Origin of the sequence: Cellvibrio sp. OA-2007 (assembly GCF_000953825.1) — a bacterium.
GTDB lineage: Bacteria > Pseudomonadota > Gammaproteobacteria > Pseudomonadales > Cellvibrionaceae > Cellvibrio.
The window spans coordinates 1-115343 of record NZ_BBUL01000087.1 but is presented as its reverse complement, the minus strand read 5'-3'; the positions used below and the strand labels follow the sequence as shown (position 1 = coordinate 115343).

Annotated in this window: 96 protein-coding genes, 3 tRNA genes and 1 pseudogene (1 of these 100 running past the window's edge); 78 read left to right on the top strand and 22 right to left on the bottom strand. The window is 46.2% G+C overall.

Annotated features, from left to right (window positions below):
• The 10 genes in view from AWU77_RS09195 to AWU77_RS09150 are tightly spaced (at most 45 nt apart) and all read left to right on the top strand, a layout consistent with a single transcriptional unit that may run on beyond the window.
• A protein-coding gene (locus AWU77_RS09195) for a DUF523 and DUF1722 domain-containing protein (RefSeq protein ID WP_062062104.1) crosses the window boundary here: on the top strand, positions 1-265 show its end. It extends 695 nt beyond the left edge of the window; 265 of the gene's 960 nt are visible here — the last part of the coding sequence; the start codon falls outside the window, past its left edge; it ends in the stop codon at positions 263-265.
• Positions 265-1179, top strand: a complete 915-nt coding sequence (locus AWU77_RS09190) for a MerR family transcriptional regulator (RefSeq protein ID WP_062062101.1) — start codon at positions 265-267, stop codon at positions 1177-1179. The genes AWU77_RS09195 and AWU77_RS09190 overlap by 1 nt, the downstream gene beginning before the upstream one ends.
• Before the next feature lie 9 nt (positions 1180-1188).
• Positions 1189-1623 carry a nuclear transport factor 2 family protein gene (locus AWU77_RS09185; protein WP_062062098.1) on the top strand — a complete coding sequence of 145 codons (435 nt, stop codon included), beginning with the start codon at positions 1189-1191 and terminating at the stop codon, positions 1621-1623.
• Complete coding sequence (phrB, locus tag AWU77_RS09180) at positions 1620-3041, top strand: deoxyribodipyrimidine photo-lyase (RefSeq protein ID WP_062062096.1); 1422 nt, start codon at positions 1620-1622, stop codon at positions 3039-3041. Before AWU77_RS09185 ends, phrB begins: the two co-directional genes overlap by 4 nt.
• A gap of 12 nt (positions 3042-3053) precedes the next feature.
• Positions 3054-3851, top strand: a complete 798-nt coding sequence (locus AWU77_RS09175; protein ID WP_062062093.1) for an SDR family oxidoreductase — start codon at positions 3054-3056, stop codon at positions 3849-3851.
• Positions 3852-3896: 45 nt separating this feature from the next.
• Positions 3897-5180, top strand: coding sequence for an NAD(P)/FAD-dependent oxidoreductase (locus AWU77_RS09170; RefSeq protein ID WP_062062089.1), 1284 nt, complete (start codon positions 3897-3899; stop codon positions 5178-5180).
• Positions 5181-5213: 33 nt separating this feature from the next.
• On the top strand, positions 5214-6062 hold the full coding sequence (locus AWU77_RS09165; protein WP_062062087.1) for a DUF1365 domain-containing protein: 849 nt from the start codon (positions 5214-5216) through the stop codon (positions 6060-6062).
• Entirely contained in the window at positions 6059-7324 is a 1266-nt protein-coding gene (locus AWU77_RS09160; RefSeq protein WP_062062085.1) for a cyclopropane-fatty-acyl-phospholipid synthase family protein, read from the top strand. Before AWU77_RS09165 ends, AWU77_RS09160 begins: the two co-directional genes overlap by 4 nt.
• Positions 7321-7875, top strand: a complete 555-nt coding sequence (locus tag AWU77_RS09155; protein WP_062062082.1) for a DUF2878 domain-containing protein — start codon at positions 7321-7323, stop codon at positions 7873-7875. Before AWU77_RS09160 ends, AWU77_RS09155 begins: the two co-directional genes overlap by 4 nt.
• Positions 7826-8584: a hypothetical protein gene (locus tag AWU77_RS09150; RefSeq protein WP_238582361.1), complete on the top strand. Its 759-nt coding sequence runs from the start codon at positions 7826-7828 to the stop codon at positions 8582-8584. Before AWU77_RS09155 ends, AWU77_RS09150 begins: the two co-directional genes overlap by 50 nt.
• A 59-nt stretch (positions 8585-8643) precedes the next feature.
• Here AWU77_RS09150 and AWU77_RS09145 read toward each other — a convergent pair whose 3' ends face one another.
• From AWU77_RS09145 to AWU77_RS09135, 3 genes are all read right to left on the bottom strand, one after another.
• Positions 8644-9459 (bottom strand): sulfurtransferase, encoded by an 816-nt coding sequence (locus AWU77_RS09145; protein WP_152625319.1) that lies wholly within the window; start codon positions 9457-9459, stop codon positions 8644-8646.
• Positions 9460-9588: 129 nt separating this feature from the next.
• The gene (locus AWU77_RS09140) at positions 9589-9882 is read right to left on the bottom strand and encodes an EscU/YscU/HrcU family type III secretion system export apparatus switch protein (protein WP_062062078.1); all 294 of its coding nucleotides are present in this window, start codon (positions 9880-9882) and stop codon (positions 9589-9591) included.
• A gap of 9 nt (positions 9883-9891) precedes the next feature.
• Positions 9892-11727, bottom strand: a complete 1836-nt coding sequence (locus AWU77_RS09135) for a flagellar hook-length control protein FliK (protein WP_062062076.1) — start codon at positions 11725-11727, stop codon at positions 9892-9894.
• A 164-nt stretch (positions 11728-11891) separates the two neighbouring features.
• On the opposite strand from AWU77_RS09135, the gene ccmA reads away from it, so the two are divergent.
• Genes ccmA through AWU77_RS09100 form a run of 7 tightly spaced genes read left to right on the top strand, consistent with a single transcriptional unit; the run spans position 11892 to position 17329 of the window.
• Entirely contained in the window at positions 11892-12602 is a 711-nt protein-coding gene (ccmA, locus tag AWU77_RS09130) for a cytochrome c biogenesis heme-transporting ATPase CcmA (RefSeq protein WP_062062072.1), read from the top strand.
• Positions 12595-13293: a heme exporter protein CcmB gene (ccmB, locus tag AWU77_RS09125; RefSeq protein ID WP_062062069.1), complete on the top strand. Its 699-nt coding sequence runs from the start codon at positions 12595-12597 to the stop codon at positions 13291-13293. Before ccmA ends, ccmB begins: the two co-directional genes overlap by 8 nt.
• A gap of 42 nt (positions 13294-13335) precedes the next feature.
• Positions 13336-14088 carry a heme ABC transporter permease gene (locus AWU77_RS09120; RefSeq protein WP_062062065.1) on the top strand — a complete coding sequence of 251 codons (753 nt, stop codon included), beginning with the start codon at positions 13336-13338 and terminating at the stop codon, positions 14086-14088.
• Positions 14089-14090: 2 nt separating this feature from the next.
• Positions 14091-14297, top strand: a complete 207-nt coding sequence (ccmD, locus tag AWU77_RS09115; RefSeq protein ID WP_084618230.1) for a heme exporter protein CcmD — start codon at positions 14091-14093, stop codon at positions 14295-14297.
• A 33-nt stretch (positions 14298-14330) separates the two neighbouring features.
• Positions 14331-14795 carry a cytochrome c maturation protein CcmE gene (gene ccmE, locus AWU77_RS09110; protein ID WP_062062058.1) on the top strand — a complete coding sequence of 155 codons (465 nt, stop codon included), beginning with the start codon at positions 14331-14333 and terminating at the stop codon, positions 14793-14795.
• Complete coding sequence (locus tag AWU77_RS09105) at positions 14785-16791, top strand: heme lyase CcmF/NrfE family subunit (RefSeq protein WP_062062055.1); 2007 nt, start codon at positions 14785-14787, stop codon at positions 16789-16791. The genes ccmE and AWU77_RS09105 overlap by 11 nt, the downstream gene beginning before the upstream one ends.
• Positions 16784-17329 carry a DsbE family thiol:disulfide interchange protein gene (locus tag AWU77_RS09100; RefSeq protein ID WP_062062052.1) on the top strand — a complete coding sequence of 182 codons (546 nt, stop codon included), beginning with the start codon at positions 16784-16786 and terminating at the stop codon, positions 17327-17329. The genes AWU77_RS09105 and AWU77_RS09100 overlap by 8 nt, the downstream gene beginning before the upstream one ends.
• A 384-nt stretch (positions 17330-17713) precedes the next feature.
• Here AWU77_RS09100 and AWU77_RS09090 read toward each other — a convergent pair.
• A tRNA-Asp gene (locus AWU77_RS09090) sits at positions 17714-17790 on the bottom strand.
• Between the two features lie 39 nt (positions 17791-17829).
• A tRNA-Val gene (locus AWU77_RS09085) sits at positions 17830-17905 on the bottom strand.
• 233 nt (positions 17906-18138) lie between these two features.
• On the opposite strand from AWU77_RS09085, the gene AWU77_RS09080 reads away from it, so the two are divergent.
• From AWU77_RS09080 to AWU77_RS09025, 12 genes are all read left to right on the top strand, one after another.
• A complete protein-coding gene (locus AWU77_RS09080; protein ID WP_084618228.1) occupies positions 18139-18666 on the top strand; it encodes a cytochrome c-type biogenesis protein in 528 nt (175 codons plus the stop codon).
• Positions 18666-19946, top strand: coding sequence for a c-type cytochrome biogenesis protein CcmI (gene ccmI / locus AWU77_RS09075; RefSeq protein WP_062062046.1), 1281 nt, complete (start codon positions 18666-18668; stop codon positions 19944-19946). Before AWU77_RS09080 ends, ccmI begins: the two co-directional genes overlap by 1 nt.
• 285 nt (positions 19947-20231) lie before the next feature.
• Positions 20232-23741 carry a chromosome segregation protein SMC gene (gene smc, locus AWU77_RS09070; protein WP_062062043.1) on the top strand — a complete coding sequence of 1170 codons (3510 nt, stop codon included), beginning with the start codon at positions 20232-20234 and terminating at the stop codon, positions 23739-23741.
• Positions 23742-23770: 29 nt separating this feature from the next.
• The gene (gene zipA / locus AWU77_RS09065) at positions 23771-24991 is read left to right on the top strand and encodes a cell division protein ZipA (RefSeq protein WP_062062041.1); all 1221 of its coding nucleotides are present in this window, start codon (positions 23771-23773) and stop codon (positions 24989-24991) included.
• A gap of 105 nt (positions 24992-25096) precedes the next feature.
• Positions 25097-27139: an NAD-dependent DNA ligase LigA gene (gene ligA / locus AWU77_RS09060; protein ID WP_062062038.1), complete on the top strand. Its 2043-nt coding sequence runs from the start codon at positions 25097-25099 to the stop codon at positions 27137-27139.
• Positions 27140-27751 (top strand): hypothetical protein, encoded by a 612-nt coding sequence (locus AWU77_RS09055; protein WP_062062036.1) that lies wholly within the window; start codon positions 27140-27142, stop codon positions 27749-27751.
• Between the two features lie 53 nt (positions 27752-27804).
• Positions 27805-28230: a hypothetical protein gene (locus AWU77_RS09050; RefSeq protein ID WP_062062033.1), complete on the top strand. Its 426-nt coding sequence runs from the start codon at positions 27805-27807 to the stop codon at positions 28228-28230.
• Between the two features lie 23 nt (positions 28231-28253).
• Positions 28254-29234, top strand: a complete 981-nt coding sequence (gene hemB, locus AWU77_RS09045) for a porphobilinogen synthase (protein WP_062062029.1) — start codon at positions 28254-28256, stop codon at positions 29232-29234.
• A 22-nt stretch (positions 29235-29256) separates the two neighbouring features.
• Positions 29257-29649 (top strand): DUF3012 domain-containing protein, encoded by a 393-nt coding sequence (locus AWU77_RS20580; RefSeq protein ID WP_062062026.1) that lies wholly within the window; start codon positions 29257-29259, stop codon positions 29647-29649.
• A 36-nt stretch (positions 29650-29685) separates the two neighbouring features.
• The gene (locus tag AWU77_RS09035) at positions 29686-31194 is read left to right on the top strand and encodes a Wadjet anti-phage system protein JetA family protein (protein ID WP_062062023.1); all 1509 of its coding nucleotides are present in this window, start codon (positions 29686-29688) and stop codon (positions 31192-31194) included.
• Entirely contained in the window at positions 31187-31945 is a 759-nt protein-coding gene (locus AWU77_RS09030; RefSeq protein WP_062062020.1) for a DUF4194 domain-containing protein, read from the top strand. Before AWU77_RS09035 ends, AWU77_RS09030 begins: the two co-directional genes overlap by 8 nt.
• 2 nt (positions 31946-31947) lie before the next feature.
• Entirely contained in the window at positions 31948-35604 is a 3657-nt protein-coding gene (locus AWU77_RS09025) for an ATP-binding protein (protein ID WP_062062017.1), read from the top strand.
• Between the two features lie 42 nt (positions 35605-35646).
• Here AWU77_RS09025 and AWU77_RS09020 read toward each other — a convergent pair whose 3' ends face one another.
• Positions 35647-36309: a response regulator gene (locus AWU77_RS09020; RefSeq protein WP_062062015.1), complete on the bottom strand. Its 663-nt coding sequence runs from the start codon at positions 36307-36309 to the stop codon at positions 35647-35649.
• Between the two features lie 127 nt (positions 36310-36436).
• Between AWU77_RS09020 and AWU77_RS09015 the strand changes: the two genes are divergently transcribed.
• From AWU77_RS09015 to AWU77_RS08955, 13 genes are all read left to right on the top strand, one after another.
• Positions 36437-37288 (top strand): ATP-binding protein, encoded by an 852-nt coding sequence (locus tag AWU77_RS09015; protein ID WP_062062011.1) that lies wholly within the window; start codon positions 36437-36439, stop codon positions 37286-37288.
• Positions 37289-37497: 209 nt separating this feature from the next.
• Positions 37498-39693 (top strand): 5-histidylcysteine sulfoxide synthase, encoded by a 2196-nt coding sequence (gene ovoA / locus AWU77_RS09010; protein WP_084618224.1) that lies wholly within the window; start codon positions 37498-37500, stop codon positions 39691-39693.
• A gap of 79 nt (positions 39694-39772) precedes the next feature.
• Positions 39773-40327 carry a dihydrofolate reductase family protein gene (locus AWU77_RS09005; protein WP_062062008.1) on the top strand — a complete coding sequence of 185 codons (555 nt, stop codon included), beginning with the start codon at positions 39773-39775 and terminating at the stop codon, positions 40325-40327.
• Between the two features lie 102 nt (positions 40328-40429).
• Positions 40430-42052, top strand: coding sequence for a PQQ-binding-like beta-propeller repeat protein (locus AWU77_RS09000; protein WP_062062006.1), 1623 nt, complete (start codon positions 40430-40432; stop codon positions 42050-42052).
• A gap of 350 nt (positions 42053-42402) precedes the next feature.
• A complete protein-coding gene (locus AWU77_RS08995; protein WP_238582360.1) occupies positions 42403-42738 on the top strand; it encodes a GNAT family N-acetyltransferase in 336 nt (111 codons plus the stop codon).
• A gap of 88 nt (positions 42739-42826) precedes the next feature.
• On the top strand, positions 42827-43432 hold the full coding sequence (locus tag AWU77_RS08990; protein WP_062062004.1) for a DNA-3-methyladenine glycosylase I: 606 nt from the start codon (positions 42827-42829) through the stop codon (positions 43430-43432).
• A 49-nt stretch (positions 43433-43481) separates the two neighbouring features.
• Positions 43482-43946, top strand: coding sequence for a hypothetical protein (locus AWU77_RS08985; RefSeq protein ID WP_062062000.1), 465 nt, complete (start codon positions 43482-43484; stop codon positions 43944-43946).
• Positions 43943-45118 carry a MalY/PatB family protein gene (locus AWU77_RS08980; protein WP_062061997.1) on the top strand — a complete coding sequence of 392 codons (1176 nt, stop codon included), beginning with the start codon at positions 43943-43945 and terminating at the stop codon, positions 45116-45118. Before AWU77_RS08985 ends, AWU77_RS08980 begins: the two co-directional genes overlap by 4 nt.
• A 149-nt stretch (positions 45119-45267) precedes the next feature.
• The gene (gene rimO, locus AWU77_RS08975) at positions 45268-46671 is read left to right on the top strand and encodes a 30S ribosomal protein S12 methylthiotransferase RimO (RefSeq protein ID WP_062061994.1); all 1404 of its coding nucleotides are present in this window, start codon (positions 45268-45270) and stop codon (positions 46669-46671) included.
• A gap of 16 nt (positions 46672-46687) precedes the next feature.
• Positions 46688-46960, top strand: a complete 273-nt coding sequence (locus tag AWU77_RS08970; RefSeq protein ID WP_339367053.1) for a GNAT family N-acetyltransferase — start codon at positions 46688-46690, stop codon at positions 46958-46960.
• A 97-nt stretch (positions 46961-47057) separates the two neighbouring features.
• A complete protein-coding gene (locus AWU77_RS08965; protein ID WP_062061991.1) occupies positions 47058-47537 on the top strand; it encodes a prepilin-type N-terminal cleavage/methylation domain-containing protein in 480 nt (159 codons plus the stop codon).
• Positions 47538-47593: 56 nt separating this feature from the next.
• Positions 47594-48445, top strand: coding sequence for a pirin family protein (locus AWU77_RS08960; RefSeq protein WP_062061987.1), 852 nt, complete (start codon positions 47594-47596; stop codon positions 48443-48445).
• Positions 48446-48982: 537 nt separating this feature from the next.
• On the top strand, positions 48983-50605 hold the full coding sequence (locus tag AWU77_RS08955) for a succinylglutamate desuccinylase/aspartoacylase family protein (RefSeq protein ID WP_062061984.1): 1623 nt from the start codon (positions 48983-48985) through the stop codon (positions 50603-50605).
• Between the two features lie 14 nt (positions 50606-50619).
• Here AWU77_RS08955 and AWU77_RS08950 read toward each other — a convergent pair whose 3' ends face one another.
• On the bottom strand, positions 50620-51084 hold the full coding sequence (locus tag AWU77_RS08950; RefSeq protein WP_062061981.1) for an EVE domain-containing protein: 465 nt from the start codon (positions 51082-51084) through the stop codon (positions 50620-50622).
• Between the two features lie 34 nt (positions 51085-51118).
• Positions 51119-53116, bottom strand: coding sequence for a VacB/RNase II family 3'-5' exoribonuclease (locus tag AWU77_RS08945; protein ID WP_062061977.1), 1998 nt, complete (start codon positions 53114-53116; stop codon positions 51119-51121).
• Positions 53117-53324: 208 nt separating this feature from the next.
• Here AWU77_RS08945 and AWU77_RS08940 point away from each other — a divergent pair, with 208 nt between their 5' ends.
• The 3 genes from AWU77_RS08940 to AWU77_RS08930 all read left to right on the top strand — a co-directional run bounded on the left by AWU77_RS08940 (position 53325) and on the right by AWU77_RS08930 (position 58327).
• Positions 53325-55067: a potassium/proton antiporter gene (locus tag AWU77_RS08940; protein WP_062061974.1), complete on the top strand. Its 1743-nt coding sequence runs from the start codon at positions 53325-53327 to the stop codon at positions 55065-55067.
• A gap of 5 nt (positions 55068-55072) precedes the next feature.
• A complete protein-coding gene (locus AWU77_RS08935; RefSeq protein ID WP_062061971.1) occupies positions 55073-56530 on the top strand; it encodes an NAD-dependent succinate-semialdehyde dehydrogenase in 1458 nt (485 codons plus the stop codon).
• A 198-nt stretch (positions 56531-56728) separates the two neighbouring features.
• A complete protein-coding gene (locus AWU77_RS08930; protein ID WP_238582358.1) occupies positions 56729-58327 on the top strand; it encodes a methyl-accepting chemotaxis protein in 1599 nt (532 codons plus the stop codon).
• Positions 58328-58401: 74 nt separating this feature from the next.
• Here AWU77_RS08930 and AWU77_RS08925 read toward each other — a convergent pair whose 3' ends face one another.
• Positions 58402-58872: an Lrp/AsnC family transcriptional regulator gene (locus AWU77_RS08925; protein ID WP_062061957.1), complete on the bottom strand. Its 471-nt coding sequence runs from the start codon at positions 58870-58872 to the stop codon at positions 58402-58404.
• Positions 58873-59163: 291 nt separating this feature from the next.
• Here AWU77_RS08925 and adk point away from each other — a divergent pair, with 291 nt between their 5' ends.
• From adk to AWU77_RS08900, 5 genes are all read left to right on the top strand, one after another.
• Positions 59164-59817 carry an adenylate kinase gene (gene adk / locus AWU77_RS08920; RefSeq protein ID WP_062061954.1) on the top strand — a complete coding sequence of 218 codons (654 nt, stop codon included), beginning with the start codon at positions 59164-59166 and terminating at the stop codon, positions 59815-59817.
• A 99-nt stretch (positions 59818-59916) separates the two neighbouring features.
• Positions 59917-60624: a tRNA (adenosine(37)-N6)-threonylcarbamoyltransferase complex dimerization subunit type 1 TsaB gene (gene tsaB / locus AWU77_RS08915; protein ID WP_062062177.1), complete on the top strand. Its 708-nt coding sequence runs from the start codon at positions 59917-59919 to the stop codon at positions 60622-60624.
• A 16-nt stretch (positions 60625-60640) separates the two neighbouring features.
• The gene (locus tag AWU77_RS08910) at positions 60641-61978 is read left to right on the top strand and encodes a M18 family aminopeptidase (protein ID WP_238582357.1); all 1338 of its coding nucleotides are present in this window, start codon (positions 60641-60643) and stop codon (positions 61976-61978) included.
• Positions 61979-62230: 252 nt separating this feature from the next.
• Positions 62231-63259, top strand: coding sequence for a cyclic nucleotide-binding domain-containing protein (locus AWU77_RS08905; protein WP_062061948.1), 1029 nt, complete (start codon positions 62231-62233; stop codon positions 63257-63259).
• A gap of 120 nt (positions 63260-63379) precedes the next feature.
• A complete protein-coding gene (locus AWU77_RS08900; RefSeq protein WP_062061944.1) occupies positions 63380-64390 on the top strand; it encodes a tryptophan--tRNA ligase in 1011 nt (336 codons plus the stop codon).
• Positions 64391-64473: 83 nt separating this feature from the next.
• Here AWU77_RS08900 and AWU77_RS08895 read toward each other — a convergent pair whose 3' ends face one another.
• The 3 genes from AWU77_RS08895 to AWU77_RS08885 all read right to left on the bottom strand — a co-directional run bounded on the left by AWU77_RS08895 (position 64474) and on the right by AWU77_RS08885 (position 67812).
• A complete protein-coding gene (locus AWU77_RS08895) occupies positions 64474-65400 on the bottom strand; it encodes a GGDEF domain-containing protein (protein WP_238582356.1) in 927 nt (308 codons plus the stop codon).
• 307 nt (positions 65401-65707) lie between these two features.
• Positions 65708-67105, bottom strand: a complete 1398-nt coding sequence (locus tag AWU77_RS08890; RefSeq protein WP_062061941.1) for an ATP-binding protein — start codon at positions 67103-67105, stop codon at positions 65708-65710.
• Entirely contained in the window at positions 67105-67812 is a 708-nt protein-coding gene (locus tag AWU77_RS08885; protein ID WP_062061938.1) for a response regulator transcription factor, read from the bottom strand. The genes AWU77_RS08890 and AWU77_RS08885 overlap by 1 nt, the downstream gene beginning before the upstream one ends.
• 182 nt (positions 67813-67994) lie before the next feature.
• Here AWU77_RS08885 and AWU77_RS08880 point away from each other — a divergent pair, with 182 nt between their 5' ends.
• Positions 67995-68498 carry a Spy/CpxP family protein refolding chaperone gene (locus tag AWU77_RS08880; RefSeq protein WP_062061935.1) on the top strand — a complete coding sequence of 168 codons (504 nt, stop codon included), beginning with the start codon at positions 67995-67997 and terminating at the stop codon, positions 68496-68498.
• A 144-nt stretch (positions 68499-68642) separates the two neighbouring features.
• Positions 68643-69185, top strand: a complete 543-nt coding sequence (locus tag AWU77_RS08875) for a flavodoxin (protein WP_062062171.1) — start codon at positions 68643-68645, stop codon at positions 69183-69185.
• Between the two features lie 70 nt (positions 69186-69255).
• Here the strand turns inward: AWU77_RS08875 and cmoB are convergent, their stop codons facing one another.
• Together cmoB and cmoA are read right to left on the bottom strand one after the other, a co-directional pair.
• Positions 69256-70224 (bottom strand): tRNA 5-methoxyuridine(34)/uridine 5-oxyacetic acid(34) synthase CmoB, encoded by a 969-nt coding sequence (gene cmoB / locus AWU77_RS08870; RefSeq protein WP_193747520.1) that lies wholly within the window; start codon positions 70222-70224, stop codon positions 69256-69258.
• A 23-nt stretch (positions 70225-70247) separates the two neighbouring features.
• Positions 70248-70982, bottom strand: a complete 735-nt coding sequence (gene cmoA / locus AWU77_RS08865; RefSeq protein ID WP_062061929.1) for a carboxy-S-adenosyl-L-methionine synthase CmoA — start codon at positions 70980-70982, stop codon at positions 70248-70250.
• A gap of 158 nt (positions 70983-71140) precedes the next feature.
• Here cmoA and AWU77_RS08860 point away from each other — a divergent pair, with 158 nt between their 5' ends.
• The 6 genes from AWU77_RS08860 to AWU77_RS08835 all read left to right on the top strand — a co-directional run bounded on the left by AWU77_RS08860 (position 71141) and on the right by AWU77_RS08835 (position 78047).
• Positions 71141-72922, top strand: coding sequence for a bifunctional diguanylate cyclase/phosphodiesterase (locus tag AWU77_RS08860; RefSeq protein ID WP_062061926.1), 1782 nt, complete (start codon positions 71141-71143; stop codon positions 72920-72922).
• Positions 72923-73010: 88 nt separating this feature from the next.
• On the top strand, positions 73011-74657 hold the full coding sequence (locus AWU77_RS08855) for a response regulator (RefSeq protein WP_238582355.1): 1647 nt from the start codon (positions 73011-73013) through the stop codon (positions 74655-74657).
• A gap of 11 nt (positions 74658-74668) precedes the next feature.
• The gene (locus AWU77_RS08850) at positions 74669-75382 is read left to right on the top strand and encodes a sensor histidine kinase KdpD (RefSeq protein ID WP_062062166.1); all 714 of its coding nucleotides are present in this window, start codon (positions 74669-74671) and stop codon (positions 75380-75382) included.
• A gap of 87 nt (positions 75383-75469) precedes the next feature.
• A complete protein-coding gene (locus AWU77_RS08845) occupies positions 75470-76360 on the top strand; it encodes an FHA domain-containing protein (RefSeq protein ID WP_062061923.1) in 891 nt (296 codons plus the stop codon).
• A 74-nt stretch (positions 76361-76434) separates the two neighbouring features.
• The gene (locus tag AWU77_RS08840) at positions 76435-77736 is read left to right on the top strand and encodes a DUF5610 domain-containing protein (RefSeq protein WP_062061920.1); all 1302 of its coding nucleotides are present in this window, start codon (positions 76435-76437) and stop codon (positions 77734-77736) included.
• Between the two features lie 62 nt (positions 77737-77798).
• Positions 77799-78047, top strand: coding sequence for a glutaredoxin family protein (locus AWU77_RS08835; protein WP_062061917.1), 249 nt, complete (start codon positions 77799-77801; stop codon positions 78045-78047).
• Between the two features lie 11 nt (positions 78048-78058).
• On the opposite strand, the gene AWU77_RS08830 is transcribed toward AWU77_RS08835, so the two are convergent.
• Complete coding sequence (locus AWU77_RS08830) at positions 78059-79246, bottom strand: EAL and HDOD domain-containing protein (RefSeq protein ID WP_255353642.1); 1188 nt, start codon at positions 79244-79246, stop codon at positions 78059-78061.
• Between the two features lie 274 nt (positions 79247-79520).
• Here AWU77_RS08830 and AWU77_RS08825 point away from each other — a divergent pair, with 274 nt between their 5' ends.
• Positions 79521-80459 (top strand): chemotaxis protein CheV, encoded by a 939-nt coding sequence (locus tag AWU77_RS08825; protein WP_062061911.1) that lies wholly within the window; start codon positions 79521-79523, stop codon positions 80457-80459.
• A gap of 76 nt (positions 80460-80535) precedes the next feature.
• Here AWU77_RS08825 and AWU77_RS08820 read toward each other — a convergent pair whose 3' ends face one another.
• The gene (locus tag AWU77_RS08820; RefSeq protein ID WP_062061908.1) at positions 80536-82527 is read right to left on the bottom strand and encodes a lytic murein transglycosylase; all 1992 of its coding nucleotides are present in this window, start codon (positions 82525-82527) and stop codon (positions 80536-80538) included.
• Between the two features lie 256 nt (positions 82528-82783).
• On the opposite strand from AWU77_RS08820, the gene AWU77_RS08815 reads away from it, so the two are divergent.
• Positions 82784-84709: an ATP-binding cassette domain-containing protein gene (locus AWU77_RS08815; protein WP_062061905.1), complete on the top strand. Its 1926-nt coding sequence runs from the start codon at positions 82784-82786 to the stop codon at positions 84707-84709.
• 42 nt (positions 84710-84751) lie between these two features.
• Here the strand turns inward: AWU77_RS08815 and AWU77_RS08810 are convergent, their stop codons facing one another.
• The gene (locus AWU77_RS08810) at positions 84752-85210 is read right to left on the bottom strand and encodes a universal stress protein (protein WP_062061903.1); all 459 of its coding nucleotides are present in this window, start codon (positions 85208-85210) and stop codon (positions 84752-84754) included.
• A 73-nt stretch (positions 85211-85283) separates the two neighbouring features.
• On the opposite strand from AWU77_RS08810, the gene AWU77_RS08805 reads away from it, so the two are divergent.
• On the top strand, positions 85284-85796 hold the full coding sequence (locus tag AWU77_RS08805; RefSeq protein ID WP_062061900.1) for a hypothetical protein: 513 nt from the start codon (positions 85284-85286) through the stop codon (positions 85794-85796).
• On the opposite strand, the gene AWU77_RS08800 is transcribed toward AWU77_RS08805, so the two are convergent.
• Positions 85793-86485 carry a hypothetical protein gene (locus AWU77_RS08800; RefSeq protein WP_062061897.1) on the bottom strand — a complete coding sequence of 231 codons (693 nt, stop codon included), beginning with the start codon at positions 86483-86485 and terminating at the stop codon, positions 85793-85795. The genes AWU77_RS08805 and AWU77_RS08800 overlap by 4 nt on opposite strands.
• A 336-nt stretch (positions 86486-86821) precedes the next feature.
• On the opposite strand from AWU77_RS08800, the gene topA reads away from it, so the two are divergent.
• The 9 genes and pseudogenes from topA (at position 86822) to AWU77_RS08755 (ending at position 99047) form a co-directional block, all read left to right on the top strand.
• Positions 86822-89443 (top strand): type I DNA topoisomerase, encoded by a 2622-nt coding sequence (gene topA, locus AWU77_RS08795; protein WP_062061894.1) that lies wholly within the window; start codon positions 86822-86824, stop codon positions 89441-89443.
• A 66-nt stretch (positions 89444-89509) separates the two neighbouring features.
• On the top strand, positions 89510-90043 hold the full coding sequence (locus AWU77_RS08790) for a DUF6586 family protein (protein WP_062061890.1): 534 nt from the start codon (positions 89510-89512) through the stop codon (positions 90041-90043).
• 154 nt (positions 90044-90197) lie between these two features.
• Positions 90198-90282, top strand: a tRNA-Leu gene (locus AWU77_RS08785).
• A gap of 74 nt (positions 90283-90356) precedes the next feature.
• Positions 90357-91670 (top strand): annotated as a pseudogene (gene tig / locus AWU77_RS08780) (trigger factor).
• Between the two features lie 176 nt (positions 91671-91846).
• Positions 91847-92485, top strand: a complete 639-nt coding sequence (gene clpP / locus AWU77_RS08775; protein ID WP_062061887.1) for an ATP-dependent Clp endopeptidase proteolytic subunit ClpP — start codon at positions 91847-91849, stop codon at positions 92483-92485.
• Positions 92486-92620: 135 nt separating this feature from the next.
• Positions 92621-93919, top strand: coding sequence for an ATP-dependent Clp protease ATP-binding subunit ClpX (clpX, locus tag AWU77_RS08770; protein ID WP_062061884.1), 1299 nt, complete (start codon positions 92621-92623; stop codon positions 93917-93919).
• Between the two features lie 155 nt (positions 93920-94074).
• Positions 94075-96495, top strand: a complete 2421-nt coding sequence (lon, locus tag AWU77_RS08765; RefSeq protein ID WP_062061880.1) for an endopeptidase La — start codon at positions 94075-94077, stop codon at positions 96493-96495.
• 215 nt (positions 96496-96710) lie between these two features.
• Positions 96711-96983, top strand: coding sequence for an HU family DNA-binding protein (locus AWU77_RS08760; RefSeq protein ID WP_039914522.1), 273 nt, complete (start codon positions 96711-96713; stop codon positions 96981-96983).
• 192 nt (positions 96984-97175) lie between these two features.
• On the top strand, positions 97176-99047 hold the full coding sequence (locus AWU77_RS08755; protein ID WP_084618219.1) for a SurA N-terminal domain-containing protein: 1872 nt from the start codon (positions 97176-97178) through the stop codon (positions 99045-99047).
• 55 nt (positions 99048-99102) lie between these two features.
• Here the strand turns inward: AWU77_RS08755 and AWU77_RS08750 are convergent, their stop codons facing one another.
• Positions 99103-100068: a GGDEF domain-containing protein gene (locus AWU77_RS08750; RefSeq protein ID WP_062061877.1), complete on the bottom strand. Its 966-nt coding sequence runs from the start codon at positions 100066-100068 to the stop codon at positions 99103-99105.
• A 14-nt stretch (positions 100069-100082) separates the two neighbouring features.
• A complete protein-coding gene (locus AWU77_RS08745; protein ID WP_062061873.1) occupies positions 100083-100700 on the bottom strand; it encodes a hypothetical protein in 618 nt (205 codons plus the stop codon).
• Positions 100701-101003: 303 nt separating this feature from the next.
• Here AWU77_RS08745 and AWU77_RS08740 point away from each other — a divergent pair, with 303 nt between their 5' ends.
• The 4 genes from AWU77_RS08740 to AWU77_RS08725 are packed head-to-tail and all read left to right on the top strand — an operon-like array spanning position 101004 to position 106076.
• Positions 101004-102623 (top strand): peptide ABC transporter substrate-binding protein, encoded by a 1620-nt coding sequence (locus AWU77_RS08740; protein ID WP_062061870.1) that lies wholly within the window; start codon positions 101004-101006, stop codon positions 102621-102623.
• Positions 102624-102630: 7 nt separating this feature from the next.
• Entirely contained in the window at positions 102631-103566 is a 936-nt protein-coding gene (locus AWU77_RS08735) for an ABC transporter permease (protein ID WP_062061868.1), read from the top strand.
• 2 nt (positions 103567-103568) lie between these two features.
• The gene (locus tag AWU77_RS08730) at positions 103569-104459 is read left to right on the top strand and encodes an ABC transporter permease (protein WP_062061865.1); all 891 of its coding nucleotides are present in this window, start codon (positions 103569-103571) and stop codon (positions 104457-104459) included.
• 3 nt (positions 104460-104462) lie between these two features.
• Positions 104463-106076 (top strand): ABC transporter ATP-binding protein, encoded by a 1614-nt coding sequence (locus AWU77_RS08725; protein ID WP_062061861.1) that lies wholly within the window; start codon positions 104463-104465, stop codon positions 106074-106076.
• Between the two features lie 51 nt (positions 106077-106127).
• On the opposite strand, the gene glgA is transcribed toward AWU77_RS08725, so the two are convergent.
• Positions 106128-107576, bottom strand: a complete 1449-nt coding sequence (gene glgA / locus AWU77_RS08720) for a glycogen synthase GlgA (RefSeq protein ID WP_062061858.1) — start codon at positions 107574-107576, stop codon at positions 106128-106130.
• 23 nt (positions 107577-107599) lie between these two features.
• The gene (gene glgB / locus AWU77_RS08715) at positions 107600-109807 is read right to left on the bottom strand and encodes a 1,4-alpha-glucan branching protein GlgB (RefSeq protein ID WP_062061854.1); all 2208 of its coding nucleotides are present in this window, start codon (positions 109805-109807) and stop codon (positions 107600-107602) included.
• Positions 109808-110186: 379 nt separating this feature from the next.
• Here glgB and glgC point away from each other — a divergent pair, with 379 nt between their 5' ends.
• The 4 genes from glgC to AWU77_RS08695 all read left to right on the top strand — a co-directional run bounded on the left by glgC (position 110187) and on the right by AWU77_RS08695 (position 115173).
• Positions 110187-111452, top strand: a complete 1266-nt coding sequence (gene glgC, locus AWU77_RS08710) for a glucose-1-phosphate adenylyltransferase (protein WP_062061850.1) — start codon at positions 110187-110189, stop codon at positions 111450-111452.
• Positions 111445-113175, top strand: coding sequence for a glycoside hydrolase family 57 protein (locus AWU77_RS08705; RefSeq protein WP_062061847.1), 1731 nt, complete (start codon positions 111445-111447; stop codon positions 113173-113175). The genes glgC and AWU77_RS08705 overlap by 8 nt, the downstream gene beginning before the upstream one ends.
• 62 nt (positions 113176-113237) lie before the next feature.
• Complete coding sequence (gene malQ, locus AWU77_RS08700; protein WP_062061844.1) at positions 113238-114752, top strand: 4-alpha-glucanotransferase; 1515 nt, start codon at positions 113238-113240, stop codon at positions 114750-114752.
• 58 nt (positions 114753-114810) lie between these two features.
• Positions 114811-115173 (top strand): hypothetical protein, encoded by a 363-nt coding sequence (locus AWU77_RS08695; protein WP_062061841.1) that lies wholly within the window; start codon positions 114811-114813, stop codon positions 115171-115173.
• Positions 115174-115343 lie beyond the last annotated feature (170 nt).

Sequence of the window (115343 nt, the reverse complement as noted above, 5' to 3'; positions counted from 1 at the left end):
GCACCACGCAACGCGTAAAGGCAATACCAATGCGATTATGCATTTGCGGGGATATTTAAAAGAATATTTGAACACACAAGATAAACAAGAGTTATCGCAGCTAATAGATTCTTACAAAGCGGGTATGGTGCCGTTGGTAGTGCCACTGACACTGCTGAAACATCATTTGTTGAAGCTCGATAATCCCTATTTAAAGGCGCAAACATTTTGGGCGCCGCATCCAGAGCGGCTCGGTATACGTAATCACATTGTTGAGAGTGCGTGATGAATCGTGTTGTCGATCTCGAAGTTGATGAGGCGCTGGTTGAAGACCGGTTGCCGATTCGCGAAATCTCTCGTGAGACTGGCGTTAATACCGTTACCTTGCGTGCGTGGGAGCGTCGTTACGGCTTACTAATTCCGCAGAGAACCACCAAAGGCCATAGATTGTATAGCCGCGCCGATATCGAGCGCGTAAAAGAAATCCAGTTATGGCTCGGGCGCGGTTTGGCAATCAGCAAAGTAAAGGCATTGCTTGCTGATGAACAGCGCGGAGAGTCAATGCCGCAGATAGATTCAATCTGGCTGGAATTGGCGCAGCAAATTCAAACAGCAATCACCGCATTTAATCGCAACCAACTTGAACGATTAATTGAAGACACTTTTGCGCTTTACCCAAGCCCGATGATTGCTGATTATTTGTTGTTACCGTTGCTGGTGGATTTGCAGGGTGATGAACCGGGCAGACCAATGCGGCGCGCATTTTTTACCGCAGTATTACAGGAATATGTTCAAGCTTCGCAGAATCGCCAGCGGCAAGCGGCCAATGGGGAAAAAATTCTGGTTTTGTCTGCAACGCCAGATGAGGAGCTATTGGTGCCGCTGCTATTAACCTATGGTTTGTTGGTGAATCAGCATAACGCGGACTATCTAGGCTATTTGGGAGCAAAAGAATCGCTGCTCTGTGCGGAAGCATTTAAAGCAAAAATATTGGTAATTATGGGTGGCGAAGCCGTCAATACCAGCGAGCTACAACTACACTTGAGTTTATGGCGGAGTTTTTCTGCCATGCCTGTTGTGTTAGTTGGGAATGCGGTACGTCTCGTTCCTGCTCTATCACCTGAACTTGCTACAGGCGTTCGTCCTTGCGATAACCAACAACAAGTATTGGTCACAATAAATCAATTACTAAAGGGATAAGTCATTTTTATGGCGCTGACAGTTCCGCAAAAAGTACGTAATTTGTACTTGCGTTTTGATAAAAAAATTCTTAACACTCTGGGTGAAATCTACAGCGATGACATTCAATTTCGCGATCCCTTACATGCGGTCAATGGGCTCGGTAATCTCACCTCATATTATGCAGCCATGATGAGTAATTTAATGGAGTGCCGTTTTGAGTTTCATCACTCCATGGAAATGACTGCGCGCGGTGAAGCAGTATTGTTCTGGACTATGCATTATCGCCATAGCAAATTAGCGGGCGGCCAACTGCTGGAATTGACCGGTAATACTCACCTGTTATTCAACGATAAAGTCTATTACCACAGGGATTATTTTGACGCAGGCTCTATGCTGTATGAACATATTCCGGTGATGGGTTTTGCCATTCGCCAAATAAAGAAAAAAGTAGGCGCCAAATGACTGCATTAGTTTGGCTGCGCCATGATTTACGCGTGCGTGATAATCCCGCGTTATTTAAAGCTGCCGAATTGGGGCAGGGAGTTGTAGCGGTTTATGTACACTGTGATGCCTACGTTCACCAGCATACAATTGCACCCGCTCAGTTGGATTTTGTGCGTCGCCATTTGCACATAATCATCAAAGATTTGGCCGCGCTGAATATTCCACTGTTAATTATTCGCGTACAAAAGCCCGCTGAAGTAGCACCGGAATTATTGCGTCTTGCGCAGGCTGTCAAAGCCGAGTATTGCTATTTCAATGCGGAGTATCCGCTCAATGAATTAAATCGCGATCTCGCCGTTAATCAATTGCTGCGCGATCACGGCATTTTGGTCAAACGCTGTCATGATCGCTGTATTGTGCCACCGGGCATGATTCGCAATGGCCAAGGCGATCCTTATAAAGTTTTTACTGCGTTCAAAAAGAAATGGTTGCAAACAGTAATGCCGGTGGCGATGCAACCATTGGCCGCGCCTGCTAAACAAGTGGCTCCTGCCAATCTGGCTTCTGCCTCGATTGATGAAATTGATCAATTATTTTCGGGTCACGAATTACGCGATTTATCCGTGTTTTGGCCAGCCGGAGAAGATGAAGCCTATCGCCGTTTGGATAGGTTTATCGAAACATCGATTGCGCGCTACCAAGATCAGCGCGATTTTCCCGCTATTGATGGCACCTCCAGTTTATCCCCGTATTTTGCGATAGGTTCACTATCGCCTCGCCAAGCCGTTGCTGCTGTGCTCGCTTACACCCATGGTGAGTGGGATGGTGGTGATGCGGGGGCAAACTGCTGGCTTAGTGAATTAATCTGGCGCGAGTTTTATCAGCATGTGGTGGTGGATTACCCCCAAGTGTGCAAGCGGAAAGCGATGCAAGCGCACACCGAAGCTTTTCCCTGGCGTTATGACAAAACCTTATTTGCTGCCTGGTGCGAAGGCAAAACGGGTATTCCGATTATTGATGCCGCGATGCGCCAATTGAATGCGACAGGTTGGATGCATAACCGATTGCGTATGGTTGTCGCGATGTTTTTAACCAAGAATTGCCAAATCGATTGGCGCTGGGGTGAAGATTATTTTATGTCGCAGCTGATCGATGGCGATTTTGCAGCCAACAATGGCGGTTGGCAGTGGAGTGCTTCCACGGGTACAGATGCCGCTCCTTACTTTCGTATTTTTAATCCTGTAAGTCAGTCTGAGCGTTTTGATCCAAATGGCGAATTCATTCGTAAATGGATTCCAGAGCTGGCGCATTTGTCGAATAAACAGATTCACAACCCGCCTGCATTGACTAATTACCCGCGCCCAATTGTCGATTTGAGTGCGAGCCGAAAAGAAACCATCGCGCTTTTTGCACAATTGCCGCCAATAAAACATTAACCGAGCTAATTTATGACTGCCAATTCCGCGCCTTACACAGTATTGATTACCGGCGCCTCCAGCGGGATTGGTTATGAGTTGGCGCTGTGCTATTTGAAGCAGGGGGCAAAAGTGTTTGTGCTGGCACGTTCCGAAGAACCTTTAGCGCAATTGACGCAACAATTTCCAGGGCGCTGTGTGGCGGTGAGGGTTGATCTTTCCGATGCGGATGACAGCCAACGCGCAGGCGAGTGGATCAGCCAGCAGGTGCCATTTTTAGATCTTGCGATTTTAAATGCAGGCACTTGTGAATATGTAGATGTAAACCATCTGACGCGCGAACCGTTTGAGAAAGTAATGGCCATTAATTGGCAGGGCACAGTTAACAGCCTGTTGTTTTGTTTGCCTTTGCTGCGTAAAAAAATCCTGCACGAAAAAAAATCATCCGCGCAGACTGCGCAATTAGTCGGCATATCCAGCATGGCCAGTATTTTACCTATGCCGCGCTCACAAGCTTATGGTGCTTCCAAGGTGGCTGTGGAATATTTATTTAATTCTCTGCGAGTCGATTTGGTTAACGAGCAGATTGATATCACCCTGGTGCGCCCGGGTTTTGTTAAAACCCCGCTCACCGAGCGCAACGATTTCCCAATGCCGTTTGCACAGACAACAGCGGAAGCTGCAATTCGTATTATGCGCGGCATTAGTAAGCGTCATTGGTTAGTGCAATTTCCTTGGCCTCTCGTGTGGCTGATGAATGCTATCGCGTGCTTGCCATTGCGTGCACAGGTGTGGTTGTTGCAAAAAATATCGCGCAATGCCAAGGTTTAATTTACTGCACCTTATTTTTCAATTTATTTAATCAAGAGCTGACGCATGACAGTAGTTGCCCGAAAAAAAATTGCCATTATAGGTTCAGGAATCAGCGGGTTGCTGAGCGGGTACTTGTTGTCGCGCAGTCATGACGTGACAGTGTTTGAGGCGGCCAATGAGATTGGTGGCCATACAGCAACTAAAATCGTTGCCGCACCTGAAGGTAATTTGGCGGTCGATACCGGTTTTATTGTGTTTAATGACCGCACATATCCCAACTTTTTAAAACTGCTTGCCCAGTTAGGGGTAGCTTATCAGTCAACAGAAATGGGTTTTAGTGTTGCCTGCCAGCAAACCGGCTTTGAGTACAGCGGCACATCCCTGAATGGAATTTTTGCGCAGCGGAAAAACATCTTCGATAGAAAACATTGGCGCATGTTAAAAGAAATTGTGCGATTTAATACAGATTGCACGCAACTCTATAAAGATGATGCACTTCCTGAAGTGCAAACACTTGGAGAGTATTTAGAGCTACAGGGCTATAGCGAAAAATTTATTCGATTTTATATCTTGCCGATGGTGTCCGCGATTTGGTCATCACCTATGGATACAGCGGCAAATATGCCGTTGGTATTTTTTATTCGCTTCTTTCATAATCACGGCTTGCTGACTGTTACACAGCAACCCCAGTGGTACACCATTAAAGGCGGTTCACATCAGTATTTGCGACCGCTGACCGAAAACTATAAAAATACAATTTATACCAATTGCCCGGTACTTAATGTCAAACGCAATCTAGACGCTGTAGCCGTCACTACCGCTCGCTTCGGGCAACAATTTTTCGATGACGTTATTTTTGCGTGCCATAGCGATCAGGCGTTAAAGCTGCTGGTTGATCCCTCACCCGCTGAATATGACATTCTTTCCGCTATTCCCTATCAATCCAATCAAGTGGTATTGCATAGCGATATTCGCCTACTGCCTAGATTGCGCCGCAGTTGGGCAAGCTGGAACTATATGTTTTTAGCTGCGACTGACGTAGGGCATGTCAATGAAAATGCTGCCTTAACTTACAACATGAATATTTTGCAAAAGTTAAATTCGGCAACAATATTCTGTGTTTCGGTCAATGCAGGCGATGCAATAGATCCGGAAAAAATTTACGGCGAATATCACTATAGTCATCCCATGTTTACTCGTGAATCTGTCGCAGCGCAGGCGCGCTGGGCAGAAATCAGCGGAAAAAATCATACACATTTTTGCGGCGCCTATTGGCGCAATGGTTTCCACGAAGATGGCGTGGTCTCAGCGATTCGTGTGGCAGAAGTGCTCGGAGAAATCTGGTAGTGAATGAGAAAATGTTGAATATCAGGTGCTCATATGCATAGTGCAATTTATCAGGGCAATTTGCGGCACCGGCGCTTTTTTCCAAAGCGTCACGAGTTTACCTACGCATCGACTTTATTTTATATCGATCTGGATGAGTTGCCGGAGTTGTTCAAGGGGGTGACAGGCTGGTCATTGAATCGTGCGAATCTGGGTAGTTTTCGCCGCACCGATTTTCTGGGTGATCCGCTTGTACCTTTAAAGGATGCCGTTATTGCTGAGGTCAATAAACTATTGGCACAGGGCAGTTTTGGCAATATTAGCTGCCCCGATGGTGCCGTACGTATGCTGACTAATTTACGCATCTTCGGTTTTTGTTTTAATCCGGTAACCCTGTATTACTTGTTTAATGAAAATATCGAACAGCCTGCAATGATTCTTGCTCAAGTTAATAATACACCCTGGAATGAACGGCATACTTATCTTATTCATTGCAATGAGAAAACCGGTAAGGCAAATTCGCAATTTGATAAACAATTTCATGTGTCGCCATTTAATCCAATCGATATGGTCTACCAATGGATTAGTTCGGTACCGGCAGAGCATGTTCTTGTGCACATGGAAAACCATGTGAGTGTATCTGATCAATCTGCTTGCACTGAACAGCAATCAATTTGCCATATGGATGCAACTCTCACGCTCAAGCGTCGACCCTGGTCAAAGTCTGCATTGCAAAAAATACTTTTATTGCAACCTTGGATGGCAATAAAAGTACCTGTTGCTATTTATTGGCAAGCGCTGCGCCTGTTTATTAAAGGCGTACCTGTTTACACCCACCAAACCATAAACCCTTTGCCCGCTGCTACCAGCACTGAACTTAAAACGACAGGGGAATCATCGTGAAAACTACCAGTATCAGGCTGCTGCCAAAACATCGAGTGTCGTCATTAAGCCGTAACCAAAGCATTGCACGCTCAATGCTATTTAAATTGTTGCGCGGCCTGAAACAAGGTTGCTTGCGCATTCATGAACAAGGCGAACTGTATCAGTTTGGTCAGCTTGCTGATCACACCGATTTGGTGGCAGATATTTATGTGCACGATGCACAACTCTATTCGGATGTTATATTCGGTGGTTCAGTGGGTGCAGGTGAGGCTTACATGAGCGGTTATTGGAGTACACCCAATCTCACGCAGGTGACGCGGCTATTTGTACGCAATTTAGATGCGCTTGATGCAATGGATTCAAAACAATCTTTGGTTGGCCAATACTTGTTAAAAGTGTTTCATTGGTTTAATCGCAATACCAAAGAGGGGTCGCGGAAAAATATTTCTGCCCACTACGATTTGGGCAACGATTTTTTTCGGTTGTTCCTCGACAGCACTATGATGTACTCAGCGGCCATTTATCCAACGCCGCAAGCGACCTTGGCAGATGCGTCGGTTTATAAATTGCAACGTGTATGCGAAAAATTGCAATTGAATTCTAATGATCACTTGCTTGAAATAGGTACAGGTTGGGGCGGTATGGCTATTTATGCCGCTAAGCACTATGGTTGCCGTGTCACTACAACCACTATTTCTCGCGAGCAGCATGATTACGCGGTTGAAAAAGTGGCTGAAGCCGGGTTGAGTGACCGTGTTACGGTGCTGTTTGATGATTACCGTGATTTGCGTGGTCAATTCAGTAAATTGGTATCGATTGAAATGATTGAGGCCGTAGGGCACGAACATTACGCCCAATACTTTGCTACTTGTTCCCGTTTGTTAGCACCCAATGGTTTAATGTTGTTGCAGGCTATCACCATTGCTGATCAGCGCTATGACATGGCACGCAAGACAGTCGATTTTATTCAGCGGTACATTTTCCCCGGTGGTTCGCTTCCTTCTATTGCGGTGATTAGTGATGTTGCCAAACGCAAAACAGATATGAATATTTTGCACATAGAAGATATAGGCGAACACTATGCGCAGACTTTAAAACATTGGCGAGAAGCGTTTCATAAAAAATTGGAGGCGGTAAGGGCGCAGGGGTTTGATGAACGTTTTATTCGTATGTGGGAGTTTTATCTCTGCTATTGCGAAGGCGGCTTTATTGAACGCAGTATTGGTACAGCACAAGTTTTATTGGCGAAGCCACAGTATCGCAATGGCTATTTCCAATGAAGCGTAGAGCTTTGCTCTTAACTATCGCCAATGTTCTAGTGTTTCAAGCCGGTTGGCTTGTTTGTATTTTGTTCGGCAGTTTATGGGCTGGTGCGTTTACATTGTGCGCGCTGGTTTTGCATTTTGTTTTCTATACCCAGCGCCTGAAGGACACGGTTGCCGTGCTACTTGCAGTGGTTATAGGTCTTGTTCATGATCTGCTACTCCTGCATACAGGCTCTATTTTGTTTTTAGAATCTGTTTATTTGCCGCCGCTGTGGTTGATGTGTCTATGGGTGCTGCTGGGGCTCACTCTTAATCATTCCCTGTCGTGGATTTATTCGCGGCCTCTGTGGTCTGGCTTATTGGGAGCAATAGCAGCGCCAATGAGTTATATGGCAGGTGTAAAACTATCTTCAGCAGAATGGTCTAGCCCGATACTTGAAGTTGTTCCTATAATAGCGGCTCTGTGGTTAGTCATATTGCCACTGCATCGTTTGATTAGCTTGAGGGTTTTAACCTATGTCCAGCACAAAACCGCAAAATTGCCTGCGCCATATTCTGATTGCTAGTCTCGGGCTGTGCAGTGTTTTTACCGGCATGTACAGTAGCGCAGTGATTGCTGAAGATAACTATGTTGTAGCGGGCAGCGCATACAATCTTGAAAACAACCAACTGATCTATCGCGAACTGTACACGGCGCTGGATGAAAATAAATCGGTTCGGGTTGATTACATGACTCCTACCGGAAGCACTTTTGCATCCAAAACCTTGATTTACCAAGGAGAACCTTTTCAGCCCAGTTTTGATTTTGAAGATACACGGGATAACGAATTCACATCGGCCCACTTTCAAGGTGCCCGTTTAGTGCTTACCCATGGCATGGGTAGCAGTCAAAATGAAAAAGTGATTTACGATAATGCACGTATGGTTATTGATGCGGGCTTTGACGCGTACATTCAGCTGAATTGGGATAAGTTGGTTGCAGGCAAACGGTTGAAATTTGATTTTGCTATGCCGACTCGGTTAAGCAGCCTGCAATTAGAAGTGCGCAAAATTAAGGGTACTGAATCGCCAGTATATGATGCAAATTTTGGCCGCGATTGGATTTATTTTCGCATCGCACCCGCAAAAGCATTTATTTCGCTTTTTGCCGACCCGATTAACCTTGCTTATGATCCAAATGGTAAATATCTGATGCGTTTTCATGGCCGCTCGAACATCGATGGTGATCGCGGTGGTCCACAGGATGTACGTATCGAGTATGAATATGTAAATTAAGACTATGTGTGCGAGCAATATCCCTATTGCTCGCACAATTATTTTCTAAATGTAGATTGTTATGCGCTGGGGGATGTGCTGGATAAATAAGAGCACCAATCGCTCCAGCTTCCGGGATAGAGCTTGGCTTTTATTCCAATCATTTCTAATGACAAAATATTCATGCAGGCTGTGACACCTGAACCGCAATACACCACCAGATTATCTCGCTCAGTTAAATCATTCCACCTTTGTAGCTGCGCTTCAGGGGATTTAATAAACCCCTGTTCACTAGTCGCCTCTTGCCAAAAATAATTCAGCGCACCAGGAATGTGGCCGGCAATCGGGTCTATAGGTTCTTCTTCGCCGCGATAGCGTTTGGCTTCGCGGGAATCGATCAGGGTAAAGTTTGAAGCCGCTTGTAAAATATCTTCGCGATTTACAATCCAATCCTTTTGTGGTGTGGCTTTAAAATTCCCGCTTTTTATTGCAGGCTCACGTCTATCTAAGCCGCCGCCACTTGCAATCCAGCCAGCGAAACCACCATCGAGAATGAGTACCTGTTGATGACCCAGATAACGCAGCAACCACCATCCGCGAGCGGCGTAACCCATGCGTGAATCATCGTAAAGCACTATTGTTGATTGCTGATTAACACCTGCAGTGCGCAATTTTTTACTGAGGGTTTCAGTATCGGGTAATGGGTGACGGCCGCCGTGAGTGGCAACCGCACTGGAAAGATCTTTTTCCAAATCCAGAAAATAGGCTCCTGGAATATGCCCGGTTCGGTACTGCTCCTGACCTTGAGTTTTGTTCATCAAGTTAAAACGGCAATCAAAAATCACAACCTTGCCCAGTTGCCTTTTAAGTTGTTCGCTGGTGATAAAGTGATTCATGGGAGTGATGTGCGCTTATGAAATGTGAATGTCAAAAGAGTGGCGTCATAATCGCATCATCTGGGGAGCTTGGGAAGGGTGATATCTGAGCGCTTTGTGCAACTTTTGTAGAGTCTGTGTGTAGATTGATTAAGGGGTATGCCAGGGATCGGGTATTTTGCCCTCAAGCTGATAGGCAAAAGCAATAATGTAAGCTACTGCAATGTAGAGCGCTTCAGGGATTTCATCGCCTAACTCCAGTGTCACCAACAGATCGACCAGTGCTGCGTTATCACACAGCGGAACGTCGTGCTCTTGTGCAATCGCAATAATTTGTTCAGCAACTGCGCCGGTACCTTTGGCACTTACGTGCGGGGCATTTTTGCCATCGTAATAAAGTGCAACGGCTTTTTGTAATTGTTGTGTGGAGTAGTGTGATGTCATTGCACGAGCTCAGGTTTTAATGTCGACCAGTGAATAACTGAATGACATTTTAGGTTTGGGTGGGAGGCCGGGCATACATTGGATTTGCGTAATTTTAATGCCTTCGCGCTCTAATTGTGTTTTCAGCATGTCTGTTTTATTCTTTGCTTCGATTAAGGTGTTTTCATTTTCTGCCCAAAATTTTGCCGATAGGCTTTCACCCACTAACGAAAGCTGCGAATAAAATTGCCCCACTAATGGCAAATCAAAACTAAGCATTACATTCCATTGGCGCACCCGTGTGCTGCCTTTTTCCGTGCCCTCATCTTGCTCTTCAATCCATTGCTGCTCCAATTGAATGTGGAGTGGGTGAACCTCTTGTCCTTGGCGCACGGGAATTTCAAATTGCCATGATTGCGTAGGCTGTGCCTGATCTGCCTGCGCTAGTTGGTGATTCAGTGCGTGCACTTGCTGCAATTGAATTTTAGCGATGCTGCCCAGCGTGTGTTGATGCATTAGCATTACCAATTGCGTGCGCAATTGTTTTTGGCTGAGTTCACCTTGTTGTTTGTTGCTGAGCATACCTAAAAATTGGGGCAGGGCGATTGCTAATAGATTTTTATTGAACTCGGTTGTTAGCGGTGAGCCTGGTTGTGTCGGTTTGGTTGCCCCCAGTTCGGTATCGAGTTGGTGCAGGAGCCCTAAGAGCGCGCCTTTTAGATCTTGCGCTGCTATTTTTTCTACAGAGTGTTGGTGAGTTAGGCTGGGTTTTTGTGTCGCGGCAGCTGGGTTGTTTGGGTTTAATAGTGCTGCTTTGAGATTGGATGAGGTGCTCAATGGATTTATAGCGGCGGATTTTTTTTCGGGCGATGGCGTGCCGCTAATTGAAGTTGAGGATGCATCGGCAGATTGCTGACCCGTGACTAGTTGCGCTAATTTTTGTTCGAAACTTTGCCCGTTATTTTTGAGTGTCATTTCTACTAATTTGGGATTAGTGAGTTGATCAGATAAGCGAATATGATTAGCCAGAGTTTTCAGTGACTGTTGCACTTGGCTCGAAAGCCATTCTTTTCGCTCGGCAATAGGTAGCTGCTGTATAAATTGAGTGATTTTCGGCAGGCTTGCCAGCAAATCCTGCCCCTTATCTTTTTGTGGCAATAAGCGGCGCAAGGTTTCACCAATCGCCTCGGTGGTTTTGATAGTCGCTAATTTTTGTGGTTCAAGATTGGGCTGCAAGGTTTTACTGGTGAACTCACTGTTTAGTAGTGCGCTAGTGGTTAACTGTGTAGTTGCTGTGCTGTTAGTGTAAAGAGCTTGTAGGGTGAGAGGGATGTTCGTTGTCGCTGAGGCTTGTGAGTTATTCGTTTGTATTATTGCATTGAATGCCGCAACCTCGGTTTTGCTTAGTACTTGTAATAATTGCAATCGTTGCGCTTCACTCAATTGCATCAATAATGTTTGGCCAGCTTGTATGGGTTGATTGGTGTAAGTAAGTAGATTTGTTGTTGCCGCACTGGGCGATGTCGTTGCGTTTGGTGTGGTGGTAGCAGCAGCGGGAGTGTTGACGGAAAGAGCGACTAGCTTAATGCCGGGTGTTTGTGCGAGTTTTTTTTGCGCTTCCAATTCACTGATTAAGGCTTTTATCGCTGGCGCCGCTGAATTTTTATTGAGCTGCGCTAAATTAGTTTCAATCGATTTAATCAATTGCGCGCGCTCTTCCGGCGTTGCTTGGGTTACTTTTTGCACATCTGCTAAAAAATGACTGCCAACTTTTAGGCCGAGCGCTTTTGTGATCGCCATTATTTTTTCGATCTGCGCGCGCTGGTGATTTTGTACCAGCTTGTCGGTGATGGAACCTAGCTCCATGACATATCCCAAATGGACTTTAATCTGATCAAAAATGTAAATTGGAGTGCTTTGGCGATGTGCAGGTCGTTATAATCGCCTACATTGAACAGCCGCTGTGCAGAGTATAGCGGCTGAAAAGATGTTTCCTGTAGATACCATACACGCCAAGGCAAATAATAAGCATGACCGATTCGGTAACCAAGGTGAAAATTCCACTACTTGAGCTGCGTAAACTTGGCTGTGAGCGGGACGAGCGCCTGCTATTTGCAGAGTTGGATTTACAGCTCTACCCAGGTGATGTGGTGCAAATCGGTGGCCCTAACGGCGCAGGTAAAACGACTTTATTGCGCGCTCTTGCGGGCATCAGCACGGATTATCTTGGTCAAATCCTTTACGCTGACCAACGTTTGCCTGAGGCAGCTTGGGAGTTCGCGGGCGACAGCCTTTACCTAGGACATTTACCTGGTATCAAAAAAGCCTTAACACCTGCCGAAAATCTGGCGTGGTACCAAGCCCAGAGCGGTGCGGCAATTGCGGTTAATGACGCATTAGCGGCTGTTGGCCTCTATGGCTACGAAGACACCCCGTGCTACCAACTATCCGCAGGGCAGTTGCGCCGGGTTGCATTGGCAAGGTTGCATTTGAGCCGCGCGCGCATCTGGATTCTGGACGAGCCCTTCACCGCGATCGACAAGTTGGGCGTAAGCCAGTTGGAGACGCTAATCGCCCAGCAGTCAGCCAAGGGCGGAGTGGTGATTCTGACCTCGCATCAGGATCTAACCCTGCCGCAGTTGCGTATGGTGAATTTGCAAGATTATCAGCCCGCTCGTGCAGGGGATAAAACCAACGATGATCTTGGTGGTCTGACGAGCGACGGTGCGTATCATGGCTGATCAGTATCCGGCAGTAAGTTTGTGGGGGGGATTTATCGCCAGTTTCCGCCGCGATATGTTAATCGCGGCGCGTCATAAGGCCGAGTTAACCAATCCTCTCGTATTTTTCCTGATTGCGGTAACGCTGATTCCCTTGGGGGTCAGCCCGGAAAAATCGGTACTGGCATTACTGGCGCCGGGAATTGTCTGGGTGATGGCACTGCTGGCGACCCTATTGTCGTTAGACGGTTTATTTCGCAGCGATTACGATGATGGCTCCCTAGAGCAAATGTTGATTAGTCCGCAGTCACTGTACTTTACGGTGATGGCAAAAGTGCTGGTGCACTGGTTGGTCTCGGGTTTACCAGTGACCTTGCTCGCACCGCTGCTGGGTTTGATGTTGAGTTTGCCAGGAGAAGGTTATCTTCCATTGCTGGCATCATTGGCATTAGGTACGGCATCCATGAGTTTGATCGGCGCAGTGGGTGCAGCCTTAACAGTTTCGCTGCGTAAGGGCGGTTTGTTGTTGTCCTTGATTGTCATGCCGCTGTATATTCCAGTACTGATTTTTGGTGCAAGTGCGGTGCAATCTGCAGTACAGGGCGGGGCAGTGGGTATGCAGCTCGCCGTATTAGGGGCATTTCTGGCATTGGCAATAGTGCTGGCACCCATAGCAGCGCTGGGTGCGCTGCGTATAAGTACAAATGGTTAACTAATAATAACGATCAGCTAAACTGCAATAAGGTCTCTTACTATGGCATGGCAATGGTTTCATCGATTAGGCTCTCCCCGTTGGTTTTACGAAAAAACAACTGCTTGGATGCCTTGGTTGGCGGCACTGAGCATTGCGCTTCTGCTGACGGGAGCGGTGTGGGGGTTGGCATTTGCCCCCGCTGATTTCAAGCAGGGCAATAGTTACCGCATTATTTATATTCACGTTCCCGCTGCATTCTTAGCCTTGGCGGGTTATTACATTATGGCGATCTCCGGAGCTGTTGGTCTTATCTGGAAAATGAAGTTGCCCTTTATGGTGATGAAATCCGCTGCGCCGATTGGTGCTCTATTAACATTTGTATCGCTGGTGACGGGTTCCATTTGGGGCAAGCCTACCTGGGGTACCTGGTGGGAATGGGATGCACGTATCACCTCCATGTTAATTTTATTTTTCCTCTATTTGGGCATGATTGCTTTACAGCAAGCATTTACCCATCGCGATACCTCCGATAAAGCCAGCGCAGTCTTGGCCTTGGTGGGCATGGTGAATATTCCGATCATTTACAAGTCAGTCGATTGGTGGAACACACTGCATCAGCCTGCAACGATTAAATTCACCAGTAAATCTACCATTGACCCATCAATGCTATATCCGCTATTGATTATGGTGATCGGTTTTTACGCATTTTATGCATTAGTACTTTTACTCAATACCCGGGTGGAAATATTGCGCCGTGAAAGTCGCACGCAATGGGTTAGTGATCTTATCAGTGCAACCAATAAGAGGGCGTGATAATGAAATTCCAATTTGAAACAATTGCTGATTTTATCGCTATGAATGGCCACGGCCCTTATGTTTGGGCTTCCTATGCAATTACGTTTGCCGCACTGATTTTTTTATTGGTCAGCCCGTTGCTGCAGAAAAAAAACTTTATCAAGCAACAACAGAAATTACAAAAGTTAGCGCAAGCTAATCCAGCAGCAGATCAATCTGTTGAATAATTTAATCCGTATTAGTCGTTAGAGAATGTAAACATGCATCCGGTTCGCAAGCAACGTTTAATGATTGTGATATTTATTGTGGTGTTTTCCAGTATTGCTGTTGGTCTTATGGCTTACGCGTTGCGTGAAAACATCAATTTATTTTATCCGCCTAGCAAAATAGCAGCGGGTGATGTGCCACACAATACCCGTATCCGCGCCGGTGGTTGCGTCAAGCCCGGCAGTGTTGAACGTGCCAGCGATTCGCTTGAAATTCGCTTTTTGATCACCGATGGCACGGCGGATGTAAAAGTTAATTTCAACGGAATTTTGCCAGATTTGTTCGCCGAAGGAGAGGCCGCAGTGATCAATGGCATAGTAACTGAAACCGGCGAGATTAATGCTAGTGAGGTGCTTGCCAAACACGATGAAAATTACACTCCACCTGAAGTTGCCGAAGCGATGAAAGATAAAGGCGAGCATCAAAAGACCTGTGAGGGCTTAAAATATGGCGCTTGATTTAGTTCAGCTCGCACCGGAAATGGGGCAGTTCTCGCTAATACTATCCTTGTGCTTGAGCGCTGCATTGTTTGTACTGCCATTGGTAGGTGCGCACTACGGCAGCAATGTATTGATGCAATCGGCGCGTTCACTTGCGACCGGTTTTTTTATCTTTGTTGTCTTTGCTTTTTGTTGCCTCGTGTATTCGTTTTTACACGATGACTTCTCGGTTAAATATGTTGCCTCCAATTCCAATTCGCTACTGCCTTACTATTACAAAATCAGTGCAGTATGGGGTGGGCATGAAGGCTCGCTACTCTTATGGATTTTGATGCTCTCTGGTTGGACGCTGGCGGTTGCTATCTTTAGCCGTTCATTGCCACTGGATATGCAGGCGCGCGTTTTAGCGATAATGGGGTTTGTGGCGGTGGGTTTTCTATCGTTTATTCTATTTACCTCAAATCCTTTTGATCGCATTCTTCCCGTTCCGCCCCAAGATGGCAGCGACTTAAATCCACTCTTACAAGATATAGGGCTGATTATTCATCCGCCAGTGTTGTACATGGGCTATGTCGGCTTCAGCGTGGTATTTGCTTTCGCGATTGCGGCACTTATGACGGGTCGCTTGGATAGCGCTTGGGCTCGTTGGTCGCGCCCTTGGGCAACTATGGCCTGGGGCTTTTTATCCGTTGGTATCGCCCTCGGCAGTTGGTGGGCTTATTACGAGTTGGGCTGGGGTGGTTGGTGGTTTTGGGATCCGGTAGAGAACGCATCCTTTTTACCTTGGCTAATAGGCACGGCATTAATTCACTCGCTCGCAGTAACTGAAAAGCGCAGCTTGTTTAAAAGCTGGACGTTATTGCTCGCCATTTTTACCTTTTCGTTGAGTTTGCTGGGCACCTTTTTGGTTCGCTCCGGTGTGCTGACTTCGGTGCATGCATTTGCTAATGATCCCGAGCGCGGTATTTTTATTCTTGGTTTCTTTTTGGTGGTGGTCGGCGGCTCTCTAACGCTGTTTGCATTGCGTGCCCCCGTGGTAAGGGGTTCAGCCGGGTTTACTTTGTTATCGCGCGAAACGTTTTTGCTCGGCAATAATATTTTGTTAACCATCCTGATGATTATGGTGTTAATCGGCACTCTTTATCCGTTGGTTGCGGATGCGCTTAGCCTCGGCAAAATTTCTGTAGGGCCACCATATTTCAATTTATTCTTTTTGCCGTTAATGGGCTTGTTGTGCTTACTGATGGCATTCGGGCCACTCTCTAACTGGAAGCGCACGTCGGGTATGCAGTTTGTGAAACTCTTGTGGAAGCCTTGGTCGATTAGTCTGGCAATCGCGTTGGTTTTTCCGCTGGTTTATCGCGATCAATATGAAATTCTTGCCGCGCTAACGGTGTTTATTGCCAGCTGGATAGTGACAGCACTTGTCGCAGATTTGCTTTATCGCTTGCGCAACAGCGAGTCGATGATGGTAGGCCTTAAAAAGTTGAGCGTGAGTTACTTTGCAATGATTATTGCTCATGCCGGTATTGCGGTTACCACTGTAGGTGTTGGTTTAACCAGTATTTATACCGAGCAGCGTGATGTTCGTATGGAGGTAGGGCAGAAAGTAACAGTCGTAGAATACGATTTTATTCTCAATAAACTAACTCACATTGATGGCCCCAATTACTCTGCTGAAGAGGCGCTCATCACCGTAATGAAAGACGGTAAATTCCTACGCGAAATGAAACCACAAAAGCGCCGCTACACCGCAACAGGTAGTACCATGACAGAAGTGGCGTTAGATGTAGGTTTGTTTCGCGATCTTTATGTCGCCATGGGAGAACCCCTAAATGAAACTGCTTGGGCGATGCGTGTGCACCTCAAGCCATTTGTGCGCTGGATTTGGTTGGGCGCATTAATGATGGGCTTTGGTGCTGTGCTCGCAGTAGCCGATAAGCGTTACCGCAAACCTGTGAAACAAGAATTACTGGCGGTCACTAATCCGGTAGGAAAGTTAGTCAATGAATAAACAGCGGTTATTTCTATTTATCCCTTTGATTGTTTTTGCATTATTGGCTGTCTTGTTTTGGCGCGGTCTTTCGTTAAATCCCAATGAGATGCCATCGGCATTATTGAACAAGCCAGTGCCTGCGTTTGAATTGCCGGTCTTACCGGCTCCGGAAAATCCGCAAGGGTTAGTAAGTGCAAATCATGAAATGCTTAAAGGCAAAGTCAGCCTTTTAAATGTATGGGCCACCTGGTGCACCACTTGTAAACAAGAACATGAATTTCTCAATACGCTTAAGGCGCAGGGCGTTCTTATCTACGGCATTAACTACAAAGACAATACTGAAGATGCTCAGCGGTGGTTAGCAGAATTACACAACCCGTATGTTTACAGTGTGCTTGATGAGGATGGTCGCCTAGGCTTGAACTTGGGTGTTTTCGGCGCACCAGAAACCTATGTGATCGATAAGCAAGGCGTGATTCGCTATAAACATATTGGTGATGTGAATGCTCAAGTATGGGAGCAGACTATCAAGCCTGTAATTGATAGCTTGAACTGAGTGTACGCCTAACCATTCCCTCTTCAATGTATCTGGGTTTGATCGAGATCAAACCCAGTTTTTTCCTCCCGCGTAAACTGAGTTTGTTAATAAAAAACGCGGAGGTATTTATGTATATTGATTCAATCGTTCTTTATGGTTTAGTAATAGTTGCATTGGCATGCATAATGATTACTTACGTGGGTGTTTACGCGTACAAACATATTAAAGAGGATTCAGCGAAGGCTGATCAAGTGATTAACAACAAAGCTGTATAGTCTGCACCTTTGTTCTGAGGTTTTTCTAAAGCTCCTGCGTGGGGCTTTTTTATTATTAATATTTGGTGGCTATTAATTTACGGCCATAAAAAAAGCCCCAAATGTGGGGCTTTTTCATTTCAAATGTTGGCGGACCGGACGGGACTCGAACCCGCGACCTCCGGCGTGACAGGCCGGCATTCTAACCGACTGAACTACCGGTCCGCATCGTCACAAAAACCACAACTACCTTATGAGTAAGAGTGGTGGGCGGTACAAGACTCGAACTTGTGACCCATGCCTTGTAAGGGCATTGCTCTACCAACTGAGCTAACCGCCCAAGATTTTACGCTTTTCAGCGCTCACCTTGTTGGTGGCGCGTATTCTAATCATGTAAAAGTTTGGGTCAACCTTTTTTTTACAGATTCCTGAAAATTTTATAAAAAAACCAAAAAATGGATATGAAACAAACACTTGTGATCGATTTTTAGTCTTGCGGGCAAAATTTACCGATCATCCTTATGAGTTGTTATACTCGCGCAAATTTTTCATTTAATGTGTGGAAGCCTATTTATGTGCGCAACTCTAATAAGACTATGCACCTGTATCGGGTTGTTGTTTATTTCTCTTTCTTCATTTGCCGCCATCGAAGTCCATGAGTTTGATAATGATGTCGACCGCAAGCGCTATCAAACGTTTATTGATGAGATGCGCTGCCCCAAATGCCAAAACCAAAATCTTGCCGGCACCAATTCGCCTATTGCTGAAGATCTTCGGCGCGAACTTGAGTTGATGATAAAAGATGGCAAATCAGATAAAGAGATTGTCGATTTTATGGTTGAGCGTTACGGCGAGTTTATTTTGTATCGCCCGCGGTTATCGCCCGCGACCTTGTTGCTCTGGGGGGCGCCGATATTTTTATTGGTGTTTGGTGTCATCATGTTGCTACTTATAGTTCGCAAGCGGCGCCGCCTTGATGTAGCAGTAGATTCGGGTCTTACCTCATCTGAGCAGGCGCGTTTAGCGAGTTTGTTGAAATCATCACCTGTGCAAAATACTGGCAATCAAACAGATCAAAAATCCAATCAGGAGAAACAATAATGATGTCCTTGTGGGTCGGTGTAGCGCTCCTGAGTATGTTGGCGTTGGGTTTTGTTTTTTGGCCGCTGGTACGTTACGGCAAGCAACAAAATGGTCAGTCAAGCGAGGTGGTTGCAGAGCGGCTTGCCGAGAATGTGCGCCTGTTTCACGAACATATCGCTGAGTTGGAAGTGCAATTGTCTGCCGGACGTATAGATCAGGAGCAGTTTGCGCAATTAAAGTTGGAGCAGGAACGTGCGTTATTAGATGACGAGGCTGACATTCGTGCAGCGCAGCAAAATCGCACTATGGGTGCAGGCATCAAAACATTGAGTGCGATTGCGGTATTGATTGTTGCGATCAGTTGGGGGCTTTATCAGCAGCTGGGCAGCAGCGCCGATGTAGAAATCCGTCTGGCGCAAGAGCTTAAGCAAGAGCTTGATAATGCTGACTATCAAGCTGGTCGAAATCCGGATCCGGTGCGTGCGCGTGAGATGGTGCGCTTGATTCAGGCGCGTCTAGCTGATGAACCTGAGCAATTGCAATACTGGTTTTTTCTGGCGCGGATGCACATGGATTTAAATGATTTCGCACAGGCCGTTAACGCTTATCAACAAGTATTACAGCGCGACAGTAGCTCCGCGATGATTATGGCTGAGTTGGCGCAAGCTATGTTTTTGCGTGACGGCAATAAAATGAGTCCACCAATCAGCGATTTGGTTGAAAAAGTACTTAAGGTCGAGCCAGATAACACGACGGCTCTAGGCCTTGCGGGTATTGATGCATTCGGCAAAAAGGATTACGTCGGCGCGATTAAGTATTGGGAGCACACAGTTAAGTTGACTGGACAGGATTCACCAGGTAGTCAGGCATTAATTTCAGGTATTGAACGCGCAGCCACCTTGTATTTTGCTGAGGGTGGCACAGAGGCCTCCCTTGCTGCCGCCCGTGCAGGCCGTCAGTTGAGTGTTAATGTGAGTTTGGCTGAAGGTGTTGATGCTAACCCTGATCAAATTGTGTTTATTTACGCGCGCACTTGGCAAGGGGCAAAAATGCCTCTGGCCATTACGCGGGTGGCTGTGTCTGAATTGCCGAAGCAAGTGGTGTTAACTGAAGCTATGGCAATGACGCCGGCGATGAGTTTGGGCTCAGTGGATAGCATTGAGGTGATTGCTCGAATTTCGCAAGATGGTACGGCAACCGCTAAAGCGGGCGATTGGCAGGGTAGTTTTGGCCCGGTGGATATGAAGTCAATCCCTTCAGATCTTAATGTCACAATTGATCAAAAGGTGGCGCAATAATCCGGAATTTAGCTGAATTTTGTTGTTTTTGAGTGAAAATTAGACAGTCGGATTCTCGTTGCAGTTTTTGCTCGCGGCAGCGGGTGTAATGCGGCACACAAATGTGTAGAATCCCGCCCTTACAGGTTTTTTTGGTTGTTTTCTGATTTTTAATAACAGCTAAAAAAATTAACAAAATCAAACAGCTAGGCAATATGTGGTTGCCGGCGATTTATTTATTGAACAGGCGGGTTGGGGTAGGGCGCTCAAACCATATAAGCCTGATGAAACAGAGTGTATGGATCTATGCGGCTAAAGTGCATCAAGCTGGCTGGCTTTAAATCGTTTGTTGACCCGACTACGGTCAACTTTCCCAGCAACCTATGCGCTGTTGTTGGCCCTAATGGCTGTGGTAAATCCAATATTATTGATGCCGTGCGTTGGGTAATGGGAGAGTCTTCCGCCAAAAACCTGCGCGGCGAAAACATGACTGACGTAATCTTTAACGGCTCCAGTGGTCGTAAACCGGTCGGTCAGGCCTCAATCGAACTGGTGTTCGACAACTCCGATGGCACCCTTCTAGGCGAATACGCCGCTTTCACTGAAATCAGTATCAAACGTAAAGTTACCCGTGATGGTGACAACAGCTATTACCTCAATGGCACAAAATGCCGTCGCCGCGATATCACTGATATCTTCCTCGGCACCGGGTTGGGTCCACGCAGTTACGCGATTATCGAGCAGGGCATGATTTCCAAGCTTATCGAGGCAAAACCGGAAGATCTCCGTGTTTATATCGAAGAAGCTGCTGGTATTTCCAAATACAAAGAGCGCCGCCGCGATACCGAAAGCCGTATGCGCCGTACCAAAGAAAACCTTGAACGACTCACCGATATTCGTGATGAGCTAGAGCGTCAATTGTCGCGCTTGCAGCGTCAGGCACAAGCGGCAGAAAAATATGCCGAATACAAAAAAGAAGAGCGATTGCTGAAAGCGCAATTGCAAGCACTTAAATTCCAGCAATTGGATATGCAAGCGAAAGCCAAACAAGCGGGCATTCGCGATCTTGAATTGCGCATGGAATCCTTTGTTACCGATCAGGTAAATAAGGATACGCAAATCGAAAAGTACCGCAGCCAATACACTGAGCTGGGTGATAAATTCAATGAGATTCAAGGTCGCTATTACGCGATAGGTGCAGAAATCGCGCGCCTTGAGCAAAGTATCCAGCACGCCGGCGAGCGCGCGCGCCAATTGCAGGCGGACTTGGATCAAACCAGCCGCGATAGCAAAGAAGCGGAAGAAAATTTATTAATCGATACGCAAAAAACCGAAGCTTGGGAAGAAGAGTTATTAGAGCTCGAACCCGAGTTGGAAATGGTAAAAGCGGCGGAAGAGACCTCGGGCGAGTCGTTAATCGATGCTGAAGAAGCTATGCAGCGTTGGCAAAACGATTGGGATAGCTTTAACCAGCGAGCAGCCGAGCCACGCCAACGCGCCGAAGTACAGCAATCGCGCATTCAACATCTTGAGCAAGTGCAGCAGCGTTTATTACAGCGCATTGAAAAATTACGAGAAGAAAAAACCAACCTGCAAGACAGCTCAGAAGATGACTCGATCCATGAGCTGACTGAACAGCTCGCCGAATTGGATTTGGTTGCCGATGAAAAACGTATGCAGTTGGATGCATTTGTTGAACAGTTAGATAGCACTCGCACCGATAACAATCGCATTGTGAATGAATTGGATCAGGCGCGCAGTCAGTTGCAAAAAATGCGCGGTCGCCACGCATCACTTGAAGCATTGCAACAAGCGGCGATGGGTGAAAAAAATAAAGCCGTTACCCAATGGCTGGCACAAAATGAATTAACTAATAAAGCGCGTCTCGCTGATTCGATCAGTGTTGCCGATGGCTGGGATAAAGCGCTGGAAACTGTGCTGGGCAATGCACTACAAGCAGTTTGTGTCGATCAAGTTGATGCGGTCACCGGGTTACTTGAAAACCTCACGCAAGGTGAATTGGTATTGTTTGATACTAATGCCAAGCTGCCCGCAAATGCATCGACAAAAGCCTCGTTGTTGAGCGAAAAAGTCACTGCCCCTTGGGATGCCCAAGGGCTGCTGGCCGGAATTTATATTGCCGATGATTTACCGGCGGCCTTGGCATTGCGCAAACAGCTTGGTGCGCATGAATCTGTTATCACTCGCGATGGCATTTGGTTGAGTCCGCACTGGGTACGCGTAACTCGCGATACCGATGCCAGTTCAGGTGTTATTGCTCGTCGACAAGAACTGGAAGAGTTGTCGGCAACGATTGCGAGCGCAGAAGAAAACATTGAGTTGCTCAGTGAGCAGCTTGAAGAGGGGCGTGCAGCGATTAAGCGCCTGGAACAGGATCGTGAAAGCCTGCGTCGCCAAGTGGATGATGAAAGTCGCAAGTACGGCGAACTGCGTTCGCAGCTCAGTGCCAAACAAGTTCGCATTGAACAAATGAATATGCGCCGTGAGCGGGCGGACAACGAAATTCGCGAAGCGCGCGAGCAAATGGAGCAAGAAGCCGAGCACTTGTCTGAGGCGCGCATGATTTTGAGCGAAGCCATCGAAATGATGGAACAAGATACTGATTTGCGCGAATCCTTACTGCAACAGCGCGATGATATTCGCACTGGTCTTGATACTGCGCGTCAACGCGCCCGTCACGATAAAGATAAAGCCCACGAAATTGCTATGCGTTACCAATCGGTAAAAACCCAATTGGATTCGATTCGTTTGGGAATTGGCCGTTTGCGTGAACAAGCATCGCGTTTGCAAGAGCGCCGCGAGCAATTAATGGCCAGCATTGCAGATAACCGCGATCCAGTTGAAGAATACAAGTTAGAGCTGGAGGCAAGCTTATCCAAACGCCTTTCAGTTGAGGCTTCGCTAACAGAGGCTCGCCGCGCACTGGAAACGGTGGAGCATGAGTTGCGTAATTCCGAGCAGGCGCGCAATCGTGCAGAGCAAGAAGTACAAGCTGTACGTGCGCATTTAGAACAGGAGCGTTTAGCTGCGCAAATGTTTGAAGTGCAGCGCGCAGGCATTGTTGAGCAGCTTGAGGAAGAAGAATTAAATCTGGATATTATTCTGGCGGAAATGCCAGAAGGTACCGAAGTAAAGCCACTCGAAGAAGAATTGGAAAGTCTCGCCGGTAAAATTTCTCGCCTCGGCCCGATTAACCTCGCGGCAATTGATGAATATAAAACTGAATCAGAGCGCAAAAATTATCTCGATGCACAAAACACCGATTTGATGGAAGCGCTCGAAACACTGGAAAATGCGATTAAACGCATCGACCGCGAAACCCGCACACGCTTTAAAGAAACGTTTGATCAGGTCAACAAAAGTTTGCAGGAGTTATTCCCTAAAGTATTTGGTGGTGGCCATGCTTATCTGGAATTAACCGGCGAAGAGTTGCTTGATACAGGTATTACCATTATGGCGCGCCCACCGGGCAAGCGTAACAGCACCATTCATTTGTTGTCGGGTGGTGAAAAAGCACTGACTGCGATTGCGTTAGTGTTTTCGATTTTCCGTTTGAATCCGGCACCTTTCTGCATGCTCGACGAAGTTGATGCGCCGCTCGATGACGCCAACGTTGGCCGTTACGCACGCATGGTTGAAGAAATGTCGGCGCAGGTGCAGTTTATTTACATCACACACAATAAAAATGCGATGGAAATGGCACACCAATTGTTAGGCGTTACTATGCATGAGCCAGGTGTTTCACGCTTAGTGACAGTAGATGTGGACGAAGCCGCAGAATTAGCTGCGGTTTAAACATTGAACTAATTAATACGGATAACCTTATGTGGAAAGATTGGGTCATCATCATTGGTTTTTTATTGATTATCCTCGTGTTAGCGGATGGGATCAGGCGCAAGCGCAATGAGCGCAATGGCAATATTAAAGTGTCTCGTTCATTGAAGAAAAGTTTGAAACAGCCTATTGAAGATGAGGATGAGCCGCCAGTTGAGGCGCCTAGTTATATTAGCGAGTTGCCTAATGGTGGCGCACGGGTGGTGGGTAAGCGCGAATCATCTGCGCCTGTGCCAAGTATAGAAAAAAAAGCACAAGCTAAATCATATTTGGAAAAACATCAGCGTCAACAAGAGGCAGCTTCGTCCACATCTCATTCCCGTGCGCAGCGTGAACCGCAACAAGCCAGTTTGAATTTGGGGCAGGCGGTTCCCATGTTGATGGAGTCGGTAAGCGACAGTAAAAACCAACCCTTGCCTCTGGAAGATCGTATTGAGCCAAGCTTTTCCGCGTTGGATAATAGTGACATTGAAAATGATTATGATGATCGCGAAGACGATGAATATGAAGGTGAAGATTATGAGCGTGACGATCATCCCTACACGCGTGAGTTGGCAGATGATGCTGCGCGTGACCCATTGATTGATGAAGAATCTGAGTTCGAAGACGAGCAGGATGTAAGTTCAGAAGAGCCCGAAGAGTTTGAAGATGATGAGTACAGTCATGAAGAAGAATATGACGAGTATGATTCTGAAGATGATTACGAAGACGATGAACCACACTCTGCAACCGCAGCACATAATAATATTGCCGAGAAACAACCTGCTGAGCCAGAAGAAGTCTTAATCATCAATGTTATGGCGCACAAGGGTGAAATGTTTAACGGCGGTGATTTGCTCGATATTATTTTGAAATGCGGCATGCGTTACGGCAGCATGGATATTTTTCATCGCCATAGCGATACCAAAGGTGAAGGTGCATTGCTGTTTAGTATGGCCAATATGGTCAAGCCCGGCACGTTTGATTTGGATGCAATGGATGAGTTTGAAACGCCGGGCGTGAGTTTATTTATGACTTTGCCAATCAATGCGGACTCCATGCAATCATTTGATTTAATGGCTGACACTGCGCGCGCTATAGCGGAGACGCTCGGTGGCGAATTAAAAGATGAACAGCGCAGTGTAATGACGCGGCAGACTTTAGAACACTGCCGTGAGCGCATTCGCAATTTTGAGCGCATGCGTCTGTTTCGTCGCCCGCCACCGCGTTAATAATTGATTTTTGTTTTTATTTCCGCACAAGGATGTGCCAGAAAGCCGCTCGCTAAGGCATGAATCGCGCATCGCCCAAGCTCGAATCATCAGGTACTTACATTCATGTCTACTCTCTCTTTATTTGATAATTTTCCGCCAGAAATTGAACAGCTGCGTCAGGAAATTAATCACCATAATTATCGCTACTATGCTCTAGATGATCCGCAGATTACCGATGCGGATTACGATCGTTTAATGCAGCGATTGCGTGAACTGGAAACACAATATCCAGCGGCAATTACACCTGACTCACCAACCCAACGTGTGGGCGCGACTCCACTGTCCGCATTTACAACGGTTGTGCATGAACTACCCATGCTCTCCTTGGATAACGCTTTTAGCGATGAAGATTTACTCGCGTTTAACCAGCGGGTACAAGATCGCTTGAAAATTACGGATGATGTTGAATATGCATGCGAACTAAAACTTGATGGCATTGCGGTAAGTTTGCTCTACCGTGATGGTCTTCTGGTGCGCGGCGCAACTCGTGGTGACGGCACGAATGGCGAAGATATTACGCAGAATGTACGCACCATTAAATCTATTCCATTGCGATTAGCAGGAACGGGGTATCCCGCTGTGCTTGAGGTTCGCGGCGAAATTTATATGCCGAAAGCTGGCTTTAATGCATTGAATGAAAAAGCCCGCGCTGCAGACGAAAAATTATTTGTAAATCCGCGCAACGCTGCTGCAGGTTCGTTGCGCCAATTAGATTCGCGCATTACCGCAAGTCGCCCTTTGGAAATGTGTGCATACAGTGTGGGCTGGGTTGACGGTGGTACATTGCCTGAAACCCACAGTGGCATTTTAGCGGCGCTAAAAACCTGGGGTTTTTTGACCAATCGCGAAACACAGGTGGCAAAGAATATTCATGAAGCTATGGCTTTTTACCGTCAAATTGGCGAAAAACGCAATGAGCTTGCTTACGATATTGACGGTATAGTATTTAAAGTTAATTCGCGTCAACTGCAAGAGTCTTTAGGTTTTATCTCACGTGCACCACGCTGGGCTATTGCCTATAAATTTCCAGCACAAGAGGAATCGACAATCCTGCTTGATGTGGAATTTCAAGTAGGCAGAACCGGTGCGGTTACGCCTGTTGCACGGCTGCAACCGGTATTTGTCGGTGGTGTTACTGTTTCTAATGCAACCTTGCACAACCGCGATGAAATTAATCGCCTTGGAATTAAAATCGGCGATACAGTCATTATTCGTCGCGCTGGTGATGTGATTCCGCAAATCGTACAAGTTGTAGAAACAAAACGCCCTACAGATGCGCGCGCGATAGCTTTTCCCGAGCATTGCCCTGTTTGTAATTCTCCCGTTGAAACTGTTGCGGATGAAGCTGTTGCACGTTGCTCTGGCGGTTTAGTTTGCGCGGCGCAACGCAAAGAGGCGATCAAACATTTTGCATCGCGCAAGGCGATGAATGTAGAGGGGTTGGGCGATAAGCTAGTCGAGCAATTGGTCGATCTAGGCTTGGTCAGCAATCTTGCGGATATCTATGCGCTCACCCGTGAGCAGTTAGCGGCAATGGAGCGCATGGGTGAAAAATCGGCAGATAATATTTTGACCGCGCTAGAAAACTCCAAAAAAACCAGTTTGGCAAAATTTATTTATGCTTTGGGCATTCGCGAAGTAGGGGAGTCAACTGCGCGCAATTTTGCGAATTATTTTGGCAGTTTTGAAGCCTTGGCCGCCGCAGACCAAGACGCGCTCCAGCAAGTACCTGATGTGGGGCCTGTAGTCGCGCATTTTGTTGCCGAGTTTTTTGTGCAAGAATCCAATCGCGTTGCAGTGGCAGCGCTGCGAAATGCCGGTGTGCACTGGGATAATATCGAAGTCGCAGCACCGGAAGCGCTGCCGTTAAAAGGTTTAACCTATGTCTTGACCGGCACCTTGGAGGCGTTGTCGCGCGATGATGCAAAAGCGCATTTACTTGCCCTAGGGGCAAAAGTGGCTGGCAGTGTTTCAGCAAAAACTGATTATGTGGTCGCAGGGCCCGGCGCTGGCTCAAAACTCGCAAAAGCAGAAGAACTGGGCTTGAAAGTAATAGATGAGGCTAGGCTACTTGAATTATTGCGCGAGCATGGGCGGCAGGTATAAATGATCTATTCAATGTGCAAAATATTGTTATTGGGCTTGCTCTTAATGTTGGCGGGTTGCTCCAGTTTACCGCCGGCAAATCCCAATAATCTCTGCAATATTTTTGATGATAAACCTTCCTGGTATAAAGATTCTAAAAAAGCGGAGAAGCGCTGGGGATCTTCGGTGCCAGTTATGATGTCGATCATGTATCAAGAATCGCAATTCAAGCACAATGCACGACCTGCACGCACAAAAATTTTGTGGATATTTCCGGGGCCAAGGCCGAGCGATGCCTATGGTTATCCGCAAGCCAAAGATGATGTGTGGAATGAATATCAGGATCAAAGCGGTAATGGTTGGTCGCGACGCGATAATTTTGGCGATGCAATCGATTTTATCGGTTGGTATAACAAGCAAAGCCAAAAGCGCAGCCGTATAGGTTTACAAGACAGTTACAATCTATATCTCGCTTATCATGAAGGCCACGGTGGTTATAATCGCTCGACTTATCGCCAAAAAAATTGGCTATTGAATACTGCTCGCAAAGTGGAAGACCGCGCGCAGCAATACGAGAATCAATTGCGCAGCTGTGAAGAACGCTTTAAAGGCAGTTGGTGGTGGCCGTTTTAATCTGACCTGAAATATCAAATTGTTTTTATTCGATAACTTATATCGGAGTCGGTATGGATCAAGAGTCAATTGTCTACGGTTGTATTAAGGATGTATCGTCAGCCATGGTGGAGTCGGAGCGAATTCGCACTAACCGTGAAGCAATGTTGTCATTACCTCATGCAGATGAATGGCCTTTTTTGAGCCAAGAGATGTTTGCAATACCCAGTATTGATTCGCCTTTTTTTAATTATCAAACCGAAGTAATGCACTTTGGTGCATCTTATAAAGCTGTTGAATACGAATGGGATCAATGGATTGCACAATTTGAATCTCTGCTGAGCCGTATGTATTGGGTTTCTGCGACGGTGCATTTGGAGACCGAGTTATCTGGCACGCATACGTTCACCTGGGAGGCTAACGGTAATTATCACAAGCCGGGTTCGGGTGATATGCGGGTGCGCTGTGAATGGAGCCACGAAGGCTCATTGCGCATTTAATTTTTACGATTAGGCATTTATTTATGCAAATACCATTAGCAACACCGGATTTTCGTTTTCGTCGCCTGCGCAAAACCACTGCGCTGCGTGAATTAGTACGCGAAACCCACGTGCGCATGAGCGATTTTATTCTGCCCATTTTTATCGAAGAGGGAATCACCGCACCGGTTGCGATTAAATCAATGCCCGATGTGTATCGTTACCCGGAAGATCAACTGGCGGAAATCGTAACGCGCGCGTGGAATAAAGGTATTAAGGCGGTCATTTTATTTGGGGTGTCTACGCATAAAGACAGCGAGGGTTCAGATACCTGGTGTGAGCATGGTTTGCTCGCGCGTATGATTCGCACTGCAAAACAAGCACAGCCAGACATGCTGGTGATTAGCGATAATTGTTTTTGTGAGTATACCGATCACGGCCACTGCGGCGTAGTTGCCCATGACGATGTTGCCAACGATGCAACACTGATTAACTTGCAAAAACAAGTTGTGCTAGCTGCGCAGGCAGGTGTGGATATGATCGCCCCATCGGGAATGATGGATGGCATGATCAGCGCGATTCGCGAAGCGCTCGATACTGCAGGTTTTACTCATATTCCGGTGATGTCTTACTCGACCAAATTTGCCTCAGCATTTTATGGCCCGTTTAGAGATGCAGTTGATAGCAGCTTTAAAGGTACGCGCAACACCTACCAAATGGACCCGGCTAATGCTCGGGAAGCACTCGCGGAATCTATGCAGGATGAAGCCGAAGGCGCCGATATTCTAATGGTCAAACCCGGCATAGCATATTTGGATGTGCTGGCGCATATTCGTGCGAATTCAGCGCGCCCATTGGCGGTGTATCACGTGAGTGGTGAGTACGCCATGATTAAAGCGGGTGCAGCAGCGGGTGTAATCGATGAGAAAGCGATTGTGCTCGAAACCATGACCGCATTTAAACGCGCCGGTGCAGACTTAATTATTACTTATTACGCCGAAAAAATGGCTGAGTGGCTTGCTTAAGATAGGCTGGAATTAACTACACATGATTCAATTTTTCCGTGAACAAAAGTTGCTTGCTGCGTTATTGCTGCTGAGTATTCTGGTTATCATCGCTGGTGTCATCATGATTCAACTTACAGAAAATAATGCCCAATCCAGTGAGGTGGCTGCGCAAGAACAAGAAGCGCAGGCTGTTGTAGAAACCATGACTGCGATTGCCAATATCGCCAAGCAAGAATTACAGGATTCACAAACACCAGCTGCGCAACCTGCGGTAGGGGATAATATTCCGCAATCCTCTATCGATCATGTTGATTCACTTAATGGTGTAGTGCCGGATGTGGGCAGCAATGATTGGTGTGAAGTGATGATGGTCAAAAAATCGAATGAATGGACAAAAGAAGAAGAAGCACTATTTGCCCAGCATTGTATCTAATCAGCGCATGCTGATTTTCCTATGAAGTAACACTTGATGTTTTTTAGCGATTCCCGCCCGCATTTTTTTAATCCACTCACCGGTAAATACCGCGAGCTAGTGGCTGAGTGCCTGCGCCTGTTGTATCAACGCCTTTATACCGATTTGCGCGATTACGGCCACGCTATGAATCGCGAGCAATTGGTGGATATTTTTAAAGAAGCCATTGCCCGTGCGCCTATTTTGGATGCGGATGCAGCAGATGGTGATGATGGCAACGAAGGCCGTTTTAAAACCCAGCGTGATCTCGCCAGTTTTATTATCAATCGACTGATTGAAAATGGCTGGCTGGAAAAACAAGTGGATCAAACCAGCCTGCAAAGTAGTTATGGTTTTAGCCGTATGGGGCGATTGTTTACCCAGCCATTTGCTGATAACGATGCAAATCAATTCCGCACCCGCAATCGCAATACCCGCAATACTCGCAACAGCCTGCAAGCTTTTTACGATCAAGGCGAAATTAATGATTTGCTGGATGCCTATGAATACTCAGAGCGGATCATTAGTGACTTCACCGATGTAATCGCCGAGCTGGAGGAGCGCAAGCGTCAATTGGTGCGCGAGGTTGAATCGCGCCAATTAATTCAGCAGGCGAGTGATGAGTTTTTTGATTTTATGGAGACGGTGTTTAAGCCGGATTTGGAAGTGCGCCTGTCTGCCGACAGCGTGGAAAAATACCGCGACCAAATTTCTGACATCATCACCAAAATCCGGCGCAAACGTAAATATGGCTTGGGTGATGCCGAAACTGCCGCAAAAGATTGGCGCGCAGTAATGGAAATCCGTCTGCGTAAAGCCTTGCCGCAAAAAGTAGTGCCCGGTATTTCACTGCTGGAAACGCTGTTGCAGACCATTGATTCACGTTTAAAAAATGCCTGTGACATTATGTTGCCCGCACTGCGCCGTGCGTTAAATACCTTTACTCAGCGCGCCGATATTATCATTCGCCAGCTCAGCTACATTAATAGCCGCGGGCAAGATGATTTGATGGATATCTATCGCTCGCTTGGCAACTTAACGCTTGAACAACAAGATCAAGTATTGCTAGAGCAGGGCGAGGCGATCGCCAGTATTCATATGGGGTTTGTTGACCCGGCACAGATTCAATTGCGCGCGCCGCGCAATATTCAAATTGTCCGCTCCACGCTCGATGAAGATAAAGCCCTCGATGCAGAAGCGCAAAAAGCGCTGTTTGTGCAGCAGGCGCTTGATAAGGCATTCATTTTGCAATCCAGTAGCCTGCGTGATTATGTGCATGCATCCTTAGTGCAAAAAGGCGAAATTAAAAGCAGCGAGTTACAAGCGAAAAACATGCAGGAATTGCTGAATTTATCCCATGCAATTGAAGTGGGGGCAGCGGCGAATTTGTCATCTCGCTATCGTTTTGCCATTACCCAAAACGCTGACTGGTTGCACTCGCAACCGCTGGTTAATAGCGACAAATACTTTAAACAGCGCGACGAGTTTGTGATTAGCTTGATCGACGATGGTGTAGAAAATGAGTGATCAATTAAGATCGTTGCTACAAGAGCAATTAGAAAAACACAATCTCAGCTTGGATAACTGGCGTGAACTGGTGCAACGGTTATTGGATTATGGTGTGCTCTGCCGCGATGACAGTCAGGTAGAAGCAGAGCTTTATGACCGCTTTGTGCGCATTCATGAATTGGTCAATGATTATCTTGGTTTAATGGGCGTTCGCTTCCAGCATGATAGCCATTTCCGTTTTGTACGAATTTTACCACCCGGCGCACGTTTGCCGGGCATGGATGATGAGAGTGATGAGCCGTTTAACGCCGGTTTGCGCAACCGCTTGAACCAACATGAAGTGGCCTTAGTATTAGTATTGCGCGCTGAATATGACAAGGCGCTGCGTGAAGGCAGTATTGATGAACAGGGTTGCGCTACGTTATCGCTAGAGGCAATTGCCATGGCGATGAAAAGTCTATTGCGCCGCAGTCTGCCGGAAAATCTTGGTGAGCGCCGGCAAGCGTTTAAGCGTTTGCGCCAGTTGCGTTTGATTAACTTTTTTGCTGAATCCGATATTGATTCAACTGAAAGTTGGATCAAGATTCGCCCGCTGATTATCAATCTGGTCAATAACGAATGGCTGGAGCAAATTCGCAATCATCTTGCAGAAAATCTATTGCTGGTCGATGAAGAAACTGATGGTCAAGATCAAGCTGACTCGACTGAACCAAAAACGCATACAACCGCTCCGCATTTAAATCGTTCGCTTTTTGCGGCTGAAGAATAGTTATGTATCTCAAAAAATTTATTTATGTGAACTGGGGCAATGTGCCCAATACCGAATTTGAATTTGGGCCGATTAATCTATTTTCGGGCGGAAATGGTTCCGGCAAAACCACAGCCGCAGATGCGATTCAAACTATCATGACCGCTGCGCACGATAATTTGTTTCACTTCAATCCGGGGCAGGATGAATCCAGCCAGCGCGGCCGCGGTGGCAAGTTGGTGCGCACACTTGCGTCCTATGTGCTGGGTTGTGATGACGGCGCCTACTCGCGCCCGCAGGGTTGTGATGGCTATTTGGCGGCGGTGTTTTATCCTACTCAGGGTGAAAATAGCGAGCCGTTTACCGCGTTGATTGGTATGCGCGCATTTTTAGAAACCACCGGGCAGGGTACCTCACTGCAAAAAGTGGCGCGTTTAGATGATACCCAATTTTATATTTTGAGCGATGTAGAACTCAGCTTAAAAGATGTATTAAAAGAAGAGAAAACTCATAAATATGTAGTGCCGCTCGACAAGCTCTACGCCGGATTGCGCCGCCAGTATGGCCAACAACAAGTCGAAAAATACGATAAGAAAAAATCTTATCTATGCCGTTTGTATGGCGTTTTGCGCGGCAAAAAAGATGCAATCTCTGAACGTGAAGCGATGAATGCCGCGCGCGCATTCTCACGCTTTATGGCTTACAAGCCGATTAAAGGCATCGATGAATTTGTCGCTAATGAAATTCTTGAGTATCGCGATTTAGGTGAGGCGATTCGCACTGTATCGACTATGTTAAAACGCATTCATACCATGGAGGCAGACGCGCGCACGTTGCGTCAGGGTATTGAGCGCATGGCGCAGGGGCGGCAGTGGTCGGACAATTTTATTGCAAACTGGCTGGAACAGCAGGTGCTGCAGTATTCAGTGGCCAAACGTCGCTATACCGATTCGCAATCTCTTTATTTAGAAGCAAAACATAAACAACAATTATTGCGCGAAACCTCGGCAAGCCATCAGCAAACCTTGGCAAGCTGCGAAGCCCAGCGCGATGAAATTAACCAGTTAATTCTTGCTGCCACTGCGCGCCGTTTGGGTGTGCCCGCATTGCGTGACAAAGATCAACTGGAGCAAGAAAAACTCGCCCAAGAAAAGTTGATTCAAACTCAAGTGCCTGAGTTGCGCAAACAACACCAGCAGATGCAAATCAATTTAGATGCGGCGCAGCAGTTTGCTCAAGCGCTGCGCCAGACTTCCATTACTCATGAGTTGCCAGCGCTAAAAGACGCCAGCCTTGCCAATCTAGTTAAAAGTCTCTGCACCGATACTGATGGGCTGGATATTCACCAATTGCTCAATCGCGATTTGATTGAAGTTAGCCCGCTGGAACCGCAGTTGGCAAAAGTACTTGAGTTGCAAAAAACGCACAATGCTTTTGTGGCCAGTTTGTTTGATGTGGATACCAACGCGGCGGTAATGCGTACTAATTTACGCGACCAATTAGCGCAAGAGCGCGACAAGCGTAAAGCGCAAACCGAGCGTTTGCAAAAACAAACTGAAGTTAAACGCCGTGAAATTCAAACCTTGGAATCGCGGCAGGTGAGCTACCCAGGTTTTGTGCGAGCAGCGCTGGATACGATTACTGCGCAATGCCCGAAAGCCGATGCGCGGGTACTTTGCGATTATGTGGATGTAACTGATCGCGAATGGCAAGCGGCGATTGAGGGTTATATTGGCGCGGCGCGGTTTGGCATTATTGTCGAGGCAGAATATGAAGCCGAAGCGATTGCAATTGTGCGCAATATGGCGGGGCAGGGTAATCGCGCGCGTATCATTCAAGGCGAAAAAGCGCGCAAGGATTTGGATAAATCCAGCGATGTGCCAACCAACTCTATAACGCAGGTGATGACTTTCTCGCACGCCACTGCAGAAGCTTATATCAAAGCCAGTTACGGCAATGTGCAGCGTGTAGAAAGTGCCAAAGAATTAAAAAATACTCGCCGTGGTATTACTAAAGAGGCTATGGGATCTGGCAACTACGCCATGTTCCGCTGCGATATGGCCGACTCGGAATTGGTGTTTGGTCAGGGAGCGCGCGAGCGAGCATTGGAAGCCAAGCGCAATGAATTTCATGCATTGGTTAGTGAATGGCAAGCGGCAACTGCTTACGCAGAAGAAGCGCAAGATTTGTTATTGGCGATAGATAAGCTCAAGCCTCTTGGCTACGCTGAAACCTTACAAACCATGCTTGCGGCGCAAAACAAAGTCCAAGCGATTGAATCCAAATTACAGCAATTGGATTTAAGTGATACCAAAGCCTTGGAAGCAGAGCTTCAAGAATTGCAGAATCGCTTACAAGAACAGAATCAGCTCTATACCCGTTTAAATAGTGCGCAAGTAGATTGCCGCGCCGATTTAAAACTGGCTGATAATCTTTGCCATAAACTGGATGCAGAGCAAGATAAAACTCTTGCCCAAGCCGATATATGCGAGGCAAATGTACAAGGTATTACTGCCTTCTGGCCGGAATTTAATGCAGATGCCCGTTTACAAGCTGCCGATGAAGCTGTGGCGCAACACAACGTGCAGCATTTCGAGACGCAATTGGCGGGTGTGAATGCGGAGTTAAAAACCATTTTGCACCGCTTGCAACAAGCGGCGATGGTGCACAACCAATTTTGCTCTACCAGCGATGCAATTTTATTTGATATTGATTACAACGATGACTTGGGCAGCGCAAACTTCCGTGCAATTTGCGATATGCGTCGTCAGTTTGATGCGCTTTATAATCGCGATAAAAACCATATTCTGGCGCAGCGTCATCAAGAAATTGATTCGCTACGTGAAAGTTTTAATAACGCGTTTGTGACCAATCTCTGCCATTCGATTTATCAAGCAATCAATGACGGCAAAAAAACACTCGAGGAATTAAACAAAGAACTTGAGCATCATCGTTTTGGTGCTGACCGCGAACGTTTCCGCTTTGATTGGGAATGGGTGCCGGAATTTAAAGAATATTGGCAATTTTTTAAAGCAGTAATTGATAGCCCCAGTTTGGATGAGGGCGAAACCCTGTTCAACATGAAGCTCGATGAAAAACATCAAAAAGTGCGCGAGCGCTTGATGACCATGTTGCTGGATGAAGATGAACAAAAAGCTCTGCGCGAATTAACACGCATTGCCGATTATCGCAATTATCGCTGTTATGAAATTTATAAAGAGCCGGAAGGCAAAGCGCCGATTGCATTGAGCCAATACGGTACCGGCTCTGGTGGTCAGCTGGAGACACCGGCTTATATTATTCGCAGTGCCGCCATCACTTCGGCCTTTCGCTTTAATGAAGGCAACAGTCATTTGCGTATGGTATTGGTAGATGAAGCCTTTTCTAAAATGGATGAGCACCGCTCGCGCGAGGTGATTAACTATTTAACCGAGAGCCTCGGCTTGCAATTAAACTTTATTATGCCAAGCAGCAAATCAGGCCCCTTTATGGATTTGATCTCCAACCAATTTGTATTCAGCAAATGCCCCACGGCTGAACCGGTTGGTGAATTAAAAACCCGGGTAATGTTGGATCGCCAAGTTTGTGATCAGGAAAAAATTAAAAAGTTGATGGCCAATCATCGCCGCGCAATTCGCCAGCAAGCGGCGTTGGATTTCATGTCAGAAGTGGAGGTATAACTGATCTGATGCAAGTGGAGTATTGGCGGATCAGTACTTCACTCAATCGCTCGGGCTTCCGTTTACATGCGGGAAAAAGCGTGCAATCTTTTTGATCAATTTATCCTGCTCAATCGGCTTCACCACGTAGTCATCCACACCATCCTCAATCGCCGAGCGAATCTGTTTAGCTTCGCTGACGGCGGTTACGAGCATAAAGACTGTACCCAAATAGCGCTCTGCAGCGCGCATAGCGCTGTGCACTTCCAAACCGGATTTGCTGGGCATATTCCAATCGCACAATACCAAGTCATAGATGGGATTGGCCTCGTACATCATATTAATGCCTTGCTGGCCGTCATTGGCGTAGTCAACCTGATAGATACCTGCCGCCTCCAAATAGGCAGTCACCAAATCGCAAATCAGCTGATCGTCATCGACTAGCAGTACCCTTATATGCATAGGTGTTAGTTCTTGGCGGCGACCAAGGGCTGCCTGACGAATCGGGGAGACAGCTTTTTCAGATATATAGTGATTGACGGTGCTTTTCTCGCTGCCGCCTACTAGTTCAAAGGTAATTTTTTGTAAAACTGCATCTAGGGTTTTCAGGTTCTGCTCTAGCTCTGATTTGGCGTTAACATCAGCAGTTGCAATATTTTTGGCGATCCAGGCCCGCTTTTGTGTCAGCGTTTGTCCGATGATCTGTAATTCCGGCTTGGTAAACATAAGTGGCCTTAACTTGTGTAGAAATAAAACTTCTTACAATATAGCCTAGTCTGTTTTCTTCGCTAGCTTTAGTAAATAACCTTTTACCAAGATTGGTCGCGATTCTTAATAACTGCAGGAACTTAGTGTGTCTGATTTAGAGCGATTTATTACCCGCCTGGAACAACTTATCACCCGTGTAGAAACCGTTTTACCTCCTGTTGCACCTGAACCAAACTGGTCCGCGAGCGCATTTCGCTGGCGCGGCCTTGCCAATGGTAGTGGTTATCTGCAGGCGGTCAAACAGCCACATCGGGTCGACTTGGATGCGTTAAAGAATATCGATACCCAGAAGAACGCCATATTGCGCAATACACGTCAGTTTATCGCCGGTAAATCAGCCAATAACGTTTTGCTTACTGGTGCGCGCGGCACAGGAAAATCCACCCTGATCAAAGCCGCCTGGAATGCGTATGCAGAGCAGGGGTTGAAAATCATTGAAGTGGATAAAACAGATTTACTGAATCTTGCCTCTATTGTTGATTTGGTGGGCGAGCGCCCCGAAAAATTCATTATTTTTTGCGATGATTTGTCGTTTGAAGAAGGTGAGATAAGTTATAAAGCACTGAAGTCTGTTTTAGATGGCTCCATTTCTGCCCCTACAGCCAATATGCTCTTTTATGCGACTAGCAATCGACGCCATTTGATCCCGCAGCAAATGCGCGACAATCTGGGTGTGAGCAACGAAGACGGCGAGGTGCGCCCCAATGACAGCATCGAAGAGAAAGTGTCGCTCTCTGAGCGCTTTGGTCTCTGGTTGAGCTTTTATTCATTCTCACAGGATGAATATCTCGCAGCAGCGAATTACTGGGTTATGCAGCTAGGCGGGCAGTGGGATAACCAAGCTGAAACAGCGGCTTTACTCTGGCACAGAACTCGCGGTGCACGTAGCGGGCGTGTTGCATGGCAGTTTGCACGGGATTTTGTGGGGCGCGACTGATCGATTTAGATGTTACTCACGTTTATTGCTCTCTTGGTTATAGCTGGTAATAGTTGTAACTAATGCGGCAGTGATGCGTCTAGGTACATCAATGCTGAGCATTACCTAGATAAAGGGCATGAGTCCTACTGACACTATATGGCAATGGTGTCATTTAAGCTCTCTCGCTGACTATTTTTCGAGCAGTACATATTGATCAGGAGTTCATGATGCATACGGGACATTCCACGCTGCGCAAAACCGCCGAATCCGATTCAGTTGCGCCGATATCGATGAAACCGCAAGGCGATTTAAAATCCCTCCACCCTTTAATCACTCGTACTCCCAATCTGCGTGATACTGATGAAGCAGCTCTACGTCAGTCATTGCGCAATTATTTTCTGGATACTTTCACGACTTACGAATCCCTATTTGAGTGTCTGGCCAACGATCAGGCTTTTTATGTTAAGCCGATTAATCTGCGTCATCCATTGATTTTTTATTTCGGCCATACAGCCACTTTTTTCGTTAATAAATTATTGCTAACCCGCATGATCAGCGAACGGATTAACGAGCGCTTTGAATCTATGTTCGCAGTGGGTGTAGATGAAATGAGTTGGGATGATCTCAATGATGGCAACTATCAATGGCCCACACCTGCGGAAGTAAAAGCCTATCGCGATCAGGTGCGCGCACGAGTATTGGATCTTATTGATCATGCGCCGCTGCAAATGCCGGTTGATTGGAATAACCCTTGGTGGGCGATCATCATGGGCATTGAGCACGAGCGGATTCATTTGGAAACATCTTCAGTATTGATTCGCCAACATAAACTTGACTACGTAAAAAATTCAACCAATTGGAAACCCTGCCGCTCTACGGGCACTGCACCGAAAAACAGTTTAGTTAAAGTAATGGCAGGGCAGGTGCGTTTAGCAAAAGATAAAAACGATGCGTTTTACGGCTGGGATAACGAATACGGTGTACATAAAGCCGAAGTGCCCGCATTTGAAGCAGCGACTTTTTTAGTAAGCAATCATGAGTTTTTGCAATTTGTAGAAGCGGGTGGCTATTTAAATTCTCATAATTGGGAAGAAGAAGGTAAAGGCTGGCTCGCATTTACCAAAGCACAGCATCCAACATTCTGGGTGAAAAAAACCAATGGCTGGTATTTGCGTTTAATGACTGAAGAAGTTGTCATGCCCTGGGACTGGCCGGTAGAAGTGAACTATCACGAAGCCAAAGCTTTTTGTAATTGGAAAAAATCCGAAACGGGTTTGCCGGTGCGCCTGCCCACTGAAAATGAGTGGTATCGTATTTATGATGTGTCCGGTGCAAATGAAGTCGGCAAAGATAAAGCGGCGGCGAATATTCATCTTGACCACTTTGCCTCGTCTTGCCCGGTCAATAAATTTGCGCAAGGTGATTTTTATGATGTGGTCGGCAATGTATGGCAATGGACTGAAACACCCATTTATCCTTTTGATGGATTTGAAGTTCACGCCATTTACGATGACTTCACCACACCTACCTTCGACGAGCGCCACAATTTAATCAAAGGCGGCTCATGGATTTCCTGCGGCAATGAAACACTACGCTCATCGCGCTACGCTTTCCGTCGCCACTTTTTCCAACATGCGGGCTTCCGTTATGTTGTCTCTGGAGAAATAAAACCTGTGCCCAGCTCCCATTACGAAACCGATAAATTAATGTCTGAATACGCTGAATTTCACTATGGCGATGAATATTTCGGCGTAACCAATTTCTCTAAAGCCCTGGTTGATTTGGCGGTGCAAGAGTTGCGCGATAAACCCAAAATAAAAGCGCTGGATTTAGGTTGTGCCTCTGGGCGCGCCACGTTTGAGTTAGCGCGCTATTTTGATCATGTTACAGGTATCGATTTTTCTGCGCGTTTTATCGGCCAAGGCGTGCAGCTCGCCAACAGCGAGACCCTACGCTACACATTGGTTGATGAAGGCGAATTGATTTCCTACAAATCTCGTTCACTCAGCGATCTTGGTTTGAATGAATTCAAACAAAAAGTTGAATTCTCCCAAGGTGATGCCTGTAACCTTAAACCTCAATTCACTGGCTACGATTTTATCCTCGCCGCCAATTTAATCGACCGCCTCTACAGCCCGGCGAAATTCCTCGGGAATATTCATGAACGCTTGAATATCGGCGGTGTGTTTATGCTCACATCGCCCTACACCTGGCTAACCGACCACACTCCACGCGAAGAATGGATCGGCGGTTTCAAAAAAGACGGTGAGAGTTTTACAACGCTGGATGGTTTGCAAGCGCACTTGAAAGCGCACTTCCGTTTAATCAAAGGCCCGCATGAAGTCCCGTTTGTGATTCGCGAGACCAAGCGGAAATTTCAGCATACAGTTTCTGAGGTTACGTTTTGGGAGCGCATTGGTTAGTTTTACGGCTAACCTACCTGACAAAATCAGACACAACTATTGCTATCCTTAGCTGACTCAAATCAGCTAAGGAGCAACAATGAAAACCCAATATTACACTGCCTCAAGTCTCGATGGTTTTATTGCCACCGACGATCATTCCATTGATTGGTTATTCCCACTTGCGGATATCAACCAATCCAGCTACCCGCAATTCATCGAACAAATCGGCGCTATTGCTATGGGGTTAGGAACCTATGAGTGGTTACTGCGCAATGCCGATGCGGTAATGGCCGAGATGGGATCGCCTTGGCCTTACGCCCAGCCAGTTTGGGTGTTTAGCCATCGGACATTACCTGCAATTGCCGGCGCCGATATTCATTATGTACAAGGCGATGTGCGCGAACTCCATGCACAAATGTGCTCTGCCGCTGCAGGTAAAAATATTTGGATCGCTGGCGGCGGTGAACTTGCCGTGCAGTTTTATGATGCGGGTTTGTTAGATGAAATGATTATCCAGATCGGCTCGGTTACACTTGGCAGCGGTAGACCTGTGTTTCCCCGTAAAGTATTAAGCCCCGCGTTTAAATTAAGGTCTGCGCAGCACATGGGTGAGGGGATGGTGGAGTTGCGGTATGACGTCGAATCTTTGTAAGAACGCTACTTTTAGAACAACAGAGTGTCGTTTATTTGCTAGTATCCACAGCCAGCACTTCAGCAGAATACTGATTAATTATCAAATATGGAGATACAGTTAATGAAATTTTATAGGGGCATACCCGTTGTAGTTGTTTCTGCATTGTTCAGCGCTTGTGGCGGTGGAGGGGGGGGTGGATCAAAAAATCCAGATGATAACCCCAATCCTGTAATACCCGCCGCACATGTCTCTCTACAAATAAAAACAGAAAAATTACAGCTTGCGGTGAGTGAAGGTGATAAGTATCCGGTCATTATTGAGGGTACTTGGAGTGCAAGTAATATTGGTAATAAAGCCGTCTACATCAAGGTGATTGATAATCAGAAAAATACCCTTGACTCTGCAGTGATACATGCTGCCGATGATCGCAATTTTAAACTGGATACCTTCACCAATCATAAATTAGTAGCAGGAGATTATACGTCTTCGCTCTCGTTTATAGCTTGTAAGGATATAAATTGCACTGGTCAATTTGCATCTTCTAGTTCAGAGTTGGCTATCAATTTGCGTGTCGCAAAAGTTCCGGAGTGGCAAACCCATCAGGCTAATGCGCTACACAATGGTTACGTTCCGATTTATGTCGATACCAGTAATTTTACGAAATTATGGGAGTGGCAGCGTGAACCATCGAATGAACCCATTGGCGGAATTAATGCACCCGCAGCCGGCAAGGGTGTTGTATACGTTTCTACCGATGTTTATTTTGGGGATGCTGCCGTTATTGCTCTGGATGAGAAAAAAGGTTCAGAATTGTGGCGGGTTTCTTTTGGCAATATGCCTGCATTGAATCCACCTGCACTTAACGATAAAAGTTTATTTATTGCCACCTCTGGACACGAAAATACCAAACTGTGGAGTATTAACCGACAAGATGGCAAGTTGCAATTCCAGTCAAGTTTTTCATCGCAGTGGGGGCACTACTTGGCTCCCACGGCAAGTGGGGACTTGGTCGTCCAAACTGGTGGCTATTATGGTGGGTCTGTTACAGCGTTTTCTGCAGAAACTGGTGCGAGACTTTGGGATTCTTCTGCAGCGACTTCTTGGGGGATGGATTCGGTCGCAATTGGTGAAAAACATGTTTATGCCCACAGCGGATCAAAATTAACTGTAATTGATAAACAGACCGGAAAGACAATAGCAACTATTGATGACCCCTTTGGGAACTCCAGTTACGACTATCACGGCGCCCCAGTTGTTGGTAGTAGAGGCAATGTTCTGGCTTTCAGTGGTGGTGGATTTAGTGGTCGCGCGAGCAGTAATGTTGAGCAATATGAAGATAGAGTGATATCCAGTTTTGATACCCTGAATAATAAGTACGAATGGACATCAGCCTTTTCCTATAAGCCTTTTTTTGCTGTAGGCAACGGAGTTGTTTATGCCGGGAAAAATAATCCGGTAGCTATTGATGCGATAGACGAAACAACTGGAAAAGTCCTGTGGAGCTGGACTCCTCCGTCAACTAGTGACAATAGTTTCCATCGTAATATTGTTCTGACGAACAACTTGCTTTTTGTTAGTACCAATTCGCGAATCTATGCTTTAGATATCCAAACAAAAAAGTCGGTTTGGCAATATGACGCTCCCGGTATGATCACTATTACCGATAATCGCTCTCTTATTCTCGCTGTTGGCGCAAGAGAGAGCACTGGCAGTCTGATCGCTTTCGATTTGCAGTCAAAATAACGATACTCTCAAAGCCTACGCAGTTAACAGTGAGTCAGCTGTGTGGGCTTTCGTCCGCGTAGGTTCGAGGATTTATAATTTTTTTCATGTTTTTTTCGCCACACAAGATCACATCTTCAATTACCATATCCCCACATCGCATAGGTTGGTCGGCCTATATTACTTACTGCACATAACCGCTTCACGAACAGGTGAGGGGATGGTGGAGTTGCAGTATTCTGTTCATCCAGCGAATAATTCTTAGAGGAATCTAATAAATGGTGGCGGGCTATAAAATAAGTACCAATAAATCCGACTTGGATTTCAATGTTATCCACTCTTTTATTTCAAACACCTACTGGGCAAAAGGAATGCCCGCTGAAACCATGCAAAAAGCGATTGATCATGCGATGTGCTTCGGCGTATTCACTGACCAAAACGAGCAAGTTGGCTTTGCTCGGGTGATTACCGATACCGCAACCTTTGCCTATCTTTCAGATGTGTTTATTCTGGATGCCCATCGAGATAAGGGTTTGAGTAAGTGGTTAATGGAGGAAATTGTTGCGCACCCGGACCTGCAAAATCTGCGACGCTTTGTATTAGTCACCAAAGATGCGCATGGCTTGTACGAGCAATTCGGATTCGGTGCTATTTCTCATCCCGATAATTTTATGGAAAAGTGGGTTCCTGATATCTATCAACGCTAAGTTGAAACCATGCTGGCATAACCTTAATCTAGCCAATAAATATCAATTATTTGTTCATACCCTTATTACTAACACGGAGACGTTTGAAATGAGCGAGACAGTTCTTGGTTTGAACGGCAAGCCTCGTTGCAAATGGTGTGCGGCGGCGCCGGAATTTTTGGATTATCACGATAAAGAGTGGGGCTTTCCTGTAGCGGATGATATCCGTTTATTTGAAAAGCTTTGTCTTGAAGGTTTTCAATCTGGCTTAAGCTGGCGCACCATTCTTGCCAAACGCGAGAATTTTCGTGCGGCATTTTCCCAATTCGATTTTAATAAAGTGGCCAAATTTACTGAGCGAGATATTGACCGTTTATTGCAAGACGAAGGCATCGTTCGTCATCGCGGGAAAATTGAAGCAGTCATTAATAACGCCAAGTGTTTACAAGAGCTGATTAAACGCGAAGGTTCTTTTGCCACCTTTATCTGGCGTTACGAACCAAAGAATGATCAGTTAGCGGAGCCTCAAACAGTATCTACATCCAGTGTGTCGGTAGCTTTATCGAAAGAATTGAAAAAACAAGGCTGGAAGTTTGTCGGGCCGACAACGGTATATGCTTTTATGCAGGCGATGGGGTTGATTAATGATCATCATCAGGATTGTGTTACGCGAGCCAAGGTGGAGCAAGCGAGGAAGAAATTCAAGCGCCCTTAATTACTTTGGGTAACCAAAAAGATTAACAAGATCGAAGGAGATACGAATAATGACATTGTTAAAAGTTAATGGTTGGTTGGTATGTATTGCAGCACTCTTGCATTTGGGAATTATTATGGGCGGTGAAGATTGGTATCGTTTTTTTGGCGCTGGAGAAGCAATGGCTACTATGAGTGAACAGGGGTTGTGGTATCCCGCTATTGTTACTGCTGGTATTACGACAGTGCTTTTTGTGTGGTCTGCTTACGCTTTTTCTGGTGCAGGAATAATTCGGCCGCTACCATTTTTAAAAACTGCTTTGTTATTAATCGGCATTGTTTTTTTATTGCGTGGACTGGTTGCAGTGCCGTTATTATTTATGGCTGATTCGCCTTATATGGCTGAGCTTAAAGATAAAATGAGTTTTATGCTGGTGACCTCGGCGCTGTGTTTATTTCTCGCCGTTGGTTATCTTCGGGGTTTTTGGTTGCTTTATCGTGAGTGTATGTATTCAAGGTATGTGGACAAAAGATGATATTTAATTTTGATCAGGAAATTTCACGGGAAAATACCGCTTCGGTAAAGTTTGATGGCCGGCAGCAGTACTTTGGAACTACAGATGTAACCCCTTTATGGGTAGCTGATATGGATTTTGCGGTGCCTGATTGTGTAACACGCGCACTGCAAGAGCGAATTAATCACCCGGTACTCGGTTATACGCTTTATCCCGACAGTATTTACCAATCGATTATTGATTGGTTTCAGCGTCGTCATCAGTGGAATATTGAGCGCGATTGGATTTTGATGGCGCCTGGAATAGTGCCGTCATTATTTGCCGCGGTGCAGGCATTTGCTAAAGAAGGTGAGGGCGTAATTGTTCAATCACCGGTGTATTTTCCTTTCTTTTCGGCAGTCACTACCAATCATCGCCAGTTGATTAACAATCCACTGCGCGAAGTGAATGGCCGCTATGAAATAGACTTTGAACATTTAGAGACATGCGCAAAACAGGGTGCGCGTTTATTTCTGTTATGCACACCGCACAATCCCGTTGGTCGGGTTTGGAGCGAAGCTGAATTACAGCAAGTGTTAGATATTGGCCGCCGCTATGATTTAACGATTCTCTCTGACGATATTCACTGCGATTTAATTTACTCCGGCGTTAAGCACACTATGCTTGGCCGCTTGGCACAACCAGGCGATAAGATTATTACTGCAATTGCGCCTAATAAAACCTTCAATATTCCCGGCTTGGGGTTGTCGGCATTAGTGATTCCCGATGAGCAGCAACGCACGGCGATGAAAAAAATATTTGAATCGCTACACATGGGCAATCACAACCCGCTTAGCATCACCGCATTTGAAGCGGCTTATCGTGAAGGTGATGCATGGTTGGATGCGCTTATGCAGTATTTGGAAGCGACGCGGGATTTCGCACAGGATTTTATCGCGCGAGAAATTCCACAACTAAAACTGATAAAACCGGAAGCCACTTATTTATTGTGGTTAGATTGCCGCGCGCTAGGCATGAGCGATGCCCGGCTGCGCGATTTTTTCGTCCATCAATGTAAGTTGGGGATGAACCCCGGCAGTGTGTTTGGTGAGGGCGGCAGCGGTTTTATGCGGATGAATATAGGCACAACCAAAGCTAGAATTGCGTCCGCGTTAGCGGCCATCAAACAAGGTGTGGCGGGTTTAACCAAATAGAGGATGGTCGGTTTTCGCTAGCTGATTCCCTTAAGGTTTAGGTTTTGGTTGTTTTTTGGTCAGTTTTGGATGGAAGTTTTGCTGACTTCAGGTACAATCCGCCCACTTTTTTAAGCCCTCCCTTTGTACCAGCACTTTCACGAGCCACTATGACTGTAAATACCTTCGACCCGTCACAAACCACTACCTTGGATGCTCCGGCCAAATCGCTCGCCAGCCAACCGCTGATCGCCAGCAGTAAGGGCAATACCATTGGTTTTGTGTCGCTCGGCTGCCCTAAAAATCTGGTGGATTCCGAGCGAATCCTCACCCAGCTGCGCATGGAAGGCTACAACATTGTGCCCACCTACAACGATGCCGATATGGTGATCGTAAATACCTGTGGTTTTATCGATTCTGCCGTGCAGGAGTCTTTAGGGGCAATTGGTGAAGCGCTGGCAGAAAATGGCAAAGTATTGGTGACAGGCTGTTTGGGTGCCAAGAAGGATGAAATTATCCAGATTCACCCGAATGTGCTTGGCGTTACTGGCGCTCACGCATATGAAGAGGTGCTGTCGCAAGTTCATGAACACCTACCGCCCAGCCCAACCCATAACCCCTTTACCGATCTGGTGCCGCCTCAGGGCATTAAACTGACTCCGCGCCACTACGCTTACCTCAAAATATCGGAAGGTTGTAATCACTCCTGTAGCTTCTGCATCATCCCCGACATGCGTGGCAAGCTGGTTAGCCGCCCCATTGGCCAAGTGTTGGGTGAAGCCGAGCGCTTGGTGAAAGCTGGTGTAAAAGAGCTGCTGGTGATCTCACAGGATACCTCGGCCTACGGCGTTGATATCAAACACCGCACCGATTTCTGGGATGGTCGCCCGCTTAAAACCGATATGTACCAGCTTGCGGCTGCTCTGGGCGAGCTGGGTGTTTGGGTGCGTTTGCACTACGTCTATCCTTATCTTCACGTGGACAACGTAATGCCGTTAATGGCCGCCGGTAAGGTGCTGCCGTATTTGGATATCCCATTTCAGCATGCCAGCCCAACCCTGTTGCGCAAAATGCGTCGCCCGGGTCAAGTTGAGCGGACCCTGGAGCGTATTAAGAGCTGGCGTGAACAAGTGCCTAACCTGACTATTCGCTCAACCTTTATTGTCGGCTTCCCCGGTGAGACCGAAGAGGATTTCCAGCAGTTGCTCGATTTCCTCAAAGAAGCGCAATTGGATCGTGTTGGCTGCTTCCAGTACTCACCGGTTGAGGGTGCAAAAGCTAACGATTTGCCCGATCATGTGCCTGATGACGTGAAGCAAGAGCGTTACGACCGCTTTATGCAGTTGCAACAAGCCATCTCGACTGAGCGCCTGAAGCAAAAAGTAGGGCAGACTTTGCAGGTATTGATCGATGAAGTGGATGAAGAAGGCGCGATTGGTCGCAGTTTTGCGGACGCACCGGAGATCGATGGCTGCGTTTACCTGAATGGCGAAGAAAATGTAAAACCCGGCGATTTGATTAATGTATTGATTGAGCACTCGGATGAATACGATCTCTGGGGCACTAAAGTTTAATAATTTAAGCCCCTGATTGGAAAAATCCCCCATTTGCACATGCACTGGGGGATTTTTTTATGGTCTACTCTATATTCAACAGACAAAATCGAGATGCCCAATGAGTGAAATTCAGCACTTAACCAATGAACAGCGGTTTGTTATTGCGCATGAAGGCGAGGAGGCAGTGCTAGCCTATCGTTTATTTAACAATGGTGAAAAATCGGCGATTGATTTTACCAGCACCTTTGTTCCACCCGAATTTCGAGGTAAAGGTTTTGCTGAAAAATTAGTGCGTGCCGGTATTTAGTGGGCGCAAGACCAAGGTTATGAAATGCATGCGAGCTGTTGGTATGCCGCAAAATTTATTCGCAAATGAAAATGGTAAATCAGAACAAGGAGTTTGAATGAAAAGAATACACGGTTTTACCCTGATCGAAATCATGGTGGTGGTCGCCATTATCGCAATTCTGGCATTGATGGCTTTACCATCGCCAGACCCTGCCATAGCGCGCAAGCAAGTGGTTGAATCTATGGAGTTGGTTGAGGATTACAAAAAGCTGGTTGCTTTTTATCACAAAAGTACGCAGGTTTTTCTAAAAGATAATAAAGAAGCCGGTATGCCCGCTGCAGATAAATTATTGGGCAATTATGTAGACCGTATCGATTTAAAAGACGGCGCTTTTCATCTCCATTTTGGCAATAAAGCCCATGGCAACATTAAAAATAAAACCCTGAGTATTCAACCCATAATGGTCAAGGGGTCACCCGAAAGCCCCATTTCCTGGATTTGCGGTAAAGCAGCCGTGCCTGACGGCATGCAAGCCGCAGGTGAAAATAAAACGGACTTGGAGCTTAAAGATTTACCACTGACGTGCCGGATTTGATTTGATGAAAAAACTTCTGCAGTAAAACTATTTACTCAAGACTGGAGGGTAATTCGATGACGTTATTAATATCTCCGCGTACTCAAGATATAGGTTTTACAGTAAAACGATTACTGCCTTCACGTTTGCGGCAACGTGTTGGCCCGTTTATTTTTGTCGATCATATGGGGCCTGCGCAGTTTGAACCCGGCACTACAGCAGGTGATGTTCGCCAGCATCCGCACATAGGTTTGGCAACGGTGACTTACCTATTTTCCGGCGCGATGATGCATAAAGATAGCTTAGGTGTTCATCAACGCATTGAACCGGGTGCGATTAACTTAATGACAGCGGGCAGTGGAATTGTACATTCCGAGCGTTTGCCTGAGGATGTGCGAGAGCAAAATACAGTTGTTGAAGGTATGCAATTATGGTTGGCGTTACCCACAGAGGTTGAAGACTGTGAACCGTCTTTTGCGCATTATGGAGCGGAGGAAATTCCATCTGTCAATTTGGCCACTTTGAGTGCGCAAGTCTTGATTGGAAAAGCATTTGATGTCGAGTCACCGGTGAAAACTGCGAGTGTCACAACCTATATTGATTTCGCTTTGGGGGCTGGTGCGAAATATGTCCCGAATTTTCCACAGCAAGAATTAGCGATTTATGTGGCACAGGGCAATGTGACTGTAAACGGTGAAGAGGTGCCGGAGTTTCATCTGGCAGTGTTGAGCGAAAACGATGTCATTGAAACTGTTAGTGGTGCACGTATTTTATTACTTGGCGGTGAGCCTTTAGTAGGTGAGCGATATATTCACTGGAATTTTGTTTCGTCGTCGCGCGATAAACTAAAAGCTGCTGGTGAGCGTTGGACGAATGGCGGTTTTGCGATGGTGCCGGGTGAAACGGACTGGATTCCCTTGCCGGTATAACAATATTTATTTGGAGCCTGGGGGCGTCATATAAAGTTCTCTGCGTTGATTTTATAAATATCTTCAGTTTCCGATGGGCCAGGACGGTTTTAGCTTTAATTTCAGCGACAAACGGTGATGCAACTATTCCGTCTTTATCATTAGCCAAGACACAGTCATCAAAGCGCAAACCGATGGCTTTTTAATGATTTGCAAGTGCACGTTATTTCAGGTAAACCACAAATGTGTATCGTCAGCACTGTTTTGGCATAGGTATTCGGCTGATTGTTTGCAGGGCTTATGGCTCCAACAGCCGCGCTAATCTTGCAGTTACCTATAGTTCGAGCCTAGAACGCCGTGGCGGGAAATGTGATGCGTGTTTTGGGAGCCTGTCTAAAAGTGCACGCTTTTGAGTCGGCAATGTTGCGCCTCTCACCATGTTGCTGCGATTGCTAATTTTACACGTTGAACTTAATAGAAATTATCTTATGATGACTGCTGCCAATAATGTGTAATGACGTGTAGCGGAAGCTGCATACAAGCGATGAGATATGCGATATGCCTGATGTGTTAAAATTAAAGTCTTGGATGTGTAGTGGTTTTTCTCTTGCAATAGCACTATCGCTTAGCAGCTTGGCCACAGTAAGTTTGGCGCAATCGCAGCAGAGTGAGGCCAGTCTGCGCAGCCAAACTACAACATCGGTTGTATCTCAGACGAACTCTTCTGTCGCTTTTAGTTCTTCTGGCGCAGCCAGTTCAACAGCTGCATCGATCTCAGTTTTATCGGAAGTGATTGATGCGAGTATGGATACTGCTTCGGCTAGTACATATTCAAGTGTCTCTGTAACTGTTAGTAGCAGCGCCTTTAGTGAATTAGTAGCAACTGAATCGTCGGATGCGGCTAAATCCAAGGCAGGGCAGTTATCTTCAGAGCTATCAAGTTCTGTATCAATTAGGTCGGCAGCATCGAGTGAGGCGAGCAGCTCCAGCATAAGTTCTGCGCAAGATTTAACTGCGCCAACTGCGTCCAATATCGACGCAGTATCCAATGAAACCAGCGATAAGTCGCCAGTCGAGCCCCTGTCCTTTTCCAAGTTTCTGTTAGGGCGTGAAGTAAAGCCCAATAGCTCGGTGCGTTTAACCTGGAATTCAGAAACCGCAGTAGGTGGTTTTAGTGAAAAGACGCCCGTGCTGGTTGTTAATGGCGCAACACCGGGAAAAACCTTGTGTATGACGGCGGCCATTCATGGCGATGAATTAAATGGCATTGAAATGATTCGCCGGGTAATTTTTAATATTGATCCAGCCAAATTGACCGGCACTATTATTGGTGTGCCGGTCGCTAATATTATGGGTTTCCGCCGCAACTCCCGTTATCTCCCCGACCGCCGCGATTGGAATCGTTATTTCCCCGGTAATACTCACGGCAGTTCTGCATCGCGTTTGGCGCATTCCTTTTTTAGTCAAATTATTTTGCAGTGCGATGCATTAATCGATTTACATACGGGCTCTTTTCATCGCACCAATTTGCCGCAATTGCGCGCCGATTTATCGGATGAAAGTGTCGCGCGACTTGCACAGAATTTCGGTGTCATTGCCGTATTAAACGGCCGCGGTAATCCTAACTCATTGCGCGCAGCGGCGGTGCGTGCAGGCATTCCTGCGATAACACTTGAAGCTGGTGAGCCGATGGCCATGCAAAGTGATGTGGTCGAGGAGGGTGTAAATGCTATTAATACTTTACTTGCGAAAACAGGTATGTACGGCAAAAAACCGCGCTGGACTCGTATCGCCCCAGTCTATTATCGCTCAGCCTGGGTTCGCGCGAATCAGAGTGGAATTTTGTTTAGCAAAGCAGCGCTGGGTCAACGCGTAAAAGAAGAAGAAATTCTCGGCACCGTTACCGATCCCATCACCAATGCCCGCACCACAATCCGATCGCCTTACAACGGCAGAATTATCGGCATGGCTTTGGATCAAGTTGTGCTGCCTGGTTTTGCCGCTTATCACATAGGAATACAAACACCAGAAGCAATTCTGATTGAAGAGAGTCAGCTTAACAGCGAAGCATCCGAAGAGGATGAAGAGGACGGTGACGATTCAGGCGTGGATTCAACCGATGAAATGGGTGAGCCAGAAACAGGGGTGAGTAAGGCTCAAGATAGAATGGCAGATGAGTGATTTGAGCTTGATGATTAGGTCAATAACCTATGAATAAACTTCCACTCATCTTCCATCACCGGCTGCGTCGACAACCGACTCTGTTTCACCAATACCATATTTTCCAATTTTGGCTGCGCTTTGATTTCTGCTAAAGAAATCAAACGTGGGAACACTTTGGTGAGTTTGATATCCACCGAAACCCAGCGGGGATTTTCCGGTGTGGATTTCGGGTCGTAATAATCGCTTTCGGGATTAAATTGGGTGGGGTCGGGGTAGGCGGTTTTTACCACTGTGGCGGTGCCGACTATACCGACATTTTTGCAGCTGCTGTGATAAATAAATACTTCATCATTTAATGCAACTTGATCGCGCAAAAAATTACGGGCTTGGTAATTGCGGATGCCATCCCAGCGGCCGGTTTTATTCGGCTCAGCCGCGAGATGATCGATGCCGTAAATGTGCAGCTCCGCTTTGAATAGCCAGAAATTTTTTGCCATCACTCACACTCTCATTAATTTCGGGTTCTTACACCTACAGCCACGCACTTAACCGCTGTGCCGTCTCTTCGCTGATTAATTCCAAACTAATTTTGCGTTTATCTACGTCGACATCTTTAACTAAGACAAACACTTTTTCATCGAGTTTGTAGGTGTTGCCTTCAATGGTGAGACTCAAGCGGCGCGAATCAAATTGCGCTTTGATGTCGCTCTCTTTCGGCGCAAGCAGGGCGTAGCCTTCCAGACCCCAATCATCCATTTTTACCCCAACACCAAATGAATTAACCAAACCGATGCTGGCAGGGTGAACGCTGCCTATATGCTGTTTGGCGTATTGGCAACCGAGCCAAGACTCAGCATAGCGGCACGCTTGGCGACCGTTGTTCAATTGGTTTTGCAATTGCTCGGCAAATTGTTTTTTGTCGCCCACATCTTCTGCGGGCAAACCGCGCAAAATTCGTTTAATGGCGAGATGATTGAACAAATCGTTATAGCGACGAATCGGTGAGGTCACCATCGCGTAGGCTTTGAAACCTAAACCAAAATGCGGGATAGGATCGAAGGTGAGTGAGCCAGCTTGCAACATGCGCTGTAAGAGCGACTGCAAACTGGCGTTGACGGGATTGCCGCTAGGGTTGTTACGCAGTTCGCTAAACAGCCGTTGAAAATTTTCCAGCTGGGTTAAATCGCCGATAGTTAAATCTGGGCGATCCTCTTGAATCAATGCTACTGCATCATTGACGCGCTCTGGGCGGAAACCAACATGGCTGGAAAAAATACCGTAACCCGGGTGTTGTAAAAATAATTCACCCGCGCAAAGGTTAGTGACCAACATGGCTTCTTCAATCATGCGATGGGCAATATTGCGTTCGCGTTTTTCAATGTGATCAATTTTGCGTTGGTCGTTGAGAATAAAGGAATAGTCTGGGCGCTCTTCCATCACCAATGCATGGGTTTGACGATACTGCGCGCGCGCTTGGGCGAAGTCTTTTAATTCGACCAGCATGTCGTGGATGTGAGCCGGTGCAGCCAGGGGCGAATCGCCGGTGCTCATCAGCGCGTCGAACACGCCTTGGTAGCTTAGTTTGAAATGCGAGCGAATTTGTGCTTCGACAAACTCAAAGGCGCTGATAGTGCCATCGCGCAAAATTTGCATTTTGCACACTAATGCCGGACGCTTTTGTTCCGGCACTAATGAATAGGTGTCGTGGGACAAATCTACCGGCAACATAGTGACCGTTTGGCCAAGCAAATAAATGGTGCTCGCCCGTGCGCGTGCCGACTGTTCGAGCGGGCTATCAAAACTGATATGTTTGCTTGGATCGGCAATGGCGGTGATTAATTCCCAGCCCTTGTCATTGGGGGCGATATAAATGGCATCATCCATATCGCGGGTATTTTCAGAATCAATGGTTACAAAGGGCAGGTGGGTTAAATCCAGCTCGCCATTATCGAAGGTGAGTGGCGACCAATTAATCCCGCCAGCCTGATTTTGCGCCGCGGGTTGCCATTCAAAGGGGATTTGAAACTTGGCAATGCTGTAGCGGCTTTCAACACCTGGCTCTTCCAAAGTGCCAATGCGGTTGAGAATATGAATTTGGGTTTTGCCTTCACTATTGAATGGATGGCGCGACACTTCACAGTGAATTAAATCGCCGACTTTGTAACCTTTGCGCTCTTGCGGCGGGATGAATAACCAGCGATTGAAATTGTTTACATCCGGTTCCACAAAATCGGTGGTGCCTTTATTGACATAGCGGCCGACAAATTCTGTTAAGCCGGGTTGAATCAATTTGATCAGCTTTGCTTCAAACTGGCCTTTACTGTTAGTGGTGATTTCCGCTTCGACACGATCTTCCGGCAATACACGCATCATTTGGTCGGGGTCGATAAACGCTTCGCGGCCATCGTCGAGAATGAGAAAACCAAAGCGTTTTGTGGTGGTACGCACCAGACCTTGTGCGACATCTTTGGTTACCGCGATAGCGGACTTTAATTGAGCGAGCTGCTGCAGGGCATCTTTATTGAGCATGTAATACAACTTTTAGGTAAGGATTATGGGGCGATTATAGCCGGATTTATCCTGCTATTGCGCAAATAAGGGGCGGCTACTTTTTTTCACGGTATAGGCTTTACTGATTGATGAGCATGGTGTTTTTGACTGTAGCCAGCGTCAGCAGGTTACAATCACCAACTGCTTAGCGTTTGTTTTTATTGGGATTCTTAATAAGGGTTATTTTTTGGACACAGTCACTATTAACCATATTTTGCTTGTAGGGGCGTTGCTGGTTGCGGCGAGTATCTTGCTGAGCTCTATTTCTACCCGTGTCGGTGTGCCTATTCTGGTGATTTTTCTCGCGGTGGGAATGGTCGCCGGTGTCGATGGTCCCGGTGGCATTGTATTTAACGATTACTCAACCGCGTATCTGGTAAGTAACTTGGCACTGGCTATTATTTTGCTCGATGGTGGTATGCGCACCCGCGTGGCGACCTTTAGGGTGGCGCTTTGGCCTGCACTATCGCTGGCAACCCTAGGGGTGATGATTACGGCAGGGCTTACCGGAATTGCCGCGGCTTGGCTGTTTAATTTATCGCTACTGGAGGGATTGTTAATTGGCGCCATTGTCGGTTCTACCGATGCCGCCGTGGTGTTTAATCTACTCAATGGCAAAGGGTTGAATGACCGTGTGGGTTCTACTCTAGAGATTGAGTCGGGCAGCAATGACCCCATGGCGATGTTTTTGACTGTCACCTTGATTGCCATGTTGGTGGCAGGTGAAACCAGTTTTGGTTGGGGAGTGCTCGGCAGTTTTGTTCAACAATTCGGCATAGGTATTGCGCTGGGGCTCGGCGGCGGTTGGCTACTGTTACAACTGATTAATCATCTGTCGATTGCCGGTGGTTTGTATCCGCTGCTAGCGGTTAGCGGTGGAATTATGCTTTACGCACTGTCCAGCGCAATTGGCGGCAGCGGTATTCTGACGGTCTATGTATGCGGGTTATTAATCGGCAATCGCCCGATCCGCAACCGTCACGGCATTTTGCATATGTTTGACGGCCTTGCCTGGTTAAGTCAGATAGGTATGTTCTTGGTGCTCGGATTATTACTGACTCCCAGTGAGCTGTTACCGATTGCGGTGCCAGCACTATTGCTATCGCTATGGATGATTTTGTTTGCGCGTCCTCTGTCTGTTTTTATCGGTTTATTGCCCTTTCCCAGTTTTAACTGGAAGGAGCGAACGTTTATTTCCTGGGTGGGGTTGCGCGGTGCCGTGCCGGTCATTCTCGCTGTATTTCCCTTGATGGCAGGGTTAGATAATGCACAATTATTTTTTAATGTAGCCTTCTTTATAGTATTGGTGTCGCTGCTGGTGCAGGGCACTACTTTAAGTTGGGCCGCCAAAAAAGCCAGGGTGGTGGTGCCTGCGGTGCCTTCGCCCTTTTCCCGCGCTGGCCTTGAAATTCATGTCACCAGCCAGTGGGAACTGTTTATTTATAAACTGGGGGCAGAAAAGTGGTGCATAGGTGCAGCGCTGCGTGAATTGCATATGCCGGAAAATACCCGTATTGCCGCGTTATTTCGCAATAAAGAATTATTTCACCCATCGGGCAGCACCCGCCTTATGGCAGGCGATATTCTCTGTGTGATCGGGCACGAGCAGGATTTGCCTGCGCTCGGCAAACTGTTTAGTGAGGCGCCCAAGCGCACACTGGATTTAAGTTTCTTTGGCGATTTTATTATTCAGGGCGATGCTGAGCTGCGCGATTTGGCAATGCTCTATGCGCTAGACATGAAAGGATACGAAGAGCATAAAACTCTTGGCGAGCTGATTACGCAAATGGTGGGGGGCAAGCCGGTGGTGGGTGACCAAAGCGAATGGAGCGGAATGGTATGGACAATTGCTGAGGTAGAAGGCAACCGCGTGCGCAAAATTGGGGTGAAACCATCCACTAAAAAGAGCACATCTATCAGCGAGTATTGAATACCATGATTAATCTAATGGAGCCGTCTTTATGGCGAACACAAGCGTTTATCAACGGCGTATGGTGCAATGCTCGCGCGCAAAAAACCTTTGCGGTAGAAAATCCCGCGACCGGTGAAATTATTGCGCAGGTTGCTGATGTGGGTGTTGCTGAAACGCGCGAAGCAATTACTGCGGCGGCGCAAGCACAGCTTGATTGGGCGCAAAAAACAGCGGCTGAACGCAGTCAACTTTTGCGCAGCTGGTTTAATTTAGTGATGCACCATCAGGAGGACCTTGCGCAAATTCTTACGCTTGAGCAGGGCAAACCACTGGCGGAAGCGCGCGGCGAGATTGCCTATGGTGCAAGTTATATCGAGTGGTTTGCCGAGGAAGCCAAGCGCATCTACGGTGATGTGATTGCACCGCCCAGTGCCGATCAGCGCATTTTGGTGATCAAACAACCCGTTGGCGTGGTTGCAGCGATAACACCGTGGAATTTCCCCTGTGCCATGCTCGCGCGCAAAATTGCGCCTGCGTTAGCAGCAGGTTGCACTATTGTGGCTAAACCCGCCGCTGAAACCCCTTTGTCCGCATTGGCTTTGGCGTTTCTCGCCCAACAAGCGGGAATTCCGGCTGGTGTGATTAATGTTGTTACTGGAACGGATTCCGCCGCAATTGGCGCTGAGTTAACTGAAAATACGTTAGTGCGAAAGTTGTCGTTTACGGGTTCAACGGCGGTAGGCAAACAATTAATTCAACAATGTGCTGCCGATGTAAAACGCATCACGTTGGAATTGGGTGGCAATGCGCCTTTTATCGTATTTGACGATGCCGATTTGGATGCAGCTGTAGCGGGTGCCATGGCCTCAAAATTTCGCAATGCGGGGCAGACCTGTGTCTGTGCTAATCGTTTTTATGTTCATCGCCCGGTTTATGCGTTATTCAGCGAAAAACTCACCTTGATGATGCAGTCGCTATTGGTGGGAAATGGAGCTGAAGCAAACACAACAATCGGCCCACTTATTTCCTTAAAAGCAATCAAAAAAGTTCAAGCATTGGTAGATGATGCAATCGCACAGGGTGCGCGTATCGCGTATCAAACCAAGCTTGAAATAACCCAGCAAGGATACTTTTATCCACCCACTTTATTGCTGGATGTCGCTGCTGATTCGGCCTTAACCCAGCAGGAAATCTTTGGCCCGGTAGCCGCGTTGATCCCATTTGATACAGAAGAAGACGCTATTCAGCTAGCAAACAATACCGAAGTTGGTTTGGCTGCGTATTGTTATACACGCGACGCCAAACGAATAAAAAATCTATCGGATAAGTTAGAAACAGGTATGGTGGGAATCAATACCGGCCTTATCTCTAATGCGATGGCCCCGTTTGGCGGTATTAAACAATCTGGCTGGGGCAGGGAGGGTTCACATTATGGTATTGATGATTATGTGAACATAAAATATTTGTGTGAGCGTTTTTAAATCATCCCTTGTTGTTTACTTCAGTGTCCATCAAATCCATTTTTACTATTTACCGCTTCAAAGCCTACCCATAGCAAATTTCTAAATCGTTACTAGACTTGATGTATCAGTTTATATATCTGATATACCTATAAAAAATTAACGATGAGGTTTGCCATGTTTGGCTGGTATCAAAGTTTGAGTCTGCGCTGGAAGCTTATGCTTCCACTGCTTCTGCTGGTGGCCTTGGTGTTGTATATGGGCTTGCATGCTATAGGCACAAGTAAAGTGCTGGGTGGCAATGCCGCCACTATTGCCAAGGTGAATTTACCCGAAATCCAACTACTTATTCAGGCTGATAGAGATTTGTATCAATCTATGCTTGCGGAGCGTGCGCTGCTGCAACTCGATAGCGCTACACATCAGGATTTGTTTACTGAGCAAAGTGATAACGCCAAGCAAGCGCAGGACCGTGTCTATCAATCACTCGACCTATCTAAAACTTCCACTCCAGCCGAACGCGAAGAATTTACCCGGCGCTATAACGTCTGGAAAGCCCAGTCTACCGAAGTCATAAACGCAATACGTTTGTCTGATGATGCGAGTCGCACAAAGGCTCAGCAACAATCTTACGGTAGTGCCGCGCAAGCCTTTGAACATGTGCGTAATTATATCGATGAGCTTCAAGAAAAACGCTTGGTAGAGGTAGATCAGTTCACTGTTGAGATTGATAAAAATCAAGAGAGCAGCTCTGCCCAATTACTTGCTCTGGTGGTAATTGGCACTTTGGTAAGCTTATCTGCAGCTTGGTTTTTACCTATGTTAGTTGCTAATCAAGTGCGCCAAATTAGTAATAGAATTCAAAATATCGCCGAAGGGGATGGTGATCTCACTGTTCGTTTACCAGTGAATTCCAATGATGAGTTGGGCGAGCTCGCGTCCCACGTCAATCATTTTATCGAAAAGTTGCAGCGCATTATTGGCGGCGTTTTAGTTAACGCGGCAGAAGTGTCCAAGGCGGCAGAATCGTTGTTGGTTGTGTCGAGTAATAGCCAGCGAGCGGCTGATGATCAAGTCCATGCGATTACAATGGTAGTGACTGCGGTCAACGAGTTGACTATGGCGATTCAAGAAGTTGCCCGTAATACCAGCAATACTGCGCAGAATACTAAAGAGGCAACCACGATTACTGATCGCGGGCAAGAGCGTATACATCTTGCAGTTGAGGGCGTTAAAAAGCTTGCTGTGCGAATTAGTGAAACGGCGGAGTTTATGTCGCGGTTGGAAAGCGAGGCTAAAAATGTAACTTCAGTAATTGATGTTATTCGCAGTGTTGCCGAACAAACCAATTTGTTAGCGCTAAATGCTGCTATTGAAGCGGCGCGCGCTGGTGAACAAGGGCGCGGCTTTGCGGTAGTTGCAGATGAGGTTCGAACGCTGGCTAGCCGTACCCAGCAATCAACCACTGATATTCATGGCATGTTGAGTCAGTTGCAGCAAGGAGTACAACATGCCGTTGATGCGATGGGCAGCAGTGCCACTATGACATCTGATGCGGTGACTTCAGCTGCTGAAGCGGGACAATCCTTAACGGGTATTGGCTCTGCGGTTAAACAAATCTCTGATATGACATTGCAAATCGCTACCGCTGCCGAAGAGCAAAGCTCGGTCACTTCGGAAATTGATAAAAACTTGGTTCAGATTAATTCACTTGCGATGAATACTGCCGAGGGAGCTGCAAAAACAGCGGTGGAGAGTCAGCGCTTGAACGAGCTGTCGATTCAATTGCGACAACTGCTGATGCAATTCAAAGTGTGATGGGTAAACTTGGTTTTACAAAAAAACCGGATAACACATCCGGTTTTTTCTGAGCGATAGTTCCCTCGGGCAGGCTAAAGCGGGAGCTGTGTCGTAAACTTTACTTGTTTTAAGGCAAATGCCGAATTGATTGAACCAATGTTTGGTAGGTGAATTAAAGTTTCTTTCATTAGACGTTCGTAGTGCTCAACACTTTCTACTACAACTCGCAATACATAATCTTTTTCGCCGCTGGTTGAGTAGCATTCAACCACTTCAGGAATTGCCTGTACCATCCCTTCAAACGCTTCGAGTGAGCTGGCGTCATGATTTTTTATGGTGATGTAAGCGTGAACTGTCACCCCTAAGTTAAGTAGTTTAGGGTCAAGTAAGGTGACTTTGCCGCGAATTACCCCTTCCACTTCTAATCGTTTAAGTCTACGCCAGCAAGGCGTATGCGAAAGGCCGATCATATTGCCCAAATCTGCCATAGAGTAATCGGCATTTTCCTGGAGAGCACGCAAGATCTTGCGATCATATTCATCGAGTTCGACTGACTTGGCCATAAGGGTAGTAATCCTGAATAGCTTGATTGATATTCAGGCATTCTAGGATGAAAATATTAATATGACAATAAATTGAGGATGCATTTAACAGTAATCACCCATTTGGTTGGGGTATATATTAAAAAAAGTCACCTCATGGGGCTTTTATAGGAAGAAGCTCAACCGGCATATTGTGATTGAGGTCATGGGCGTGTATCGTAACGCCTCTTTTGTTGGGCATTTTGTGCCGTGTTCGAGGACAAGGGTTTAACTACTTGACCCGATAAAAATAATGCTGAGGAGCAATCCGAGATGAGAGTGATATTGTTGGGCGCGCCCGGCGCAGGTAAGGGTACTCAGGCGCAACTGATCATGGAGAAGTTTGGTATTCCGCAGATCTCCACTGGCGATATGTTACGTGCTGCGGTAAAAGCGGGAACTTCTTTGGGCTTGCAAGCAAAAGATATTATGGCTGCAGGTGGTTTGGTGCCGGATGATCTGATCATTTCTCTGGTAAAAGAGCGCATCGCTTCCAGTGATTGCACGAATGGTTTTTTGTTTGACGGTTTTCCGCGCACTATTCCGCAGGCGCAAGCAATGTTAGATGCTGGTGTCGACATTGATCATGTGATTGAAATTCATGTGCCGGACGAAGAAATTGTGGCTCGCTTGAGCGGTCGCCGTGTTCACGAAGCTTCTGGACGTGTGTATCACGTGATTCACAATGCGCCAAAGGTTGCCGGCCATGATGACCTGACCGGTGAGCCATTAATCCAGCGTCCTGACGATACCGAAGAAACTGTTCGTAAGCGCTTAGGCGTATATCATGACCAGACTGAGCCTTTGGTTGGTTTTTATCAGACGCTGGCGGCTTCGGGCAATACCAAGGTACCTGTATATACCCGTATTAGCGGCATTGGCAGTGTTGATTCCATCCGCCAGCAATTGCTGACTGTTTTGGGCTAAGCTGTTTTGGTTAAGCAAACACTCCAGCAAAAATAGGCTCTACGGAGCCTATTTTTTTGCCCGGTGATTTTCATCCACCCACTCAATTTTTTTAGTTTTATGAGCCTGATTTTCGCCCTCGATTCCTCAACTGATGCCTGTTCAGTTGCACTCAATGCAGATGGCAAGTTGGATGCCCGTTTCGAACTGGCCGCAAAGAGCCATACCCAGCGGTTACTGCCCATGGTGGATGAGCTGTTACAACACAACAAACTCACATTATCTAGCCTTGATGCAATAGCCTTTGGGCGTGGCCCGGGTTCCTTTACTGGTTTGCGTATCTGCATGGGCATAGTGCAGGGCTTGGCATTTGGTGCTCAGCTACCTGTAATTCCGGTATCAACTCTTGAAGCTATGGCGCTGGGTTATTATCGCGCTAATCCTGAAGCGAATTTGCCGGTACTGGTAGCCTTGGATGCGCGTATGGATGAAGTCTACTGGGGCTTATATATCCGTTCAGGTGACTTGGTGTCCGCACTCAGTGATGAGTTCGTGATGAAACCCGAGTTCCTCTCCGAGCAAGACGTTATTCAGTCGTTAGCCGGGAAATTCGTTGCTGTTGGCCCAGGCTGGCATTACCCTGCCATGCAGCAGTTGGCTGCTTCTACCATAGTGGTCGATGCCCAGCCGCGGGCGGAAGACATGGCCTTGATCGCTGCGCAAATCTGGTCCTCTGGTGGCGCAGTCAACGTGCTTGACGCTGAACCTGTTTATTTGCGCGATACTATCTCTTGGCAGAAGCGCCAGCGCATTCGTAACCCCAACTAGATCTTGTGAGTTTATTATGTCCGCCTCTTGCTCCATGGTTGATTTCAACGCCGGTTTACTCGATTTTTTACGTGCGTCACCAACGCCATTTCATGCGACTCAGAATATCGCGGCACAATTATTAGCTGCTGGTTTTATTCCTTTGCAAGAAGGCGAGTTGTGGCAGCTTGAGCCAGGCAATCGCTATCTGGTTACCCGTAATGATTCATCGATCATCGCGTTTGTGTACGGCAAAATGCCGCTGTTGGAAACGGGTATTCGGATGCTGGGCGCCCACACTGATAGCCCTTGCCTCAAAGTGAAACCGCGCGCTGAGCTTAATCGCCGTGGATATTTTCAGTTAGGGGTAGAGGTTTATGGCGGTGTTTTACTGGCCCCTTGGTATGACCGGGATTTATCAATGGCGGGGCGGGTTAGCTATCGCGATCAGCATGATCAAGTGGTTAGCGCGCTAGTGGATTTTGAAACACCGGTCGCTGTGGTGCCGAGCCTTGCCATACATTTGGATCGCGATGCTAACAAGGCGCGCTCTATCAACGCGCAAAAAGATATAGCGCCATTGCTTCTGCAGTTACCTGCTGAAGATGCAGTAATGCCGGATTTTCGTGAACTGCTGCAAGCAGAGCTTTTGCGCAAGCAGCCGCAGCTGGCGGTTAAACAAGTGCTTGACTATGAAATCAGCCTTTACGATACCCAACCACCGGCGATGATTGGTTTGGGGCAAGACTTCATCGCCAGTGCACGATTAGATAATTTATTGAGCTGTTTCATTGGCTTACAAGCATTACTTGAAGCAGATGATCAAGTAACAAGTCTGTTGATTTGCACCGATCACGAAGAAGTTGGCAGCGCCTCATGTTGTGGTGCCAAAGGCCCTATGCTGCAACAGTTTCTTGAGCGGCTGCTGCCAGATGTTGAGTCGCGCGTGCGCGTGATTGATCGCTCTATGATGATCTCGGCTGACAATGCCCACGGCATACATCCTAACTTTATGGATAGGCACGATGAAAACCATGGTCCGCTGCTGAATCGCGGTCCGGTTATCAAAGTAAATGCCAATCAACGTTATGCCACAACCAGTGAAACCAGTGCTTTCTTTCGTTTGTTGTGCGAAAAAGCAGATGTTCCTGTGCAAACGTTTGTGGCGCGTACCGATATGGGCTGTGGTAGCACGATCGGCCCGGTAGTCGCTTCAGAGGTAGGCGTTAAAACTATTGACGTAGGCGCGCCTACATTTGGCATGCATTCTATCCGCGAACTGGCTGGCGCCAGCGACGGCTGGTATCTCTACAAAGCAGTGGTAGAGTTTTTTACCTATGCAAAACCTCCAATCGCATTGGTTGCTGGAACCTAAAAATCGGTTGAAGCAACTCGAGCAAGCATTTTTGGCTAAGCGGTAAGATTCGGCTGACGAAAGTGTATTTGCTCGCAGTTAGCTTGTGACTTAGTGCTAATACTGACGACAAGGTCGCCCCTCGATGGCGCAGGCTGTTTATACTCTCCCTCTATTTCTCTAATAAAAATCCTTTTATTATTTTTCCGATAGTCGAATTAAATCATTGTGATTAGCAATAATTACCCTGATGAGAGTGTAGTGGAGTTAAAAATGGCGATTAGCCTTGATGTATTAGCGTCTTTCGCGCCTTTTAATACCCTTAATCATGAGTATTTGGTGCAAGTGGCCGAAAAGGCCTCACTGCGGGAGATTGCCAAAGGCGCTATTATTTTCAAGCGCGGGCGTCCTTTTCCCGAGAAGGTGTATCTTGTCAGCGGCACAGTTGATCTTATTGATTCCGGGTTTCAGGTAAATACCATTAATCCCGCCAGCGAATCGCGCCGTTCGCCACTCAATATTACCCAGCCTACGCAAGTATCTGCCGTCGCCAAGTCCGACGTAACCCTGTTGTCAGTTGATAGTGATTTTCTCGATCTGGTGCTTGCCTGGAGTGAGTCCAGCGACGAAGAGGCCGACACCTCGGGGGTGAGCTTGCACGATGATAGCGATTGGATGTCTTCACTGTTGCAATCCCCTCTATTTAGTCGTTTGCCTCCGGCAAATATTCGTCAGTTGTTTATTCGCTTTAAAGCGCAAAAAGTACAGGCTGATGAGGTGGTCATCAAACAGGGGGAGCGTGGCGATTTCTTTTATGTACTGGAATCTGGCAGTGCCATGGTGATGGATCCGGCCGGTAAGATTTTGGCGGCGCTGCGTCCCGGGCATTATTTTGGTGAGGAGGCGCTAGTAGGCGATACCACGCGCAATGCCACGGTGAAAATGATCACCCCCGGTAAAGTGATGCGGCTCGACAAAGAAGATTTTCGCGAGCTGCTGCAAGAGCCTGTACTTAAATTTGTCAGTGCAGAGGACTTAAAGGCGCGCGGGGCGGATTTGCCGCCCTACCAAATTCTCGACGTGCGTTTACCGCTTGAGCGTCGCTCCCAGGCAGTACCTAATAGCCGTAATATTCCGCTCAACCAACTGCGTAATAACCTTAAAAATCTCGATGATGCAGTCACCTATGTCATTACTGACGACTCTGGTCGCCGCTGCGATGTGGCCTCCCATCTCTTGACCCAAGCCGGATTTGATAGCTGCATTCTGCGTGATTCCGCCCAATATTATTCTGGTTTATAGTTTTTACTCGTCAATTTAGTCACTCGAACTCATCTGCTTAATCAGCAAGCTGCATTTTTTTGCGGCTTGCCTGTATCATGGCCGCCTGATTTTTAGGGCAACCAAAAGCGATAGGCCACTATGAGCAAACAACGTGTTTTAACTGGTATCACCACCACAGGTACTCCGCATCTTGGCAATTACGTGGGCGCTATTCGCCCGGCAATTCAGGCGAGCCAACGCGAAAATGTGCAATCTTTTTATTTTTTAGCCGATTTTCATGCGCTGATTAAATGTCAGGATCCAGATCTAGTACACCAATCCACGCGGGAAATTGCCGCTACCTGGTTAGCTTTGGGGTTGGATACGGACAACGCAATTTTCTATCGTCAATCCGATGTGCCAGAAATTCCAGAATTGTGCTGGACGCTCACTTGCATGGCAGCGAAGGGCTTGATGAACCGTGCGCATGCCTACAAAGCTTCAGTTGATGCCAACCTTGAAGCGGGCGACGACCCGGATTTTGGCATTACTATGGGGCTTTATTCCTACCCGATTTTAATGGCCGCCGATATTTTAATGTTTAACGCCAACAAGGTGCCGGTAGGGCGCGACCAGATTCAACATATTGAAATGGCGCGCGACATAGCGGCGCGTTTTAACCATCACTATGGTGAGCACTTTGTATTGCCGGAAGCGCAGGTGGATGACAATGTAAATGCCGTACTGCAAGGCTTGGATGGTCGCAAGATGAGCAAAAGTTACGGCAATACCATTCCGTTATTTTTGCCAGAAAAACAATTGAAAAAATCGATCAATAAAATCCTCACCAATTTGCTGGAACCAGGTCAGGCAAAAGACCCAGATACCTCTCCGGTATTCCAAATTTGGCAAGCATTTGCAACACCTGAACAATCAACGCAGATGCGTCAACAATTTGCAGATGGGATTGCCTGGGGCGAAGCCAAGCGTCAGTTGTTTGAATTGATTAACGATCAGTTGAGTGAGGCGCGTGATAAATATGAAGCCCTACTAGCAAACCCTGCACATATTGAAGAAGTGCTGCAGCAAGGCGCAGCAAAAGCACGTGCCTACAGCCAGCCAATGCTGGAAAAGGTACGCGAAGCGGTGGGAATTCGTAAAATTAAATAACTTACTGAGTTATTAGAACTAAAAAAAATCAACACGTTAGCTTGCATGAATCAACACGTAACAGCTTGCCTCGCACCAAGCGGTTACGTGTTGATCAGCATATCATCGCTATTGATTACACAATTACGACCTGAGTTTTTAGCAATATAAAGCGCTTTATCAGCGCGATCAAATAAATCGTCTATGTGTTCTTTTTCATTGCTGTGACGGGTTGCGATACCGATACTTACAGTGGTTCCTATCACATTTCCGTTGTAGTTGATGTTTGTTTCGGCAATTTGTTGGCGAATTCGTTCGGCGATAATCTTGGCTCCTTCAGCGTCTGTTTTGCCCAACACAACCACAAATTCTTCGCCGCCATAGCGGAAGGTAATGTCAGAGCCACGGCAAGCCGATTGAATTTCTTTGGCAATTTCACACAACACCAAATCACCGCGGTGATGGCCATATTCATCGTTAATTTTTTTGAAGAAATCTACATCAATCATCAACAGCGACAGTTCGTGCTGGTGGCGCTCAGCCATTTGCAATTCACGGCGAAGCGCCGTATCCAACGCGGCACGATTGCCTAGCAGTGTTAATGGGTCGAGCAGAGCAAGGCGCATCGCAGTTTGATAGCGAATCGCATTGCGCAGCGGATAAACCAGTGAGCCAAGTAAAAACTCCAATGTGATGAGCTCGGCTTCAGCAAAGCGTTTGCTGCGATTAAAAATAATTTCGCCTAAATAGCCTTCATCAGTGGTTAGACGATAGTCGCAGTGGTGCAAGCATTCACGTCCTATCTTTAGGTCGCTGCTGGCTGTTTTAAACAATATGCCGGAGACGCTAACAAGGGTTTGGATGTGTTTGTAAAACAGGCTTAGCACTTCACCCGGATCCAAGCTCATTTGCAGCGCTTGAGCGAGGCGAGCACGTGTTGCAAGCTCCTGTTCCGGGGTTAGCGGTACGAGTGGGATAGTATTTGCGCCATTTGCCTTTGGGGCATTGGTCACCATGGTCATGTCCCGCATAATCTTTACCTGTCACATTGAAAGTTAGTCGTCACCATTTGCCGCTTTTGCGCAGCAAGGCGTCAGTGATAGGTAATTAGCGAAATTCATGCCATTTGATTTCTGGTTTTAAATATCGTTATTAATCAGCTAGATAGATAAATCTATTAAGGTGGGGTGGAGGTTTTTTCGCCAGAAAACTAGCATGGCATTTCTATTCTGGCGGAAAGATTTTGCCGCCAGTCAAAAGATTGTCGGCAAATATTTTTCTAATATGGGGGGTGTTGCTTGAGGGGGTGAAAAGAAAGTAACTCTAGCCAGAGCGGCGTTAACTCTTAATTTGAGGTAACAAAATGTTCAGGCTTAGGCCGCCCTCTGCGCGGTTTTCCGCCCAAATGCGGCCTTGATGTAAAGAGACGCTACGCTGTGCAATTGCCAAGCCCAAACCGTAACCGCCACTTTCTCTGGCGCGGGCTTGGTCGGTGCGAAAGAAGGGTTGAAAAATATCTTCAACGGCATCTTCTGGCACGCCGGGCCCTTGGTCCATTATGTCGATGCGATAGTTTTCACCGTCCCCAGTGTCATTCAGCACAATACAGATTTCTGAATTTTCTGGTGTGTAGAGCAAAGCATTGCGCAGAGTATTTTCAAAAACACCCACTAACATGTTGCCATGTGTGGCAACCAGTGCCTCTTCTAGTGAGCATTTAAGGCGAATATTGATATTTTTTTCATAGGCATCAGCTTGGTAATTAACGATCAGTGTTTGCATTAAGCTGACAAGATCCAGCACGTCATCCAACACCCAGCTGTCCTGACCTTGCACGGGCAGGGTGAGGATATCGGTGATGATATCGTTCAGATAATCTGCCGCCTGTTTGATGCGATCTAATTCATGGTCAACCACCCCATTGCTGCGTTGCCTTGCCAGTGCGAGTGCGATCTGTAACCGTGCAAGTGGTGTGCGCAATTCATGCGAGACATCTTTAATCAGCCGTTTTTGTTCTTGCATCGCTTTTTCGAGGCGTTCAGTCATGTGGTCAAAGTCGCGTCCGAGCGCAGCGATTTCATCGTTGCGGCCGCGAAACTGTTCGCTGATACGGACACTCAGGTCGCCACGCGCAATTTGATGCGTGGCTTTTTGCAAGGTGTTGATGCTGCGAGTGAAATGCCGGGCGAGAAAAAAACATGCAGAGCCACTAACGAGAATGGAGACCAGTAGCAGTGGCCAAATATTATCGAGAAATAATTCCCAAATAATATCGCGATCTTGCCCCGCATCGGGTCCGGCAGAAATCGTAATTAATTTCACGCTATTGCCGTCGTTTAGGGTGATATAGCGACCAAACAGTTTGCGATTGCGATCTTGCACCTTATCAAACGGGTGTTTGAAGGTAAGGCGCGGCGCGAGAAACATAACACCTGGGGGAAGTGGACGATCGAGCAAGTCGCGGTTTTCTTTGTCCACGACATAAACAAAACGAGTGGACCAAGCCGGCATCGCGCGTAGATCTTCAATCAATTGCCGGGTGTTGCGGTTGACTGCATTACCTACCATTTGGAACAACAGGCGCTTGGCGGGATCATCGTCATTAGCGCCGCTGCTGCGCTGTAGATTGCGCTCTGGTGTCATGTCGAACCAGTGCACAACAATATTAGTGCCGATAATGATGGCTACTGTAATCAACCAAAATGTAAAAAAGATTTTTAAATACAGGCGAGTCATTAATTTACAGAATCATCATCGTTCATAGTCAGCATATAACCTGCGCCGCGCACGTTGATAATCAAATCCTTTGATGAACCTGCAGCAGTAATTTTTTTGCGGATATTGCTTACGTGTACATCAATACTGCGATCGTAAGGTGTGAGTTTGCGGTTAAGTGCCTGCTCGGTCATATCGTCTTTGCTGATTACCTGCCCAGCGCGGCGCACAAGAATTTCCAACACGCTGAATTCGGTTCCGGTAAGCGGCACTTCATTGTTATCCCAAGTGGTTGTGCGCGTGCCTAAATGCAGGGATAACTTGCCCGAGGTCAATCGTTCCACACTACTTGGCGTCACCTCTTTTTGTGTGGCACGGCGCAAAATTGCACGGATGCGAGCAACCAATTCACGCGGGTCGCAAGGCTTGGATAAATAATCGTCAGCGCCAATTTCCAAGCCGATTACGCGATCTACCGTATCACCTTTTGCGGTGAGCATAATGACCGGGGTTTGGCTGTGCTGACGCAAGTTCTTTAGTACATCAAAACCGTTGCGAATCGGTAGCATCACGTCCAACACTATCACGGAATACGGATGCTTGAGCGCAAGCTCCAGCGCGGTTTGGCCATCGTAAGCCGTATCAATCGCAAAACCTTCAGTTTGCAGATATTCGCTCAGTAATTGACTGAGTTCTTTGTCGTCATCGATGAGAAGAACTTTAAGCATAGCGGTTTACAGTCCCGGTGGTGGAAGGCGCTGAGTGTGCACCAGCCCTAGGTGAGAGTCATGATTCTTTGGTTTTCATTAACTAATCTTAACATTATAGCGACCATAATGATTTCACTGGCTCGATTGCAGAGTCTGCACCAAATCAATTTATGAGAGTTCACAACCCAGAGGAAAATGATATGAAATCAGCCAAATTAGTTGCAGCGAGTATTGTATTGCTCAGTGCCGCCAGTATAGCGATGCCGAGCATGGCGGGCGATATGGGCAAAAAATGTGATGACAAGCATCACGCTGAAGGTTGGGGTGAGCAAGGGCGGATGGGTGGGCCAGATGCTCGCCATTTAGGCAAGGCGTTAAACTTAACTGATGCACAAAAAGAAACCCTCAAAGCGCAGCGTGAAGCAGATAGACCGGCTCGCGATGCATTACATACTAAACTTAAGGCTGCACGTGAAGCACTCGCCGCAGCAGTTGATGCAGGTGCGAACGATGCAGAATTGCATGCACTGAGCGAAACTGTAGGTAAATTGCACGCTGAACAAGCATTGGCTGGTGCTAAAGCGCAAAAAGCCTTCGTCGCGGTGCTGACCGCAGAGCAAAAGCAGGCTCTAGCTGAACTAAAGGCCAAGCGTATGGAGCGTAAAATGGAGCGCAAAGAAAAACGCGAATCGGCAAAAAGCTAGTTTTAATCAATATTATTCAGTTACAACCCCGGCTTGCCGGGGTTGTTTGTTTTGGGGCAGGGAAATGCGTGCTTGCTTGCGCGCGCTAATCTTGGGAAAATCCGCGCCGTTTTCTTTATCCCATTTTCCGTATTCGAGGTTATCGTGGCTCAGATTGGTCTGTTTTTTGGCAGTGACGAAGGTAATACCGAGCGCGTTGCCTATCGTATTCAACAGCGTTTCGGGGTGGATGTCGTTGATGTGCGCGACATAGCCGATGTAACCCAGTTGGACTTTGCCAACTACGACAAGATCATTCTCGGTATTCCTACATGGGACTTCGGCCAAATCCAATCAGATTGGGAAGAGTTTTGGGATGATATAGCTGCAGTCGACTTTTCTGGCAAACAAGTTGCGCTCTTTGGGTTGGGCGATCAATTTGGTTATGGTGATTATTTTCTTGATGCGATGGGTATGCTGCACGATGTGATTATTCAGACTGGCCCGGAAATTGTTGGCCATTGGCCTACCGAAGGTTACGAGTTTGAAGCGTCAAAGGCAGAGATCCCCGGTGCGGGAATGTTTGTCGGTTTGGCACTGGATGAAGATCAACAAGAAAATTTAACTGCAGAGCGTCTGAATCGTTGGTGTACACAAGTTCACGTCGAATTTGGTTTGGACACTCCACTGGAATTGCTAACGGATTAAAACATAGCACTGTTAAAAAAATAGGCGCACTCGCGCCTATTTTTTTAAGCTTTGCCGCTGCGGTATGGTTTTAAGCCTCTGCAACAAATACCGCACGAATCGGAGCAGGGTGCCCCTCCGCTGTTAATGAAGAATCTTCAGGGTGTAAAAATTCTGGCAGCGAATGAAAGCGCATCCATTCCGTTGCGCGCTGTTCTTCGGTGGTGGTTGGGCATACATCCACCACACGCGGATTGTTAAAACCCATTTTGCGCAACCAAGACAACATAGTGTCGCAGCTGGGCAAAAACCACACATTGTTCATTTTGCCGTAGCGATCTTCCGGCACTAATACATCACCCAACTTTCCTTCAATCACCAAGGTTTCCAATACCAACTGGCCACCAGGGCGCAACGTATTTTTTAATTCCAACAAATGATCCATCGGCGAGCGGCGGTGATAAAAAACCCCCATGGAAAATACCGTGTCAAACGCCTGCAGTTTTTCAGGCACATCTTCAATGCCAACCGGTAAAACATCAATTGGATACGCAGTGCCGGCAAAATGTTTAATCATGTGGAACTGCACAATAAAGCGCGGTGATGGATCTATACCAATCACGCGTTTTGCGCCAGCACCCAGCATGCGCCAACAGTGATAACCATTGCCGCAGCCGACATCGAGAATTAACCGGTCTTTTAGTGGGGCGAGATGCGGTAATACCCGATCCCATTTCCAATCTGAACGCCATTCAGTATCGATATGAATATCGTGAACAAAGTAGGGGCCTTTGCGCCAGGGAATCAACTCTTGCAATACAGAGCGAATTTCCGCGCGGGTGGTTTCATCACAATCGCTAGGTTGGCCAATGCGCACTGCGTCGGTTAAGGCGACCTGCGATGTTGCAACCTCGGGCAATTTCGCGAGCGATGCTTTCCAGCCTGCCAAATCACCGTAACGTTTTTCACAGAGCCCTGCGGCAATTTGTGCGGGCAGTTGCTCTGCCCATTTGGCGAGTGGTGAATCTTTTAAGGCATCCAGTAAATGATCGTAATTGATATTTGTCACGGTATTGTGTTGCTCTATTTAATCGCAATCAGCGAAGCAAAATTAAAACATTGAAACCATACATCAACACTGCTGAAGCCAGCTTGGCGTAACCGCTGGCGGTGGGCATCGAGTGTTTCAGGAATTAAATAATTTTCAATGGCAGCGCGCTTTTGTGCAATTTCCAAATCACTGTAACCATTGGCGCGTTTAAAGTTGTGATGCAACTCCGTCATTAAGTGTTGGTGTTGTTCATCATCAAATGCGACTTTTTCCGAGATGATCAATACCCCACCAGAATTTAATCCCTTGCCAATATTGCGCAACATATCGAGCCGCTCTTCAATGGGGATAAATTGCAGTGTGAAATTCAATACCGCCATTGAGGCATTGTGTAATACAACATCTTGGATTTGCGCTTCCACCAGCTCAACGGGAACTTCGCCGCTATCAGCGGCAATCACCTGTTGGCAGCGGGCGAGCATGGCGGCGGAATTATCTACACCAATAATTTTGCAATTGGCCGCCTGAATCCGGTGGCGCATGGCCAGTGTCGCTGCACCAAGCGAGCAGCCCAGGTCATAGCACTGGCTATTGGCCAGCACATAGCGTTCGGCAAGGTTGCCAATCATATTAATAATAGTGGCGTATCCCGGCACCGAGCGTTTAATCATATCCGGAAAAACGTCAACAACGCGCTGATCAAACGCGAAGCGGCTAACCTCTGCCAGCGGATTGGCATAAATAGTATCGGGGTTTGTATCGTGCATAGGCGTGACTAATTAATGGCGCAATAAGAAGCGAAAAGTAAGTGCGGGCATTGTAACCGTCATTGAATGTGACAACAAATTCAGCGATTCATAAAACTGTCATATTTCAGCAGGAATATTCAGGGCATTCACCTTTATTGTTATTAAGTTGTCATCTTATGTCTTTGCAGAGTCAGGTATTTAGTCAAATTACACTGCAAAAGGAATTGCGCCGCTTGATTGAGTTCAAGCTGTTAACCCCGGTTTTTCAACCCATAGTTGCAGTGGAAAACCCGCGCATTATTGGTTATGAGGCGCTAATACGCGGCCCTCAAGACAGCCCATTACATAAACCTGATGCGCTTTTTTCCGTTGCGCAGGAGTCCCGTTTGTTAGCCGCACTGGAATTTGCGTGTAGGGAAGTGTCGTGTGAGCGTTTTGCTGAATTGGCATTACCCGGCAAACTCTTTCTCAATATGAGCCCTATTAGTTTCACCGACAGTCAATACCGCGATGGCGTAACACGGGAAATTTTACAGCGGGTAGGTTTGAGTGCTGAACGTTTGGTATTCGAGTTAACTGAGAGCCAGCCTCTGGATGAGTTGGATTTGTTGCGCGCAGCGTCGGATCACTTTCGGCGGCAGGGCTTCGCCGTTGCATTGGATGATCTGGGTGCAGGTTACGCAGGTTTGCGTGTGTGGAGTGAACTCTGCCCGGACTATGTGAAAATTGATCGCCATTTTATCTCCGGTATCGATAAAGACCCGGTCAAACGCGAGTTTGTGCGTGCCATGCTGGATATAGCTCATCGCATGGGGCATAAGGCTATCGCCGAAGGTATTGAGACAGCGGCGGAATTCGACACGCTAGTCACCATGGGCGTTGAGTATGCACAAGGCTATTTTATTGCCTATCCACAGGCTTTGCCGATTGTTGAACTGCCTCCAGTGATTGCCGGACATGCCGGTAATTCGGTGCGTCGCTATCAAGATCACTTTACTCGCACGGTTCGGGAAATTGTGATGGACTCGGTACAGGTCACTTCCTCAACCCATGCAGAAACAGTGGTAAAAATGTTTCGCGCCGATGTGCGCTTGAGTTGTGTACCCGTTGTTGATGGCAACACACCTTTAGGGATGGTTAGCCGCGCAGAACTTTTAAATGTTTTTTCGCGTCGATTCGCACATGAGCTATATGCGCAAAAACCGATTCGGGAATTTATCAGCTCCTTATCGATTATTGTTGATGTCAGTACTGATTTAAAAAATGTGGGTCAATTGATTAGTGAAGATCCACAACAAAACTTGAGTGTCGATTTTATTGTCATAGATAACAATCGCTATCTGGGGGTTGGAAAAGTGCGCGACCTATTGCGCGCAATTACTGAAGAAAAACTCCGAATTGCCCGTCATAGTAATCCACTTACCCAACTGCCTGGCAACGTACCTTTGTATGAATGGGTTGATCATTTATTACTGCACAGGAAAGAGTTTGTCGTAGCATATTGCGATATCAACCACTTTAAGCCATTTAACGATGCATTTGGTTACAGTGCGGGCGATGATGTCATAGTGCGCTTAAGCCAAATTATTTGTGCGAGTGTTGACAAAGCAAAAGACTTTGTTGGCCATGTAGGCGGTGATGATTTTATTCTTGTACTGAGTTGTGATGATTGGCAATTGCGCTGCGAACAAATATTAAGTCGTTTTGCCGAGATGAGCCGTCAACTGCTGCCACAGGAATTAACAGAATATTGGAGTACTGATCGGCAAGGGCAGCGCCAAAAATATGGTGCTTTAACGCTTGCTATAGGCTGCGTTTCACCTGATTTAGAGTTTTGTGTCACGCATCATCAGGTGTCGCAGTTGCTAGCCGAAGCAAAACGCAGCGCCAAAGTGCAAGGGGGTAATCATCTTTTCTATTCGCGCCGTCGTAGGCCGCAGATGACAAGCGCCAATTAAATGAGAAGCGCTGAATGCGCTGGTAAATTCACAGCAACCTCAAGAAGCTGAGCTATTCTTAGTCTAATTTCTGGATGGAGGTGGACTAATGGCTGATCTTGGCTACTACAAGATGCATGCGCTAATCATTGATGATTTTGAGAATTTTCGCGGCACGCTGTACAAAATGCTCATGGATCTTGGCATAGGTAACGTAGATTCTGCCGCCAGTGGCGAAGAGGCGCTACGCTTTTGCAAGGCTCGCAGTTACGACATTATTTTGTGTGATAACAATTTAGGTAAGGGTAAAAGTGGTCAGCAGGTATTGGAGCAACTGCGTTCTACTGATAATACCTGTTCAGATAGTCTGTTTATTCTTGTCTCTGCTGAAAGTAGTAAAGGCACTATTATGGCTGCTTACGATTATGAGCCAGATGCCTACCTCGCCAAACCCATCACCCCTAAAGCATTGGATCAGCGTCTCGGTCGCTTAATTGAGCAGCGCGTAGAGTTAAAAGCAATTCATGCAGCACAGAAATCGGGAGATGATCAGCTTGCAATCAATCTATGTAAAGATTTGGTTGACTCTGGCAGTCGTTACGCCAATGTCTGTCAAAAGCTGCTCGGGCAGTTATTTCTCAAAAACAACAATTTGGCTGCTGCCGAGTCGGTTTACCGTACAGTGCTCGATAACCGGGAGTTGGAGTGGGCGCAATTGGGAATGGTAAAAACCAAACTGGCGCAAAACGATTTGCTTGGAGCACAACAATGGCTGGAAAATATATTGCAAGCTAATCCGCTCTGCATGAAGGCCTATGATTTACAAGCTGAGCTATTTAAGTTGCAGAACGACTACGAAGGCTTGCAGGGTATATTGCAAAAAGCCACGGATATCTCTCCGCTTTCTATTCTGCGCCAACAAGCATTAGGCGATGTGGCCCAGCAAAATAATGATTTGGTAACTGCTGCTAACGCACTTAAGCGTGCAGTTAAACTGGGCGAAAACTCCTGTTTTGATAATCCCTCAGTCCACTCTCTTTTTGCGCAGACCACAATTGATTTATATTCAATCGATAAAGAACTCGCAAAACCATTCGTTCGTGAAGCGATTGTGTGTGTTAATAATCTGGAAGAAAACTTCGGTAAAAGTAATCTGCGAAAAATAGAATCTTTATTGCTTGAAAGCCAATTACAAGTGTGTGCCGGTGATCAGCGTCGCGCGCAGGATGCCCTGGCAAGTGCCCAGTCATCACTGGTTGGTAACGAAGATGAAAATGCTTTATCGGTGCAAATTGAATTGGTGCGAACACTACGGTTGATAGGGAAGGCTGATGAGGCGCAGCAACTTTTGGAAGATTTGTTGCATCGTTATGCGGGTAAAGAGGAACATTTACAGCATCTGGATGTACTGCTGGATGAGCCGCGCAGTGAAAAGAATAAGCTTATGGTAGCTGAAATCAATAAAAAAGGTATTACTTTTTATAATGCAAAAGATTTCACCGCAGCTGCAGATGCATTTAAAACCGCACTACAAAAATTACCGAATCATATCGGCTTGCGATTGAATTATGTGCAGGCAATGATTGATAAACTGAGAACCCATTTTGATGCTGGAACTAGTGAAAAAGTCCAGCAAACCTTTACCAAAACCAATGCCATTATTTCCCAGCAGCATCCGCAATTTCAACGTTATCGCCAATTGAGTGATGTATACACCGCTCTGATCAAGGCCTATGAAAAAAACAAGCGAGGTTGAGCGTGAATAGCATGCCTAAGCAAAATTCCGGTAATGACGATAGCGAACAAACGCCCATTGATTTTTCTTTTGTGTTGGCGTCCAGTGTGCACGACATGAAAAACTCGTTGGGGATGTTGTTGAACACCTTATCCGCCATGATGGCTAATTCGCCCCCCAAAGATGCCGAGCAGGCACAATTTTTCTCAGTGTTGGAATATGAAGCGGCGCGTATTAATGGTGAGTTGGTACAGCTTTTGTCACTTTATCGCATGGATGAAAATACCATGTCGGTAGTGATTGATCAGCATTATGTAAGCGATATTATCGACGAGCAAATCGCACGAAACGATACCTTGTTAAAATCGCGAAATATCGATGTGCAGGTAAATTGTGACAGCAATTTAGTATGGTATTTCGATAATGAATTAATTGGCGGTGTACTGAATAATTTGATTGTGAACTGCGCGCGCTATAGTCGAAAGCAGTTGCGGTTAACGGCAATTGAAGAAGGAAATTTTTTGTGTATTTCTATCGCTGATGACGGACAGGGTTATCCTGACAATATGCTGATGGGAGCCGTACCGCAAACCCCGGTGTCATTTAGTTCAGGCAATACACGCTTGGGGTTGTTATTTACAGGCAAGGTTTTGGAGTTACATAAATCCAAAAAAGGGCAGGGCTATATGACCATTGCTAATAATGGTCCTTTAGGCGGAGGTGTATTGACGCTCCATTTACCCTAGGGCATCGCCTGATTGAGGTGTTGAAATCACAGAACGGCTATTGCATTATCACAACCCGTTTCGGTTTTTGCTTTCAGGTTAAATTTTATGCTTAAAATCCGCTTTAAAGATAATAAATACAACGCGGTATGGCTGGTGGAACCTAAAATCACCATAGGCCGCTCAGCAACTAATGCGCTAGTTATTGATGATCCGCTTGCCAGTGATGTGCATATGGAAGTACTGGTTGATAACGAGCATCTTACTTTACGTAATCTTATTCCTACCCAGCCGATCATAGTTAATGGGCAAACGGTTACCGGAGCCTGTGAGCTTAAACCAGACGATCAAATCAAGCTGGGGCAAGTGGAGTTGGTGGTAATTGACCCCAAACGAGAAGCGAAGGTTGTTGCAGAGGAATCAGCTAACGTTACCCAACTGCGGGCGCCTAAAGCGACGGGCTGGTCTTTAAAGGCGAATCATACCGCGCTGGCTAACCGTGTTTTTCCACTCAAAGAATTAAATGTCATAGGTCGTGCCAGCGAATGTGACATTAGTTTGGCGGCGGCACATCTGTCGCGACGTCATGCGCAATTGCAAATTATCGACGGTATGCTGTTTGTTAAAGATCTGGACTCTGCCAATGGCACTTTTTTAAATGGCAAAAGAGTAGCTGAGGCCCGCGTCAAGCGCGGGGATGAATTGCGTTTTGATGCTTTGACCTTCGGTGTAATGGGCCCGTCTGATGACATGGCAAAAACAACGGTGCGACAAGTACCTGTAAAAGCCGAGATTGTTGAGCCCAAGCTTAAACCCAGCCCGCGCGAAACTGCACGCGAGAAAGCCGTTGCGCCAACCAGAGCTTCATCGAGCCGCGCCGCTGCTGGCGTGCAGCCCCAATCTGCACCGCAGGAAAATGCCAAAGGGAAATATGGGCTTATTTTTCTTGGCGTGCTCGCTGTTGTAGTTATAACTACCCTGATTTTAACGCGCAAATAAGTATTGAAGCTTTACAGGAACCGGTCGATAACCTGTGATGCGACAACCAGCTATTGCTGCACACAGGTGAATTTATGAACATTTCCTCGCTTAATCATCCTTCTGTTAATAATTCAGCGGTTGGTTCTGGTCAGCTACCTCAATCAAATAGCACCAATTCTGCTACTCAAGGCAATTCGCACAAAGCACCCGAAGTCAGCCGTACAGAAGCATCTGATTTACAAGATAAACGGCAAACTGCGCTGCAAATCGTGAATCGCACCTTGACTATGGCCTACGAGAAAATTGCATCACGTGGTCAAGCTGCCAGTGCTGAATATGAAACCTTTGAACCGCTGACGGCGGAAAAGGTGGCTAATAATATTTTGGGCTTTATTGAGCGTCGCTTACAGTTAGATGTGGCCGACGGCGCAAGTCAAGAAGAGTTGAAAGCCCGTTTAGATGCTGGTTTAGCAGGGTTCAAAAAAGGTTTTGCTGAGGCGAGTGAAAAACTGGAGGCATTAAGTTTACTTTCCCCAGAGATAAAATCTGATATTGGCAAGACTTATGATTTGGTACTCGAAGGAGTGGATGAGCTGCGCTCCAAGTTTATCCAGTCAACAGAAGTGGAGGCAAAACAGCCAAAATCCAACTCTCCGGTCGACTTATTGAAAACAGCGGAGTCCAAAAAGTCACCCTCCAAGCTAGATGTTCCCGCGTTTTTACCAGCGACTAGTAGCCTCCTTGGCTATGGCAATTATGAATATGGTCGCGCACGTGAATTCAGTTTTGAGTTAACGACCAAAGAGGGTGATAAGGTCACTATTAAAGCGACCTCCAGTGAAGGTTTGGCTCTAGAGGCCGGGCGCACTGGGCGAGGCAATAATTCAGTGGGCGCGCTCAATGCCAGTTACAGCTCCAGCCAATCTTTTTCACTCTCAATTGAAGGGGAGTTGAACGAAGAAGAGCTTGGGGCAATTAATGATTTATTAGGGCGTGTAAACGGTCTGGCCAGCGATTTTTTTAACGGTGATCTGGATGTGGCATTTGAGCAAGCCATGAATATGGGCTATGACGCTGAGCAAATCGCCAGTTTCTCGCTGAACTTGGCTCAGGCAGAAATTCAGCAGGTAACACAAGCCTATCAAGCTTTTGAGCCAGGTGATGTTGAAAGTGGCATCAACAAGCCCCGACTGTTAGCCGATCAATTATTACCTTTGGGGAATTTCATTAAGGATCTACTTGCAAGCTTGGATCGCGCGCAAGAATTCAGTGAGCCAAGGTCGCTCTTATCTAATTTGGCTGAAAAAGTCACCGGCGAGACAGATGTCGATCTGCAACAAGGGCAGCGTTTCCGCGATTTTATGCAGCAAATAATGGCATTGGATGTGGGTTAATTTTTTGTGAAACGCCCGCTGTTGAGCTGATACACTGCGGTTTTGTCTGATGCGGTGTGTTTATGCAATCGATTTATCTTTATTCGACTCCTGGATGCCATTTGTGCGAGCTTGCCCGAGAGATAATCTCGCCGCTGCTGAGCCATTACTCCCTTTATCTTGAAGAAATTGATATAGCAGAATCTGATGAGCTGATCGAAAAGTATGGCGTTAGAATTCCCGTCTTAAAATCCCCCCTTCATATTGACGAATTAGGCTGGCCTTTTGACTCAGCGCAAGCTGATAGTTTTCTGAGGCGAATAAACTTCTGATCTATTACTGATTATTTTTTGTTGGGCGCCAGGCCAAGACTGTTCATTGTCTCTGCAACCCAGTGCAGTGAATCCACATAAATTTCTGCAATGAGGTTGGGGGTTAGCCCCAGCGCTGCTAATTGCGGCCAATTTATATTCTGCCAATGTCCTTGCTCGTGCGCCTGCACTACCTGCAATACCATTCCTTCTGGGCCGGCATGAGTCAGCATTGCATTGTTCAGTGACTCGCTGAGTGAAAGGCTTCGCAATAGCTCTTCCAGAGGGGAGTCCAGAAACGCATCCAACGTAGATAGCAGTCCAACTGTAAAATAAGTGTCAGGACTGTTGCGCTGATTCATTTTCGTGGCAATCATTTCGCACATGCGCGCTCGAGTTAATGCGGCCACACTCAGCTCATGAGGTTTTCCGCTCAAGTTGGAAAGTGCCAACAAATTAACCCAGTTTCTCAGTTTATTTAAGCCGAGTAGCATAATCGCTTGACGTAATGATTCAATATTTCGCGAAAGCCCGAATGCCGCGGAATTAACCAGGCGTAATAATTTAAAACTTAAAAGGGTGTCGCGCGCAATCATCCGTTCAATTTTTTCGATGGGTACGTCTTGATCGTGTAGAGCGGATAGGAGTTGCAATACAGACTGTTTATTTTCTGAAATTTTTCTTCCAGTAATGACTCGGGGCTTGGCAAGAAAATATCCTTGGAATAAATCAAATCCCAGCGCTTTGCACTGCTCGAACATCTCATAGGTTTCAACTTTTTCAGCGATCAACGTAATGTTAAAGGGTTTGAGATAATCAATATGCTGGCGAAGTTTTTCGGGCGACAAACTCAACACATCAAGTTTGATAATGTCGGCATAGGCTATTAGGTTTTTGCTGTTTTCATCTAATTCAAAATCGTCTAATGCAATGGTGTAGCCCTGCTCCCGCAATTGTTTCAGTGAGTGCAGCATGGCTGCGTCAACTTGTTGGCCTTCAAGTACTTCGATGACTAGTTTTTGGCGATTAAATGGCGGGGGAGAGTCAAGAAGGGTACGCGTAAAGTTAACAAAGGCTTTATGAGTCCCCACGACCTGCTCAATCGATAACTCAGTAAATGCGTTGAGTAATACTTGGGAGCTGGCGGCATCACCATCGGTAGTCGCAATAAATTTTAAATCGCTATTGCGACAGAGAAGCTCGTAGGCGACAACTTGCATATTGCCATCAAAAATAGGCTGCCGGGCGAGAAGAGGGATGGCTTCGGTCATAGAGTAAACGGATTGGTTGATTGTTGTGTTTGGAAAGACCCGCATCCTGAGATCTATGCAATTTAGTAGAGTGTAGCTGGCAACGGCCAGCTTACAACCGAGGTTTCAATAAACGACGGTTAGTGCGGGCAAAATTTTAGCTCACAGTCGATTTTTGCCTATACTGATACTACTTTAGTATTGATTTTCTTGATGAGGCCGCAAAAAAACGTATGGTAGCAGTATGTCCAAACTATTAGATTCTATAGATCAGCGCACCCGTTTAGTGGGAGAAAACCGGCTCGAGTTACTTATGTTTCGCTTAGGGGGGCGGCAGTTATTTGCAATTAATGTTTTTAAAGTACAAGAAGTAGTTACGGTTCCGGTTTTACGTCATGTACCCCATAGTCACCCTCATATTCGTGGAGTGGCACATTTACGCGGCCAAACAGTACCTGTTATTGATTTGCGAGCGGCTATTGGCATGAGCGAATTAAAGGAGCTGGATAACGCCAACCTAATCGTAGCTGAATACAATCGCTCCGTTCAGGCCTTTTTAATTGGTGCAGTTGATCGCATTGTGAATCTCAATTGGGAGCTTATATTGCCACCACCGAAAGGAACGGGAAGGAGCCATTTCCTTACTGCGATTACTAAACTTGATGATCAACTGGTAGAAATCTTGGATGTTGAGCGTGTGCTTGCCGATATTATTCCCTACAACACCAGTGTTTCTAACGATGTTCTGGATGCCAATTTGGTCGCGGAGGCGAGAAAACGCAAGTTAAAAATTTTACTCGCCGAAGATTCGCCTACCGCAGTAAAACAAGTAAAAGAAACTTTGGCTAACATAGGTATAGAAGTGTTGTCAGTACAGGATGGCCTGCAAGCATTAACCATGCTGCAACAGTGGGCCGCCTCTGGGCGCAAGGTCACTGATGAAATTCTGATGTTGGTAACCGATGCAGAAATGCCGGAGATGGACGGCTATCGTTTAACGGCGGAAGTGCGCAAAAACCCCGCTTTAGCTGATTTGTATGTGGTGTTACATACATCGCTTAGTGGTAGTTTTAATAAGGCGATGGTAGAGAAGGTAGGCTGCAATGACTTTCTATCTAAGTTCCAGCCCGACGAATTGGCAGCAGTTGTACAAAAACGTTTAAGTGAGTACTTGAAGAGATAATCTAATCTGGTTCCACAATAAAAAACCCGTGCATGAATATCTATGCGCGGTTTTTTATTGTTTAGCTATACCCAAATTACAATTGGCGATTTGCTTCGGCTGGTGTTACAAAATTAGTCTCTTGGCCTAAACGATAAGCGTAAATAACTGAGAAAGAGAGAACATTTTGTACGTAGCCACGGGTTTCTTTGTAGGGAATTGTTTCGATCCATACATCATAGGGAAGCTGTGCTTCTTTATCTTTATTCAGCCACTTTTTCACCCGACCGGGGCCGGCATTGTAAGCCGCTGCAGCCAGTATGCGGTTGCCCTCAAATACGCCAAGCAAATGATTTAAATAGCGGCTTCCCAGTGCAATGTTTTTTTCCGGTGTTATTAAATCTTGAAGTGTAAAGCTCAGTCCATTTTTTTGTGCTGTTTGCTTGGCGGTTGCGGGCAATAACTGCATTAACCCAAGTGCGCCAGCCGTTGATTTTGCATCATGCACAAATGCACTTTCCTGGCGTGTAACTGCAAAGATAAAAAGCGGGTTTACTGAGGTTTGTTGCGCGGCTTTGGTTACATGTTCTTTGTAAACGACCGGAAAACGTACCTCAAGATCATCCCAATATTGCGCCTCTGCCATTACTTGAATGCCATTGCGGTACCAGCCTAGTTTTTCAGCGAGGCGCCCCGCAATAACCATTTGTTCCAATGGCATGCGACGAGTAGTGTGAAAGAATTCCCGATTAGCAGCACCTAACTCACCGCGAGCAAAGAATTCACGCGCGCGTAAAATACCTTGTGCATTTTCTACCGCGGCAATTTGTTCGCTGGTAAATGACATGGGGCGATCAAGCAGGTGATAATTCACTTTGGTTTTATCGGCGGCTAAAAAACCATAGAAGCTGCGCGCTGGCGCTACAGTGTTATAAATACTTGTTGGCGTTTCACCATTTATTTCTTTGATGGACAGCTCTTCCATGGTTCGCGCCTGCCAATAGCGCCAGCGCTCACTATTACGAGCTTCCTCTGGTAAGCGCGCAAGCCACTCATTCACTCGCTCCCAATCTTGCTTGCGCAAAGACTCGCGAAGCAGCCATTCAAGCAAATCAATACGGGTTAAATTAGGTGTTGAGGCAACTAATTTTTCAGCGTCAACCTCATGATCCTGATAGAGGAGGCGCAGAGCAATCTGGTATTTGATTTCTACTCTGTTGCTGTCATCAAATAATTGCTGTGCATCGTAGCCATGCCAAAGCGCAAGCGCTTCTTTGGCGTTAACGCGCGCTAGCTTTTCCAAACCGTGCAAGATAACTGCCTTCATTTTGGGTGACTGTTTGGAAAATTTTGCTGTTTGTTTTAACAGGCGAGGATTCGCATCCACCTGCTGCAACAAAATAGCCATGGAGCGATCGGCAGCGGGTAGTAAGTTGCTCAAATAGCTGGCCATACCTTTGTTGCCAACTTTCACTACTTTTAAATGGCGCTCCCAAATTAAATCAGGTGTCATTAATCCCGCTTTTTTCCATTGATCAAATACTGGGTCGCACGCTTTGGATTGTGTCTTTTCGATATTCCACAGTGGTGCAACCTCATTAAGTGCGCTTTTATCCCCCGTCGCCAAACGCGCACGCAAATTGAGGCAAGCTAATTCTGGATCGGTAAGGCGTTTATCGTAAAAGTGCAAGTAGTCAGCCCAGCGCTCACGCTGAGCCAGTGTGCGTAACCACCGGTGAGTTAAGCGCTCAGATAAAAAAGAGTCAGGATAGTTCGCAAAAAAAGCCTGCACTTCTTGTTTGGGTAAACTAAACAAGCGATTGGTTAATTCTTGATATTCGAGATAAGGGAGTAGCGGGTAGTTTTTGAGTTGTTTTAATAAACGATGGTATTCAGGCATGTTTTTAGCGTTGAGCGCTTTTTGCGCCTGAACGTATTGTTGGCGCTCAATTTGACGATTATCTGTCTTGGTCGACGCTGTTTTTGTAGTGGATGGCGTTGTCGCTGCTTGTGCGTAAGTTAGGGTTATACTACCAACGAATACGCTGGCACTCAGTGCTACTGGCCAAAGTATTTTTGAAAACCTCATGGATACCTCAAATTGTGATCAAACCCAAGCGGGTTGGTTATGCCTTTCTGGTGGGATATGATGCGGCACTTTTTGCGCTGTACCTATTTATTTTGTACCTGTATAGCCGAAACAAGATGAATGCTGGAGCTACATTGGTTTTGTTGCTTCTACTAAAGACTTTAGCAGATGGCTAAACATTCACTTGAGAATATCAGTCCACTGGTGCTTGTGCCAGTATCATTTTCGTTGAAAAACTACCTGAATTATTCCTTCTATGTCTTTGATTAAAATTGAAAAAGCCGGACTCAGTTACGGCCTGCAAGTGCTCTTGGACGGTGTTGATTTAACGATTGAGCGCGGCCAACGGCTCTGTTTAATCGGGCGCAACGGTACCGGCAAATCAAGCTTGTTAAAAGTGCTGGATGGCGAGGTCGATTTAGATAAAGGCGAAGTCATTCGTCAAACCGGAATTCGCATTGCTCGCCTGGAGCAGGATTTACCAGAAGCAGATGATCGTCTGGTGTTTGACGCTGTCGCAGCTGGCGCAAAAGGGGTAGGTGAGTTGCTTGCGGAATATCGCCTGCTGTCTCATGCGCAGGATATTAGCGATAGCCAATTGGCGCGTATGGCCGATTTGCAACACCAAATTGAAGCTAATGATGGCTGGGCACTGCAGCAAAAAGTAGATGAAATTATCTCCCGCCTGGATTTGCCCGCTGAGCGTTATATGCGTGAGCTTTCCGGGGGCTGGCGTCGCCGTGTTGCGCTTGCACGCGCACTGGTGATTGAACCTGATGTGTTATTGCTGGATGAGCCAACTAACCATTTGGATATCGCCGCCATTGAATGGCTGGAAAAGCAATTGCTCAATTACAACGGCGCATTGGTATTTATCACCCATGACCGCTCTTTATTGCAGGCCTTGGCAACCCATATCGCCGAATTGGACCGCGGCCATTTGCGCTGCTGGGAAGGCGACTACGCCAGCTTTTTGGTGTATCGCGAGCAAGCGCTTGCGGAAGAGGCGCGTCACAACGAGCTATTTGATAAGCGCCTCGCGCAAGAGGAAGTGTGGATTCGCCAAGGAATCAAAGCCCGCCGCACTCGCAACGAGGGGCGCGTGCGCGCATTAAAGGCTTTGCGCGAGACTCGCTTACAGCGCCGCGAGGTTGTCGGCAAGGCCAATTTCTCCCTGACTACTGGCGGCGACTCAGGCAAATTAGTGGCCGATTTGGTCGACGTTAGCTATTCGTTTGGCGCAAAAAAGATCGTCAACCAGTTTTCTACCCGCATCATGCGCGGCGATAGAATTGGTTTGGTTGGCGCTAATGGCGCCGGCAAAAGTACGTTGCTTAAATTAATTCTCGGCGAATTACAGCCGCAATCTGGCAGCGTAAAGCTGGGGACTAATCTGGAAGTGGCTTACTTTGATCAACTGCGCGATCAGCTAGATCTGGATAAAAATGCGGTCGATAACATTGCCGGCGGGCGCGAATTTATTGAAGTTGATGGCAAGTCAAAACATATCTTTTCTTATCTAAGCGATTTTTTATTCAGCGGCGAACGTGCGCGCACACCGCTGCGAGCCTTGTCCGGCGGAGAGCGCAACCGCGTGCTATTGGCTAAATTATTCAGTAAGTCCGCGAATCTATTGGTATTGGATGAGCCGACAAACGATTTGGATGTGGAAACACTTGAGTTGCTGGAAGATATTCTCACCGAATACACCGGCACACTGTTGTTAGTCAGCCATGACCGGGCATTTTTGAACAATATTGTCTCCAGTGTTATTGCCTTTGAAGGGCGCGGCAATGTGCTTGAGTACATAGGTGGTTATGATGATTGGCTGCGCCAAGGCGGTAAGTGGACCCAAGCTGATGAGCTGCCAGCGGTGAGTGACTGCACTCCTGTCGATGAGCCGAAAAAAACTGCCATCCCTGAAATTGAAAGTGCTAAAGCTCCGGCCAAGCTTAAAAAATTGAGTTACAAATTCCAAAAAGAATTTGATGAGTTGCCGCAGAAAATTGAATTGCTGGAAAAACAGTTAAATGCACTACAGCTAGTGACAAGCGCCAGTGATTTTTATAATCAAGCACCTGCCACAGTAGAGCAGAAACTGCAGGAGCTTGCCAAAGTGCAGCAGCAACTCGATGATTGTTTTGAGCGCTGGGCTGAACTGGAGGATATGCAGCAAGAGTAATCGCCATTATTTTTGCGATGAAAAAATAATGCCGGTGAGGTCTTAGGCTTCACCGGTTTGTTTTTTTACTAATACTGCTAGCACATCGCAGGTGGCGCCATGTAAAACACTGTTTGGGGTAGAGCCTAGCAGTAATGCAAAACCCTTGCGGCCGTGACTGCCAACCACGATTAAATCGGCTGATTCTTGCTCAGCCAAATAATGTAATTCTGCCGCTGGCTGTCCGACAAGCACATGCTGCTGCATGATTGGATAATTGGTTGTTTTGGCGAGCTGCGCTAGATCAGCCTCTGCTTTCTGCACTTGCTGTTCTTGCACACCACTTAAATCTACCGGCATATCGCCACCATACGCAAACGCAAGCGGTTCCAGCACATGAGCCAAGGTGAGCTTGGCATTGCAAGCTCGCGCGATGGCTGCGGCACGTTGGATAACTGGTGGGCAATCTTCCGACAGATCCAAGCCGACAATAATATGTGTGTAATTAATAATTTCTGTCATGATTCCTATCCTCGGCATTGTTATTGGCACTGGTTTAAGAATAGTTGTTCTCGCTAAAGTTTTAAGGATTTAAATGAATATTTGGTTTTTTATTATTTTGATTGTGGTGATTGCCTTGGTGATAGGCCCCATTTCCATGCTTAAGCCAAGCCCTGGACAAAAACGAAAGGAACAATTGCGCACCTACGCTAGTACACGGGGCGTGCGCTTTAGTATGCGCAAATTACCTCCATTAAAAACAGATATGGATCAACCTGCAACCCTGCCTGTGTATTACTTGCCGCCACCATCTAAAATCCAAGAAGTGCCAGAATGGATACTGATGCGCACCCCTTACGTTCACGAAAGTAACTTTTATTTAGCGTGGGATTGGCAAACGGACGTGCGTCCAAGCGTTGCTACGTGTGATCTTCTGAGGGTCTATTTGCCACAATTGCCAGAATCAGTTCCTGCCATTAGTTGCGGCAATATGGGTATTTGTATTTTCTGGCAAGAAAAAGAAGCGGTGGAAACCTTGGATCGATTAATCGAAATGTTGCGCGGGCTGCATCAAACCGAATATCAACCAGCTGATTCACAGGGCTAGGCTGCCGGTGCCATCTCGCGTAAAGCGCTACTAAGCCCGACGCGCTCACCGTCTATCATCTCACTTAACTCTTTAATCATCTGTAAGCGCCGAGGATCTTGATGCATTGACTCCATCAAGAGGTGTTGTGCCTTGCGGTAAAATGCGAGGCGATCACTTATGGCGACAGACTTGTCACCCTGAGCTATGTATGACATCACCGATACCATTAGATAGGCCCAGCGCAACTCTGCTTGATAGGAGTCCAATTCAACTTCATTGATAGTACCCTGAGCGGCAAGTTGCACCATCAGGTTTACAGCCTCATTGATATAGAGTTGAGTTTTCGCAATTTGTGCATCACTGTCCCTTTGATAGCTAATACCTTGGCGATTTTTGGGGTTGATAAGCTCTTCTGAATACAGCTCACTTTTCAGTATCGCGCTTTCAAGACGCTCACGATTGTTGTCTTCCAATGCCAGCATTTGATGCTGCAACGCAATAATCATGTCATTTATGTGCTTGGTAATGACCCTGTTTGGCAGTGTCTGCTCCAAACAATTCACAACATCGGTTAACTCTTCTACTTGGATGCGCAGGCGGCGCTGCTCTAACCGGCGTTGACGCTGACGCTGCTGTATGCGATGAAGCACGCTCACCGCAAAAAGTGTTATCAGCATCAAAAAAACAAGAATCACAATCAAGGTCATGCGGAAATCTACTGGGGCAAGGTAAGTTGGGTTTCAGGTTTTTATCGGTTTCTTGTCCATAAGCATTCGGCAAATAAAAAAATGATATATAACAACAAGATATGCATGGCCTTTAAAGTAAAAAAACATAGTGTTTAAGGTAGAGCTTTGCGTATCTATGCAAGCTCTACTATAAGACATGCTGGAAATTATAGCTTGACCCCTTGGGGCTCAAGACTTATATATGCGCACCTTTACTGCTAGTTTAACCCGTCTTCAGGGTGATGAAGTGGTTGTTTGGCGCATTTTTCAACTCTTTACACTGCCTTCTTTAATATAGAGATATTTCTAACTGCCATGGGTAAATCCTTAGTTATCGTTGAGTCGCCTGCCAAGGCAAAAACTATCAATAAATATTTGGGTGATGGTTTTATCGTCAAATCCAGTATTGGTCATATTCGCGATTTACCAACCAGTGGTGGTGCCAAGCCAGTTGATGCCAAAGAGCGCGCCAAACAAGCAGCCGCGACACGCAAAATGTCGCCTGAAGATAAGGCAATTTATCAAGCCAGCAAGAGTAAAAGTCAGCTCATTAACCGCATGGGCATTGATCCGGAAAACGGTTGGGCAGCCCAATATGAAATTCTCCCGGGCAAAGAGAAAGTTGTTGATGAGTTAAAAAAGCTCGCCGAAAAAGCTGACATGGTCTATCTCGCAACCGACTTGGATAGAGAGGGGGAGGCTATTGCTTGGCACTTGCGCGAGGCAATCGGCGGCGATGAGTCCCGCTATCGTCGCGTTGTGTTTAACGAAATCACAAAAACGGCGATTCAAAACGCATTTAAAACGCCGGGACCTATTGATCAAAATCGTGTTGACGCCCAGCAAGCGCGTCGCTTTTTGGATCGCGTTGTGGGGTACATGGTATCTCCACTATTGTGGGAAAAGGTTGCGCGCGGACTATCTGCAGGGCGCGTACAGTCGGTCGCGGTACGTCTGGTAGTTGAGCGAGAGCGTGAAATTCGCGCTTTTATCCCTGAAGAATACTGGACCCTGTTTGCTGACTTGCAAGCTGATAAAAATCAGGCCGTCAGCTTCGAAGTGAAAAAGCAGGGCGACGAGGCATTTAAACCCGTCAATGAAATCCAGGCGATGACAGCGGTCAGTGCCTTAGAGGGCGCAACTTATAAAGTCATCAGCCGCGAAGATAAACCCACGCAATCTAAACCCTCAGCGCCTTTTATTACCTCAACCCTGCAGCAAGCAGCAAGTACCCGTTTAGGCTTTGGGGTAAAGAAGACCATGATGATGGCTCAGCGCTTATATGAGGCGGGCTACATTACTTATATGCGTACTGACTCGACGAACTTGAGTAAAGAGGCTGTTGAAGCTTGTCGTGAACATATTTTAGAAAACTTCGGCAAACGCTACCTGCCTGAGTCGCCCATTCTTTATTCCAGTAAGGACGGTGCGCAGGAGGCGCATGAGGCGATTCGCCCCTCAAATGTTGATGCATTACCCAATCAATTAAGTGGTATGGAGCGTGATGCGGAGCGTCTTTATGGCTTGATTTGGCAACAATTTGTTGCCTGCCAAATGACACCAGCAGAATACACCAGTACTAGTGTGGTAGTGACTGCTGGTGATTACGAGTTGCGCACGCGCGGCCGCGTAATTCGTTTTGATGGTTATACCAAGGTCAGTCCGCAGGTCGCCAAAAAAGATGAAGATGTGGTGCTGCCAGATATGAAAGTTGGCCAAGTGTTGCCGTTGGTAAAGCTTAATCCGCAGCAACACTTCACCAAGCCCTCGGCGCGATATACTGAAGCTAGCTTGGTAAAAGAGCTGGAAAAACGTGCTATTGGCCGACCATCAACTTATGCATCTATTATTTCTACCATTCAGGAGCGCGGCTATGTGCGGCAGGAAAATCGTCGTTTTTACGCTGAAAAGATGGGAGATATTGTCACTGAACGATTAGTTGAAAGTTTTGATGATCTCATGAGTTATGGCTTTACCGCCAATATGGAAGAATCGCTGGATGTTGTAGCGCAGGGCGGAAAAAACTGGCGTGCATTGCTGGACGAGTTTTACACCGGGTTTAGTAAAAAACTGACCTTGGCGTCGAGCAGTGCTAAGGGCATGCGAGCAAATGATCCTACCGATACAAACATCGCCTGTGGTCTATGTGGCCGCCATATGCAAATTCGTACTGGCAGTACAGGTGTCTTTTTAGGTTGTTCAGGTTACGGGTTGCCCCCCAAAGAGCGCTGCAAAAACACAATGAATTTGGTTTCTGGTGATGAGGCTATCGAAGCTGATGCAGATGAAGAGGCGGAATCGCGCCAATTGCGCGCTAAGCATCGCTGCAAGCTTTGTAACTCCGCGATGGACTCCTACCTGCTGGATGAAAGTCGCAAGCTACATATATGTGGCAATAATCCTGATTGCGCTGGATACGAGGTAGAGCAGGGTACATATCGCCTCAAGGGTTACGAGGGGCCAACTATTGAATGTGATAAATGCAGCAGCGAAATGCAGCTTAAAACAGGTCGTTTCGGCAAGTATTTTGGCTGCACCAATAGCGAGTGTAAAAACACGCGCAAGCTGCTGAAGAGTGGCGAGGCTGCCCCACCAAAAGTTGACCCAATTGTAATGCCGGAATTGCGCTGTGAAAAAGTGGATGATCACTATGTCTTGCGAGATGGTGCTGCAGGCTTGTTCCTTGCTGCAAGCCAGTTCCCCAAAAATCGTGAAACTCGTGCGCCATTGGTGGAAGAGTTGCTGCCCCATAAGGATCAAATAGATCCGAAGTACCACTTTTTGTTGTCTGCACCAGTAAAAGATCCTGAGGGTAACAAAGCTATTATTCGCTTTAGCCGTAAAACCAAAGAACAGTATGTTCAAACCGAAGTAAACGGTAAGGCTACGGGCTGGAAGGCGTTTTACGATGGCGGAAAATGGAAAGTACAAAAATAAGTTCTGCAGTAGCCATCTTTGCTGATGGCTACTGCCCCTACCTTGTTCTGAAACCTGTCGCGCATTATGTCAATTAGTCACCTCTCACTTGTAAATCAAAAGTTGGCGTTTGCTGGGGCCACCATCGGCCTATTAAACAACTCTCTTGGTGAGCCAAAAGGCATGCGCAAACTTGAATTGCAGGCCTTGGCCGATGCAGCTGTATTCCATCTGATGATGGCACTGCATTTTTATCTACGCGAGCTTGCTGAGCATCATCAACTAAAAAAGCCATCCGTTATTCGCTCCATTCAGGATCTAATCTCTTCGCTGCAGCAGGTCGATAAAGTTTCTTCTGAGGCTTCTGAATTGCTAGCGCTTAGCCAGATAAGTGATTCATGGTTAAGTCAGCTGACTCAGTATCATGATCATATTTTTAAATCTCCCGAGAAGCCCAGGGAGAAAAAAGCATTTGGACAGGAAAATTTAATTGCCTTGGTAGAGTTAACGGAAGCTCGGGGACAAGAATTGCCCGACTTAACTGTGGAGTTGTTAGCTTCCTGGTTGGAAAGCTTCCGCGCACTGGTGGTGCGTCAGCGGGAAACGAGTGCGGAGTATTGATAAAAAGTTGAACCTGCAGAATGACTGTGGCACAATCAGCACCCTTCGCGCGCTAGGGCTGCTGATTTTTATAAAAAACATTAAAAATCAATCGGTTGGAGCGCGAAACATTAAGTCAGTGCTTTCATTTGTTAGTGTAATGAAGGCGACCCAAGCGGACGTGGTGAAATTGGTAGACACACCAGGTTTAGGTTCTGGCGCCGCAAGGTGTGAGAGTTCGAGTCTCTCCGTCCGCACCATATTCCCCCAGCATTCTGTATTTCAGAGTGCTTGATCAACTGCAACAGATTTTCAGTTATTTCACGAGGCATATATGCAGGTTTCACTCGAAACGACTTCTGGATTGGAGCGCCGCTTAACCGTTGGCGTGCCCGCAGAGCAAGTAGAAAACGAAGTTGAAAATCGCTTGAAACAAGCGGCACGCAACGTAAGCATCAAAGGTTTCCGCAAGGGCAAGGTGCCAATGTCTGTCGTCAAACAGCGTTTTGGTGCTGGCATTCGTCAAGAGGTTGTGGGTGATGTAATTAGCCGTTCTTTTTATGCTGCAGTACAAAAAGAAAATGTAAAACCTGCTGGCCAGCCATCCATTCAGCCAAAGCAGTTGGCTGTAGGTAAAGATCTTGAATACATTGCAACCTTCGAAGTTTATCCAAGTGTTGCATTGAGCGATCTTACAGCGTTCGAGCTCACCAGCTTCAAAGCAGAAGTGACTGATACTGATGTCGATAATATGATTGAGGTGTTGCGCAAGCATCAGGCTTCTTGGTCTGTTGTAGAGCGTGCGGCTGCCGATGGCGACCAAGTTAATATCAATTTTGTTGGCACCAAAGATGGCGTTGAGTTTGCTGGCGGTAAGGCTGATAATCACAATTTAGTGCTCGGCTCGAAATCAATGATTCCTGGTTTTGAAGAAGGCATTGTTGGTCTGAAAGCAGGTGAGAACAAGGTTGTTTCAGTTACTTTCCCTGAAGATTATCAGGCTGAATAACTGAAAGGGGCTGCGGTAGATTTTGCAATCACCGTTAATAGTGTGTCAGAAGCTCAACTACCAGAATTAAAGAAAGAGTTTTTCCAAAAGTTTGGTGTAGAAAAAGGCGGTGAAAAGCAATTCCGCAAAGAAGTAAAAGCAAACATGGATCGCGAGTTGGCCAATGCACTGAAAGCAAAAGTTAAAGGCCAAGTAATGGATGCTCTAATTGCTTCTCACACTACAGAAGTGCCCAAAGCGTTGGTTGCCAATGAGATTCAGGTGCTGCGCAATCAAATGATGCAACGTTTTGGCGGACAACAACAAAACTTTGACGTTAAATCCTTGCTTCCCGATACTATGTTCCAAGATGAAGCTGCTCGTCGTGTAACCTTGGGTTTAATTGTTGGTGAGATTGTAAAGTCTGCCAAACTTAAGCCTGAAGCAAAACGCGTAAAAGCTATGATCGAAGAGATTGCTTCAACTTATCAAGAGCCAAAAGAAGTGGTTGAGTACTACAATGGCAATCAGGAGCTGATGGCTGGGGTGGAGTCGGCAGTGCTGGAAGATCAGGTCGTGGACTATATCTTATCGCAAGCCAAAGTCGCTGAAGTACAAACTAGCTACGATGAAATCATCAAGGCTAACGCTCAGCGCTAATCGTTTAAAAAAGCCGCAAAACGCCTGTTTTGCGGCTTCCATCTCTCTGAATACCTTCCAAATTACCTCATTTGACTGGCATATAATCCCATCACGGGTTAAGCTCTGTAGTGTCAAAAAATCATAGTTTTCAACATTGGCGACGCTATTAGCCCGCTTAAGGACAAAAACGCACGATGTCATACCAACACATGAACTCCCTGTTATCTCCTATCAATAGTGGCCTTGTACCGATTGTTATCGAGCAAACGGCACGAGGCGAAAGATCATTTGATATATATTCACGCTTGCTTAAAGAGCGTGTGATATTCCTTGTTGGTCCCGTTGAGGACTACATGGCAAATTTAGTCGTAGCTCAACTTTTATTTCTGGAAGCCGAAAACCCGGATAAAGATATCCATCTGTACATTAACTCACCAGGCGGATCAGTTACTGCAGGTATGTCAATTTATGACACTATGCAGTTCATAAAACCAAATGTGAGCACCATGTGCATAGGTCAAGCATGTAGCATGGGCGCATTTTTGTTAAATGCGGGCGCTAAAGGCAAGCGCTTTTGCCTGCCCAACTCCCGCGTGATGATTCACCAGCCAAGCGGCGGAGCACAGGGGCAGGCATCTGACATACACATTCAAGCGCAAGAAATATTGAAGATCCGCTCACGCCTCAATGAGTTAATGGCATTTCATTCAGGCCAACCCATTGAAAAAATAGAGGTGGATACTGAGCGCGATAACTTTATGTCTGCTCAGCAGGCAAAAGATTATGGCTTGATTGATGCTGTAATCGATAAACGTATACAGCCAGCTCAATAATTGTTTGTTTGTCAGAGTAAAACCGAACTCAGATCAGCATCGCAAGCTTGACCCAGTGACAATTCACTTTTGAGCAGCTTGAATTTGATCTTTTAAACTGACAATTGATATAGAAATTTAGATGGAGTGGGTTCAATGACCGATCACACCAGTGACGCAGGCGATAAAAACGGAAAGTTGCTGTATTGCTCTTTCTGCGGTAAAAGTCAGCATGAAGTCCGCAAGTTAATTGCGGGTCCATCGGTTTTTATTTGCGATGAGTGCGTTGACCTTTGCAACGATATTATTCGTGAAGAAATTCAGGAAAGCGCTGCTGAAGGTGCTTCCGAAAAACTTCCAAAGCCGCATGAGATATCGGCAATTCTTGACCAGTATGTCATTGGTCAAAAACGAGCGAAAAAAGTATTGGCTGTGGCTGTGTACAACCATTACAAACGTCTTCGTTTTGCCGGGAAAGCAGGCAAAGATAAAGAAACGATTGAGCTAGGTAAAAGTAACATTTTGTTAGTTGGCCCAACAGGTAGTGGTAAGACATTGCTGGCAGAGACCTTGGCTCGATTGCTTGATGTGCCTTTCACAATTGCAGATGCAACTACGCTTACTGAAGCGGGTTATGTTGGTGAGGATGTTGAGAATATCATCCAAAAATTACTGCAAAAATGTGATTACGATGTAGAAAAAGCACAGCAAGGCATTGTCTACATTGACGAAATTGACAAAATTTCTCGCAAATCAGACAACCCTTCAATTACTCGTGATGTTTCAGGCGAAGGTGTGCAGCAAGCGCTACTGAAGCTTATTGAAGGTACTGTTGCTTCCGTGCCGCCTCAGGGTGGCCGCAAGCATCCGCAACAAGAGTTTTTGCAGGTAGATACCTCAAATATTTTGTTTATTTGCGGTGGAGCTTTTGCTGGCCTGGACAAAGTTATCCGCGACCGCTCCGAAAAAGGCGGTATTGGATTTAGTGCAGAAGTGAAAAGTAAAGATGAGAAGCGGAACTTTGGCCAGACACTGCAAGATTTAGAGCCAGAAGATCTTGTTCGTTATGGGCTTATTCCCGAGTTCGTGGGACGTTTACCTGTAATAGCTACATTGGATGAGCTCGATAAAGCGGCTCTAATTCAGATACTGACTGAGCCGCGTAATGCGCTCACTAAACAGTATGGACGGTTATTTGAAATGGAAGGCGTACAAATTGATTTTCGTAGTGATGCATTGGATGCTGTTGCGGAGCGTGCGTTGGAGCGTAAAACGGGTGCTCGTGGCTTGAGATCAATTATGGAGTCGGTCTTGCTTGACACTATGTATAAGATTCCATCCGAAGAAAATGTAGTTAAGGTTGTTGTCGATGAGTCTGTTATTAAGGGTGAAGCTGAGCCTTTATTGGTTTATGAAAATAACGACAAACCGGCAAAAGCAGCTGCAGAAGATTAATTGTGCGATCAACTATTAATCTTCATGACCAAAAAGAGCGCACATGAGCGCTCTTTTTGGTTTTTGTGGTTCAATAACTTGTAATTCTCTGTTTTAGACCCCAATCTTGTTTTATGGCAAGGTGTTAGTTGCCTTTTTGAAATAGAGAGGAACCAATGGTCGCTGAAACTCTACACGAATCCCATATAACAGAAATTCCCCTGCTGCCATTGCGTGATGTGGTTGTTTATCCGCACATGGTAACCCCACTATTTGTTGGTCGTGGTAAGTCGATTGAGGCGCTTGAGCGCGCTATGGCTAGCGATAAACAGGTTCTACTGGTGGCGCAAAAAAATCCACAGCAAGATGAGCCTCAAGCTGAGGATTTATACAGCATAGGTACAATCGCCTCCATCCTTCAATTGCTGAAACTTCCTGATGGGACGGTTAAGGTATTAATTGAAGGGCGCGAAAGAGCCAATATAGAGTCCATCGAGGAGGCTGACGGATTTTTTAAAGCCACTGTGGATGTCATTCCCAGTAGTCCGATTGAAGGCGCAGAAGCGCGCGCGTTAATTGCATCTGCAATTGGTCAGTTTGAGCAATATGTAAACCTCAGTAAAAAAGTGCCGGTAGAGGTTATCACGTCACTCTCAGGGATCGATGAGCCAGGGCGCTTAGCGGATACTATAGCGGCTCATATGTCGCTTGATTTACCTAAAAAACAATCCATTCTGGAAATGGCGGATATTCACGCGCGTATAGAGCATCTTTTAGATCTTATGGATGCGGAAGTTGATCTATTTCATGTTGAAAAGAAAATTCGCGGCCGTGTTAAAAAACAAATGGAAAAAAGTCAACGCGAATATTATTTGAATGAGCAAATCAAGGCTATTCAAAAAGAATTGGGCGAATTAGGTGAAGAAGTTAGTGAAGCAGACGAACTGGAAAAGAAAATTGCAGCCGCTTCAATGCCAAAAGATGCAGCAGAAAAAACAAGAGCAGAATTAAATAAATTAAAAATGATGTCGCCAATGTCGGCGGAGGCATCTGTCTTGCGCGCGTACATTGACTGGATGATTAAAGTACCTTGGAGTAAAAAAAGTAAGGTGCGTCACGACCTCGCTCGCGCAGAAGAAGTGCTGAATAAAGATCACTTTGGTCTTGAAGAGGTGAAAGAGCGCATCTTGGAATACTTGGCTGTGCAACAGCGGGTTAAAAAAGTAAAAGGTCCTATTTTGTGTTTGGTGGGCCCTCCTGGTGTAGGGAAGACCTCGCTCGGTGAATCCGTAGCGCGTGCTACCAATCGTGAATTTGTACGCATGGCATTGGGTGGTGTGCGCGATGAAGCTGAAATACGCGGCCACAGAAGAACTTATATCGGTTCTTTACCTGGCAAACTTATCCAAAAAATGGCGAAAGTAGGCGTAAGAAATCCTCTCTTTTTGCTAGATGAAATTGACAAAATGGGTATGGATAATCGCGGAGATCCAGCATCGGCGCTGTTAGAGGTATTGGATCCCGAACAAAATAGCCACTTTAGCGATCACTATCTAGAAGTTGACTATGACCTTTCGGATGTCATGTTTGTTTGTACGTCAAACTCAATGAATATTCCTGGCCCGTTGCTAGATAGAATGGAAGTTATTCGTATTCCAGGCTACACCGAAGACGAAAAATTAAATATTGCTTTGCGCTATTTAATACCAAAACAAATGAAAGCAAATGGTCTGAAGGATTCGGAGATCAATATAGGTACCGATGCCATTCGCGATATCATCCGTTATTACACGCGCGAGGCTGGCGTAAGAGGGTTGGAGCGAGAAATTGCCAAAATTTGCCGCAAAGTGGTGACCCTTCATGTTAAGGGCAATAAAGCTAGTGCCGACTTAATTGATGCTAATGCTTTAGAAAGCTTATTAGGTGTTCGCAAGTTCGATTTTGGCAAGGCGGAAAGTAAAGACCAGATTGGTCAAGTAACCGGACTTGCCTGGACTCAGGTTGGCGGCGAATTGCTGACAATTGAGGCTACGGCTGTTGTTGGTAAAGGACGCATAATAAAAACGGGTTCACTGGGTGATGTGATGCAGGAGTCGATCCAAGCTGCTTTGACTGTAGTTCGCTCTCGTAGCCAAGCGTTGGGTATTGCTCCTGATCATCATGAAAAAGTAGATATTCATATTCACGTGCCTGAAGGTGCTACACCTAAAGACGGCCCGAGTGCAGGCATTGCTATGTGCACGGCATTAGTGTCTGTGCAGACAGGTATACCAGTACGAGCGGACGTGGCAATGACAGGCGAGATCACTTTGCGCGGTGAAGTTTTGCGCATTGGCGGGTTGAAAGAAAAGCTCTTGGCTGCTCATCGGGGCGGGATTAAAACTGTGATTATCCCTGCGGAAAATGAGCGAGACTTAAAAGAGATTCCCGATAACATTAAAGCTGATCTCATAGTCAAGCCTGTTAAGTGGATCGATGAGGTTTTGGCGATCGCCTTGCAGTCCAGTCCTAAGCCACTGAGTGATGAAGAATATCGAGCACTGGAGAAGGCCGCACAAAAGACCACAGAAAGCGATAATCGCCTGAGCACCCACTAAGGGCGCGCGATTGTGATCTTGTTCAATGTATAGGTTTTGCTGCTTGTTTTATGAGCAAATCCAATGGGGTTTTGTGTAAAGCTGTAAGCTTTCCTTGACCCCCTGTTACTCTGTTGGTATAAATCGCAATTCATTTGCTGCACGGATAATGCTTATTAATAGCGACATTAATTAGCACTGTGTTTTTAGAAATAAATAATCAAAAGGGGTTAAGTGTGAACAAAACTGAACTGATTGAAGCCATTGCCGCATCTGCGGATATTCCTAAAGCTGCAGCCGGACGTGCCTTAGATGCAGTCGTTGAAAGTATCACTGGTGCCCTTAAAAATGGTGACTCTGTGGTTCTTGTGGGTTTTGGTACATTTGCAGTTAAAGAAAGAGCTGCTCGTACTGGTCGCAACCCTCAGACTGGTGCAGAGATCAAAATTGCTGCCGCTAAAGTTCCTGGATTTAAGCCGGGCAAAGCATTGAAAGATGCTGTTAATTAATAAGTGCTTATCAGATACATATCTGAAATTGTGAAGCATTAAAGGCGCATCTAGGTGCGCTTTTTTTTTAATACTGCGTGTCTTTTATAAACTAGGCCAAGCGCCTTATCAAACATCGAATAATTAAGTATCTAGTTGTCCGTTTGTGCGGTTTATCTGCACAAGGCATCTTTATCCTGCTAGGAGTTCAAAATGTTACAACACCTCAGAGACAATTCCAGAGGCGTGATCTCTTTTATATTGATTGGCTTTTTGGTGATCATTTTTGCCCTTACTGGCGTTGAGGCTCTATTTAACTGGGATGCCTCGGCAAATCAAGCTGCCAAAGTAAATGGAGAGACGGTTACAGAAATGGAAGTGGCTAGAACAATTAGTTTGCAAAAACAGCAAATGCTGAATACTTATGGTGATCAGATTCCTGCAGAGTTTCTATCTGATGAATATTTGCGTAAGCCAGCGATTGAGAATTTGATACAGCGCATGGTGTTAACGCAAGCGGCAAAAAACTCCGGTATGGCAGTTGGTAACGCCTATCTTAGTGAGCAAATTGCAAGTGCTCCCCAGTTTAAAAATGAAGTAGGTGCATTTGATAATAACCGTTATCAGCAAGCGTTGCGCAACATGGGTTATACACACAGTACCTATACAAAGATTTTATCCGATGAGATTGTAATTAATCAGCTGCAGGCGGGTGTAAGTGCAACAGCTTTCACTACACCAGCTCAATTAGATGATGTGATTGCATTGAGCTTTCAGTCGCGTGATCTTAAATATGCTGTTTTGCCGATAGCAAAAGTACGCGAATCCATTCAACTCGAAGAGTCTGAGGTGAAGGCCTATTACGATGCTAATCAGCAAATGTTCACAAGTGAAGAGCAGATTGCAGTAGATTACATCAACCTTAGTGTTAATGATTTAATGAAAAATATTTCCGTTACCGAAGAGCAAGTGCGGAAACAATTCGAGCAAAATCAAGCTTCTTTTGTGGCTTCACCTGAGCGTCAGGCGGCGCACATTCTGGTAGAAGGCGATAATCAAGATAAGGTTAAAATTATTTCGGATAAGTTGGCGGCTGGTGAAGATTTTGCATCCGTAGCTAAGGAGCTCTCTGATGATTTAGGTAGCAAAGAGCAAGGCGGTGATCTTGGTTTTACAAAAGGTGATGCGTTTCCCGCTGAGTTTGAAGCTGCACTTGCTGCATTAAAAGTGGGTGAGGTGTCTGGAGCAGTTAAAACTGACGCGGGTACACATTTTATTAAACTTCTTGCTGAGAAGGGAGCAGAGCCGCCAACATTTGAAGAGCAAAAAGCTAGTATAGAAGATCAATTAAAACGCGCCGAAGCTGAGAATTTATTCGTCGCCAAGTTAGAAAACTTGCGTGAAGAATCTTACAACGCTGAAAGCTTGCAAGATGTAGCGCAGACTTTAGAGCTCAATGCGGTAAATTCCGGTCTTTTTGAGCGCAGTAAAGGCGTTGGCTTAATGGCGAACGCGAAGGTAGTTGAAGCAGCTTTTTCTGCTGAAGTACTCAAAGAAGGTAATAGCAGTGACGTTATCGAGGTCGACTCAAGCAACGTAATTGTGCTCAAGAAAACTGATTATAAGCCTAGTCAAGTTAAATCTTTCGAAAATGTTCAAGAACAAATTACTAATGTGTTAAAAGATCAAAAAGCTAAAAAGTTGCTTGAGGAACAAGCAAATAAATTAATTGCTGACTTGAAAACAGGCGCTAGTTTTTCTGAATTAAGCGAGACGGCGGGCGTTGAGTTTAAAGAGGTGAGTGCGGCTACTCGCAATAGCGCTGACATTGATTCAGAAGTGCTGCGCCATGCATTCGCCATGAATAAGCCCGGAACTACCTCACCATCGTTGAGCAGTGTGGCGACCGCAGCAGGTGACTTGGCTGTCATTGCGGTAGAGGCGGTTAACCTCGGCGGACAGGACAAAATAACCCCTGAGCAAAAGACAGCAATTACCAATCAATTGAGTAGCATCTATGGGAAGAATGATTTTTCCAGCTATCAAAAATTCTTAAAAGATGCAGCAGACATAGTTCAAGAATGATATAAAGCAAAAAGGCTCCGTAAAGGAGCCTTTTTGTTGTGGTGCAAATATTAAATTAAAGAAGCATCGTGCACTGGTTTCTGCCTCCCTCTTTAGATTTGTATAGTGCCTGATCTGCTTTTTCAATCCAGTTACGATGGTCGTGAATTTTATCGGTCAACTCTGCTATGCCCAAGCTAACAGTAAAGTTGATCTCATGTCCCTCTGTATATATCGTTAATTTTTCAATAGCGCTACGCAATCGTTCTGCAAAAACACAAGCTCCATCGCCATTGGTATTGGTAAGCACTATTCCAAACTCTTCGCCGCCATAGCGGCCGGCAATATCTAAATCACGCACCTGTTCTTTGATAGCGCGGCTGACTCCTCTGATTGCCTCGTCACCGATAGTGTGACCGTATTTATCGTTAATTTTTTTGAAGTGATCTATATCAAGCATAATTAGACTTGATGGCTGCTCATAGCGGTCGTAGCGCTTGAACTCTTGAATTAGACGAAGCTCCCAATAGCCGCGGTTATAGAGCCCAGTCAAATGATCAGTGCGGCTAAGGTTTTGTAATTGTTTATTAGCTTGTTGCTGGGCAATTTTGTTAACTGCGGAATCTGTTACATCATAAATAACCAGACAAATATGTCCGACTTCCCCCTTGGTATCAACCAAAGGAATGATTGTGCTGTTTTGGTACATGTATTCAGCGGTGCCTGTAATGGGGCGATAATGGGGAAAACGAAACAAATAGGGGCGCTGCTCCCATGTTGTAAAAGCGGTATTCTGCAAAATAAAAACAGATTGGGATTTATGCCTAAACCATTGTTCTGATAGCTCAGGGAAAACAGCGAATATGCTTTTGTTGAGTACATCTTCCGGTGCTTTACCGCTGTGGTTTTGCATAAAGCTATTCCATACCTCAATAGTGTAGTCTGGGCTCATCACCACAAGGCCAACATCAATATGTTGCAATATGTCCATTTGCCAGTGGACATCATTAAAAATTTTAGTCAGATCTTCGCTAATTGCCATCGCTATGGTTCAACTTAATCGAGTAGGTAGTTAAGTTTTTCAGTCAGACCGAAAATTGAGTGTTCTGCGACTACTAATAATAAATCACAATTAATTTTGTGGTTTTCTATAGAGTAGTTGATCTCGACAACCAGCGCCTGTTTCCACTTCATATTATTATTTTGCAGTAGGTCGGTGATGTTGCAATGCTGGCCTAGTAACATGGGAGGGCCGAAGCTGAAATGGGTGTCCAGCTGCTCAGCCAAGCCCCTCAAGCATGCGCCGTTCAACACATTAGCGGTATCCATCAGTAGCTCATACTGAGCTTGTTCATCGGTTACTCGCTCATATTTGAGTAGTTTTGCGAGGTCATCAAAATCCGTTTCATGAAAGATCAACATGGCTTCACCGGCAATTCCACCGCCAATAAACCCCTGGCATACTCCGTGCACTATGTCATTGCGGCTTTCACGGTTTAGTGACTGTAGCGCCATAGCAATGTCGGTTGGATTGAGCACGCTTACATGTGGGATAGATAAAACCACAAAAACATCCAGCAGACGAGCCAGATGGGAGCCAGCTTGCCCCATAGCAACATTGGTGATTTCCTGAAGACAATCGCGTTGATCTTCGGTGAGCAAATAATCTCGCATAGTTCAGATCTTGTTATGGTCAGTTCGAGGTGTATTTAACTCAAGCTTAGCAGCAATCTATAAATTTGTAGGGAAACATCATCTATCTTGGGATAGTTAAGCGCAAAGGCCCCGTTTTGAGGTGAAGATGGCTATTATTAAAATTCCTTAAGTATTTAAAAAATAAAGGTTTTTAGGTTATTTCTCGGTATATCAAACTATACTAAAGTGTGCGGTAGTGTTGTCTTTAAGGTGACTTACTATCTGAGTTGGCGGCAGCCCTAATTAGTATTATTTTTCCGTTATTCATAGGGTGTTTTTGTTATGAAAAACAGTGTTAGGCTTTTTGTTGTTGTGCTTTGCTTGCTTGCATTTTGGGGCTGCAATGAGCGCAAGCGGTTGGTTGACCTTGGCACTGAAGCGCAAATAATGCACATCAGTAATGCTGCTGAAGTTTCGGGAGTTGACCCACATACAACAACAGGAATGCCAGAATATCGGATACAGATGGCCTTATTTGAAGGGTTGGTAACCAAACATCCTAAAACATTAGAAGTGATGCCGGGTGTCGCTGATAACTGGACCATCTCCGATGATGGATTAATTTATACCTTTCATATTCGAGAGAATGCCAAATGGTCAAATGGGGAAAAGTTAACGGCCAATGATTTTGTTCAGTCCTGGCATAGGGCATTAATGCCTGCATTGGCGAATGAATATGTGGAGTCGCTTTTCGTTTTAAAAAATGCTGAGAAATTTTTTAAGCACGAATTAGAATTTTCCGAGGTTGGCGTTAAAGCGTTGAACGATAGTTCCTTGCAAATTGAACTGGAAAATCCCACCCCCTATTTTCTTCAGCTGCTTGATCACCACAGCATGTTTCCTGTTCATATAAACACGATTAAAAAGTTTGCTGCTGTTGATGAGCGAGATTCAACATGGACAAAGCCCGAAAACTTTGTCGGCAATGGCCCTTTTGTTATTCATGAGTGGACACCCGGAAAAGTTTTTTCTGTGACTCCAAACCCCTATTATTGGGATGCAAAAATGGTCAAGTTAAAGGAAATGCGCTTCTATCCCGTAGAACAATTGCTGGCTGAAGAGCGCATGTTTAAAGCAGGGCAGTTGCATAAAACAGAGTGGATGCCCATTGCAAAAATTGAGAAATACAAAAATGCGAATGATCCTGAATACGTTACCTTTCCTTACTTGGCCACTTATTTTTACATATTGAATGTCACTAAACCTCCTACAAATGATGCGCGTGTGCGCAAAGCCTTGGCCTATGCAGTTGATCGGGAGTCAATCGCCAAAAACATTACTAAAGGGCAGCAGCTGCCAGCCTATGCGCTTACCCCTCCAGATGTATTAGGTTACACATCAAAAGCTAGAATGACATACGATATTGAAATGGCTCGCAAGCTGTTGGCGGACGCAGGTTATCCAAATGGAGAGGGAATGCCACCGATAGAGCTTATATACAACACATCAGAGGATCATCAGAAAATCGCTCAAGCCGTACAGCAAATGTGGAAAAAAAATCTCAATATAAATGTAACGCTACAGAATCAAGAGTGGAAAGTGTTTTTGGATAACCAAAAACTGCTTAACTATCAAATTGCGCGCATGGCGTGGGTTGGTGATTATGTTGACCCCAATACCTTTCTGGAAATATTTATAACAAATGGCGGGAATAATAGAACTGGATGGTCAAATGTGCATTATGACCAACTAATTCGTTCTGCTGCATCAGCCAAAAGTAGAGATGAACGTTATGATCTCTTACAGCAGGCGGAGCAGATATTAGTAGACGAGGCACCGTTTATTCCCATTTACAATTATTCTACTAACAATTTGTTATCTAGAGATGTTAAAGGCTATTACATGAATATTATGGATTACCATCCGTATAAATATATCTATTTAGAATCCAATAAAAAATGAGGTCGGCATGCTGATTTATATTATTAAGCGCTTGCTTCAGGCGATTCCAGTTTTACTAATAGTGATTACCGCTACATTTTTTATGGTGCATGCAGCACCCGGCGGACCGTTCGATAAGGATCGAGCCGTATCTGCCGAAGTGATGAAGAAGTTGAATGAGCAATATCATCTAGATGATCCTTTATGGAAACAGTATGTCAATTATTTGGGTAATCTACTGCAAGGAGATTTTGGCCCATCTTTTAAGTATCCGGCGCACAGTGTCAATGATTTGCTCCTTGCGGGGCTGCCCGCAACGCTAGAGCTTTCTTTTTACGCTATTGTGTTTGCTCTAGTTATTGGGCTTTCTGCAGGAATTTTAGCTTCTTTAAAACCTAATACGGCGCAAGACTATGTGCCCATGTCAGCAGCAATGATTGGAATTTGTATGCCGACCTTTGTTTTGGGCCCTATTTTATTATTGGTCTTTGGTATTTGGTTGGGATGGTTTCCTGTTGCAGGTTGGGGGCAGATTCCTGGCGATAAAGTTCTTCCATCCATTACCTTGGGGTTTGCTTATGCTGCTTATATTGCGCGCATCAGCAGGGGGGGCATGCTGGAAATTATGTCGCAAGATTACATTCGCACTGCGCGAGCAAAAGGTCTATCTACTCTGCGTATTGTTTTTGTGCATGCACTTCGCGGCGGAGTCACTCCGGTGATTTCGTTTCTTGGTCCTGCGCTTGCCGGGTTGTTAGCCGGCTCTTTTGTGGTGGAATCTATTTTTCAAATACCTGGATTGGGGCGATTTTATGTTACGGCAGCATTTAACCGTGATTACACTATGATCTTGGGTTTTACCATTTTTTTTGCCGCGCTCATTATTATTTTTAACCTGCTAGCCGACATAATTCTGGTGCGGTTAAACCCTAAACTGCGGCAAGAACTTCAGGGTGGAAATTAATAATGTTGAATAATGAATTATCTGCCCAATCACAACCATTGGAAAAAGGCACCTCGTTAACTCAAGATGCATTTGCACGGTTGCGTAAAAATAAAATGGCAATGGCAAGCCTCTTAATACTGCTGTTGATTATCGTTGTTTCTTTATTAACACCTTGGATCGCCCCTTACTCTTACGAAGAGCAAAATCTGGATTTAGGTGCTTCTGCGCCTTCTGCTGCGCACTGGCTCGGCACAGATGTTCTTGGTCGCGACCAACTGACACGTATCATGTATGGCAGCCGCATATCATTGATGGTGGGATTTATTGCAACTGCAGTTGCACTGACGATTGGTGTTTTATGGGGCTCTGTTGCAGGCTTTGTTGGCGGCCGGGTAGATGCCATTATGATGCGAATTGTTGATGCACTCTATGCCTTGCCTTTTACTATTTTTATCATTTTACTCAGTGTTATTTTTGGTAGTAGCTTGTTGTTACTGTTCCTGGCTATCGGCGCGGTAGAGTGGTTGACTATGGCGCGCATTGTTCGCGGGCAAGTATTAACAATTAAGCGGCAAGAGTTCGTTGAGGCCGCCATATCGATGGGACTATCCCCTTGGCGAATTATTTCCCGGCATTTAATTCCTAATGTGCTCGGCCCTGTCATCGTTTACACAACACTCACCATCCCTAGCGTTATTTTATTGGAATCCTTTTTAAGCTTTTTGGGTTTGGGAGTTCAGCCGCCAGCAAGTTCCTGGGGGTCGCTAATTTCTGATGGTGTGGAAACCATGGAAGAATACCCGTGGCTTCTGATATTCCCCGGCTTGGTGTTAACCATTACCTTGTTTTCTCTTAATTTTCTTGGTGATGGTTTGCGCGATGCACTTGATCCACGAGCATCCAAGGATTAAATCATGGCAAACGAAAAATTACTCACGGTAGAAAATTTGCGTGTTTTGTTTAACACCCGCAACGGCCAAACCGTTGCAGTGGAAAATTTAAGTTTTTCGCTTGCGCCCGGAAAAGTATTGGGTATTGTGGGGGAGTCAGGCTCAGGCAAATCGGTTGCCTGTTATGCGCTGATGGGATTAATTCCCTCTCCACCAGGAAAAGTAGAATCAGGTCGAGCACTGTTTTACGGTAAAGATCTATTGCAAATGTCTGAGGCTGACTTGCGTCACGTGCGCGGGCATAAGATAGCAATGATATTTCAAGACCCAATGACCTGTTTGAATCCTTATATGCGTATTGCCGATCAATTAATTGAGGCATTATTGCAACATAAAAAAATTAGTAAAAAAGAAGCGCGACAAAAATCAATAGCAGCACTAGTTGAGGTTGGCATTCTTGATGCTGCCATGCGTATTGATGAATATCCCCATCAATTTTCTGGCGGTATGCGCCAGCGCGTTATGATCGCAATGGCGTTGCTAGCTGAGCCAGAGATACTGATTGCCGATGAGCCAACTACCGCGCTAGATGTTACTGTCCAAGCGCAAATTCTCGCACTGATCAAAGGCTTGCAACAAAGCCATAATCTTGCAGTAATTTTTATTACTCATGATTTGGGCGTTGCAGCGCAAATGGCCGATGACATATTGGTGATGGAAAAAGGCAAATTGATAGAGCAGGGAACCACCGAGGCTATATTTAAATACCCAACGCAGGAATATACAAAAAAGCTACTCAGTGCAGTTCTTACTACAGCCAAACCGGTTGCAAGTGAAGCTAAAGCGAATGAGTCACCATTGCTCGACGTGAAAAATTTGCAGGTGGGCTATGCATCTTATACTGGTTCTTTGTTTAATCGTAAGAAGCAGTTTTCACGAGGAGTGGATGATGTCAGCATTACCATTCGAAGAGGTGAAATTTTAGGATTGGTGGGTGAGTCAGGTTCGGGTAAATCAACGCTGGGAAGAAGCATTGTTCGATTGGTGGATGCGCAATCCGGGCAGATTTTGTTTAACGAAAAAAACTTACTGGATTTGTCAGCTGCTAATCTCAATCTTATGCGCCGCGATATTCAGATGATTTTTCAAGATCCATACGCGTCATTAAATCCACGTATGACGGTATTTGATACTCTGGCTGAACCACTCTTAGTGCATGAGCTTGCTAATAAATCAACAGTCTTGGATAAGGTCAACGAGCTAATGGATGATGTTGGATTAGACCAACGTTTTATTCGGAAATATCCGCATGAGTTTTCTGGTGGGCAGCGTCAGCGTGTCGCAATCGCGCGTGCAATTGCGTTAAAACCAAAACTAATTGTGGCCGATGAGCCGGTGTCGGCATTAGATGTAACCATCCGTGCGCAAATTCTAAGCTTACTGTTGGAGTTAACCCGGAAACATAATTTGACCATGTTATTTATTTCACACGACATGTCTGTTGTGCGTTATTTGTGTGATCGTGTGGTTGTTATGCAGCAAGGAAAGGTAGTTGAAGAAGGGGAGACCGAGCAACTGTTTTCTGCACCGCAAGATGAATATACGCGGCAGCTATTGGCAGCCATTCCCTGCTTATGAAATAAGAAAGCATAAGAATGGGTTAGGGTACTCATTCTTATGCTGCCTTTTCTATTGCGAAGTGATTTTGGTATAGATTGCTTGATATTCTTTAGCGCTAGTATTCCACGAAAAATCTTTGCTCATAGCGTTTAATTGCAATTTTTTCCATTGGTCTTTTTGATGGAAAAGATTGGTGGCTCGTTGAATTGCGGCAAATAAAGCGGCGGCAGTCGCCTCTTCAAACACAAAACCATTGTTTTTTTCTGCATCGGTTTCGTCCATGCTTTCAAAAACTGTATCGCGCAACCCTCCAACTGCATGCACAACGGGTAATGTGCCGTAGCGCAAACTGTACATTTGATTCAAACCGCAAGGCTCAAAAATGGAGGGCATCAGAAAAATATCGCTACTCGCCTCAATACGGTGTGCAAAAGATTCGTTGTAGCCCAAGGTCACCGCAACCTTCAGTGGGTATTGCACCGCAATATGTTTTAAGGCTTGCTCATAGTGCGGAAATCCACTGCCTAAAATGACTAATTGGCAGTTTAGGCTCAATAAATCCTTCATTTGTGAGAGAATTAAATCGACTCCTTTTTGATCTACCAGCCGCCCAATAAAGCCCAGTAGTGGAATGTCGGCACTGATGGTAAGTCCAAGCTCTTCTTGTAGCGCCTGTTTGTTTTTTACTTTATTGGCGAGCGTGCGGCGATTGTAAGTACAGTTGAGGTGTGAGTCGCTTCCTGGATTCCATTCATCTGTGTCAATGCCATTTAGAATGCCGGCTAGCGAATCACTTCGGTAGCGCATTAGCCCATCTAAACCACAGCCAAATTCCGGTCGTTGAATTTCTTGCGCATAACTTGGGCTAACTGTAGTGATGAAATCAGCAAATGCTAATCCCCCTTTCATAAAAGACATCTGCCCATAAAACTCCAAGCGTTCATGATGCCAAAATACGGCTGGTAAATTTAACTCCGCAAACGCTTGATAGGAAAATAAGCCGCGATATGCAAGATTATGAACGGTAAATACAGTTGCAGGATGATGAGGGTGTAATGAAAGCAGCGCGGGAATCAGCCCTGTTTGCCAGTCATTGCAGTGCACTATATCGGGCGTCCAATGCAAACCTACTTGATTCAAAGCAATGAGCTCTGCAACTTTAGCAAATATATAAAAACGTTTGTGATTATCGGGCCAGTCATTACCATCTGGGCCGCAGTAGGGATTGCCGGCGCGATCAAAAAATTCCGGTGCGTCAACCAACCATACAGTGAGCTTGGTTCCCGGTAAACGCGTTTGTTTTAACGATATGGAATACCCGTCAACGTTTAATTGGGCAATTTCTTTAACACCAGCATTTTTTGCTTTTTCTAATACACTGGTATAAGCGGGCAGTAGTATTTTTACTTCTTGCCCCAATTTTAATAACGCACGCGGAAGGCTTGCCGCAACATCGGCAAGACCTCCGGTTTTAATCAGTGGATAAACCTCACTGGTTGCAAATAAAATCTTCTGCATAAGTGATCCTTCTGGGTATTTATTTAAGCAAGTTTAATAATCAGCGCACCCAATGGAGGCAAATTTATTTCAAGTGATTGTTGATGGTTCATCCACGGTACGGGTTGTGCGTAAATTGGATTAGCGTTGCCCCAGTTACTGCCGCCATAAAAACTTGAATCGGAATTTAATATCTCTTGATAAGCCCCCGCCACAGGTACACCTATCCGATAATTGGATCGCGTGACCGGTGTGAAATTTAGTATGACGATACTAAAATCTTGATCACTTTTGCGAATGTAGCTCACAATCGATTGTGTGCTGTCATGGCAGTCGATCCATTCAAATCCATCGCCGCGAAAATTGCGCTGATAAAGTGATGGCATGCTGGTATAACAGTGATTTAAATCTTTCACCAATGCATGCATACCCTGGTGCGGTGCGTAGTCTAATAAATTCCATTCGAGTGTGCGGGCTTGCGCCCATTCACTCCACTGTGCAAATTCACTGCCCATAAATAATAGTTTGGTGCCCGGGTAGGTAAATAAATAAGTATAGAGTAAACGCAAGTTGGCGAATTTTTGCCAATCATCACCGGGCATTTTATTAATCATGCTACCTTTGCCGTGTACTACTTCATCGTGTGAGAATGGCAGCATAAAATTTTCGGTAAACGCGTACATCATGCCAAAGGTTAATTGATTGTGATGATATTGTCGGTGAATTGGGTCTTTACTGATGTAATCCAGTGTGTCGTGCATCCAGCCCATATTCCACTTCATTGAAAATCCTAGGCCGCCAACCCAAGTGGGACGAGTGACTTGTGGCCAGGCAGTTGACTCTTCTGCAATTACCAACGCGCCAGGATGTTGCCCATGGCAGACTTCATTGAGTTTTTGCAAAAACGTCATAGCTTCAAGGTTTTCATTGCCGCCATGAATATTCGGTATCCATTCGCCTGGCTCCCGGGAGTAGTCCAAATGCAACATGGAGGCAACTGCATCAACACGTAAGCCATCGAGGTGATATTCTTTTAACCAAAAGAGTGCGTTAGCCAATAAAAAATTGCGCACTTCATTGCGACCATAGTTGTATATCAAAGTGCCCCAATCGCGATGCTCACCCAGGCGCGGATCTTCATGTTCATAGAGCGCAGAGCCATCAAATCGGGCGAGGGCGTGTGCATCTTTAGGGAAATGTGCGGGAACCCAATCGAGAATAATCCCGATATTGTGGCGATGAAGATAATCCACAAAGTAACGGAAATCATCTGGTGTTCCAAAACGGCTTGTCGGGGCGTAATAACCGGTTGTTTGGTAACCCCATGAGTCATCAAGAGGGTGCTCGCTGACTGGCATAATTTCGATGTGAGTGAATCCGAGCGGTTTTACATAATCGACAACTTGGTGAGCAAGTTCACGATAATTCATAAATTCGCCAACCCAACCGCGCCGCCAGGAACCGAGATGCATCTCGTATACCGATAGCGGCGATGATTGCCAGTCCCACTCTGCACGCCTATTCATCCAATCGCCATCCTGCCATTCATAGGCGGATGGATCTTTAACAATCGACCCGGTGAGCGGACGCAATTCAAATGCTTGGCCATAAGGGTCAGATTTAAGAAATACCGCCCCAGTTGCGCGATTGCGAATTTCAAACTTATATAAGGCTCCAGCTTTGATACCTGGGATAAATACCTCCCACAGTCCGCTTCCACCACGGACGCGCAACGGGTGGTGGCGCCCATCCCAATCATTAAAGTCGCCGACAACACTAATGCGTTCCGCATTAGGTGCCCAGGTAGCAAATAACACACCGTCAACGCCGTTGACCGTGCGAGGGTGCGCTCCCAGATGTTGGTAGATGTTCCAATGTTGACCTTCCGCGAACAGGTGCATATCGATATCGCCCAATTGTGGTGCAAAAGAGTAGGGGTCGAATTCGGTGCGAAGTTGATTGTGGCGATCATTCCACTGCAACTGGTAATGCATGGGCAGATCCTTTTCCAGCCCAAACCATTCGAAAAAATCAGTGCCCTCCACACGGTTTAATGGTTGCTGTTGTGCATTGGTCAAGACAGCTGCGGTGCGTGCGCCGGGCAGATATGCCCGCACTAGCGTATCGGCTGTGGCGGTTGCTTTAGCGCCAAGCGGGTGGCGTCCAAGTACTTCGAAAGGATCGTGATGGGTTGCAGTTATTATGCGCAACATCTCGTGAGATAAGGGTTTGTCCTGTTTCGCAGTTAGCATTCAATCGATTCCTAAATGATTATTTTGGCGCGTGAATTTTCACTTTTTTGTTAATGCCCACTTTTGGGCTACATAAAAACGTAATATCGCTAAGCTCTACTAGCTTAGCGAGTATCTACTATTTTTGTTGCACCATTTTTTTGCAAAAAATGTTTTCAATTAAAAATATTTGCAGGTTCAATGCCAAACTTGAGACTACACTTTGTTTTGCATTGAAAGCGAGCATTAAGTGCCGCAATAAATGCACGATAAAAATTTTGTGGCGCGCATCGAGTTAGGCACCAATTAATTTATTGGCACTGATATTGCTCTTACTCCAAGCATAACATTCACACAAAATTCATAAATCAGACACAATAGCTATAAGGAATGCGTAGTAATGAGTAAACCAACATCCGGGCGTTTTGTTAGCCGTCTTACACGAGAAACATTAGCCGTTATCCTTGCCGGTGGGCGCGGTTCCCGGCTACATCAACTAACTGATTGGCGTGCAAAACCTGCCGTACATTTTGGTGGTAAATTTCGCATCATCGACTTTCCGCTCTCCAACTGTGTTAACTCTGGCATTCGTCGCATCAGCGTATTAACTCAATACAAGTCCCACTCATTGGATAGGCACGTGCAGCGCGGCTGGGGATTTTTGGGTGGTGAGCTGGGCGAATTCGTTGAATTATTGCCTGCGCAACAACGTTTGAGTGAGTCTTGGTATGCGGGAACCGCAGATGCAGTCTTACAAAACATCGATATTATTCGTCGCCACAATCCTGAGTATGTACTAATTCTTGCTGGTGATCATGTATACAAAATGGACTACGGTACCATGATCGCGGCACATGTTGAGCGCGGCGCAGATATCACCGTTGGTTGCATTGAGGTTCCGCTGGAAATTGCACATGCATTCGGTGTGATGGATATGGATAAGGATTATCGCATCGTAAAATTTACTGAGAAACCAGCAAACCCTGAGGCTATGCCAGGCAAGCCCGATAAAGCCTTAGCCTCCATGGGCATTTACGTATTCAGTACCAAGGTATTATTCCGCGAGCTACTAAAAGATCGTGACAATCCAAATTCGTCGCACGACTTTGGTAAAGACATTATCCCATCGATGATTAAGTCTCATCGTGTCACTGCATTTCCTTTCCGCGATCCAGTTTCTGGCGGCGATGCTTACTGGCGCGATGTAGGCACTGTGGATTCACTTTGGGAGGCAAATCTGGAATTAACCGGAATCACCCCTGAGTTGGATTTATATGATGCCGAATGGCCAATTTGGACTTATCAGGAACAAGTGGCGCCGGCAAAATTTGTCTTTAATGACGATGGCCGTCGTGGTTATGCAGTTGATTCTTTAATTGCTGGTGGCTGCATTATTTCCGGCTCTGCTATTAAGCATTCGCTACTATTTCCGCGTGTGCGCGTGCACTCCTATTGTGAGATTGAAGATTCAGTTTTATTCCCAACTGTTGAAGTAGGGCGCCGCTGCAAAATTCGCAAAGCACTTATTGATCGCCGCTGTAAAATCCCCGAGGGCACCATCATTGGTTATGATTTAGAGGAAGACAAAAAACGTTTTCACGTGTCTCCCAAAGGTGTAGTGCTAGTTACCCCCGACATGCTAGGACAGGATGAAATCAATGGTTAACAATGGCAAAACGAAGGTCGTTTTTCTCTGGCATATGCATCAGCCCGATTATCGCGACATTATGACAGGAGAATATTATTTTCCTTGGACTTATCTTCACGCCATTAAAGATTATGTTGATATGGCTGCGCACATCGAGGCGCAGCCAGCTGCTAAAGCGGTGGTGAATTTCGCTCCGATTTTATTGGAGCAGTTAGACGATTATGCGCAGCAAATTGCTGCGCATTTAAAAGATCAAAGTAAAAAGATTAAGGATGCCGTACTCGCATCATTAGTTGAACCTGTGTTACCTGCACCAGGCACCATGGCTTTTTCTGATCTAGCCAAAAAATACTTGCGCGCAAATCGCGAGCGTATGATCGAACGTTTTCCTGCTTACAATGAACTTGCCAAGGTTGTGGGTGCTTTTGATGAAAAACCATTTATCAGTCGCTATCTGAATGAACAGTTTTTGATTGATTTAGGCGTCTGGTATCACATTAGCTGGTTAGCGGAAATTCCACGCCGTAGCGATGAGCGAATTCAGCGTCTGCAGAAAAAGGAGCGCAACTTCTCCTTGGAAGATCGCCGTGAACTACTTGGCATAATTGGTGAACTGGTTGCTTCAATTGGGCCGCGCTACCGCAAACTTGCAGAAGCAGGTCAAATTGAGCTCTGCATGAGCCCCTATGCACATCCAATTATTCCATTGCTTATCGATTTAAATAGCGCCAAAGAAGCCATGCCAGATGTCAGCTTGCCAAATGCTACTTTTTATCCAGATGGGCGCAATCGCGCCAAGTGGCATCTACATGAAGGGTTTAAAACTTTTGAACAATATTTTGGCATGCGGCCACGCGGATGTTGGGCATCAGAAGGATCACTAAGTGATGAAACCTTAAAACTGTTGCATGAAGCAAAATTTGATTGGGCGGCAACCGGAGACTCTGTGTTGCACAACAGTTTGCGTGCGCCAGAAAACAAAACGGTTGCAGAGCAGATCCATAAGGACAATCAGTCACTGCATCGTGCCTATGAATTTGCCAAGGTGAAAATTAATACATTTTTTCGCGATGACGGCCTGTCTGATTTAATTGGATTTAAATACGCCACATGGCATTCCGACGACGCAGTTGGAGATTTGCTTAATCACATGGTGCATATCGCCAATGCTAGTAATGATACAAAAAATACTGTTATTTCCGTGATCATGGATGGCGAAAATGCGTGGGAGTATTTTCCTGAAAACGCCTACCATTTTCTACACTCTCTCTATGAGCGCTTAACAGCTCATCCACAACTTGAACTTGCCACCTACAGTGAAGTACTAGATCAACAGCAGCCAACGCCTGTCGCTTTGCCACACTTGGTAGCGGGCAGCTGGGTTTACGGCAGTTTTTCTACCTGGATTGGCGACAAAGATAAAAATCGCGGTTGGGATATGCTTTGCGATGCCAAACAGCAGGTTGATCTTGCGTTGGCTAAACAGAGTTTCTCTGCAACACAATTAGCCCAAATTGAAAAACAATTGGCGCTTTGTGAGGGGTCAGATTGGTTCTGGTGGTTTGGTGATTACAATCCAGCCCAAAGCGTTGGTGATTTTGAATACCTATTTCGCCGTCATTTAATGAATTTATATTCATTGATCGAACAGCCTCCACCTGCCTATTTACATGAGGTGATTAGTGTTGGCGGAGGTGATCCTGCAACGGGCGGCGTAATGCGACAGGGTCACTCAAATTAACCTCCCCTGCGATTTTGTAAAAAAGAATATTTTTCCGTAACAATAGAAAGGGAAGGGCATTAATGGCAGATAAATCACCAATTTTTCAACGACGTACAGCTGGTGTTTTGTTGCATCCAACTTCGCTGCCTTGCTCGGAAACTTGCTGGAAAAAAAATAGCAAAAAAGCATTCGGTACTTTAGGAAAAGACGCCTATTATTTTATAGACCTTATCGCTCGTGCAGGGCTGACAATTTGGCAAATGCTGCCTACCGGACCGACGCAAGCTGATATGTCGCCGTATCAATCTATTTCGGCACATGCTGGGAATCCCGACCTGATTAGCCTTGACGTGCTGTTGGAAAAAGGTTGGATAACGGCTGAAAATGTGCAACTAGTTGGTGAGACATCTTTACCTTATGCACGTCAACAGTGCGCTATTTCTTTTTATCAGTACTTGGAAACTAGTGCGGGCGCTAGCACCCGGCAACAATTTGAGAATTTTTGTTCACAACAACATTATTGGTTAGATGATTTTGCACTGTTCAGTGCATTGCGCGTTGAATTTAATGGTTCGCCCTGGAATACATGGCCAGTTGAGCTGCGTAAACGCAATAAAAATGCATTAACGAATATTCGCGTAAAGCTTAAAGCGATAATTGACACTGTAGTATTTGAACAATTTTCTTTTTTTACGCAATGGCAAGCACTGAAGTCCTATGCTAATCAACAGGGCATTAGTTTGTTTGGCGATATGCCCATCTTTGTTGGTCATGACAGTGCTGATGTGTGGGCAGAGCAACATTACTTCCAATTAGATGAACACGGCAATCCGCTGACAGTTGCAGGCGTTCCGCCTGATTACTTTTCTGAAACTGGTCAGCATTGGGGCAACCCACATTATGCCTGGGATGTCATGGCGGCGGATGGTTTTCAGTGGTGGTTATCGCGTTTGCGCACGCAACTGCAATTGTTTGATCTTATTCGAATCGATCACTTTCGCGGCTTTGAAGCCTATTGGGAGATCCCGGGAAATAGTCATGATGCTCGTCTAGGTAAATGGGTTAAAGCGCCTGGCGAAGCATTTTTGAAAGCCTGTTTTGCTGCTTATCCAGGTTTGCCGTTGGTAGCAGAGAACCTCGGCGTCATTACTGATGAGGTTGAGGCGCTACGCAACCAGTTTGAATTGCCCGGCATGCTGGTATTGCAATTTGCGTTTGATGGCAACACCAACAATCCGCATTTACCACACAATCACATCCGTAGCGATGTGATCTATACCGGTACTCATGATAACGATACAACGGTCGGATGGTACGAAAGCCTGCCCGATGAGAATCGACAACAAGTAAAACAATACTGTTTCAATTCTGCCGATGAAATGCCGTGGTTATTAATTGAGGCGGCGTTGGCATCGGTAGGGCGCATGGCCATTATTCCCATGCAAGACTTTCTGGAATTGGATGGAGGGCACAGGATGAATATGCCCGGTACAACGGATAAAAATTGGGTGTGGACGTTTTCGTGGGATCAAGTTGAACCCACACTTGCTGAGCGTATTCGGCAGTTGTTAGCAGCCTATAACCGTTTGCGCTAGCTGCGCTGTAAGCCAAACCTTATAGAACATTATCACTCAACCTTAAGTAGGAACTGCTATGGAACATAGATGCAGCGCACGCTATACAGCCGATATTAAAATTCTGATTTATCGTTACGACGTGCCCATAGCCATAGGTCGTATCAAAAATGGGACTCGCTATGGTTTATATATCGAGTCGGATTTGGTAGACGTAAAGCCCTTACAGCAATTGGGTATAGAAATATTGGTATATCGCAGTGCACAAAAATTGCAGCGTTATCGCTTTGATTCAATGGTTATACACACTACAGATCATGGATTTGGTGTTGAGCTAGATACACTGGATGAAGATGCAGGCAATCAATTGACGGAATTGCTGCGCGCATCACCAGAAACCCCACAAGAAAGTGAATTGTTTGGTATGGTTGCCAGCGCTTGAGTCATTGTGACAAAGGTGTTCTTTTAACGGATTGGTTGAATTCCAGGGAGGAGATTTGCTGGGAGAGGCTCCAATGCTAATTGCGCATAATTAAGTCCGGCCATTATGTTACCCGCAGGGCGCCGTAGGCGAATTCGAAGCCGCGATAATAGCGATTAGCTCGCGGCGAG

Coding starts and splice junctions, on each gene's coding strand:
- AWU77_RS08855 (WP_238582355.1), top strand. CDS start 73,011: ATGGCTGATCTTGGCTACTACAAGATGCATGCGCTAATCATTGATGAT.
- zipA (WP_062062041.1), top strand. CDS start 23,771: ATGTGGAAAGATTGGGTCATCATCATTGGTTTTTTATTGATTATCCTC.
- AWU77_RS08750 (WP_062061877.1), bottom strand. CDS start 100,068: ATGGCAATTAGCGAAGATCTGACTAAAATTTTTAATGATGTCCACTGG.
- AWU77_RS08730 (WP_062061865.1), top strand. CDS start 103,569: ATGTTGAATAATGAATTATCTGCCCAATCACAACCATTGGAAAAAGGC.
- glgC (WP_062061850.1), top strand. CDS start 110,187: ATGAGTAAACCAACATCCGGGCGTTTTGTTAGCCGTCTTACACGAGAA.
- AWU77_RS08830 (WP_255353642.1), bottom strand. CDS start 79,246: ATGCAAGTTGTCGCCTACGAGCTTCTCTGTCGCAATAGCGATTTAAAA.
- ccmD (WP_084618230.1), top strand. CDS start 14,091: ATGAAATTCCAATTTGAAACAATTGCTGATTTTATCGCTATGAATGGC.
- AWU77_RS09020 (WP_062062015.1), bottom strand. CDS start 36,309: ATGTTTACCAAGCCGGAATTACAGATCATCGGACAAACGCTGACACAA.
- AWU77_RS08735 (WP_062061868.1), top strand. CDS start 102,631: ATGCTGATTTATATTATTAAGCGCTTGCTTCAGGCGATTCCAGTTTTA.
- AWU77_RS08805 (WP_062061900.1), top strand. CDS start 85,284: ATGAATATTTGGTTTTTTATTATTTTGATTGTGGTGATTGCCTTGGTG.
- AWU77_RS09000 (WP_062062006.1), top strand. CDS start 40,430: ATGAAATTTTATAGGGGCATACCCGTTGTAGTTGTTTCTGCATTGTTC.
- clpX (WP_062061884.1), top strand. CDS start 92,621: ATGACCGATCACACCAGTGACGCAGGCGATAAAAACGGAAAGTTGCTG.
- hemB (WP_062062029.1), top strand. CDS start 28,254: ATGCAAATACCATTAGCAACACCGGATTTTCGTTTTCGTCGCCTGCGC.
- rimO (WP_062061994.1), top strand. CDS start 45,268: ATGACTGTAAATACCTTCGACCCGTCACAAACCACTACCTTGGATGCT.
- AWU77_RS08985 (WP_062062000.1), top strand. CDS start 43,482: ATGACATTGTTAAAAGTTAATGGTTGGTTGGTATGTATTGCAGCACTC.
- AWU77_RS08810 (WP_062061903.1), bottom strand. CDS start 85,210: ATGACAGAAATTATTAATTACACACATATTATTGTCGGCTTGGATCTG.
- glgB (WP_062061854.1), bottom strand. CDS start 109,807: ATGCTAACTGCGAAACAGGACAAACCCTTATCTCACGAGATGTTGCGC.
- AWU77_RS08815 (WP_062061905.1), top strand. CDS start 82,784: ATGTCTTTGATTAAAATTGAAAAAGCCGGACTCAGTTACGGCCTGCAA.
- AWU77_RS08745 (WP_062061873.1), bottom strand. CDS start 100,700: ATGCGAGATTATTTGCTCACCGAAGATCAACGCGATTGTCTTCAGGAA.
- AWU77_RS09155 (WP_062062082.1), top strand. CDS start 7,321: ATGAAGCGTAGAGCTTTGCTCTTAACTATCGCCAATGTTCTAGTGTTT.
- AWU77_RS08880 (WP_062061935.1), top strand. CDS start 67,995: ATGAAATCAGCCAAATTAGTTGCAGCGAGTATTGTATTGCTCAGTGCC.
- AWU77_RS09080 (WP_084618228.1), top strand. CDS start 18,139: ATGTGCGCAACTCTAATAAGACTATGCACCTGTATCGGGTTGTTGTTT.
- AWU77_RS08965 (WP_062061991.1), top strand. CDS start 47,058: ATGAAAAGAATACACGGTTTTACCCTGATCGAAATCATGGTGGTGGTC.
- AWU77_RS09150 (WP_238582361.1), top strand. CDS start 7,826: ATGTCCAGCACAAAACCGCAAAATTGCCTGCGCCATATTCTGATTGCT.
- glgA (WP_062061858.1), bottom strand. CDS start 107,576: ATGCAGAAGATTTTATTTGCAACCAGTGAGGTTTATCCACTGATTAAA.
- AWU77_RS08925 (WP_062061957.1), bottom strand. CDS start 58,872: ATGGCCAAGTCAGTCGAACTCGATGAATATGATCGCAAGATCTTGCGT.
- lon (WP_062061880.1), top strand. CDS start 94,075: ATGGTCGCTGAAACTCTACACGAATCCCATATAACAGAAATTCCCCTG.
- tsaB (WP_062062177.1), top strand. CDS start 59,917: ATGAGCCTGATTTTCGCCCTCGATTCCTCAACTGATGCCTGTTCAGTT.
- smc (WP_062062043.1), top strand. CDS start 20,232: ATGCGGCTAAAGTGCATCAAGCTGGCTGGCTTTAAATCGTTTGTTGAC.
- AWU77_RS09100 (WP_062062052.1), top strand. CDS start 16,784: ATGAATAAACAGCGGTTATTTCTATTTATCCCTTTGATTGTTTTTGCA.
- cmoA (WP_062061929.1), bottom strand. CDS start 70,982: ATGCACGATACAAACCCCGATACTATTTATGCCAATCCGCTGGCAGAG.
- AWU77_RS08905 (WP_062061948.1), top strand. CDS start 62,231: ATGGCGATTAGCCTTGATGTATTAGCGTCTTTCGCGCCTTTTAATACC.
- AWU77_RS08890 (WP_062061941.1), bottom strand. CDS start 67,105: ATGACTCGCCTGTATTTAAAAATCTTTTTTACATTTTGGTTGATTACA.
- AWU77_RS08945 (WP_062061977.1), bottom strand. CDS start 53,116: ATGCTCAATAAAGATGCCCTGCAGCAGCTCGCTCAATTAAAGTCCGCT.
- AWU77_RS09005 (WP_062062008.1), top strand. CDS start 39,773: ATGAAAACCCAATATTACACTGCCTCAAGTCTCGATGGTTTTATTGCC.
- AWU77_RS09035 (WP_062062023.1), top strand. CDS start 29,686: ATGTTTTTTAGCGATTCCCGCCCGCATTTTTTTAATCCACTCACCGGT.
- AWU77_RS09135 (WP_062062076.1), bottom strand. CDS start 11,727: ATGGAGCTAGGTTCCATCACCGACAAGCTGGTACAAAATCACCAGCGC.
- AWU77_RS08980 (WP_062061997.1), top strand. CDS start 43,943: ATGATATTTAATTTTGATCAGGAAATTTCACGGGAAAATACCGCTTCG.
- AWU77_RS09025 (WP_062062017.1), top strand. CDS start 31,948: ATGTATCTCAAAAAATTTATTTATGTGAACTGGGGCAATGTGCCCAAT.
- AWU77_RS08695 (WP_062061841.1), top strand. CDS start 114,811: ATGGAACATAGATGCAGCGCACGCTATACAGCCGATATTAAAATTCTG.
- AWU77_RS09190 (WP_062062101.1), top strand. CDS start 265: ATGAATCGTGTTGTCGATCTCGAAGTTGATGAGGCGCTGGTTGAAGAC.
- AWU77_RS08820 (WP_062061908.1), bottom strand. CDS start 82,527: ATGAGGTTTTCAAAAATACTTTGGCCAGTAGCACTGAGTGCCAGCGTA.
- AWU77_RS09105 (WP_062062055.1), top strand. CDS start 14,785: ATGGCGCTTGATTTAGTTCAGCTCGCACCGGAAATGGGGCAGTTCTCG.
- AWU77_RS08960 (WP_062061987.1), top strand. CDS start 47,594: ATGACGTTATTAATATCTCCGCGTACTCAAGATATAGGTTTTACAGTA.
- AWU77_RS09145 (WP_152625319.1), bottom strand. CDS start 9,459: ATGAATCACTTTATCACCAGCGAACAACTTAAAAGGCAACTGGGCAAG.
- AWU77_RS09140 (WP_062062078.1), bottom strand. CDS start 9,882: ATGACATCACACTACTCCACACAACAATTACAAAAAGCCGTTGCACTT.
- AWU77_RS08825 (WP_062061911.1), top strand. CDS start 79,521: ATGTCCAAACTATTAGATTCTATAGATCAGCGCACCCGTTTAGTGGGA.
- AWU77_RS08930 (WP_238582358.1), top strand. CDS start 56,729: ATGCTTCCACTGCTTCTGCTGGTGGCCTTGGTGTTGTATATGGGCTTG.
- AWU77_RS08845 (WP_062061923.1), top strand. CDS start 75,470: ATGCTTAAAATCCGCTTTAAAGATAATAAATACAACGCGGTATGGCTG.
- ligA (WP_062062038.1), top strand. CDS start 25,097: ATGTCTACTCTCTCTTTATTTGATAATTTTCCGCCAGAAATTGAACAG.
- AWU77_RS08725 (WP_062061861.1), top strand. CDS start 104,463: ATGGCAAACGAAAAATTACTCACGGTAGAAAATTTGCGTGTTTTGTTT.
- AWU77_RS08860 (WP_062061926.1), top strand. CDS start 71,141: ATGTCTTTGCAGAGTCAGGTATTTAGTCAAATTACACTGCAAAAGGAA.
- AWU77_RS09055 (WP_062062036.1), top strand. CDS start 27,140: ATGATCTATTCAATGTGCAAAATATTGTTATTGGGCTTGCTCTTAATG.
- AWU77_RS09030 (WP_062062020.1), top strand. CDS start 31,187: ATGAGTGATCAATTAAGATCGTTGCTACAAGAGCAATTAGAAAAACAC.
- AWU77_RS08850 (WP_062062166.1), top strand. CDS start 74,669: ATGCCTAAGCAAAATTCCGGTAATGACGATAGCGAACAAACGCCCATT.
- AWU77_RS20580 (WP_062062026.1), top strand. CDS start 29,257: ATGATTCAATTTTTCCGTGAACAAAAGTTGCTTGCTGCGTTATTGCTG.
- clpP (WP_062061887.1), top strand. CDS start 91,847: ATGTCATACCAACACATGAACTCCCTGTTATCTCCTATCAATAGTGGC.
- adk (WP_062061954.1), top strand. CDS start 59,164: ATGAGAGTGATATTGTTGGGCGCGCCCGGCGCAGGTAAGGGTACTCAG.
- AWU77_RS08995 (WP_238582360.1), top strand. CDS start 42,403: ATGCCCGCTGAAACCATGCAAAAAGCGATTGATCATGCGATGTGCTTC.
- AWU77_RS09175 (WP_062062093.1), top strand. CDS start 3,054: ATGACTGCCAATTCCGCGCCTTACACAGTATTGATTACCGGCGCCTCC.
- AWU77_RS08840 (WP_062061920.1), top strand. CDS start 76,435: ATGAACATTTCCTCGCTTAATCATCCTTCTGTTAATAATTCAGCGGTT.
- AWU77_RS09185 (WP_062062098.1), top strand. CDS start 1,189: ATGGCGCTGACAGTTCCGCAAAAAGTACGTAATTTGTACTTGCGTTTT.
- AWU77_RS08910 (WP_238582357.1), top strand. CDS start 60,641: ATGTCCGCCTCTTGCTCCATGGTTGATTTCAACGCCGGTTTACTCGAT.
- AWU77_RS08755 (WP_084618219.1), top strand. CDS start 97,176: ATGTTACAACACCTCAGAGACAATTCCAGAGGCGTGATCTCTTTTATA.
- AWU77_RS08935 (WP_062061971.1), top strand. CDS start 55,073: ATGATTAATCTAATGGAGCCGTCTTTATGGCGAACACAAGCGTTTATC.
- ovoA (WP_084618224.1), top strand. CDS start 37,498: ATGCATACGGGACATTCCACGCTGCGCAAAACCGCCGAATCCGATTCA.
- ccmB (WP_062062069.1), top strand. CDS start 12,595: ATGGCTGATCAGTATCCGGCAGTAAGTTTGTGGGGGGGATTTATCGCC.
- AWU77_RS08955 (WP_062061984.1), top strand. CDS start 48,983: ATGCCTGATGTGTTAAAATTAAAGTCTTGGATGTGTAGTGGTTTTTCT.
- AWU77_RS08800 (WP_062061897.1), bottom strand. CDS start 86,485: ATGACCTTGATTGTGATTCTTGTTTTTTTGATGCTGATAACACTTTTT.
- ccmA (WP_062062072.1), top strand. CDS start 11,892: ATGACCGATTCGGTAACCAAGGTGAAAATTCCACTACTTGAGCTGCGT.
- ccmE (WP_062062058.1), top strand. CDS start 14,331: ATGCATCCGGTTCGCAAGCAACGTTTAATGATTGTGATATTTATTGTG.
- phrB (WP_062062096.1), top strand. CDS start 1,620: ATGACTGCATTAGTTTGGCTGCGCCATGATTTACGCGTGCGTGATAAT.
- AWU77_RS08885 (WP_062061938.1), bottom strand. CDS start 67,812: ATGCTTAAAGTTCTTCTCATCGATGACGACAAAGAACTCAGTCAATTA.
- AWU77_RS08835 (WP_062061917.1), top strand. CDS start 77,799: ATGCAATCGATTTATCTTTATTCGACTCCTGGATGCCATTTGTGCGAG.
- ccmI (WP_062062046.1), top strand. CDS start 18,666: ATGATGTCCTTGTGGGTCGGTGTAGCGCTCCTGAGTATGTTGGCGTTG.
- AWU77_RS09050 (WP_062062033.1), top strand. CDS start 27,805: ATGGATCAAGAGTCAATTGTCTACGGTTGTATTAAGGATGTATCGTCA.
- AWU77_RS08705 (WP_062061847.1), top strand. CDS start 111,445: ATGGTTAACAATGGCAAAACGAAGGTCGTTTTTCTCTGGCATATGCAT.
- AWU77_RS08790 (WP_062061890.1), top strand. CDS start 89,510: ATGTCAATTAGTCACCTCTCACTTGTAAATCAAAAGTTGGCGTTTGCT.
- AWU77_RS09120 (WP_062062065.1), top strand. CDS start 13,336: ATGGCATGGCAATGGTTTCATCGATTAGGCTCTCCCCGTTGGTTTTAC.
- AWU77_RS08740 (WP_062061870.1), top strand. CDS start 101,004: ATGAAAAACAGTGTTAGGCTTTTTGTTGTTGTGCTTTGCTTGCTTGCA.
- AWU77_RS09165 (WP_062062087.1), top strand. CDS start 5,214: ATGCATAGTGCAATTTATCAGGGCAATTTGCGGCACCGGCGCTTTTTT.
- AWU77_RS08950 (WP_062061981.1), bottom strand. CDS start 51,084: ATGGCAAAAAATTTCTGGCTATTCAAAGCGGAGCTGCACATTTACGGC.
- AWU77_RS08900 (WP_062061944.1), top strand. CDS start 63,380: ATGAGCAAACAACGTGTTTTAACTGGTATCACCACCACAGGTACTCCG.
- AWU77_RS09170 (WP_062062089.1), top strand. CDS start 3,897: ATGACAGTAGTTGCCCGAAAAAAAATTGCCATTATAGGTTCAGGAATC.
- AWU77_RS08895 (WP_238582356.1), bottom strand. CDS start 65,400: ATGCGGGACATGACCATGGTGACCAATGCCCCAAAGGCAAATGGCGCA.
- AWU77_RS08990 (WP_062062004.1), top strand. CDS start 42,827: ATGAGCGAGACAGTTCTTGGTTTGAACGGCAAGCCTCGTTGCAAATGG.
- malQ (WP_062061844.1), top strand. CDS start 113,238: ATGGCAGATAAATCACCAATTTTTCAACGACGTACAGCTGGTGTTTTG.
- topA (WP_062061894.1), top strand. CDS start 86,822: ATGGGTAAATCCTTAGTTATCGTTGAGTCGCCTGCCAAGGCAAAAACT.